Below are 115,343 nucleotides of genomic sequence, written 5' to 3' on the forward strand. Positions count from 1 at the left end.
TTTTGCTTTCACCTTGGGTAAATGAAGTGCCACTCGTTTCAGTATTTGTTGTACCTTCTGTTGTTGTTACAGTTTCACTAACAGTTACAAAAGAAGCTCCTGTTGAAAAACCTAAGGAACTGCTGACACTTTTATTGATTGATGAGGAAGTACTTTTGTTGATACCTTTTGTTTCTGTTAAGCCTAGGCTTTCCCCTAAGGATTGGCTGATATTTTCACTAATACTCAATCCAACACTCTCACTTTCATTTTCACCATAAGACAATGTTGTTTTTAATAATGGGGAAAGTTGGTTCGCAATACCTTCGTATCCTTGTTGGATAAGATCTAATTGGGCAGTATGTACTGGTTCTGCAAGGATAATCGCTTGATAAACTCTGCCTTCAGCTGCATCAATAAAATGCTCAATTCCTTGCATAAAATGTTCGCGTTCATCAATAGATAAAGAAGGAACACTGGTTACAGCTGTAATATGATTCTCGTTACTTTGCCCCATTTTATTTACAAAATCAGTAATCTCATTTCCATCTAAACGCTTTAACTGAGAACCTGGAAAATGTCCATTGATGACTTCTTTTAATAAATTTTCTACCGCGATACCTTCTGACCTTGCAGAGCGCCCTTTTGCCCCAAGGTAAACTGTAGTCTCTTTTCCATCACTATCTAATAGCAAAAAAACAGAATAGCCAACTGTACCTAATGTGGCATAAGTTGCTGTTAGACTTTCTAGCATCGATTGTTTATTTTCTAAAATAATCCGCTCCACTCGAAAGATACGAACATCTGTTACTAAATTAATTTTTTCAACAGCTTGTAATTCATTATTACTAAACTCTACTAAATAATGCTTATTTAATAATTGATAACTACTTTCCAATGTTGCTAAAGCTTTTTTTACCATCACCTCTGCCATAAATACCTCCTACTTAACAATAAAAAATAATACAGCAATCGCCGCTAATACAGCACCACCAACAGCAAGCGCTTTTTTAATAAAATCATTATGCTGATCTGGTTGATATAAATGTTCTTTATTAGTTGATGCCCTATTTGTACTAAATTTAACTTGTGTATGATTTTCTGTTTTTGTCTCAGTAGATTTATTTTTAGGTTGAAAATCAGGGTGTCCACTTTTTATTAAACTTTCTCTAACATTTAATAAATGAAGAATACGTTCTAAAGTAAAATTTCGATTTAAAAAGGTTTGTTGTTGAAAGAAATAATCTTTATTCCAAACACTTTCATCATGATTAATTGGATCAATAAATGCATTTTGTTTACTTTCTTCAAATACCGCTTGATTTTTATGCCATACATAATAAATAGAACATAGCATTTCCTGAATAGAAAGATCTCTATCATTTAAAACTATCATTAATGCAGAACGTATTTCCGAGATATTATTATTAGTTAATGCTTCTACTAAATAAGATACAGGTTTAAACCCTGTTAAATCGGGTTCTTGAAAAGATTTTTCTATATTTTTTTCTGTATTCATCACAGTCTCCTTATTTGGGGTTATTTTAAAGCGATAATCTGCATTTTGATCTTGTAAAAACTGCTTTATTTCTAATAAATGTAAACATAGTTCATAACTAAAATTTAAATTAAGATATTCCGCTTTTTCAGTAAAATATTGATTATCCCAGCGATGTGCGGGGAGAAACTCCCCGATTCTGTTGCCATCAAATGGTTCAAAAAATGTATTATTTTCTTTTAAGCTATCTAGCTTTGATAACGTTTCTTTTGCTGGATATTGCTTATTTTTTATTTCAGAAATAAATTGTTCTTTCATATTCTATTCCTTATAACGCAATAGCTTGCGCAAGCTCTTCTTCAAATTTCTTAATGATTTCTAAATTAGCTTCCGATTCTTGAATCTTCTGTTCAATGGTTTCTTGATCTGCTAATTTTTTATTCATATCCTCTGCAATTTTACTTAGCTGTTTAGAAAATTCTTCCGCAGTAAAATTCGAAAAGATCTCAATTTGTTTTTCCGTATCTGATTGAATTTTATTTATAATATTCTCCATAGTATTAATAGCATTAGCTTTCAGTTTAACTTCCATTTTTTTCCAAACACTCTCTAAATCAACAGAGGTTTCAGTATATGACTCTTTAATATATTCTGTTTTCCACCAGCTAAGTGGGTTATACCATTTAGCTAAAGAGCGCTCACCTATAATTCTCGTTTTTCGCTCTTCGATAATATCATCTTTATCTATTGTTAAAGGTATATCACTACTAATATTCGTCATCATTACTTTTAAGCCTTCTAAAGTAGGTAATGGCAGCGGAATATCTTTAAAAAATTTCTCTAAATAATCTTGATAAATATGTTGTAATTTCTGTTTAGCTTGCTCTTGAGAATTTTCTACTATTTTTTCTGCGGAAATACTCATTGACCTCAATAGCTGTTGTAATGGTTGCTTAATTTCCTCTTCAATAACTTTTTCAATAAATTTTTTAGCTTCGGATTCGGATTCGGATTCGGAAACAAATAATTTACCACTAACCTTAGAGCCTACTTTAGCAAAAAATTCAAATATATTAGAATCTAATTTATTTAGTTCTTTTATATGTTCTCCACGTCCCAAACTGTGCTTATTATTTTTAATTTCATCAAGTAATTGCTCTATTTCAGCTTTTACTTTTATTTTTAATCTCTCGCTAGAAGATAATTCTTCCAAAGCTAATTTTATATTAGCGATTTCCTCTTTATAATTCTTCAAATCTGTCATTAGCCTTTCTTTAGCACTTGCTTGTTGAATCGCTTTTTTTAATGCTTCATATACTCTTGATACACGTTCTGGCATACTATATTTATCAATATAATTATCAATAACAGCTTCCACTGCAGGAATTCCTGTATGCAGTAATGCTTTATTTTCTTCTGCGGCTAATTTCTGCTTAATTGGTCTATTTAATGGCATATATTCAATAAAATTTAACCCTTTATAGTTGGTTTCAGCATCATCTTGTGCCATATATTTCCAATCAGAAATTAATTTTCCTTCTTTTCTAGTTAGCTCAAAGTTGAATATTTCTTTTCTGAGTAATAAGGCATTTAATGCTGTAATAGGATAAATTTGTGGAAATTCTATGCCAAAGCCATTAAGATATGTTCTACATTTTTCAACAATGTTTTCAATATTTTCGCCTTTCTCTTCATCAAACTGATCTGCCTTATTTAATAAAAATAAAAAGCGGTCTTTATTTTGTTTACTCGCACTGTTATTTATTGTTTCAGAGATCATTTCTAAGGTGTGCTTATCATCATTAGTCCCAATTTGCGTTGCATTTAATAAATAACAAATTAAAGGATTTTTAGTAGTGTCTTTGATTTTTTCTTCAGTTACCGCTTTATGAGAATCATCTTGGCTATTATTTGGTCCTGGAGTATCACTTAAAATAAGATGAACATTATCTCTTTCTTTAATCCCTAATATATTCCCTTCTATTTCTAGCACTGCCGTATCAGGAGATTTCTCGGTATTATTCCAATTTTTTAAAACATCATTCGTTAAATTTTCTGACTCATCAGCAACGTTGCCGTCTGTAGTAATTCGTTTGCCTTTAAAAACGCCTTTCTGTAACGCTTTATTATCAGCAATTTGAGCAATAACTGCCGTAGTAGCTTCATTTGCCGCTGGTAATAGCTCTGAACCAAGTAACGCATTCAAAAAGGTTGATTTGCCTGCGGACATTGTTGCAGCAACATAAACATCAAAATCGTTACTAAACGCTTTTTTCAATTCATTTTGTATATAATCTTTTTGCATCTCTTCAGAAAATAGATGGCTTTCCTGAGCTTTTTCTACAAAAGCTTTCATGTGATTTAAACGGTTGCTACTATCAGCTACTTCAATCCATTTTGATTGAATATTTAAATTATTCTTTTGATTAAAAAAGTCTATATCTGCTTGAACATCAATATAATCATTTTCTGTTCCTTTGAATTCCACTTCGAACTCTATACCATTAAATAATTCTTCATAAACTTTCTGGAAAAATCCCTCTATCCAACGTTGTAACCGTTGATGAGTAAATTGAGAAAGAAATAATGTATCAATTTGTTCTAATTCATTGATACGAAATGTCGTAATAACAGTAAATGGATTGTGTTCAATATAAATTTTTTGCATAGCCATAATATGTTTTCCTTTTTGTTGAATAAAACTTTTCTATTTAAATAATCTTGATAATCTATCTAATACATTATTATGTACTTCTGGATTTTCTTTTCTCCATATTAAGTAATCTAATGGTTTTAATTCAGAATTAGTTGATTTTCCGAGTCTTAGAGAAAGAGAGCAAAGTTCAATACTGTTATAAACCAGTCCAGAAATATCAATAAACATATCGTTATACTTTATCTGTTTTATAAAATCTAAACTCTCAATTAAATCATATAAAGCACTTACTTCACTATAAACTGAAAAATAATAACCAATCGCAGACAATACATTTATCCCTTCTGGAAGCTGCTTAATATTAATTTGTTTTTTCTCAATTAACTCTTCGATTAGCTCAACAAATAAAATAATAAAGTAATCTGCTTTAGTGATTGGTTTATTTAAACGTTCACACACTTCTTCAATATCATCAGTTATCCATTTATCTAATGTATTAAATATTTTCTCGGCGAAAACAAATTCATCTGATGATGAATTAAATAAATTTTTTAAATCATTGTTGATTTTTTCAGGTAGTACATGATTAGCTGTCCAATAAAGACTTTCAATTTATCTAAACTCACACTTTCAGCCGCTAAATGATTATAGTGATTGATTTCTTTTTGTAAGAAATAGCAGATGGCACCAAATCCCATTTGATAATATTTTTCTTGTAAGGTTCTTTTATCTTCTGGTGAAGTGTTTTCCTCAACAAGATACTCTTGGCAACTTTCATTAATAAAGTTATTTATTGATAAAAGTTCACTTTCAGAAAGGTTAGAGAGTGTTTTAAAATCACATACACTAATTTGCATATTTTCTCGACGTGATAAATCTTCTTGATTTATTAATTTTTGCAATAACAACGCCATATTTGCCGAAGTGGCAATAATTTTCGGCTGTTCAAATCCAATATTAGTTAAATATTTTTCTACATTCTTTATTGCAGCAGATAAACTTTCCCCTTTTTCTTCATCTAATTGGTCTGCTTTATTTAATACAAAAACAATATCTTTGTGATTATCTTTCTGTAAGCTATTTTTTATTTTTTCTAGCAAAGATCTATCATCATTAACACCAATTTGTGTTGCATTTAATACATAAAAAATTAAACCATATTCATTATTATCAATAACTTCCATAGTTAAATTTTCATGGTTGTCATCTTGACTATTATTTGGACCAGGTAAATCGTAAATTACTAATTCAGCCTCTGTGTTATAAATCGTTTTTATATCCCCAGTAATTTCAATTAATTTTATCTCTGGGTCTGTATTCCAATGTTTTAATACCTCAAAATCAATACTACGAGATTTTTCAATTAATTCATTTTCATAATTATAGGCAGCACCAGAAAATTTATTTTCTCCATCTTTATCATGGATACGTGTAATGGTTGCTGTTGTTGCTTCATTTGCTGAATGTAATAATTCTTTGCCAATGAGTGCATTAAGCATTGTTGATTTACCAGCACTCATCGTACCAACAACAATAACTTCAAATAAATTCTTATTCATTTTATTTATCCTTATTACAATTTATTTTTTATAAGTAACATTAATTTTCTTATTGACTAAATCTTTCCCTATTTCAAAATCAGGGTTATATGTTGCTAAATTATGTGCGGCGATTCCTGCAGCTGCTGCTATACCAACAACAGTTCCAATACCTGAAAATAAACCGCCTCCCATTAACGCTGCTCTATTTTCTGTATAAACACGGCAAGAAAACTTATTACTTTCAATAATTTCCTCTACCTTTCGAGCATAATAAAGAATGTCATCTGTTTTTATGGAAAAATCGACTTTCAATTTAATCAATTTTTCGATGAACCTCTCATTAATTGATTCATCTGAATAAGTTTTATAACCATACTGTTCAATCCATTCTTTTTTTGTTAAAGAGAGGTCTTTTTTGTAGTAGTCTAATAATATTTCGTATGTTGATTTCATTATTTGTTACCTTATCAAATTTAAATAATTGTTAACCTTTATAAACCACTTCCACTCGTCCATTTGCTAAATCTCTAGCGATTTCATAATCTGGATTGCGGGTAATAAAATTATGGGCTGCAATAGAGGCTATCGATAACACCCCCCAAGCAGGATTTAATAAATACGATAACCCTAATACCATTCTATTTTTGGTATAAACTCGGCAGGTTAAACGGTGTTTTTCAATATAGTCTTCCAACCAATTACTCACCTCTAACATTTCGCTTATACCAACATCACAAATAACAAAACTGCTTTTTAATGGAATAAGCTCTATTGCGGTATGTTTATAACTATGAATATTCGTTGATATCATCTTCCTTCTCCGCTTTGGTTAATTAAATAATCATTTAATTTTTCTAACATTCTTTTTTGTAATTCATTTGGGCTAACAATCGTTAAATGCGGAATCCAATATTGCACAATCGGTAAAATATCTAATTCATTAACCTCTTTGCAGGAGAGTAATAATTCACCTGACTCTAATTTGTGTAATAACGTTTGATTCGGTAATAAATTACGGCGTAAAAAGAAATTGGCGGCAAAGTCTGATACTCGAATCACTACTTCAGGAAGCTGATTACCATAAGAAAGGGAGTCATTCTGTTTTATTTCGTCAATAAATTTTTGGTTTGGAATATAGGTTTCTGCTAATACACGTAAATTACTGATTTGCGAAAAACAGAATGTTTTTTGTTTATGATTGTCGAGTTGGTCGGTCGCAATTAAATACCAAATGCCATTTTTATTTGTTAGGGAATAAGGCGATACTTGATAAAATTTGGGGTGTGCTGAATGCACCTTTTTATATTTAAATGAAATATTTTTTCGTTGGTTAATCGCCTCTTTTAATTGCTCAAATTGTTCTGTTAGACCACTAATATTTTCATATTGTATGCCTTTAACTTGTACCGATTGTGTGAGTTTTTCTTGATAGAAGGCTTTATCTACTGATGGAAATAAATCAGAAATACTGGCAAAAAGCGCAAAACGTTGAATATCTTCTTCAGTTAAAACATCTATTTTGTTTTGGCTTAATTTATAAAAGCGAGGACCTTTTTCTTCCCAAGGAAGAAAGGCTAAGCGTTGGTTAATATCACGTTGGATAGTTCTACTTGATACATTGAATTGTTCTGCTAACTCGACAGAATCAATTCTCCCCCCCCCCCTCATGGTTCAGGAGAGATAAAATAGCACTTAAACGTTGTGCGAGTGGGATATGTTTTTTCATAGTATTGTATGTCGCTGTTGAATTAAAAATGTAGTGTTAGTTTACTCTAATTCATCAAAAACTGTGCGACAGGGTGTGTCGCCTAGCAAAAAAATTTTAATTTTTTATTAATCATCACTTTTTGCGACTAATGTGCTGATATTTTGCTTATTTATCTTGATAAATCAATCGTTTTTTGACTATGAGGGGGGATTTTTTAATAATTTATTTAAAGCGTGAGTATCCTCACGCTTTTTTCAACCGAAAAATTTACTTCTCAGCAATAATCACGGCTCGTTTCGGGGCTGGATAGCCTTCAATGGTTTTACTTAAATCTTGTGGATCAAGGAAATCAATTAAGCTTTCATTCTCTAACCACTCGGTTTTACGCTGTTCCGCTAATGAAGTTACTGCCACATCAACACAACGGATATTGTTAAACCCTGTTTTATTGAGCCAATTTATTAACGCTGCAACAGAAGGAATAAAATAAACATTCTTCATTTTTGCATAACGTTCACCTGGGACAAGAACAGTATGTTCATCACCATCAACCACTAAGGTTTCTAACACTAATTCACCGCCCTTTTTGAGCTGGGCTTTCAGTTGTGAGAGGTGATCCAATGGCGATTTACGATGGTATAACACGCCCATCGAAAACACCGTATCAAATGCTGCTAATGGCTGCATTTGCTCTATTCCTAATGGAATTAAATTCGCACGGCGATCATTATTTAGCAATTTACGGACAGCTTCAAATTGGCAGAGGAATAATTCTGTTGGATCAATTCCTACCACCATTTTTGCGCCCTCACCAACCATACGCCACATATGATAACCACTGCCACAGCCCACATCTAATACAAGGCGATCTTGTAAGGGGGAAATATACGGTAACAGGCGATCCCATTTGAAATCAGAACGCCATTCGCAATCAATATGCACACCATAGAGGTGATAAGGTCCTTTACGCCACGGCATTAGCTGTTTCAGATGATGTACCATTCGTTGACGTTCACCATCAGTTAACGGCGTATGTAAACTTGCGGTAACACTATGTTGTAAATCAATCTGATCTGCAACTCGTTCAGGGAGAAAATCCACAACCTTTGCCCATTTAGCATATTCACCATGGGCATTGGCTTGCCAATATTTGAGCTGTGCTGGTAATGTTTCTAACCAGTCAGACAGCTCAGTGGTGGCAATTTGTTGAAAGAAGGGGAGAAAATCAAACATAAATTCGAGAAATACCGCTTAACGAATAACGTCTAACCCATTCATATATGGACGCAAGACTTCTGGAATAACAATCGATCCATCTGCTTGTTGATAATTTTCCAACACTGCCACTAAGGTACGACCAACGGCTAAACCAGAACCGTTTAGGGTATGTACTAAACGAGGTTTTTTATCCCCTTTCACACGATAACGTGCCATCATACGGCGTGCTTGGAAATCCCACATATTTGAACAAGAAGAGATTTCACGATAGGTATTTTGTGCTGGCACCCACACCTCTAAATCATAGGTTTTGCATGAACCAAAACCCATATCCCCTGTACACAACAACACTTTACGATATGGTAAGCCTAGCAGTTGTAATACTTTTTCGGCGTGTCCAGTCAACTCTTCTAAAGCTGCCATTGATTTTTCTGGCTCAACAATTTGCACTAATTCCACTTTATCGAATTGGTGCATACGAATAAGTCCACGTGTATCACGACCATAAGAACCAGCTTCAGAACGGAAACATGGGGTATGAGCGGTCATTTTTAGTGGTAAATCTTCTGCATCTAAAATTTCACCACGTACCATATTGGTTACAGGTACTTCCGCAGTTGGAATTAATGCATAAGCTTGTTCACCTTCTAATGGATTGGTATGAAATAGATCTTCACCAAATTTTGGTAATTGCCCTGTACCATAAAGCGTTTCATGATTAACTAAATAAGGCACATATGCCTCTAAATAGCCATGTTGTTCAGTATGCAAATTAAGCATAAATTGAGCTAAAGCACGGTGTAAACGCGCAATTTTGCCTTTTAATACCACAAATCTTGCTCCAGTCAATTTCACCGCTGTTGGGAAATCAATGCCACCACTGAGTTCACCTAAATCAACGTGATCTTTGATTGGGAAATCGTATTGTTTTGGTTCGCCCCAACGGAAAACTTCAAGGTTTTCACTATCATCTTTCCCTTGTGGCACTTCATCAGCTGGAATATTTGGAATGGTTAGGGCAATTTGTCTTAATTCTTCTTGAACCTGATCTAATGCAACTTTCGCCTGTTCTAATTCAGATCCCATATTATCCACTTCAGCTAATAAAGGTTGAATATCTTCACCACGTGCTTTCGCTGCACCAATTGCTTTAGAACGTGCATTACGTTCTGCTTGTAAACTTTCGGTTTTAACTTGTAATACTTTACGTTGTTCTTCTAATTGCTCAATTTTTTGTACATCTAAGACAAAATTTCTTTTTTCTAGTAATTTTGCAGCGGTACCCGCTAAATCATTGCGTAATAGATTAGGATCAATCATCTTGGTTTCCTTTTTTGATTCTGTGATTTATTGAAATAAAAAACGGCGTTATTCTAACACGGAAAAGCACGCTACTCGTGGAAAATTTATAGAAAGATTTGAGATTTTATTGATTCTTTTGCAATGTTGCGATTGAAAGGGCAAGACGATTTTTTACCGTCATTTTTGTAAAACCTAATCTTGCATAATAATCGGCTAATTTGTCTGTTTTTGCGTCTATTACGACACAAGCAATTCCCGCATCTAAAGATAATTTAGCCACTGTTTTTAAAGCAGATGCAAGTAAATATTTTGAATATCCTTGCTTTTGGTAGCGACAATCTACTGCCAATCGCCCTATCAACATTGCTGGAATAAATAAATGTTTTGGATAATTTTTTAATGGGAAAGCACTATGATCAATATATAATGCTGATAAAGTATAAAAACCTAAAATAGTTTCTGGAGCGTCTGTATCAATCAATATATGTGTTTTCGCTATGCCACGCTTACTATGCTGCATGGCAAATTGTTGCAAAAAAATGTTCCATTCTTTATTTCCACAATTAAAATCTTTTCGATTATGAATTGCAGATAGAGGCTCACATTTAATCAACTGCCTCTCCTAATTTTAATAATTCTTGCAATTCAGGATTAATTGAACCAGGTTCTTGTAATAAATTATCCAATAATTTTAAGTCCTCTTCTGAAGCAGACCAAATCTGTTTATCTTTTAACATTCGCACAGATCTATCGTAAACAATGGACAAAATAAATTGGCTCACACTCAACCCTAACAAACTGCTTGCTTGTTCGATCACTGCTTTTGCGTGCGGAGTAGTACGGATACTAATACGTTCTGTTGATTGCATAATACCTTCCTCAAAAAAGTATGCCTTATTGGCACACATTTTAATAATTTGTATAAAATGTGTCAAATACCCCTTTTCAACTCCCCGCAATTTTGGCAATCAGCTCCATCACAAAGCCTAATCGCTGTTGGGTATCGCTAAAATCTTGGGTAAATCTAAATTTTAATGGGCCATCAAAACGATAAACCTTCGGTTGTTGTTGAATCAGTTTTAAAAATAGCATTGGATCTAATTCTGTCTGTGGTGAAAATTCAATAAATCCCCCCATTGCCATGGCTTCAATTTTTTGAATACCTAATGGTTTCGCTTGTAAACGTAACAAAGCAATCTCAAACAGATTTTTTGTTGCTTGTGGCAATAAACCGAAGCGATCGATTAACTCTACTTTTAATTCCGATAACTCTTCTTCATTTTTTGCCCCGGCAATCCGTTTATAGAAAGACAAACGTAAATTGACATCGCCTAAATAATCTTCTGGTAACAAGGCTGGAATACGTAAATCAATTTCCACTTGTGCCTGTGTCAACTCATCTAACGTTGGCTCTTTACCCTCTTTTAAGGCTTGCATTGCATTCTCTAATAGCTCCATATATAACGAGAAACCAATGCTTTCAATTTGTCCGCTTTGCTCATCACCTAGCAACTCACCTGCCCCACGAATTTCCAAATCATGCGTTGCTAACACAAATCCAGCTCCTAAGTTATCCAAACTGCTTAAGGCTTCTAACCGTTTACGTGCATCTTTGGTCATTAATTTTTCTGGTGGTGCTAAAAGATACGCATAGGCTTGATGATGCGAACGCCCAACTCGTCCACGCAGTTGGTGTAATTGCGCTAAGCCGAAGTGATCAGCACGCTCAATAATAATGGTATTCGCACTCGGAATATCGATACCTGTTTCAATAATCGTAGTACAAACCAATACATTAAAACGCTGATGATAAAAATCACTCATCACCCGCTCAAGTTCCCGCTCTCGCATTTGCCCATGCCCAATCCCAATGCGAGCTTCTGGCACTAATTCTGCTAATTTCTCAGCACAATTTTGAATGGTCTCTACATCGTTGTGTAAATAATAGACTTGCCCACCACGCAAAATTTCTCGCAAAATGGCTTCACGAATAATGCGTTCATCATGTTGGCGTACAAAAGTCTTAATCACTAAGCGGCGAGCGGGTGGTGTTGAAATAATGGAGAGATCACGAATACCATTCATCGCCATATTTAAGGTACGAGGGATCGGCGTGGCGGTTAACGTTAAAATATCAATATTGCTGCGCAGTTGTTTAATTTTCTCTTTTTGACGTACGCCAAAGCGATGCTCTTCATCAATAATCAATAAACCAAGATCATGAAAATCTACTTCACCCTGTAACAATTTATGTGTGCCAATTAAAATATCGACTTTTCCCTCTTGTACTAAGGTCAAAATATTTTTCTGTTCTTTCGTGGTTTTAAAACGGGATAACATTTCCACATTAACGGGTAAATTAGCAAACCGATCACGGAAATTATCATAATGTTGCTGAGCTAAAAGGGTGGTAGGAACTAATACCGCCACCTGTTTTTGGTTCATTACCGCTAAAAATGCTGCACGCATAGCGACCTCGGTTTTCCCAAATCCGACATCACCACAAACTAAACGATCCATTGGTTTAGCTTGGCACATATCACTAATCACTGCATTAATCGCCATTTGCTGATCATAGGTTTCCTCAAATGGGAACGTGGCAACAAATTGTTGAAACTCTTCTCGATCATATTTAAAGGCAAAACCAGGGCGAGATTCGCGTTTCGCATAGACATCTAATAATTCTGCTGCTACATCACGAATTTTTTCGGCTGCTTTTTGCCGTGATTTAACCCACGCTTCACTGCCTAATTTATGTAATGGGGCATTATCTTCCCCACCACCCACATAGCGGCTAATTAAATGTAATGAGGAAACAGGTACATATAATTTGGCCTCATCGGCATAACGTAACACCAAATATTCGGCGATCATTCCGCCTGTTTCTAACGTGGTTAACCCATCATAACGTCCCACACCATGTTCTAAATGCACCACAGGCTGTCCGATTTTTAACTCGGCTAAATTACGAATTAACGCATCTGGATTTACATTTTTCTGTTGGTGGCGTTGACGTGTTTGCACTTTCTCGCCAAGCAAATCTGTTTCACAAATAAAAGCAAATTGCTCCTCGACAATAAACCCTTTTTCCATTGATCCAATCATTAAACTAAAGCGTTGTTGCTTCGCCTCTGCGAGATCAAGAATTGCTGTTGGCTTAATTTTTAATGGTTTTAAGAGAGAAAGTAAGGTTTCTCGTCTTCCCTCACTTTCAACAGAAAACACGATTGGCTCGTTTACGCTGTCAATAAATTGACGTAATAGTTTTAATGGCTCTTTTTGTTGGGCATTAATGGTTAATTCTGGTAAGGCACGCACCGCTAAATTTTGATTGCGAGCTTGCTCTGCTAATGATTTTTCGCACAGCGTAATACGAGGATAATCTTTTAAATATTGATTTAAACTTTCGATACGCAACCATAATGCACTTGGCGGTAATAATGGGCGCATTGGATCAACTTTTTGATTTTCATAGCGTAATGTCGCATCACGGAAAAAATTTTCACCACTTTGCTGAATATTTTCATCAGTAATAAATAAGGTATTAATTGGCACATAATCAAAGAACGTTGCCATTTGGCTAAAAAAGAGTGGCTGCCAATATTCAATCCCCGCAAATAAAGTCCCTTTACTGATCTGTTGGTAAATATGTTCAGGATCACGGCGAATCTCGCCAAAGGTTTCACGGAAATTACTCCGAAAAAACTCAATTCCCTTTTCCTCTATTGGAAATTCGTGTGCTGGCAATAAGTTGATCTTCTGAATCTGTTCGATTGTCCGTTGAGTATCGACATCAAAAGTACGGATAGAATCAATTTCATCATCAAAAAAATCTAAACGATAAGGTAAACTGCTCCCCATTGGATAGAGATCTAGCAACGCACCACGCACCGAATACTCACCATGTTCATACACTTGATCAACTGCACGATACCCTGCTTTATTGAGCTGTAAACGCAACTGTTCTAAATCACATTGCTGCCCTTGCTTAATTAAAAATACATTCTGAGCTAAATAATCAGGTGGGCAAACTCGTTGCATTAAGGTACTAATCGGCAAAATAAAGATACCTTGTTTCACTTGTTGTAAATGGAATAAGGTGCTTAAACGAGTAGAAATAATCTCTTGATGTGGCGAAAACGTATCATAAGGCAGCGTTTCCCAGTCAGAAAAAATTGCTGCGGAAAGGGAAAATTGCGCAAGACTTTCGGCTAAATGATTGGCTTGCCGCATATCTGAGGTAACGACAACTGTTACCCCTTGATGTTGTTGTGCTAACTCTGCGATTGCTAGAACACGACTATCTGCAATAGCATTGCCTAAATATTTATGATCGTTCGCTTTTTTTGCCAAATTTAGATTGAAAAAGTGCATAGTTTTTATGTTGTTGTTTAAGATTAAACTTATTTAAAGGTAATTCGCCAACAATTATGAATGTGTGGGTTACGTTGGAAATCAAGTGGCAACGTTTGTACAGAAATATTTTCTGCTTGTAATCCGATCTGCTCTAATCCTGCTAAATCCATCTTAAAACCACGTTTATTATTCGAGAAAATCACCACACCATTTCGGCGTAATAATTTGCTTAATTTCTGTAATAAAATGAGGTGATCTCGCTGTACGTCCCAACTATTTTCCATTCGTTTCGAGTTGGAGAATGTCGGTGGGTCAACAAAAATTAAATCATATTGCCCTTTCGCATTATCCAACCACTGCAAACAATCAGCTTGAATCAATTTATGTTGCTTACCTTTTATCTCATTCAAGATAAAATTTTGCTCTGCCCAATTTAGATAAGTATTCGACATATCGACAGTTGTTGTTGATTTTGCGCCACCTAAAATCGCATGTACCGTACAAGAACCTGTGTAAGCAAACAGATTGAGGAAATCTTTACCTTTTGCTAATTCCCCTACCATTTTGCGAGTTAAGCGGTGATCTAAAAATAGCCCAGTATCTAAGTAATCGGTCAAATTAACCCACAATTTTGCACCATATTCTTGCACAAAAAAGTAATCGCCTTTATTAGCTAGTTTTTCATATTGGTTTGTACCTTTTTGTTTTTGGCGTACTTTCAGCACTAACTTATCGGTTGCTACACCAGTAACATTTAATGTTGCAGTTACTGCATCAAGTAAGCGTTGGCGTGCCTTTTGTGGATCAATATTTTTTGGTGCAGCATATTCTTGTACCACAATATGATCAGCATAACGATCGACAGCAAGATTATATTCAGGCAAATCAGCATCATATAGACGATACGCATCTAACTCTTGTTGAGTCGCCCATTTTTCAATTTTCTTAATATTTTTGCTTAAGCGATTCGCAAAATCTGGTGCGACAACGCCTTGTGTTTTAAATTGTAACGCTGCTTTATTTTCGTTTGAGTCTAAATTATCTGTTTGTACCGCACTGATCAGATAATTTTTCTGAATACAATCTAAAGGCCCATTTTTAGCTTTAAATTGGCGAGCAGAACGTAAACGCAAACAATCCAATAGACTGATTTCACTACTAAAAATAGAGGCTTGCCAATGAGGAAAATATTGTTTTAAGCGTCTGCCAAATACGGAATATAACGCAATCAGGGTTGGCGTTGCACCTAACCGTTCACCATAAGGTGGGTTACAAACCACTGTTCCCACTTCATCAGTAGGCAGTGTTAATGTCGCAATATCTGCTGCGGTAAACTGGATTAAATGCCCAACACCTGCATTTTCAGCATTTTGTCTCGCTTTTTCTAACACTCGATGATCACGATCCAAGCCAAAAAAATGTGCTGTACACGCTTTTTTACCTTGTTCTGCTTGTGCTAAGGCTTGTTCTTTAATCTTTAACCAAACCTGTTGTTGATGCTTTTTCCAACGATTAAATCCCCAATGTAAACGCTGTAATTGTGGCGCAACTTGTGCTTCCATTTGTGCGGCTTCAATTAATAATGTACCCGAACCACACATTGGATCGACCAATGGCGTTCCCTGTTTCCAGCCAGAACGAATAATAATTGCCGCAGCTAATGTTTCTCGCAATGGTGCTGCCCCAGTATCACTACGATAACCTCGCATATGTAGTGCTTCACCACTTAAATCGAGCGAAACATTTAACGTATCACGATTAAGATAGACATTTATCCGAATATCAGGATAGTCTTTATCCACTTGCGGACGAGGATTACCTTGACGAGTAAAGTAATCCACAATCCCATCTTTCACTCGCATTGCACCATATTGCGTATGACGAATAGCATCGTTTGTACCGCTAAAATCCACAACAAAGCTATCTTCTGCGGAGAAATGTTGTTGCCACGCAAAACTTACGACTGCTGAATATAAATCGGCATCATCATAAACTTTACTGGTAAAAAGTGGATATAAAATACGAGAACTTAAACGGCTCCATAATAGGATACGATAGAGGGTTTCATCATCGGCAGCATAATGCACACCTCCTTGCACCACTTTACATTGACTCGCCCCTAATTTTTCTAATTCTGTTTTTAATAATTCTTCAAAACCACGTGCTGTGGTGGCAAATAGTTGATTCATCTTAGTTTTCTTCTTGAGTCAAAATTGTCGCCAATTATAGCAAATTAGCTTGCCGATTTTTGCAGTAATTTTTCCACCACTCTCGCCACAGCAAAAAAACCAAAGGTCGCTGTTACCATTGTTGCGGCACCAAAACCATTACTACAATTCATCGTTGCCGATGTTGAACACTCCCCTGACATTTTTGGGAAAATAAGTGGCTGGGTCGAAAAGACACAATCAATACCAAATTTACGTTGTGGATTATCTGTAAAACCGTATTGTTTGCGTAACAAATAGCGCACTTTTGCCGCTAATGGATCTTGAATGGTTTTACTGAGATCTTTAATTTGAATTTGGCTTGGATCAGTTTGTCCACCCGCACCACCCGTGGTAATCACTTTAATTTTATTACGCTTACAAAATGCTAATAGTGCCGCTTTCACTTTCACACTATCAATCGCATCAACCACATAATCGTAACCGCGTAACAAATAATCGGCGAGATTTTCTGTTGTCAAAAAATCATCAATGATTTCAACCTGTGCTTCTGGATTAATACTCAAAACACGTTGTTGCATCACTTCTGTTTTTAATGCCCCAATATTTTCCGTAACCGCATGAATTTGACGATTAACATTGGTAACACAAATATCATCCATATCAATTAAGGTTAATTTTCCGATACCTGAACGAGCTAAGGCTTCAACTACCCAAGAACCTACGCCACCAATGCCAATGACACAAACATGTGCTTGCCGTAAACGTTGTAAGGCCTCTTCACCATACAAACGTCCAATTCCACCAAAACGTTGTGCAAAATTATCTACTCGAGCCATATGTTTAATTTAATACCCAAACACGTCCGTAATGTTTTAACAAGCCAGCAACGTGCCCTGCACGTTCGCCAATCCCTTGATATAAATCGAAATGTTGCCCTTTGACAGCACCACCAACATCTAATGCCACCATTAATCGCAACTGATGCGTACCTTTCCAATTTCCCTCGTCATCAATTTCTGGCATTTCCACCAATAATACGGTTCCTGATGGAATTAAACTACGATCAGATGCAACTGAAGCTAATGGGACTAACGGTACTCCAGCTGAACCTTTCACTTTGCCATTTGGCACATTCTTGAAAAAGACATAAGATTCATTGCGTTCTAATAATCCTTGTAAACGACTTGGATTACGCTGTGCCCATTCTTTAATTGCTTGTACCGACATTTTCTCTTTTGGGATTTCGCCATCTTCAACTAATAAACGTCCCACACTGGTATAAGGGAAACCATTCTGTCCTGCATAGGCAAAATAAGTTAAATCGTTGTTCCCAAAATCAATATAACCACTTCCTTGTACGCCTAACAAAAAGTTATCTAACATGGAATCACTATAAGCCAATTCCAGTCCTTTTCCTTTTAATGCACCTGCATAAATTTGTGCACGAGAAAAACGTTTCGCACGTGGCATCGCATAAATAGGATGCTGATATTGTCCTTGTGGACTATGGCGAGCATGAATTACTGGTGAATAGTAACCTGTCATTAATACATTTTGGAAACCATCTTCACCTGCCATTTTTTGAATCCCAATACCAAAATTATTTAATTGGGTAACATCCGCACCAGCTAAGACCCAGTTGGTAATTTTGTCATAAGTATTACGATACGTTGCACTTAAACGAGGTGAAACACTACTGATGATACTTAATTGTGTGAGGAAATCGCCTTGATTCACCACTGCACTATGATTTTCTACCATACCCACTGGCGTTAATGGCATTCTCATGTAACTACGCCCTTGATAGACTGCGCCTAATTGTTCGTGTAATGAACGTTGTGAAGTGGTCGATCCTGAATAGTTTGATGAAGAACAGCCAGCAAGTACTAAAATAGCGGCTGCAACTGCTGCAAATTTTTTAATTTTTCCCATAGGATAATAATATAGCCCTTTCTTTTACTAAAATTTATATTGAAAAAAACGGCAGTAATGATAGCAATTTTATTCTGCTCTTGCTGAAATTTCTCTGTAATGTTCGTTTTAATTTCGTTTATGATTAAATTTTTATCAAATAAAATTTATTTTTTAAAAAAAACTTGCAAAAACGAAAAAAGAGGGTATAGTAGCGCACATCTGACGCGGGGTGGAGCAGCTTGGTAGCTCGTCGGGCTCATAACCCGAAGGTCGTTGGTTCAAATCCAGCCCCCGCAACCAATTCTCCTCTCTCTTAATTTTCTAAATTTTTTCCTTTAAATTTCTTTCTTCTTAAAATTAATTCATTTTTATACTTTGATTATTATACTTCTTGACTTTGTAGTAACTACAAGGTTCATCATACATAACCACAAAATAGAACATTTCATATAAGGAAAAATTATGTGTGCTGAATCGAATCAATCATCAAAACAAGAACAACATTCACATTCACATTCACATTCACATTCACATCATCATGATCATCTACATACCAATAATAAAACTATTCTATTGATCAGCTTTCTACTCATTTGTGGATTTATGCTTGTTGAGTTTTGGGCTGGTTATACGTTTAATAGCCTTGCTTTACTTGCAGATGCAGGTCATATGGCGAATGATAGCCTTGCACTCTTACTCGCCTTAATTTCACTCTTTTTATCCTTATCTGCACAAAAATGGTTTGCCTTGCTTAATGGTTGCTCTTTATTAGTTGTGGCAGTAACTATTTTGATCGAGGCGTTCCATCGTTGGCAACATCCATTAATGCTAGATGCCATCCCAATGTTATCCGTTGCTATTATTGGATTAATGATCAATGTAATCGTGGCTTTTTTAATGCTAAAAGGCGATCTTGAGAATCTTAATTTAAAAGCAGCCTATTTGCATGTCTTAGCGGATGCTTTAGGATCTGTGATTGCGATTATTGCTGGGATTAGTGCTTGGCTATGGTCAATTAGTTGGGTGGATATTCTTGCTAGTGCTTTATTAAGCTTATTTATTTTCAAAAGTGGTTGGCAAATTGTGACCCAAGCCTATCGCTCATTAGTCACAATAAATTAAAAAAATCGCCTGAAGCATAACACATCAGGCGATTTGGCTTTATAGAGAGCAACCTTTATTTAAACTGCCATGAAATCGCTAAACGAAGATTATAAGAACCTGCTCTTCCTTGACCAAACTCTTTTTCGGCATCAATGAATACATTGGTTTTTTCACTTACATGAGCATTATAACCAACGCCAACTGCATACCATGTTCCTCTAGTGTTCCATGTCTTGTTATAGTTTCCTGTGAAGTCACTTGCTTGAATAGCTCGTTTACCTAAAAACTCGTGCATAATGTTGCCTTTTAAGTAAAGACGATTATCACCACTTTCATCTAACCATCTGACAACATCCATACCAACACGACCAATTAAACTCTTCGCACTACCTAACTTCACATCAATACCATTACTGGTTCGATAATTAGCATGCGTTAAATATGCAAATTGTAATTGTGCTTGTGGTACAAGATACCAACGTTTGTCATCATCGATAAATTTACGATAACCGTGTTCCGTACTTGCACTAAAGAGGTAATTCTTATAAGAACCACTTCCCCAAAGAACGCCATTATCCATCACCGAACGATAACGACTGTGTAATGCTCCAACCCTTAACACATTATCGTTGTAATAACTGTTATCGCCTTCATCATTATTACGTTGATTGGTGTTATATAAACTGAGCATATATTTCTTCACTAAGCCTTTTTGTAATACTTGGTCAATCTCGTTCTTCGCATGACCATAGGTAAAACTTAAGCCCCATTTTTGTTTTTTCTCAGCTTCGTTATATCTAAATTTATCGTAACCAATTTCATATTCGTTACTATTTAGGCGGAAATCACTATATTGTTTTAAACGCGTATGCGTTGCCCTTGCCCATGCTCCCTCTTTTATTTCTCCTAATGAATAGGCACGTTGTCCTTCACGTTTGGTATAGGTATCCAAATAAAAACCATAACGAGCAGTCGCATCCAACATCTTCAACATATCTTTACTGTTTTCTGTTGGCACATTTAATTTATCTCGTACTAAATAAACGTTATAGCTATCCTCTCCATCATAGGTACTGTCAACATAGCTATCACTCGGTTTCTCTTTCGTCATTGCTTGACCGTTAAACGCTTGGTTATAAGCCTCGGTGTTATCTGGGTCTGTTGGCTGTTTAGAGTATTCTACTCGTACAACTTGTTTAAACAGATTGTCTTCTATGGTGGCATATACCTTACCATTAACAAATTCATTCTGTGAACGTTGTACCGTTGCAAAGCGTAGCCTATCGCCATAATCCATGCTATTGACCACCTCTGGAAGGTTCTTAATCACCACATCTTGTGGTGTTGCTGTCCCTTCCTTGACATATAACATATCACTATGGGCACCATCCTTATTTAAGCGCATAAGGAAACGGTTTGCTCCAGCAAGCTGTTCAATATGTAAAGCTCGTCCTCCATTTGGATTGTTGAAATCCACTGTACCCTCTCCACTTAATCGGTTAATCCAGCTTTGACCTGTCATTTTCCATAACGAATCCCCCATTAAAGCGAGATTAATTTGACCTGATGAAGTAGCTTGCATACCTGCTGGAACATAGCGACTAAATGGAAATAATGTTGAATGTTCAGTGCGTTGATAAGCATCAAAATTATCTAACCGACCAATCACTGTACTTCTTGGGGTAAGTTGTAGCTCTATCTTACCGCCATTTACTGCTTCACCATCCCCCTCTAACCATAACGTACTACCCTTGGACTTCACTGCAACTTCACCTCGGTCGGCGGCAAATAATTCCCCTTTAATCCAACTTGCCTTTGAATAATTTAAACCAATTTTACCTTCGCTCAACGACATCGCTGCCATTGGTGCTTCTATGGTCATTTCACCTGTTACACTTACTTCGCCTTGTGTATAACTATGGGTTGCCATTTGTGAGGCCTTAATCAAATTACTATCACCCGTAACTTCTAGACGAGCCCCACCATTTGCATATAATCCAACTTTTGCATCACTTACCTTATTAAGTTCTGCCTCCAATGTCACTTGACTATTTTGTTGTGAAATAGCTCCATATTCACTAGCTGAAATAAGATTGTCTTTACCATTAACTTTAATAGTCGCACCATTAACTGCAAAAGTACCTATTTTGCCTCCGGTAATTTCATTTGTATTTTGTGCAATAAGATGTTGTTCACTATTACTTTGCGCCAATAAACCATTTTCTTTTGCTGAAATATAGTTATCTCTACCCTCTAATTTCACTATTGAATTGGTATTAGAAGAAATTCCATGTTGTGCTGCATTAATCATATTATTCTGCGCATGTAGCATTACACTTGAACCCGTATCAGAATAAATACCCATTTGTGCACCATCTAATAAATTCATCGTTTGTGCAGTTAACTCCGCACGACCTTGATTAGTGGTATAAATACTGTAATGAACTAAATCTTTTGTATCTGTTGGGATACTATGCAAAAGCAAATTATTTTTCGCCTGCATACTTACTAATGAATTACCCCCGCTAGTATAAACAACAGCAGAACCAAATCCTCTCGCATAATAGCTAGTCTGTTTTAATACAGCAGATTGCTCAACAAAATCACGATCTTTCGTACTACCTGCTATGGTAATAATATTATTTCCGTTTGTTGCCAATAAACTCACCTGATTATTTTTTTCTGCTGCTCGACTTGCCTCGGCTCCATCAAGAGAATTAATCGCGGACACACCTCGGCTACCTATCGCCGCATTCCGAACATCTATCGTATTATTTCCTGTGGTTGCCTCTAAAGTAGCGCTGGCATTATCCACCACTTGTACACCAACTTGGATGACTGGATTACCACCTATGGTGACACTATTATTCGCTGCCGTTAAACCAATCTGACTATTAACACTGGAATATACACCAATACGATAAATAAGATCTTGTTTAGCTAAATTCATCAGTGGACTTTGTACATCTGGATTCCAAACTTTAACAATATTTTGCTCTGGTGCAGTTAAGGACACGTCACCAAAGTGTTGTGCAGTAACACCATATACCTCACCATGTGCTTTTAAATCGATATCAACTTGGTTACTGCCCTCAGTCGCTTGCAAGACAACAGAAGTTTTACCCTCAATCGTTGCAGTGGTTTCACTTGGTTTATTAGTAGCTAAAATACCGTTACTTTGAATGGTATAAACATTATCTTGAACCCGTTGTATATAACCAACCCCTACCCCATCACCTTCACTTTGTAGATGAATACGGTTATTTTTACCAACTAAGTTAACCTCACTATTCATCCATGACTGAAGTCCTCGAATATAGCTTTGCGTTTCATTTAACTTATCAAGAGTTACTGGCACAGGTTCGGTTAATTGGGCTTGCAATGTTATTTGGTTATCGCCATTTGCCGCACTCAATGATATTTTCGCATTTGTATTACTATATACACCATAATACTCAAAGTCTTGAGTTAAACGAGAATTCAAGCTAATAATATTTTCTTGCGCATCTGCATTAATCACTGCTTGATTACTAGATAATCCTTTTACACTCTTAACTTTCCCTGTTGATACTTTACCAGCTTCACCTATTTGCCAAATATTACGACCTGATGGGGCTAATAAATCGATTTGGCTGTTTGGGTCTGCCGATGCCCCTATAATATATCCGCCATCCGTTCCAACATTGGTATCCATATCAAATAGATTATCGCCTGTTGTCGCATTAACAGTTACATTAGGTTTATCATTCGGTGCTTTTCCTGCTGCTTGAATAAGATATTTATTTTTTGCATTAGGTGCATAAATAGAAAATTGGTTACTCTTTGCTCCAGCTTTAATCACTGCTTGATTACTATATAATCCCTTCACATTACTGACTTTTCCGCTTACCTTTTCATCTACTTTACCGATTTGGAAAATATTACCACCTGACGAAACTAATAAATCAATTTGACTATTTGGATCCGCTCTTACTCCAATAATCTCACCACCATTTGCTCCAACACTGTTATCTACAGTAAATAGGTTATCGCCTGTTGTCGCGTTAACAGTTACATTAGGTTTATCATTCGGTGCTTTTCCTGCTGCTTGAATAAGATATTTATTTTTTGCATTAGGTGCGTTAATTGACAATTGATTATGCTGTGCTTCGGCATTAATCACTCCTTGAGTATTATATAATCCCCATACATAACTAACTTTCCCGTTTACCGTTCCACCCACTTTTCCAATTTGTAAAATATTACCACCTGATGAGGCTAATAAATCGATTTGACTGTTTGGATCTGCCCATGCCCCTATAATATATCCGCCATCTGTTCCAACATTGGTATCCACATTAAATAGGTTATCGCCTGCTGTTGCTTTTATTGCAATGCTTGATTTATCTTCACTAATAAAATTTAATTCCCAAATTCCATATTTTCTTGTATCTGGATTCAATTTTTCTGGATTCCATTCATACCCATACCATTGTCCTGTTGCATAAACAAGATATTTATTTGTTGCATTAGGTGCATTAATGGAAAGTTGGTTACTTTGTGCATTGGTATTTATCACCGCTTGATTACTATATAATCCTTGTACAATACCTACTTTCCCGTTTATATCTTTATCTACTTTACCAATTTGTAAAATATTACCACCTTCCGAGGCTAATAAATCAATTTGACTATTTGATTCCGCTTTTATTCCAATAATCTCACCACCATCTGTTCCAACATTGGTATCCATATTAAACAGGTTATCATCTGTTGTTGCCTGTACTACAATACTAGCCTTATTTCCTTTTTCTAATTTCCACTGACTATTATATTTATATCCTTTAGTCTGAATAAAATATTTATTTGTTGCATTAGGTGCATTAATTGATAGTTGGTTGCTTTGTGCTTCTGTCTTAATCGTCGCTTCGCTACTATAAATACTATAAATATTATCAATACTATATTGACTTGAACTATTTAATTGAATTGTACCGTTTAACGCTTGCAATGTAATTGTACTAGGGTTAGTGTTCCACATATTAGAAACTTGATTGTTGAATGTCATATCATGATTACTTATAACCGTTAACGTTGGTAATCGGCCTAATACATCTCCATTTTTTATCAGCGAATAAATCCCAATATTTCCAATTGTCGTAATATCTCCTTGATCTCCTGTTCCAGTACTACGAATTTCAATATCTTGATTATTAGAATTACTCCATTGAATATAAATTCCAGAATAAAAACTATCTGCTGCTAGCTCTCCTTGAGTACTATCAATATTAATATTCTCCTCAGAAATATTACCATCTTTATATGTAATTTGATTATAATCCTTTGCTACTGCAATATTCGGTAGCATTAGCATCGTTTGTACCAATGCAGCAACAACCGAAACTTTAAAACCATTCTTTACAATTGAATGGGTTGTATAGCGAGCTCTTTTCATAGTTTCCACCTAGGATAAAAGTATTGAATAACGATTGGTGAATAAAATTTCGCTTGCCGTTTTACTTGGCAAAAAAACAAAACGCACAAACGACCCGCTATCGCAATCGTTTGTGCGTTTTGTTAATAAATAAATTTGAAAAATAGAAAAAAGTTGCTGCGAAATGTTGGTTGCAACTAAAAGAATTGACTGACTGACTGACTGACTGACTGACTGACTGACTGACTGACTGACTGACTGACTGACAAAATTATCTAAGCCCATCCTCCACTCCGTCAAGCCTTTATCAATATATTGAAGTTTTATTGCCATAAGATACCTCTCTTCATAAAAGGTCAATTTTCTATAACAGCCATTTATTGCTACATTACTTTAACCAAAAAACACTTCGTAAATCATTTAGGTTATTGTACGTATTATGTAAATAAAAATTCATGCTTAAGATCACATTTCTAAAATATATACATTAGTTTATTTAAATAACAAATACAACATTGACAAAGAAAAGTACAAGTTTTATACAGAAATGTACAAGGATATGTTTCTGAGAACGATGCTATTTAATTTAAAAACAGATCTCTTCCCTTTTGGTATGGATTGAGATTATTTAGTTTTAAATCTCTCTGCCTCTTTCTTTATTGCATTAAAGAGAGTGAGAGTTAGAGAGATTTAAAAATTTAGACTTATTTAATACAGCGTACTAATTCTTGCACCAATTTGGGCCCGTGATAGATCAAACCAGAATAGAGTTGTAATAACTCTGCACCAGCCGCTATTTTTTGTTGTGCATCCGCCACACTATCAATTCCACCACTACCAATAATTGGAATATCACCTTTTAGCTCTTGATATAAGCGTGCAATAATTTGTGTGCTGCGTTGTTGCAATGGCTTACCACTTAAACCACCTTGTTGTTCGGCATTCGGTAAGCCACTGACATTATCACGAGATAATGTGGTATTGGTTGCAATTACGCCATCAAAGTGATGACGCTTTAAACTATCTGCTATCGCTACGAGCTCTGCTTCGCTGAGATCAGGTGCTATTTTCAATGCAATCGGTACATACTTTTGCTGTTGGGTGGAGAGTTGTTGTTGTTTTGCTTTAATGCCTGACAACAGATCTTCCAATAGCTCTCCATACTGCAACTGGCGTAATCCTGGAGAGTTCGGAGAGGAAATATTTACGGTAATATAGTCGGCATAAGGATAGACTTTTTCCAAACAGAGTAAATAATCCTCTTTACCTTTTTCCACTGGAGTAAAGGTATTTTTGCCAATATTGATCCCTAATGTTCCGTCATAGCGAGCTTTCTTAATATTTTCAATAACTTTATCCACACCTTCATTATTAAAACCATTGCGATTAATAATACCTTCCGCAGAAATTAAGCGAAATTGACGAGGTTTAGGATTACCTGGTTGTGGAAGAGGTGTTACTGTACCAACTTCAATAAAACCAAAACCTAATGCACCGAAGCCATCTATTGCTTCGGCATTTTTGTCTGCACCTGCCGCTAATCCAATCGGATTTTTAAACGTAATCCCCATACATTTTTTCGGTGTGCCTGTTGTTTGTAAATATTTTTCCAGCAGGCATTTCGCAGGACTTCTTCCTATTTTGCCTAATAGATTAATAGTTAATTCGTGTGCCGTTTCGGCATCTAGTGAAAATAGTGCTTTACGAATTAAAGCATACATACTCGTTTTACCTCTCTGGATAGTTAACTGTAATTTTATTAGTGCCAACAAAACAAAGAGATACCAAATTGGTATCTCTTCTTTTCCTCATTACTGTAATGCCTTTTCAATCTTCTCAAACAAATCTCGAGAAAGATTTTCCACATCTCTTAATCGTTCCAAGCCTCGCTTCATTAAGGTTTGACGTTGATTATCATAACGTGCAAAACGGATTAACGGTTCCACTAATCGGGCGGCAATTTGTGGATTAGAACTATTTAAGCGAATCAAAATATCCACTAAGAAACGATAACCTGAACCATCAATCATATGGAATGCCGACAAGTTTTGACTACAGAAACTTCCCACTAATGCACGCAGGCGGTTTGGATTATTGAAATTAAAACTTGGGTGTTCCATTAATTGATTAACTAATTCTAAGACATTCTCATCTGGACGAGTCGCTTGAATAGCAAACCATTTATCCATCACCAAACCGTCATGCTGCCATTTTTGTTCAAAATCAGCCAATAACTCATCACGACAAGCAAGTTGAGCTTGTGCGGCTAAACTCAATGCTGCCAAGGTATCGGTCATATTGTTGGCATGCATATAATGTTTTGCCACTAACGTATTGCCTAAATCAGTAAAGGCTAAATAGCTTAAACACATATTATTAAAGCCACGCAATGCAATACTTTCACGATCAATTTGATAATGATCTGTCTGAGTATAGTTATATAAACGTAAGAAGTGATCTTTTAAGTGATTCGCAATACTTCTTTGCATAAAGTGACGTACCGCACGAATTCCTACTGGATCAATCGTTTTAAATAACTCCGCAAACTCAGTTTCTTTTGGTAAGGTCAAAATTAAAGTCGTTAATTCAATATCTTGTTGATAATTTTCTAATAGATATTGCAATGCGGCTAAAAACTCAGGTGATAATTGTAATGCTTGATGCTGTTGATGGCGTTGTAAATTCTGACGTAATTCATTAGCCAATAACATTTGTACCGCATCCCAGCGTACAAAACCATTTTCCGCAAATTTCATCAAAGTAATTAATTGTTCATTACTATATGGAAAATCTAATTTAACTGGTGCAGAAAATTCACAAAGTAATGCTGGTACTGGACGTTTATAAACTGGTGAAAACTCAAAAGTCTGCTCATATTGTGTCACATTGAGTACATCACTCGCTAAAGTTTCCCCTTTTACTTGTAATGCTTGTTTTCCACCTTCCGCATCATACAACGCTACCCGTAATGGAATATGTAAATTCACCTTATCCATTTGATCTGGCGTTGATGGTGTCATTTGTGCCACATTTAAACGATAAGTTAAGGTATTAGCATCATACTCATCTGTCACGGTTAATTCTGGCGTACCTGATTGGCTATACCAACGGCGGAACTGGGTTAAATCAATGCCTGAAGCTCGTTCCATTGCAGAAACAAAATCTTCACAAGTTGCTGCTGTTCCATCATTTTCAGCAATATACAGTTTCATTCCTGCTTGGAATTTTTCCTCACCCAATAAGGTATGAATCATACGAATCACTTCTGCCCCTTTTTCATACACGGTGACGGTATAGAAGTTATTCATTTCGATCACTTTTTCTGGACGAATTGGATGTGCCATCGGGCTAGCATCTTCGGCAAATTGTACTGCACGTAAGAACTTAACATTGTTGATTCGATTTACTGTGCGTGAACCTGTATCAGAAGAAAACTCTTGATCACGAAAAACCGTTAAACCTTCTTTTAAGCTAAGCTGGAACCAATCACGACAAGTGACACGATTTCCTGTCCAGTTATGGAAATATTCGTGGGCAATCACACGTTCAACATCAAGATAATCTGTATCGGTTGCCGTTTGTGGATTCGCTAGCACAAATTTAGAGTTGAAAATATTGAGTCCTTTATTCTCCATTGCTCCCATATTGAAGAAATCAACCGCCACAATCATGTAAATATCTAGGTCATATTCAAGATCAAAGCGTTCTTCATCCCATTTCATTGACTTCTTTAAACTCGCCATTGCCCAATCTGCACGATTGAGGTTGCCTTTATCAACATAAAGCTCTAATGCGACTTCACGTCCACTTTTCGTGACAAATGTGTCACGCAACAAATCAAAATCGCCTGCAACTAAGGCAAAAAGATAGCTCGGTTTTGGAAATGGGTCTTGCCACTCAATCCAGTGATAACCATTATCCAATTCACCTTGGCGAATACGATTTCCATTAGAGAGTAAGAATGGATATTTACTTTTATCGGCAATAATGCGAGTGGTATAACGTGCTAATACATCAGGGCGATCCAACATATAAGTAATTTGGCGGAACCCCTCTGCTTCACATTGGGTACAAAGTGCTTCACCTGACTGATATAAGCCTTGTAAAGAGGTGTTATGCGCTGGTGATAACAGGGTAACGATCTCGAGTTCAAATTTTTCTAAATTAAGATCAGTTAAATCTAATGTTAGGCTTTCATTGTCTTGTTGATATTGGGTAAATTCTGCATTATTGAGTTTAATTGAAACAAATTGGAAGCTATGTCCATCAAGGCGTAACTGCGTGGCTTCTGGGTTAAGTTTATGTACCAACGTCTTCGCTGTAACTTTTGTTTGTTCTGGATCGAGGCGGAATTCAAGGAAAATATCACTAATTGTAAAATCGGGTTTCTTATAATCTTTTCTATATTTAGCTTTTGGTAACATAAATTTTGTCCATTCATAAAACACAAAAAACGTGTGCTAGGATAAAGTTTTCTGACATAAGTTGCAATCAACTTTCCGCCTTTAATGCCGTAAATCACGGGCAAATCATGTTTTCAACATAAATCACAAATAAGATCTCATTGCCATATTTCACTCAGTAGGAAGAAATGCTATTCTTATGCCCCCAATTCATCAAAAGGACATTATTATGGCACAACCTGAAATCGCCATTGTTATGGGCTCAAAAAGTGACTGGAGTACCATGCAAGAAGCGGCGACTATTCTTGATCAACTACACGTTCCCTATCATGTTGAAATTGTTTCTGCTCACCGAACTCCTGATAAACTCTTCCAATTTGCGGAAAATGCACAACAAAATGGTTATAAAGTGATTATTGCTGGTGCAGGTGGTGCAGCACATCTCCCTGGTATGCTAGCTGCCAAAACATTAGTGCCTGTGTTAGGTGTTCCTGTAAAAAGTTCGATCTTAAGTGGTGTAGATAGTTTGTATTCAATTGTCCAAATGCCAAAAGGAATTCCAGTAGGAACACTTGCAATAGGCCCAGCTGGTGCAGCTAATGCAGGTTTACTTGCAGCACAGATTCTTGCTGTTTTTGATGCTCAATTAAGTAATCGTTTGCGTGAATTCCGTCAACAGCAAACTGATGATGTACTAAATAATCCTGATCCACGACTTATTAATCAATAACATTATGCAAAACAGTTCTCTTTATCCGACAATTTATGTTTTAGGTAATGGCCAACTTGGTCGTATGTTACGTTATGCTGGTGCACCATTAGATATTCACGTAGTCCCACTTGGTTTTGAACAAATACCTTTTGACTTAGAAGAAAATGCAGTGGTGACAGCTGAAATAGAACGTTGGCCAGCAACTGAATTAACCAATTTACTCGCCTCACATCCAAATTTTATTAATCGTAAGATTTTTGCCCGTTTAGCAGACCGTTTAACGCAAAAACAACTGTTAGATCAACTTAACTTAGCGACTTCACCTTGGGTGCATCTCACAAAAGATACAACGTGGCAACATGTCTGGCAAAATGTTGCGGAAAAAGTGGTCATAAAACGCCGTACTGGTGGATACGATGGGCGTGGTCAATGGATTGTGGATCAACATAATACTGAAATCATTACCGATGATTTGTTTGATGAAACCATTGCCGAAGCCTTTATCCCATTTGAAAGTGAAGTTTCTTTAGTCGGTGCTAGATTTGCCGATGGAAGCACTTATTTCTATCCAATTACGCAAAATTTACAACAACAAGGCATTTTACGTTACAGTGTCATTGCACAAACTAACCGCCATCCACTACAAGATGAAGCTGAACAGATGTTAGGCAAAATTATGCAGCATCTCGATTATGTCGGCGTAATGGCGATGGAGTGTTTTGTGGTTAATGGTCATCTATTAATTAACGAATTGGCACCTCGTGTGCATAATAGTGGGCATTGGACGCAGTATGGCGCTAATATCAGTCAATTTGAACTACATTTACGTGCGTTATTAAATTTACCAACACCACCATTACAAGCAAGAATGCCTACTGTTATGGTAAATCTTATTGGTACAGCACATCATCCTGACTGGTTAGCATTACCTTATTCTCAACTACATTGGTATGGAAAAGAGGTTCGTCCAGGCAGAAAATTAGGGCATATCAATATTGCACATCAACAGCCTGAAGTATTGATTGAAATATTGAATCAACTGGCTCCGTTATTACCAGAAGATTATCAATCTGGTTTAGTTTGGGCAAAACAGTGCTTAATGAAATAATGCCTTCACACAATTAAAGTCGTGATCGCTTGAGAAATCACTTGTCAAAACCTTTACTTTGGCGATATAAATAACAACCTATGTCAGACACAACATATTTAGAGGAATATCCGATGTTTAAACATATTGAAGCCGCACCCGCTGATCCAATTCTTGGATTAGGTGAAGCATTTAAAGCTGAAACCCGTACTAATAAAGTCAATCTAGGAATCGGGGTATATAAAGATGCAAATGGTCAAACCCCGATTGTCAAAGCAGTTAAAGAAGCTGAAAAACGTCTCCTTGATAAAGAAAATACAAAAAATTATCTTGGTATTGATGGTTTAGCTGAATTTAATCGCCAAACTCAAATCCTGCTTTTTGGTGCAGACCACGATATCATCAAAAATAAACGTGCAAAAACCGCACAAAGCCTTGGTGGAACAGGTGCATTACGAATTGCCGCTGAGTTCATCAAACGTCAAACTTCTGCCAAAAATGTGTGGATCAGTGCACCAACTTGGCCAAATCATAATGCGATTTTTAAAGCAGTTGGTATGAATATTTGTGACTATCGTTACTATGATAAAGCGACCCATGCCTTAGATTGGGAAGGTATGTTAGCAGATTTATCCAATGCCCAAGCGGGCGATGTTGTGTTATTCCACGGCTGTTGTCATAACCCAACAGGAATTGACCCAACACCAGAACAATGGGCAACTTTAGCAAAAATGTCTGCAGAAAAAGGTTGGCTACCATTATTTGACTTTGCTTATCAAGGTTTTGCTAATGGTTTAGACGAAGATGCTGTTGGTTTACGCACTTTTGCGGCAAATCATCAAGAGTTACTAATTTCTAGTTCATATTCTAAAAACTTTGGCTTATATAACGAACGTGTTGGAGCATTCACTTTAGTCGCTGCTGATGAAGAAATTGCGACTCGTGCCTTTAGCCAAGTAAAAACGATTATTCGTACACTTTATTCTAACCCAGCATCACATGGTGCAAGTGCTGTTGCGACAGTATTAGCTGATCCTGAACTAAAAGCACAATGGGTCGCAGAATTAGATGAAATGCGTGCAAGAATTAAAACAATGCGTCAAAAATTTGTTGAATTATTGGCAAAATATGGTGCTAAACAAGATTTTGATTTCATCATTCAACAAAATGGGATGTTCTCATTCAGTGGTTTAAGTCCAGAACAAGTTGATCGTTTAAAAGAAGAATTTGCTATTTATGCAGTTCGTTCAGGACGTATCAATGTTGCGGGCATTACTGAACAAAATATTGATTATCTCTGCGAAAGTATTGTGAAAGTTCTTTAATTTTCTATCGGATGCTTCATCTTATTGAAGCATCCTATCTTTTATTAAAATTGCCTTAAAACTCTTCAATCACAAACTCAAACCAATCAATCACCTCTTCTTCATGAATCCCATCACGAATAAAAATATTCCCTTTTTTCATTGCGCTTTGATCTCCAACCAGTAATGGGTGCCAGTCTGGTAGCGGTTTACCTTCATATAGCAAGCGATAAGCACAGGTTTTTGGTAGCCAGGAAAATTGAGGTAAATTTTTCTTCGTCAATTTGGTACAATCAGGCATTAATTTAAACCGTTGTGGATAGTTACTACATTGTCCCGTTTTCAAGTCTAATAAGTCACAAGCAATACGGGTGAAATATAAACGTTCTCGTTTTCCTCTTCCTTCAATAAATTTACGATAACAACATTTTCCACAACCATCACATAATGCTTCCCACTCTTGGTCATTCATCTCCTGTAAACTTTTTTCTTGCCAAAACCGTGTAGTAAATTCCCTATTTTCCATTGAATATCCTCTAAAATTTTGTGCTTATTATTAAGTTTTAATCTGATAACAAGCAAAATTTAACTTTGTAAAAAATTTAACCAGTTTTCAGCTTAAAAAATAAAATTTTCTCTAATTTTTTGTTAATTTTTTTAGTTTTTATTTAAAAGATGAATTTTTTCATTAAATAAATTATTTGTTATTTGACGCAGATATACGTTTTTTGCTATATCTAATTCACTTGGAAGTGATTATAAGGAAAAAGTATGATCGAACAATACTCTGCAATGCGCAATAACATTAATATGCTTGGCCATCTTCTTGGTGAAACCATTAGTGATGCACAAGGAAATGACATTTTACAACTTATTGAAAATATTCGTGTTTTATCTAAGAGTTCTCGTGCAGGCGATGATCAAGCTCGTCAACAATTATTAGATACCTTACAAAATATCTCACCAGAAAATATTATTCCTGTTGCTCGAGCATTTAGTCAGTTTTTAAATCTCACGAATATTGCCGAACAGTATCAAACTATCTCTCGTCACCACACTGATGAAGTGATGTCAGAACGTTCTATCGCTGCCTTATTAGCTCGTTTAAAAGCGGATCCAACTATTTCTAAACAACAAATTATTGATGCAGTACAACAATTATTAATTGAATTAGTCTTAACTGCTCATCCAACTGAAGTAACCCGCCGCTCTTTAGTGCATAAATATGTTGAGATCAACAACTGCTTAGAAAAATTAGAAAATGCAGATTTAACAACGAAAGAACGCCAACAAATTCAACGCCGTCTATTACAATTAATTGCTCAGGCATGGCATACCAACGAAATTCGCACCCAACGCCCCACTCCATTTGAAGAAGCAAAATGGGGGTTTGCTGTTATCGAAAATAGTTTATGGTCAGCCGTACCTCAATTTTTACGTCAATTAAATGATGATCTTGAGGAACATTGCCAATTCCAACTTCCTGTTGACTTAGCACCTGTACGTTTCTCATCTTGGATGGGTGGTGATCGTGATGGAAATCCATTTGTAACTGCAAAAATTACGCAACAAGTATTATATTTGGCTCGTTGGAAAGCCGCAGAACTCTTTTTAACCGATATTCAACAACTTTCTGATGAACTCTCAATGATTGAATGTTCTGATGAATTTAAAGCAAAATATGGTGATCACGCCGAGCCTTATCGTGTTGTTGTCAAAGATCTTAGAACCAAATTAAGTAATACATTAAATTATTTTGATGACAAATTAGCTGATCGGACACCAATTATCGCAGAAAGCGATATCATTACACATGATGATCAATTATGGCAGCCGCTTTTTGATTGCTATCAATCCTTATCAGCGTGTGGAATGCGGATTATTGCCAATGGATTATTACTCGATTGTTTACGCCGTATTCGTTGTTTCGGAGTCACTTTATCACGTTTAGATATTCGTCAAGAAAGTACTCGCCACCAACAAGCGATTGCAGAAATTACACGCTATATCGGCGTTGGAGATTATGCACAATGGAGTGAGGAAGATAAACAAGCCTTTTTAATTCGTGAATTAAGTTCTCGTCGTCCATTAGTCCCTCAAGATTGGCAACCTTCAGAAGAAACGAAAGAGGTGATTGAAACCTGTAAAGTTATCGCACAACAACCTAAAGGGATTATTTCTTGTTATATCATCTCTATGGCACGCACAGCATCCGATGTATTGGCAGTTCATCTCTTATTAAAAGAAGCTGGTATTAAATATGCTTTACCTGTTGTACCACTCTTTGAAACATTAGATGACCTTGATAATTCTGAAAGTGTGATGCAACAACTTTTCGATATTGGTTGGTATCGTGGCATTATCAATAATCAACAAATGATTATGATTGGTTACTCAGATTCGGCTAAAGATGCGGGAATGTTGGCAGCATCATGGGCTCAGTATCGTGCACAAGAAGCCTTAGTTAAACTTTGTGAACAACGTCATATTGAATTGACATTATTCCACGGACGAGGCGGTACGATTGGTCGTGGTGGTGCACCAGCACACGCAGCCTTACTCTCTCAGCCACCAAAATCATTAAAGAATGGTTTACGCGTGACAGAACAAGGCGAAATGATTCGCTTTAAACTTGGCTTACCTGAAGTAGCCGTACAAAGTTTAGATCTCTATGCTAGTGCTGTCCTAGAGGCAAATTTACTGCCACCACCAAATCCAAAACAAACTTGGCGTGAAATTATGGATGAGTTATCAGATATCTCTTGTGATATTTATCGTCAAGTAGTACGAGGTAATGAAAATTTTGTACCTTATTTCCGTGCAGCTACGCCAGAACAAGAACTTTCTCGTTTACCATTAGGATCTCGCCCTGCAAAACGTAATCCTAAAGGTGGTGTAGAAAGTCTGCGTGCGATCCCTTGGATTTTCGCTTGGATGCAAAACCGTTTGATGCTACCTGCTTGGTTAGGTGTTGGTGCATCCTTGCGTGAACTTTTTGAACAAGGTAAACGCAGTACCGTAGAAGAGATGTGTAAATCGTGGCCATTCTTCTCTACTCGTATCGGTATGATTGAGATGGTATTTAGTAAAACTGACTTATGGTTAGCCGAATATTATGATCAACGTTTAGTGCCTGAACAGTTATGGCCATTAGGACAATCTTTGCGTGAACAATTAACCTCGGATATTCAAACATTATTGTCACTCTCGCATGAAGATCAATTAATGGCAGATTTACCTTGGGTTGCTGAATCAATCAAGTTGCGTAATATCTATACCGATCCTTTAAACCTGCTACAAGTAGAGTTATTACATCGTTTACGTAGTGGCGAAACTGATCCAGCATTAGAACAAGCCTTGATGATTACCATTACAGGAATTGCTGCTGGTATGCGCAATACTGGTTAATTTTTCTATTCCCTACACCACTATGTTAGTGGTGTAGGATAAATAATCGGCAATACTTCTCTCTTTACCGCAAAGTTCTACATAATTTTGATGAAATCCAGTAAAATAACGCCTCACTTTTTTGCGTTATCGAGATTATGGCACTATCACACACAATTTTATCGATTCTTGCACATCAAGCAGCTACAGGTTATGACATAAGCAAAAAATTCTCACAAAGTTATGGCTTAATCTGGCAAGCTACACACCAACAAGTCTATCGAGAATTAAATCAGTTAGAAAAACAAGGATTAATCTCTTTTTCTTTGCAATTTCAGCAAGGAAAACCTGATCGCAAAGAGTATCAATTAACTGATGCTGGTGCCGTGCAATTAGAAAAATGGTTATTAGAAAGTACCTTAACCCATGGTATTTTACGTGATGAATTTATCTCTCGCATTTTAGCAGCTTTAAAATGTCATCCAAAACTTGCCTTTACCGCAGTTAAGAAACGTGAGCAAGATCACCGACAATCAATCCATAAAATGCAACAATTACTACTTGAATTACATCAACTTAATAACAAAACTTACTACGATGAATTGATGATTTTATTATTAAAACGAAGTATCCGCCACGAACAAGTGAGTTTACAGTGGTTAGAAGAAGATTTATTACCAATGCTACATCAAATGATCAGAGAGTAACTTAAAGGAGACAAAATGATAACTACAACAAAATTAGATCCAGATACAGCCATTGATATTGCTTACGATATCTTTCTTGAAATGGCACCTGAAAATCTCGATCCTGCGGATATTATGTTATTTAATTTGCAATTTGAAGATCGCGGTGCAGTTGAAATGGTTGAAACCAGCGATCAATGGGAAAATGAAATCGGTGCACTAATCGATCCAGATGAATTTGCCGAAGTCTGGATTGGGCTAATTAATGATAAAGATGAAATGGATGATGTCTTTGCAAAAGTCTTAATTTCACATCAAGAAGAAGATCGACAATATCATATTGTGTGGAAAGAGTGATACGACTTTCTTTTTATCGCAAATACTAAATTTTTGATAAAAAATTGCCCTCTACAAACATTGTAACGTTGCAGAGGGCAAAAATCATAATAACTTTATTGTGCCATTTTCTTTGCCGTATGCAAAAAGCCTTGAGCAGAGGTATAAATGTCCGATTTACCTTGTGCTGCAAGAATTAAATCCACAATTTCACGAAATGCCCCTTTACCACCTTGTGACTGCGTAACAAAATCAACTTTTTCTTTGATATAGGCTTGTGCTTCAGCAACTGTTGCTGTTACTCCGCAGACGGCAAAAGCAGGCAAATCGACACTATCATCACCAATATATAATGTTTCTTCAGCGGTAACACCTGCTTGTTCAATTAACGATAAACAAGCGCTCTCTTTCTCTAATTTTCCTAATAAAAATAAAGAAATCCCTAAGTCTTCAATTCGTTTCCGCAACACTAATGAATCTCGCCCAGAAAGTACCGCAACTTGTACGCCACTTTCTAATAACATTCTGGTTCCTAATCCATCTCGTGCATTAAATACTTTGAATGCTTCGCCATTTTCACCATAGTACAATGAACCATCTGTTAATACGCCATCTACATCGGTAATAACTAATTTAATTTTGGCTAATTTTTCTTTCATTTCACATCCTTAACTTGAAAACTCATATAAACCAACAACTTGCGATTCATCATTTACCACAACCAACGAATGGATCTTATGTTGACGCATATAATCCTCTGCTTGTCCCAAATAGCTATTCTGGTTAATTGTTTTAGGTTGTGTAGTCATAAAATCTTTTGCTTGTTTTTGTAAAACCGCTTCACCATAGCGGCTCATCGCACGGCGAATATCCCCATCAGTAATAATGCCTTGTAATTGCCCTTTATCCATAATAATAGCAACCCCCATACGACCTTCGTTCATTACCGTTAAGCAATCAAGAAATACGGTTTCTGCTGTTGCCACAGGTAATTTCGTCTGCATCTTATCACGTACTTTACACAACAAACGACGACCTAAACTGCCGCCAGGGTGGAATTTAGCAAAGTCTTCTGCTTGGAAATTACGTGCTTTAATTAAAGATACGGCTAAGGCATCACCTAACGCCATGGTAACTAATACTGATGTGGTTGGAGCAAGATTATTCGGGCAAACTTCTCGCTCTACGCTAATATCCAATACATAATCTGCATATTTTGCTAATGTAGAATTTAAATTCCCTGTCATCGCAATAATCTTATTGCCAAAATTTTTCAAACTAGGAATCAACTTAATGACATCATCGGTTTCACCGCTATACGAAATCAACAATACCATATCTATTGGTTTCAACATCCCCAAATCACCATGAAACGCTTCTGTTGGATGTAAAAAGAAACTTGGTGTACCTGTTGAGGCAAAAGTGGCAACCATTTTTTTACCAACAAGACCTGATTTTCCAATACCACCAATCACCAAACGTCCTTCACAATGCAAAATCGCCTCAACAATTTCCGCAAAATTCGCAGGCAACTGCTGTTGTAAACGTGCCAAGGCTTGCTGTTCTACACTAAGCGTTTCTTGTGCAATTTGTAGATAATCCATACGCTGATTCCTTATACATTTATCTCAAACGGCTGGTATTCTAATCATTAATCCTCGGAAATGCTAATCATAGAGATGATTTTATATAAAAAATCCGTTATACTGCGCGCCGAGTTAGCTAGACAATCGCTGGTTTATTGAAGCCCTCAACCGCGTAAGCGACCTAGGGGACAAGTAAACGAGAGGAAAGTCCGAGCTACACAGGGCAGGGTGCCGGATAACGTCCGGGAGGTGTAAGCCTACGACCAGTGCAACAGAGAGCAAACCGCCGATGGCTCGCAAGAGATCAGGTAAGGGTGAAAGGGTGCGGTAAGAGCGCACCGCATGATTGGTAACAATTCATGGCACGGTAAACTCCACCCGTAGCAAGACCAAATAGGAATCCAATGTGTGGCCCGCGCAGGATTCGGGTAGGTTGCTTGAGCATTTGTGCAAATAAATGCCTAGATGAATGATTGTCCACGACAGAACTCGGCTTATCGGCTAACTCATTTTTCTAAATTATCCGTTTAGATCTTCTACAATCACACCTAAAAATTTGAATCCACCTCACAAAAATATTCTCGGATTTGGTAATTTCTCTCTTTTTTGTTTATAGTGATCAACATCCAAAAACACAAAGCTGTATTGAATTAATCGAATGATCATCTCATTTCAATAATAGACCACTCTTCTTAATCAACAGTGATGTAAACTCTTATCCTATAACACGCGGTTTAAATTATAAGGAGTATTATTTATGGCTGCGCACAAACGAATTAAAGCAATTCAAACTGAATTAGCACAATGGGAAAATCAAGAACTGGCCAACATGCTATATCAACTTTTAGCCCAACAACATTTTGCAGGTAAGTTATCAGCACAACAAGTTACTTCTCTGTGTAAAACTTTTCATCTCACCGCAAATCAATTAGCACTACAACTCTTACCTATTGCAGCTTGTTACTCTACTACCCCTATTTCACAATTCAATGTCGGTGCGATTGCACACGGGTTAAGTGGTGCATTTTATTTTGGTGCGAATCAAGAGTTCTGTCATGTGGCAATGCAGCAAACTATCCATGCAGAACAAAGTGCTATTTCTCATGCATGGATGAATAATGAATCTTCCATTAGTGCAATAACTGTCAACTACACACCTTGTGGACATTGCCGTCAATTTATGAATGAATTAAATAGTGCCGAACATCTCTTTATTCATCTCCCACATTCCCAAGATAATCGCTTACATCAATATCTTCCTGATTCATTTGGTCCTAAAGATCTTGAAATTCGCGAATGTTTGTTCGACCCACATAACAATCATTTGCAAATTGATGCTACCGATCCTTTAGCACAACAAGCCTTGCTTGCGGCTAATCGTTCACATGCACCTTATAGTCATGCTTATTGTGGAGTAGCTATTCTATTAGATGATGAAACAATGGTAGCAGGACGCTATGCAGAAAATGCAGCATTTAACCCAAGTTTACCTGCGTTACAAGTTGCCTTAAATGTTGTGCGTCTTTCTGGCTATCAAGATCAAGATATTGTTAAAGTCGCTATGGTAGAAGCAGTTGCTCAAATGCAACAAAAAACAAGTGCAGAACAATTATTGCAGGCAATTAATCCAAAAATTGAATTGCAGTATTATGTTGCAAGAAGTTAATGTTGATATCTGATTAAATGCGCTTAAGGCGCATTTCTTTTATACTTAATATATTTCGAATCGAAAGATAGAGATAGTTTTCTGCTATAAAGTGATCAATTATTACTCTTCAAATCGCTTTTTTGTTAACTTTTGCATTCTCTATTCTATTTCACAAAATATTTTTGTGAGCCATGCCTCATTTTTTTATTTTATCCTCAAAAATTTTTATAAAGTTTATCAAAAAATGTTATTCTTTAAGCGTGATTTCTCACTGTATAAACAAGGTTTATTATGAAAACTCTAGGTCAATTTATTGTTGAAAAACAAGCTGAATATCCTAATGCTAAAGGTGAGCTTAGTGGTATTCTTTCCTCTATTCGTCTTGTTGCAAAAATCATCCACCGTGATATTAACAAAGCAGGGCTAAACAACGATATTATCGGGAACTCTGGTATTGAAAATGTGCAAGGTGAGGCACAAATGAAATTAGATGCCTTTGCTCATGAAAAAATGAAAGCTGCATTAATTTCTCGAGATGAAGTTGCTGGTTTCGGTTCAGAAGAAGAAGAAAACTTTATTGCTTTCAATACGGAACGTGGACGCAATGCAAAATATATCATTTTGACAGACCCATTAGATGGCTCTTCAAATATTGATGTCAACGTTGCCGTTGGTACAATTTTCTCAATTTATCGCCGTATTTCACCAATCGGACAACCTGTTACGATGGAAGATTTCTTACAGCCAGGAAACCGCCAAGTTGCTGCTGGTTATATTGTTTATGGCTCATCAACCATGCTTGTTTATACCACTGGTAATGGTGTCAATGGCTTTACCTATGATCCATCACTTGGTGTGTTCATTCTGTCACATGAAAATATCAAAATTCCTCAAGATGGTTTCTGCTATTCGATCAATGAAGGGCATTACTTAAAATTCCCAATGGGCGTGAAAAAGTATATTAAATATTGCCAAGAAGAAGATGATGCGACTAAACGTCCTTATACTTCACGTTATATCGGTTCACTCGTATCTGACTTCCACCGTAATATGTTAAAAGGTGGTATTTATATCTATCCAACAACGACACGTTACCCAAATGGTAAACTTCGTTTATTATATGAAGGTAATCCAATGGCATTCTTAGCAGAACAAGCTGGCGGTTTAGCAACAGATGGTTATAGACGTATTTTAGATATTCAACCAACTGCATTACATCAACGTACACCATTATTTATTGGTTCAAAAAATATGGTGGAAAAAGCGAATACTTTTATGACAGAATTTAAAGAATAATATTCAAAAAGAAATCGCCCAGCTTATCTGGGCGATTTTACTTTCATATAATGCCTTGCCTTACTCTTGATAGAGAGTTTCTTTCCCTTCTGGACGTGTTTTAAAGCGGCGGTGTAACCACATATAAAGTGATGGATCTTTATTAATTTCCTGCTCAATCGCTTGATTTACTCGTGTTGCAATCTGTTCATCATCCTCACAATCACTAAGATCAATTGGTGCCGAGATCGATACAGTATAACCAGAATGATCGTGATGACGTAACGGTGCAAATGGTATCACTACACTGTCTGGACAATTTCGTGTTAAAAAAGCGGTTCCTGTGGTTGTAGCCGCATCAGGTACAGCAAAAAATGGCACAAAAACTGCACTCTTACGTCCATAATCGTGATCAGGTGCGTACCAAATTGACTCACCTTGGCGTAAGGCTTTAATCATACCGCGTAAATTATGGCGATCTAACATATCTTTATTTGAGCGAACTCGCCCTCTAGTCTGAATCCAATCGAATAATGGATTATCATTAGGTCGATAAACTCCAATGCCTTGATGATGAATACCAATAATTCTTGCACCGAGTTCTAAGGTTAAAAAATGAATACCAATTAAGATAATCCCTTGCTGTGCATTATTTTGCAAATGCTCTAATCCTTCAATTCTTGACCATTTTTTGATTCGTCTATCTGACCAGAACCATGCCATTCCTGTTTCAATAATCGCCATACCAATTGAATCAATATTTCTTTGTAATAGCTCTGTTTTTTCTTGTTCAGTTAATTGTGGAAAGCAGAGTTCAATGTTACGGCGGGCAATCGCTAAACGGCGTTGTCCAAATTTAAACTTTACAAACAACTTGCCTAGTCCTTTGCCAATTTTTACTAACCAACAATAAGGCAACAATAAAATGATGCGGAATATAAAAATCCCAAACCAAAGTAACCAATATTTAGGCAATAAAAATTGCAGTTGAAATGTCGGTAATTGTTTATTTTTCATGGTTTATAACAGCTAAATCCCAAACAAAGGTCATTATTTTAGCGGAAAGCAGGAGAAATAGCATTAATCTTAGGGGTTGTATGGTAAAATCTGGCGCAAATTATTCTTGGAGAAAACTGTATGATTCAATATTCAACCCAATTTACGCAAGCAAAAGTATTAGTATTAGGCGATGTAATGCTAGATCGTTATTGGTTTGGGGCGACAAATCGCATTTCACCAGAAGCACCTGTCCCTGTCGTCAAAGTGCAACAAAATGAAGAACGTGCTGGTGGTGCAGCAAACGTAGCAATGAATATTGCTAGCCTAAATGTCCCAATTAAATTATTAGGTATGATTGGGCAAGATGAAACTGGTCAAGCCTTACAACATCTCTTAGCAAAAGATAAGATAGAATGTGACTTTGTTGCACTCTCTTCTCACCCAACGATTACGAAATTACGTATTCTTTCTCGTCATCAACAACTGCTTCGTTTAGATTTTGAAGAAAATTTTCATCATGTTGATTCTACTGAGTTACTGCAAAAACTTACACAGCATATTTCTCAATATGGTGCATTAGTCCTTTCTGATTATGGTAAAGGCACACTGGCAGAAGTACAAAAAATGATCCAAATTGCTCGCCAAGCTCACGTCCCAGTTTTAATTGACCCGAAAGGTACGGACTTTGAGCGTTACCGTGGTGCCACATTATTAACCCCAAATATGTCAGAATTTGAAGCGGTTGTTGGTGTATGTCATAGCGAAGAAGAGATTGTTGAAAAAGGTTTAGCCTTAATTAAACAAATTGAACTTGATGCCCTGTTAGTCACTCGTTCAGAAAAAGGAATGACCCTAATTCGTCCAAACCAACCTGCTTATCATTTACCAACCCAAGCTCAAGAAGTATTTGATGTTACTGGTGCGGGCGATACCGTAATTAGTGTATTAGCAACTGCCATTGCCGATGGTCGTAGTTTGGAAGAATCTTGTTATCTAGCGAATGTAGCTGCAGGTATTGTTGTTGGTAAACTAGGTACCTCAACCGTATCTGAAGTAGAATTGGAAAATGCAATTCATCGCCGTAGCGAGAATGGTTTCGGTATTATGACTGAACAAGAACTAAAACAAGCCGTTGCTAAAGCCAAAGCACGAGGCGAAAAGATTGTGATGACCAATGGTTGTTTTGATATTTTACACCCTGGTCACGTTTCTTATTTAGCCAATGCGCGTAAACTTGGTGATCGTTTAATTGTCGCTGTAAACTCCGATGCATCAGTAAAACGTTTAAAAGGTGATCAACGACCAATCAATGATTTAACGACAAGAATGGCTGTATTAGCTGGTTTAGCATCAGTAGATTGGTTAGTCGCTTTTGAAGAAGAAACTCCGCAACGTTTAATTGGTGAAATCCTACCAGATCTTTTAGTAAAAGGAGGCGATTATAAACCAGAAGAGATCGCTGGTAGTAAAGAAGTCTGGGCAAATGGTGGAGATGTGAAAGTGCTTAACTTTGAGAATGGCTACTCCACCAGTAATATGATTAAGAAAATCCAATCATTAAAATAATTTTCTGGAGTAATATGAAATTTATCTCTTTTAATATTAATGGGTTACGGGCAAGACCACATCAATTACATCAACTTATCGAACAGTATCAACCTGATGTGCTCGGATTACAAGAAATTAAGGTTGCTGATGAAGCCTTTCCACATGAGATTGTCGCTGATTTAGGGTATCACGTTTTCTATCATGGACAAAAAAGCCATTATGGTGTGGCATTATTAACCAAACAACCTCCTCTTGCTGTACGCAAAGGTTTTCCAACCGATGAAGCGGATGCACAGCGCCGTATTATCATGGCAGATTTAGACACATCATTTGGTCAACTAACTGTCATTAATGGCTATTTCCCACAAGGTGAAAATCGTGAACACGAAACAAAATTCCCTGCTAAAGCGAAATTTTATCAAGATTTACACCACTATTTATTAACTGAACACAATCCAGAGAATCCAATTATTGTGATGGGAGATATGAATATTAGCCCAACAGATTTAGATATTGGTATTGGTGAAGAAAATCGGAAACGTTGGTTACGCACTGGTAAATGTTCTTTCTTACCTGAAGAACGTGAATGGTTAGAAAAACTATATCAATATGGATTAGTCGATACATTCCGTGCTTTATATCCAACAGTTAATGATCAATTTTCGTGGTTTGATTATCGTTCTAAAGGCTTTGATGATAATCGAGGCTTACGTATTGATTTAATTCTCACTAATCAAACATTAGCTCAACGTTGTACTTCTGCTGGGATTGCTTTAGACATTCGAGCAATGGAAAAACCTTCTGATCATGCTCCAATTTGGGCGGAATTTGTATAAATTTAAAGTCGGGTATTGAGTACCCGACATCTTATCTTTTATTTATACCAAAAATCGTTTTTGCCATTGCTTAGGGGTAACTTGATGTCTTTGCTTGAAATGTTGGCGAAAAGAGGTAGCCGAATGGAAACCAATTTTTTCAGCAATTTCTTCAACGGTAAGATGAGTACTTTCTAATAACTCCCTACCACGTTGTAAGCGACTTTCAATTAACCATTGATTAAAGGCCAATCCTGTTGCTTTACGGAAATGACGAGTGAAAGAACTACGGCTCATCATTAAACGTTTTGCTAATACATCAATATGGTAACTATCACTGAGATTTTCTTGAATAGACGACAATAATTGATTCATATTTTCGCTCGGTGTTTTGCGTGCGATCGGCTGTTCAATAAATTGAGCCTGCCCACCCTCTCGATGAGGAGGAATAACTAATAATCTAGCCACTCGATTAGCAACTTTCACCCCATAATAAGTTCGTACAATCGCTAAACAACAATCTAATCCAGCTGCCGTACCAGCGGATGTAATTAATCGATCTTGTTCAATATAAATAGAATTAATATCTAAATGGATTTGTGGAAATCGTTGCCTAAAATCATTTTCTGCTAACCAGTGAGTTGTTGCTTTTTTGCCATCTAATAACCCTGTATAAGCAACAGGATAAGCGCCATAACATAATCCAACAATAGTTGCACCTCGCTGATAAGCCTGATGCAATGCGTGCTGCAAATTGCTTGAGGGGGCATAATCTAATTGATGCCAACCTGAAACAATAACAATATCAGCTTGTGCTAATAGTTCTAATCCGCCATCTGTTTTCACAATAAGTCTATCGCTTGGATCACTATCTGCTAGATCTTCACCAACAATCTTGAGATTAAATAGTTTTTTTCCATCTAGCTCAATAGAAAAAATCATATAGGGTACGGAAAAATGGAATGGGCTAAGTTCTGGATACAAAATCAGGGCAACTGTTGGCAGCATATAGTTTTCTCATACATATAAATTGACCCGATTTTTTCGTTTTTTTAATGATAAGTCAATATTTTTTATTTTTCTCTTTTTAGATAATAACCACCGTCATCAAGATGACACGATTTATCTTAAATAACCCACAACAAGGAAAAAAATTATGTTTAAAAATAAACTGTTATCTTCTATTTGTTTATTAGCAACATTATCTATTTCAACAGCTTATGCTGAGATTTCTTATCAACATATTCGTAATGCAACAGCAAAAATCAATATTGCAGGTACAACCTTTTTAGTTGATCCTTATTTAGCACCAAAAGGTACCTACCCTGGTTTTCCAGGTACACCACATAGTGAAAAACGTAATCCTTTAGTCGATATGACTATGCCTCCTGCGGAGGTTATCAAAGGAGTGGATGCAGTAGTAGTAACCCACACTCACGCCGATCACTGGGATGAAGCAGCACAAAAACTATTACCGAAAGATCTACCTATTTTTGTACAAAATGCTGGCGATGCTGCCATTATCCGTTCACAAGGTTTTAAAGATGTGCGTGTTGTTGGCGATAATACAGAATTTCATGCGGTTAAATTAACTAAGGTTGCAGGGCAACATGGTACCGATAAAATGTATTCTGTACCTCAACTAGCAGAATTATTAGGTGATGCTATGGGGGTAGTTTTCCAAGCAAAAGGCGAAAAAACGCTTTATTTAATGGGTGATTCGATTTGGACTTATCAAATTGATCATGCACTTAATACGTATCATCCAAATGTTGTTGTAATGAATACTGGTTATGCACAAGTTGATGGGTTTGATCGTAGCATCATTATGGGGACAGCTGATGTAGCAAAAGCATATAAACAACTCCCTCAAGCAAAAATTATTACTGTTCATATGGATGCCGTTAATCATGCTGCAGTTACTACCGATGAGATGCGCAAATTTGTCAATAAAAACCACCTTACTGATCGTGTTTCTGTTCCTAAAGAAGGTGAAACCTTAAAATATTAATTGATTATTCTATATAAATAGAAAGGAAACCCACATAGAGTTTCCTTTTTATCTTTTAAGCTGTTAAAGCTGTTGATATAACTTCAACGCATACGCATCCGACATCCCTGCAATATAATCACAAATAACCCGTTTCTGTTGCCGTGGTTCGGCAGTTTGCCAACGTTTTACGGTATTCGGTGGTAATAATCGTGTTGGATCGGTCATAAACATCTGGAACATTTCTATTAAAATGCGTTGCCCTTGATATTCAATACGTTGAGTCTTAACATCTTTAATCACATATTTGCTCACAAACTGCTTAAAAATATTTAAAACAGCTACTGTTTCTGGCGGTAATTCAGCGTTATAACGCAATAAAGGTTCAGTAAATTGAGTATTCTCACACCATCTAATATGAGTAATAAAATAGTTCACTAATGATCCAATCGCATTTTTTCTCAAATAATGTTGATCTGAAAATAAGGCTTCTGTTAATGCTTCAATGTGACGACTTATCCACTCAACCTCGCTAGACAACAGTTTTTCTAGCGTAGCTTGCCATTGATCACGATGAACTAAACCAACAACAATCGCATCTTCAAAATCATGTACTGCATACGCAATATCATCTGCTAATTCCATAATGCTGCAATCTAATGATTTATATTGACTTTTTAGTGTTATTGCAGGATCAACCCTTTCTGGTAATGCAGTAAATAAAGTGCGATCTTGATGAGTGAGTGGGGCTAATACCCATTCAAATGCTGTGAGATCATCACGAAAAATGCCTTTTCCTGGTCGCCAATTTTCCATTTTGACATAACGGGGATCTTCACTACGTGGTAAATCAAGTTGTTGATATTGCGGTGATGCTAAATCTAATATCACAGGGTATTTCATAATACCAAGCAGTGTACGGCGAGTTAAATTCATTCCCCAATGCTGAGTATAGGGTTCTAATTTAGTTAAAATTCGAAAAGAATGCCCATTCCCCTCAAAACCACCACTATCACTCATCATATAATTTAATGCCACTTCACCACCATGTCCAAATGGTGGATGCCCAATATCATGAGCTAAACATAAACTTTCAATCAGGCTATTTTTCGGTAGTAATTTGCACAGTGATTTTTTTAAAACCTCTAATGGTTGTTGTGTTTGCTGCTGTAAATGAACAAATGCAGAATCTAAACGTAATTGTGCAGTTAAACTACTACCAATTTGTGCAACTTCCAATGAATGTGTCAGGCGAGTACGATAAAAATCATTTTCACCTATTGAGTGAATCTGTTTTTTTGCTTGTAAACAACGAAAAGCAGCAGAATGTAAGATTCGTCCTCGATCTCGTTGATAGGGAGAGCGATGATCATGTTCTCGTACTGGGTCAACCTGTTGCCGTTCTGTCCAATAATTAGCAATCTCAAACATGATCATTCCTCCATTAATTAATTGGGTATTCCCCTATCTCTACTGGGAAATTATAAAGTTTATTTCGACGTAAAACCTGTACAGTTACAATCGTACCAGGCTTCATTTCTGCAACCATATTTACCATTTGTACTGGTGAAGTAACAACCGTATCGCCAAATTTAACTATTACATCTCCCACTTGAATACCTGCTCGTGCTGCTGGCCCACCTTGACTTAAATTAGTGACAAGAACTCCTTTTTGTGAATTATCCTCAATCGGACCACTGGTAAATAAACGACTTTCTACACCAAAGAAACCTCGAATCACTCGCCCATCTTTTATAATCTTATTCATAATTTCATTTGCTAATTTAATTGGGATTGCAAAACCAAGCCCCTCAGCAACTACTTCATTATCTGCACGTCCAATACTCAAAGTATTAATGCCAATTAATTCTCCTAAGGAATTAATTAATGCTCCTCCTGAGTTTCCTTGATTAATCGAAGCATCAGTTTGAATAAAATTTTGTTGTTTAAATTCACTAATCGTATTACGTCCAATCGCACTAATAATACCTTGTGATACACTTTGTCCTAAGTTGTATGGATTCCCAATAGCTAACGCAACATCTCCTACATTAACACTACGCTCAGGATTTTGTGGAATTGTCGGTAAATTAGTCGCATTAATCTTTAATACGGCTAAATCTGTCACCCAATCACTACCAATAATATTGGCTTGATAGATATTACCATTTTGTAAAGCAACAATAATCTGATCCGCATTTTGAATAACATGTTTATTAGTCAAGATATAGCCATCACTTCGCATAATCACCCCTGAACCTAAGTTATTTACGCTAAAGTCATTGCTATTTGCTTCTTGTAATGAGCGAGTATAAACATTCACGACTGCAGGAGCTGCAATTCGAACAGCTTCATTATAGGAAGCCACTTGTGGTGTAAAAAATTTTGCTAAAAAATGATTTTGCCCAGTACCTGATAACACTAATACAATGAGCATTGCTGCTGCCAAGCCAATAATGATGGACTGTAATATTTTTTTAATCATCTTTATGCCTTAATAAACAGATTGACAGTTCAAACAATATAAATATTGTCCACGTGGATCAGTAAATTGCGTTAATAGGCCTAACTGTTGACGAAATTGGCGAACTGGTGCTAAATCAGCAATGCCTAATGCCTGTAAAAGAGAATTGTTGATTACTTTAGCCTGTCTTTGTGATAACAACGATAATAATCCACTATTTTCTTGATCTGTTAGCCATACATAACCAATATCTTTTTCTGATAAATTTGTTTCCTTTGCCAATATCTTTTTACTTGCTATTTCCATAGCAGTATCGAGATCACCAAGCTGATCAACTAAGTGGTGTGTTAAGGCTTCTTCACCTATCCACACTCTACCTTGGGCAATTTTATCTACTTCGGTTTTATCTAATTTGCGTCCTTTAGCTACTAAATTTAAAAATTGATCATAACCATGTTCAATTGATAATTGTAAGACATCCCCATACTCTTTACTTAGCTCGGTCAGCATTGACATATTTGCTAATGGAGAGGTTTCTACGCCATCACTATGAATACCTAATTTTTGTAAACTCTTTTCTAGCGTAACAAATGCCGCAAAAATACCAATAGAACCTGTAATCGTATTTTTATCCGCCACGATATAATCTGCAGTACTTGAAATCCAATATCCGCCAGAAGCCGCCATACCTCCCATTGAAACAACGACAGGTTTTCCAATTTGTTGTAAATGTTCTACTTCCTCACGAATAATCTCTGATGCAGCAGCACTACCACCAGGACTATTGACTCGTAACACGACAGCTTTCACCGTAGGATCTTCTGCTGCTTGACGTAACAAACGAGCAACCGTATCACCGCCGACACTTTCTTCTTCACTTTCACCGTCAATAATCGTTCCTTCAACACGCACAACTGCAATATTATTTTGTGTCGCTAAAGCATTTTCATAATCTGGGTGTGTGTTTAAATAATCAGAAAAATCAATATGCTGATAATGGTTTTCCTTATCTACACCAAATTTCTCTTTTAATTTCTCTTCCAATGCATAATGTCCCATAACTGCAGTGACTAATTTCGTTTGTACTGCATATGTACTGAAATCACCTTTTAATTGACGTAATTGTTGAATAAAGTTTTCTGTAGTAGGGAAAAGTTGTTCTTTATTAGTATGACGATTTTCGCTCACTGTGGTTTGAATATTTGTCCACATTGCATTCATCCATTGAGTTGCATTTTGGCGAGCTTCTTCTGACATATCATCACGCAATAAAGGTTCTACTGCAGACTTGTATGTGCCTACACGGAAGACATGCGGTGTTGCTTCAATTTTATCTAGCATAGATTTATAGTAAAAATGTTGTCCTGACAGCCCATTCAATTCGACCTGTCCTTGGGTATGCAAATAAATCTGATCTGCATAACTTGCTAAAATATATTGATTTTGTGAATAGTTATCTGCAATCGCAATCACAGGTTTACCACTCTCTCTAAATTGTTTTAGTGCATTACCAATTGCAGTTAATGAAGGAAGATCGCCTCCCTCAAATTCATTAAGATCCAATACAATCCCTTTAATCCGCGGATCATCTATTGCTTGCACAATCGTATAAATCACATCAAACGTAGCAATTTTCTCTGGCATAGATTGCTGCTGCAGATTATTTAATAATGCCTTTAATTCACTGTTTTCATCTCGATTATCTGCTAAAAATCCAGCTAAATTAAGGCGTAATGCACCTTGCGGAATGGGTTGATTATTTTTATCGTGGATAGTTAAACTGATGCCTAATAATAAAATTCCAGCAATAAATAAAAACACAATATTCATTAAAACACGGCGACAAAAATTTAATGCTCGCCAAAGAAAACGGACAACTGCTAACACTACTATACCTTCCTATTCGATTATTTACTGCCCGTTAAAATACCATAAAATGCCTATCAATAAACGAACTTTTTCACTTGTATATGCTACAATAAGCACCTCATTGATACAGGAGAAAAACTATGGATGCACTAGATTTATTATTAAATCGTCACTCAAATAAAAACTTAATTGCACCAGCACCCTCTGCACAAGAATTAGAAATCCTTTTCAAAGCTGCTAAACATGTTCCCGATCATGGAAAATTAACGCCTTATCGTTTTGTTGTCATTGAAAATGATGGCTTACAAAAATTAGGTGAATTATTAAAAGACGCCGTGATTGAATTAAATTTAGGTGAAGAACGTCTAGCTAAAGCAGCAGGTTTTCCACAACGTGCACCAATGTTTATTGCCGTTATTGCAGAAGTTAATAAAGAGATCAAAAAAGTACCTGCTTGGGAACAAATGCTAAGTGCTGGTTGTGCAACTTATGCGTTACAACTTGCTGCTAATGCGTTAGGTTATGACAATGTTTGGGTAACTGGGCCTTGGATTGATGGTTCAGCTTTACGTCAAGCATTTGGTTGTCGTGAACACGATAAAGTGGTTGCCTTAGTAATGATTGGTACTACACAAGATGACGCTACTCGTCCAAATAAAGAATACAATAAAAATAAAGAGAATTTTGTAAGTTACCTTTAATGACAAATGTCGGATACTTCACAGTATCCGACATCATTATCTAGTCATGTTTTCTTAAATCATACGCTTGTTGCAGTAATTGTCTGCTTTCTTGCATAAACTGTTCTGAATAATCACCAAACCACTGATGAACTTGTTGGAATGCTGCAATAAAACCTTGTTTATCCCCATTTTCAAAGAATTGTAATGCCTGTTGGTAGCTTGCCTGTAAAGTTTTAATTACTGCTAAATTTTCTGGTTTATCCATAATAATATCTGCATATAATTCTGGATCTTGGGCAAATAAACGTCCAATCATCGCTAATTCTAGACGATAAATTGGCGAAGATAAGGCTAATAGATTTTTTAACTGTACTGGCTGTTGTGATAAATGCAGACCATTAGCAAACGTGGAAAAGTGTCGTAATGCTTGAATATAAGTCATACTGTGATCATGATCTTGTGGGCTAACTTGATACAATTTTGCACCCCAAATTGCAAATTGGTCGAGTAGCCATTGGCAACGTTCAGGGAATCGCCCTTCACATACAGCAATCACCTGTTTTGCCATACTCCCAATATCTGGGCCAAACATTGGATGTAAGCCCACGACTGCACCTTGATGTACTGCCAACATTTTTTCTACTGGCATTGATTTTACTGAAGTTAAATCTGCTAATAACATTGTTGGTTGTAAATAAGGTGTTAATTGCTCAATAACCCTCTCTGTTGCTGTAATTGGCACAGAAATTAACACAACATCTGCCCCTGTTAAAATTTGTGCCGCATTATCCCAATCATCTTGATCTAAAATCGTAATTGAATAACCAGAGTTAGCTAGATAACGGGCAAATAATCCCCCTAATTTACCTTTCCCACCAACAACAACAATTTTTTTGATATTTGGGTTCACCGTTTTAAAACCATATTGGTTTTCACTATGATACGACTCGCGCATTACTCGACGTAATACATCTTCAATTAAATCTGGAGAGATTCCCATTTTTTCTGCTTCTTGTCGGCGAGCAGCCAACATAGTCGCTTCCCGCTCTGGCACATAAATTGGCAAACCATGTTGATGTTTAACTTTACCAACCTCGGCTACTAACTGTAATCGTTTCCCCAATAAAGCCAATAATGCTTTATCAGTTTCATCTATTTGTGCACGTAATTCTTGCAATACTTCCACGAACGCTCTCCAAAATAATTTATCGCTCTAATTGAGCCAAAGTAGCATGTATTTTACGCAATAATGTTTCTGTTGTCTGCCAGTCAATGCACGCATCAGTAATAGAAACACCATATTGCATATTTTCTTTTGGTTGTTCCGCACTTTGATTACCTGCATTAAGATTACTCTCTAACATAATTCCCGTAATAGAACGATTACCCGCAACAATTTGCTGTAAAATATCTTCGGCAACCATAGGTTGACGGCGATAATCTTTATTGGAATTGCCATGACTACAATCCACCATAATAGATTGTTCTAATCCTGCTTTTTCTAATTCAAGTTCACTTTGTTTAATGAATTCCGCTTGATAATTTGGTGTTTTTCCGCCACGCAAAATAATATGCCCATCAGGATTACCGCCTGTATGCAATAAATTTACTTGTCCTTGTTGATTAATCCCAATAAAGCTATGCTCTTGAGAAGCTGCTTTTAAAGCATTAATCGCAGTAGCTAAACTACCATCAGTCCCATTTTTAAATCCAACCGCCATAGATAAACCTGATGCTAGTTCACGATGTGTTTGTGATTCTGTGGTTCTTGCACCAATCGCCGACCAGCTAAATAAATCAGCTAAATATTGTGGAGTAATCGGATCAAGTGCCTCTGTTGCAAGTGGCAGACCTAATTCACCTAAATCTAATAATAATTTTCTCGCAAGGTGTAAACCTTTCTCTACATCAAATGTACCATCTAAATTCGGATCATTAATTAACCCTTTCCAACCGACTGTTGTTCGCGGTTTTTCAAAATAGACTCGCATCACAATATATAATTGATCTTTCACTTCATCAGATAATTTTTTTAATTTTTCTGCATATTCCAATGCAGCAGGAATATCGTGAATAGAACAAGGCCCACATACTACTAATAAGCGTTTATCACGACGATGTACAATATCAGCGATTTCTTGTCGATAGCGTTCGATATTTTGTCTAAGTGGATTTTCTAATGGCAATTTTGCTTTTAATTCATCAGGAGTGATTAATACCTTTTCATCAACAATATGGACATTATGAATACTGTCTTTTCTCATTTTAAAACACCTTGTAAATATTTATATACACCAAATGTAACGATAAAATTACACTTTTTTGCTAACAGAAACAACCCTAAATTAACTAACTTTTTGTTCTTATCGCTCTATCGCTCATTTTTTTATCAATTAAGCAAACCCCAGATAAAATACGCTTGCACAACTTTGACTAATCTTATAATATGCACGCCGTTGCTTTTAGCAGAAGCTGCTAAATTAAAGTTTTAATTAAATGTGTGATTTACAATGTATCAAGTTCTTTTAATTATTTATCCACTTATTGCGATTGCATTGATCGGCTTTATTCTTGTTCAACAAGGTAAAGGTGCTGATATGGGTGCATCATTTGGCGCAGGTGCATCAGGTACAGTATTTGGTGCAAGTGGTGCAGGTAACTTTTTAACCCGTACAACAACCATTTTAGCAATTTTATTTTTCGCAATTAGTTTATTACTAGGTAATTTAACTGCACATTCTGCAAAACCAAAGGGTACTTTTGATGACCTTTCAGGTGTTGCTCAAGAAGTACAAAAACAAGATGCTGCTAAACCAGCAACTGAATTACCAGTTAAACAAGAACAAAATCAAGATATTCCAAAATAAGAATTTCGCTCTGGTGGTGGAATTGGTAGACACGCTATCTTGAGGGGGTAGTGTCTGTAGGACGTGCGAGTTCAAGTCTCGCCCAGAGCACCAAAATACTTTCCAAAGCCTTTCGTAATTACCCGAAAGGCTTTTTTAATGCCTGTAATATCAAGTTTACTTTCCGTATCATTCCGTATTATTCCGCTTTAAACTGAATTTTTTTGTAACCATTAATGTAACCACGTTATATAATCGCCTTAACGTGGTTACATAAAACGGAGTAATGTTAATGCCTAAAGTTACCAAACCTTTAACTAATACAGAAATTGAGAGAGCAAAACCAAAAGATAAGCCTTACACATTGACTGATGGAAATGGGTTATTTTTACTTATCCAGCCTACAGGCTTTAAATCATGGCGCTTTAATTACATTCGCCCCAATACTGATAAAAGAGTAAAAATTAGCTTAGGCGCTTATCCAGAAATATCACTCGCACAAGCAAGAAGTAAACGTGAAGAGTATCGCTCGTTATTAGCTCAAGGTATCGACCCGCAAGAAAAAATAAAAGTATATGAACAAACAATCAGTAACCGCTTAGAAAACGTATTTTTTACCGTAGCTCAAAAATGGAAAGTGAAAAAAGAAACGGAAATAGAACCACTTACTTTAAAAAAGAATTGGCGACGTTTAGAAATTTATGTCTTTCCATATTTGGCAGATATTCCTGTTTCTGAAATCGTTCCTAGCCTAGTTATTCAAAAATTAGAGCCATTAAACCAACAAGGAAAAGGAGATACATTAAAACGTACGATCAGATTAATAAATGAAATTCTTAACTACGCTGTAAATTATGGCTTAATTCCTTTTAATCCTTGCTCAAATATTAATGCTGTTTTTAACTTTGGTCATAATGAACATAATCCTACTATACGACCTGAAGAGCTACCTACTCTATTAGCCAAAATACAAAATTCTAAACTTACTCTATTTACTCGCTGTTTAATTAAATTCCAACTTTTAACACTGACTAGACCAATAGAAGCTAGTAGTGCTGAATGGTCTGAAATTGATTTAGAAAAGCAAATTTGGATAATCCCAGCTAAAAAAATGAAAACAAGGAAAACGCATATTATTCCTTTATCATCTCAAGTATTAAAACTTTTAGACATAATGAAACCATTTACAGGAAATGACCAATATATTTTCCAGAGCTACAGAACAATAAATAAACCAATGAATAGTCAAACAGTAAATAAAGCATTAATTGATATTGGTTATAAGAATAAATTAACTGGTCATGGATTACGGGCGATTGGTAGCACATATTTAAATGAATATGAACCTATGATTTCCCCTGATATTATTGAGGCTTGTTTATCTCATGGGATTAAAGATCAAGTTAGGCGTGCTTATAACCGTTCTGATTATCTTGAACAGAAAAAGCCTGTAATGCAACTTTGGGGAGATTTTGTTGAAAAATGCGAAAAGGGTTATTTAGATTGAATTTTAACCTCAAAAAAACTTTTTTTATAAAAAGGTGTTCACCGTGTTCACTTCATCATTTTTTCTTTATAAATCAAAAGGATAAAGGGTGAATACGGTATTCACCCAGTATTCACCCTAGTGTTCACCTTTTTGAGGCTAACTAACTGATTTTGCTAATTAAATTTAGTCTATTACAATCAAATAGTTTTAACAAGTGCTTTTTTATTTGATTGTTAAAGTCTGACGAATTGTGTATAAAAATCCTGAAAATCTTTATAAACGATATTCGTTTTTACACCATTTTTGGTTTTCCTTTTTTCCATTGGATAAGGTACTTTATTTTGCTCTAATCCTTGATTTAATGCCTCACTAAAATTATTTAATGTTAATCCTCCATTGATATTATTTGCTCCTATATAGACCAGATAAGCTGGGTAAAGGTGTGTATCCGCTTTATTTTGTAGCATTTTCCCATTACCAATAAACATTCCTTCCAACGTTGGCAATGTCGTTAAAAATTCACAAAATGCGGTGATATGGTCGGAATGTTTCTTAACTTCTAACGCTTCATCACTATTTTTTTGTGATTCTAGCGCTGCTTTTGCTTCTAATGGATTTTGAAACGTATTAAGTAATTTGAAAATAATACCGCTAATTTCACTCTCTAGCTTTTTGACAAAGTCTGGATCACGTTCATTTTCAGGAACAACACAATTAAAAGAAAAAATCACTCTTCGCCGTTCAATGCCGCCTGCTCGTTCTGTGAAGCGAGTCGGCTCATTATTCACAATTAAAATAACTGCTGGAATAATAGACTTAAATTTGTTTTTATATTTCGGCTCAATCGCTAACGCATCACCCCCTGTAATACTTTTCAATCCTGACCCATCGCCACCATAACGAGATTGTTCAGGGCAAACAGTCAACGTTTTGCCATAAAGTGGTGTTCTTTCTTTCGGATCGTCAAAGTCTTGTAATCTGGCTGATTCGGTATTTTCTCTCCCTGCTAACATGGCTGCAATTTCCGCAAAAACACTCTTTCCGCTTCCACCTTTTCCGGTAATTTCTATGAATAATTGCCAGTTATGGCGATTCGTTAAAATCATGTATAACGCGGCCAAGAGATTATATTTTTTCTCTGTTTTTCCCTCTGATACAAAATCTAACCATTTATCAAATAATGGTGTGTCTTGTTTAGTGGTGAGGTAATCATAAGGGATCACAGAAGTTAAATAATCCTCGCGGCTATGCGGTTTAAACTCAAACGTATCACGATTCAAAGATCCATTTTTAAATGAAAGAAAGTTTTTGCTTTCCCTCATTAAAGGTAATTGAATTTTTGCGGTATCAATAACGTTACCAATTCCTTTAGCAGAATAAGACGCTTGATTCTTTTCAAAAAATTCAACGGCTTTATAAGTTAAATCTTTATCTTCAAGCAATTCCCAAATTAAACCATTATAAGAATAGATATTGTTACTTTCGCGATTCAATGCTAAATCTAAATCTAGCCATTCTATAAAGGCTTTAGCTTTGATATTAGTTGAATCGCTATCTTTAATAAATGCTGGTGTAGTGACTTTAGCAGCGGAATCTTTCGCACTCATAACACTTACATGATCGTTTTGCTTGATTTTTTCTAACTGATTACTTAAATCTCTAACTTTGTCACCTATATTATTATTGTGTGTTACGATTTCCACATTAGGGCTATTTTGTGCTAGATTTAAGACTATTGCGTCTAAATGATTGTCGCTAAGTTGTCCAAATTGGTAAATATCAACTCGTTTTTTACCTTCTGGTGCAATTCTTAATGTGTTTAGGTTTTTTAGTTGTTCATCTCCTAAAATAACAGGCTTTTTCGTGTAGTCTGTACCGATAGACTCGGCAAGGAGTTTCCACCCCTCGCCATTGCCATTATTCCACATCTGCCACGCTTCCGATCCAGCTAATACGGTCAAGGCGTTGTATGGCTCGTTATTTTGCTCTTTTAAAAAAGGGGCATTAGTAAGTTTCATCATTATAGCTCCCCTAAATGGTCAAGCCCTTGTTCCATTAACACTAACGCACCACGTAAAGCGGCTTGTATATCGATAATGTTGTTTGTTTTCTCATTGGCTTTACTCGCTATTGAAACAATGGCATAGGCTTCCCATAAAAGAGATTGTGCTTGTAAGTAATGTTGTCTTTCGGTAAGTTCATGAAATTCAGTCATTGTTCACCTCCGCCATTGTTGAAGTGAACGCAATAGGAAAGATAGACGGTTTTCCGTCTTTTACGTGTTGGATAGTTTTCATTGTGAGGATTCTCTTAACAGTAATTAGTAAATGATTTGCCAACCTTAGTAGGTGTAGCAAGGCTTCAACTACCGCTGTTAATCGGCTCGCCTTATTCGTGCGATTACTCGCCTTAGTTCGACGTATAGACCTTGCCACAAATTCGGCTTTAGATAGGGTTAGTCGCCCTATGGTGTGAATTTGAGGTACAAAAAATCCGCAAGTCTTACGGGTGCGGTGTCCGTTAACAGTGATAGTGCTAGCAATACTACAAGCAACGAAATTTTTAATCAAGTCTAATGTATTAACATCATGAGGAATAACCACTTTTGAACTTGCAGATTCAATAGCGTTTTGAATAGCGTTTACATTAAGCATAAAAGCCTCCTGCTAAATTAAATGAACGAACATCTAAAGTACTATGATTTTTTGCTTTATCTGGAAGCTGTCCTAATTTCACTAAAACGTAATTAGGCGCGAGATACGTTCTAGCCTGTGTTTCATTGTCGGCAATAATGCGGATTTGTTCTGCTTTAGATTGGTCGTAATGTTGACGTGATACGGCGAGAAATTGATAGATCATTGCTGTAACTCCACTGAATAAGTTTTTAGAAGTTACCGCTAAAGTTCTGAGGCTTGGGCGGTAACGTGTAACGGGCTCAGAAACTGCGATCAGTGGAACACAGCAAAGGGCAAAACCTTTCCCGTTACACGCTACCATAGACGATAATATTAGTAGCTCAACTTGAGCGACTAAATTTTGACCTATTGATATATCCACCATCAGTAGATAGACAACACCAACATCCACCAATGGTGTAAGTTGATTTAATTTAGGTGTGCGTGTGCTACGCATAAAAAAACACGCATTTAAAGGCGTGTTATGCGCCACTGATAAATTATTCGAGTTCTGAGGCTCGGCTTTAGATTTTGCTAAAGCAGAAATAAAATAGCTCAATTTACTAATACTTGTAAAGTTTAATTGAGATTTTTTTTCAAAGTCTGTATAATAAATGTTCATAGCGTTTATATTAAAATACCTTATGTGGAATGAAGAACCTCAAGTCTGATACCCTTGAGGTCTTTTTTTATTTATAAAGATTTGTTAATTCGTTTTGAATAACTTCAATGATTTCCATAATATTTAAATATTTGATTTCACCTGTATTTAAGTCAGTTTCTTTTACAGATGTTCCTGTTTTAATATTTTCTAGAAGTTGATCGATTAATTCGATTTTCTCCTCTAAAAGCTCAGTATTAATAATCATAACTTCCCCTTAAAATTGATTTAAAATTTGCTTTACGTTCTCTGGTGTAAAGAGAGTTCCTTTACGCATTAAGGCTAATCGCTCAATAAATTTAATTAGCTTTAATGCGGTTTCTTTATTCGGGCAATAATATTTGTAATATTGCCCTAATCCGTCTGCGGTTTTATTCCATTCTCTTGTGAAAATAACCCCTAATTTTTTTTCAATTTCGTTAATTTCATTACGTCCGCTAGTGATATTAAGTGTAAAAACCATCTCTCTTTCTGAAACCCCATTAGGATTTAATAAAGCTTTTGCTACTCGTTCTTGTCTTGTTGGTTTTCTCATTAGTTACCTCCTTGAATATTACGAGTAGCTGCTTGTTCTTCTATCCATTGGTTCACTTCGGATAATCTCCAACGAATACAATTTTGACTAAATCGGATAGGTTGAGGAAATTGGTTGTTTTTAATCATTTCGGCGAGTTTGGTTTTACCAAAACCAACTTTCATAGATACAGTTTGTTTATTAATAAGGCTGTCGCCATCTTGAATTGAATTAGGCATTAATCACCTCCTATTACTTTCATTTCGATTGCATTTGTTAATTAATGAATGAATTTGTAACGTTACGGAGGGTATTAAAAACTATCTCTGTGGGGTTATAGCAATAGGGTAATAGCAAATTTCAGTATTACCCTTTTGGGTGATAGTAATAAAATCAATTAGTTACGGTTGATTGGGCAAGCAACTATTTCTATTGCTTCTGCTTGTTTTTTTGAGAAGTTATATTTTGATTGAAGTTCTTCTGTAATTGATGCAGCTTTAGGCGTATTGCCTAAATCTGGATTATATTCTGACCAATATTTTTTTCTTGTTTGAATAGCTAATGATAATCGATCATTTTCCATAAATTCATTTATCATTATTAGATTGTTATTTTCATCGATCTGTCTTTGTAATTTTTCGATTAATTTGTCTTTCTTTTCTAACTCTAATTGTAACTCCTCTATTTTTTTGGTTTCATTTTTTAATGGTGTTAATTTTATATCTACTACTTCGGAAACATCTTCAAAATAAGGTATTTTAGCATTGATAATTTCTTCTATTTGACTTCTTATTAATAAATATTCATTATTAAGATAATCTAGCCTTTCTTCTTTACAAACTTCTTCAGACATCGAATAATTTACAAATAATCCCTGACTTTGCTGTTCGATTTCATAATCTTTAAATATCCAAAAATTTAAATATTTTTCTAAATCTTTGAAATTAGTTTTATAAGGTACTTTCCTTATAGTATTTTGTTTATAACATTCTATGTTATATCCTGAATTTATTGCGTTATTTAGTAATATAAGCACGTCATTAGCACAAGTTGCTAAACCAAAATCACTTTCATTTTTTCCTTTTAGTTTATTTTTTTCTAGTTTTTGTTGATAGATAATGGCTCTTAGATGTTCTAAAGATAGATATTTTTTACTTATATCTGCTTGAATATTAGCAAGATCAATCATTAATGCCCCTATGCGTTACCCCTATTTGGTGAGAACGTGAAAGGCAAACAAATAGGGTTATTCACCTTGTCAGTGTGGTAGCTACTCCGTCACCTATCCACGTTAAATGAGTTATTGTTCTGTTTCTAGCGTTGTTTTGTGTAATGGTTGTTCGAATACAATAATTTATATTTAGCATTACCACAATATTTTAGGGCTTCACTTTTGCTCTACACAGTCTTTTAAATATAAATTGATCAATGTTTGATATGGTAAGCCTGTATCATCTGAAAGACGTTTGAAATAATCTATTGTTTCGTCCTCAATTCTAATAGTAACTACTTTTTTTCTTTCAGTTCTCTAGCGTAAGGATTTTTAATTCCTTTACTAAAAGTATATTCTTTTTTCATTTTAATGTTGCCTAAAAAAAAGGGGGGGGGGACGGCAATGGCGTATATCCTCATTATCTAAAAGCGATACTTCTTTATGATTGATGAATTAATATGTCCGCACTAATTCCCATTTTTTATTGATGTTTCTAATCATATTTAGCGTTAAAGGACGGGTTTTATTAAAGATTTCATACACTCGGTTAGGCTTGCCTATAATTCCCTCTAAATCCTTAATTACTAGCCCTTGTTGTTCCATTCTAAACTTAATCGCTTCTATTGGGTCAGGTGGATCTATTGGATAGTGCTTTGCTTCGTAAGACTCAATTAAAGTAAGCATGATATCAAAATAATCTTGTTGTTCTTCGGTCATTTGCTCTAAATCAAAATAAGGCTCAATATTAAGCAATGCTGCTTGGTAATCCGCTTCGGTTTTGATTGGTTTAATATTCATATATCCCCTCTCTATAATTCCACGTTATCGGCGTTAATTTTGTCATATTCTTTATTTTGTCCCGTTTTTGGGTTAAATCAATGATTATTTACAAATTAAAGTGATAAATAACCGATATGCAATTTCGTTCATCGCTATTTAATAGCGCTTAAAAAAGGGTATCCAATAATTTAGGAAACCCATGTATTAACCGCCACCAAAAAGGCATATCCAATTTTTGGATATACCCCATTATCTAAAAATTCTAGCTTCTTTATACGTCCGCCATAATTGATTGTATTTTAATCATCTATTTTGTTAAGAATTTTATTTAACTCCTCAATCCGTTGCTGATAATCTATTTCCTCTTGTATCTTGTTCATCTCTTTTTCTCTACGCTTATATGCCATTTTTAACAGAAAAATACAGCCTTTTGTCGCGTCATGAGAAATGTTCATTAACATTATATTGGTTAATCGGTCTATTTGTAGCATACGAAACATTTCATACCAATAGGCCAGTTCTGGGTGATGTTTAAGTAAACGATAAAAAGCCCCCTCACTCACGTTATTTTCTAGTAAAAAGCGACTTAAAATAGGAACTTCACCAGGTATTAAATGAGCTTGAGAGCCTACTTTAATTACTCGATACAATGGCGGTTCGTTTTTTAAGTAAGAGCTGATAATGTCTTGTATTTTTTGAATCAATACTTTAGGGTCGTTTTTGAACGGTCTGCCTTTTTTTGTTGTCCAGTTACTCATGATAATGTTCCTATTTAAAAAACCGCCAACAAGGGCGGTTTATTGATTAACAAACGCCTCCAATTTTGTAGTGATTTAATCGCATAATAGTCTTTAAATCCTCATCTTCTAATAACTCGATAAAATCAGGGCGGTAAGATTTTGTCCATTCCATCGGATTATCAATTAAGAGAATCTCTCTCGCTTCGATATAGAGTTGATTGATTGCTTCAACGCTTTTTTGAGGTTTTTTTGTAGTTTGGTTTAGGGAATCTATCGCTTGTCTATGAAAATACGCCAAAATAGCGGCTTTTAGTCGTTTTACACGCCTTTCTAGATAGATTGAGTATTGGTTTTTAGGAACGTAACTATCAATAGGCTCAACATAGCCAGAGGTAAAGAAGCCCTCTCCCTCAATACGCCATAAATCGGATTGATGTAACATCGCGATTCGTTCTTTTTTCATGTTGTGGTTTACTTGTTTATTCATGTTGTTTGTTTCCTTTTAGTTAGTTTTCATTTGATAAAAATGCGTTAATTTTTGCTTTATTCCAGAACTCTTTTTTGCCTACTTTGACTGGCTTAGGAAAGTGTCCTGCGTTGTAATGCTTGCGGATAGTTTGTAATGTTAATCCAGTGAGCTTTACAATATCCTTTGCCGTTAAATAAGGGGGTAATTCGGTGTTTTGCTTTGTTGGATAATCGCCCATCTTTCCTCCTGTAATTGGTTAATGTTATCTTGAATCGTTTGTTTGAATTGTTCACAGTGTTGCTGTCGTTCTGTGTCTGAATAGTGCGTTTGCGTTCTGCCATCATCAAATAAGATAAGTGATTCACAGCGCTTCTTATCACTATCATTTAATCCTTGAATGAATGTCTTACAGTCTTGTAATCGTTGTTGATAACGTGCTTGGTGTCGTTCATTTTCTTGGCTAAATTGAAAATGGGTTTTATCAATATAAGCCCTTTCTAATCTTGCCCTGTGAACGTATGCTTGAATGTCAATTTGACATAGTAGGTCTTCTTCTCGTTGTTTTTGTTTTAAGCGTTCTATTTCAATATTGATTTGTTCGATTCGGTCACTATGGGTAAGTTTACGGATAACTTGCTGATAAATACTCGGTAAGTTCACGCTCGCCGTTAAAAACTTATATAAAGGTGTTCTATCTTCGCTATAACTTTCATTGTTATTCGTCCGCCAGCGTTTTATTAAAAAGCGTTGATAGTCGTCTATTGCGTCTGTCAGTGTATTGGTTGTTGTAGGCTGGTGTTGCGTCATTGCGTATTGATTTAAATTGACTAATTCGGCTAAACGTAAATAACAATCTGTTTCTAAGGCTTCGCTTAGTTCCCCATCATAAATGAGTGAGGTGACATTCACACGATTAATAAAGTAATAGGCGGGTTTTAAGAATTTTTGCGACTGTTTATACAGATATAACCTGTTTTTCAGGTCGATTTGTTGGAAAACAATAACTAGACTTTGACCGTCTGTTAATGTGAGAAATAACATTGCTCCACGCACTAACGTTAAACGCTCATCTTTAAAGCTCATTACTTTAGGATTAATAAAGCGGTAACCGTAAAACTCATTAGCGTCAAAGACAATATCCGTCACTTTCTTTACTTCATAAAATCGGCTTTCTAGTATCGGACGTAACTGTTTAAGTTGTTCCTCTAAATAAGTTTGTTGTGCTTCAGAAGCAATACTTGAACTGTTCAAGGTGCTTTTAGTATCAATCTGCAACGCTTCAATAAAATGTAATGGTGTGAATAAAACATCAGAATGTAAGTTAGCATTCCTAAGTTGTGTATAAAGTTCTGCGTATCGTTGCCGTGAAAATAACTGTTTAGAGATTAGATTTAATGCCATAAATTCATCCTTTTTGTGTTGTTTTGTGTACTATAACAACGTGAAAAAAAGTGATTTTTTTATTTTTCCTATGATTTCAGATGAATTAATGTGATATAGGTACAAGTCTTTCTTCATGAAAAACGATAAGATGGAGACGATAAGATAATTTATTTAGAGGGCTAAATGATGAATGAACTCAATCTATCTCATTTTGAATGGTGGTATGGTTTAGAGGAGAATTTCAGAAAAGTTTTGCTAATTACCATTTATGACAAACCGGAGTATTATGTTGATTTTTATGACCTTAAACATACCAAATACACCGATTTAAAACGATCTGAACATTTACTGAAGATTTTTGAATTAAAGCAAATTTCTTATATGAATGATATTCCTTCTAACCCTGAATATACACTTACCAAAGTTCCCTCATTTGAATTTTTTCATAATCTGGAATGTATCGAAATAGTACAGTGTGATTTAGAAGATTTAAGCGGTTTCCAAACTGCGAAACACGCAAAACGCATTTCTATTCATGAAAACTGGCTTTCTGATAACCAACAATTGCAATATTTCAATGGATTAACCGAATTAGAGGAACTAGACCTTTCATTTAATGCGCTTACTGATTTATCCGCTTTACATGATTTGCCAAATTTAAAAGAGATTTCACTTTGTTGCTATTACAATGATGTCAATGTAGCAAGTTTAGTAAAGTTTCCAGCATTAGAAATTATTGATATGGATACTGCAACTGACATCACTATATTAGGTCAATTAACACAGTTAAAATCGTTAGATTATGGAAGTGATGAACGGGAGTTTGATTGTTCTAAAATAGAATGGCTTATTGAGCAATTACCGCAGTGTCAATTTAATTTTTACTTGCCTAATGAAAGACTTGTAAGAAATCCTCAAGGTTTGAGCGATATTAATTTCCTTCATTGTCTAGCACTTCGAGGAATGAAAAAAGAGAATGTAAGAGTATCTGTTCCAAAATTTGCTAATGAAGTTGAACGATTTAACGCACTTGAGGAGAAATACCGCAATAATAATGAAATCTATCCACTTCTCTGTCGAGCAAGAGAACAACTAACACAGGAATAAATTAACAAAATAAGAATGTGAAAGAGATAACCGTTAGGATTTTTTGCCTAACGGTTTTTTATTGTGTCGCTTAAAAACTAAGTTTCTTTGATTTGGCTTATTCTCAAATTGAGGAAAAGGAAATATAGATAGTTTTATCTGCCATTTGGTTTATTTTTAACCACAATGCTTTTTTACATTTTGCCTTAAATTTTTATTCCTAATTACAACAATCTATATCTATTTTGTTGATTAAAAAGTATCCTTTTTTATAATGGTGAACAGGGTGAACACTTAGTGAATACCTAAAAAAGAAGTGTTCACCTTATAAATTATTAATATATAATAATTTTTTTGTAGTGGTGAACACGGTGAATACCTTTTATATAAAAAAATAAATTAGGGTTTAAATATAATTTTGAAATATGACAAATAATTTTTGTAACCAAGAATGTAACCAAGTAAAATATTAAAATCAATAAGTAATTGAAATTAAAATAATTAATTTAAATATTCAAGTCTCGCCCAGGCACCAAAAATTAAAGACCACATACTTAAAATGTGGTCTTTTTTTATGTTTGAATCATTCACCATTTCCTCCGTTTTATCTATCTTTATATGATTATTGATACTCTAAGCAAGACTTTAACTCACGCATAACCTCTCTGACCTAGATCAAACAATTTCAACTTCTTGCTATAATTACCTCTTTTCCATTATTGTGCTTTTGATTGCAATTCTTTTTAATAACTCAAAAAGTTTTTTTGTTATTTATTATCACTATGAAAACAGTTCAAACGACTTTACTTACTACTTCTCTTTTACTCTTAAGTACTTTCTCCTTTGCGGATACCTCCAATACTGCTAATCACGATATTGCCCAAACTCAACAGCAATTAACGGCTCTTGAGATGAAAAAAATCTTCACCGATAAACATTGTATTGATTGCCATACTGCAACGGTTGGCACGAATAATTTGGATCCTGAAACGGTACGTTATATCGAAATTGGTCAAAAAAGTTTCTTAACAAGCCAAATTACTGACAACCTACCACAACCAGAACGAATCACTATTACCGATATTGCGAAATTACAATATTTTTTAACCCATTACCAACAGGCCACTGATATTCACGCCAAATTACCTTACCAATTAAACCAACAAGAACAAACTATATTAAATCAATGGGTTACTCAACAACATCAACAAAAGCTTCCTAACACAGATCAACAAACCTTTATTCAACCTATTCCAGCTATGTTACCTGTTGATTTTCGCAAAGTCATGATTGGAGGGATGTTATTTACGGATGAACGTTTATCTTTGGATAATTCTATTAACTGCTTTAGTTGTCATCTACTGGATAATGGCGGCGTTGATGGTTTAGCGACATCTAATGGAATCAATGGACAAAAAGGTGTTGTCAATGCACCAACGGTGTATAACGCTGTTTTTAATAGTTGGCAATTTTGGGATGGTCGAGCAAAAACACTAGCTGAGCAAGCTGCTCAACCGCCAGTGAATCCGATTGAAATGGGATATCATAATTGGCAAGAAATTGAACAGAAATTTGCACAAGATCCGCAATTTCTCGACCTATTCTTACAAGTTTATCCTGAATTAACAAAAGCTAATATGACGGATGCAATAGCTGAATTTGAGAAACGTTTAATCACACCAAATAGTCCTTTTGATCGCTATTTAAAAGGAGATACCACAGCACTCAATGCTCAACAACAACGTGGTTACCAATTATTTAAACAAAATCGCTGTGATACTTGCCATAGCGGTATCAATATGGGTGGCAATTCTTTTGAGGTTATGGGGATTTATGCAGACTATATTAAAGATCGCAACACACCTGAAACCGAAGCCGATTTAGGGCGATATAATCAGACTAAACAGGATATTGATAAATATCGTTTTAAAGTACCTACTCTACGCAATATTGCTCTAACAGCACCGTATTTTCATGATGCAAGAACTAATGATTTACATGAAGCCGTTAGAATGGTTTTAAAATACCAATTAGGTAAAACACTACCTGAAGATCAAATTGACGATTTAGTTGCTTTCTTACAAGCCTTAACTGGGGAAGTTAGGGGAAAACCTTTAACCAAGAAATCACAATAATCTAAATCTGACCTGCATGATTTTATTCAATTTAAAATATCTTTCAGATTTAAATGTTAGCAGGTCAGATAATTGTTTTATTTATGATAGGGGAACTACTGCTGAATAATTCTTACTTCTAATGATTCGCCTTGTTTTAAAGTTTCATCTACGCGAGCAGTTTCAACACAAAGCATAGTTTTATATCCTTCTGCGGTCATCGCACTCGTTGTTGCAGTCCAAGGATTCCAAACAACTACATTACTTGCATTATTATGTTCTACTTCAATAAACCGTTTATTCGCTTTATCTTCAATATGATTAATTCTATTTTCACCTGAATAAACATAATCAGTTTGTTTATTAATAGTCAGTGGTGACGATACTTCTACAACCTGATTAGCCACTTTATCCATGCATTGTTTTGGTAAACCAAAAATCGTAGTTTGCTCAATGTCACCGATATTAAAGTAAGTATGCAATGCTGCTTGTGCTGCACTATTATTTAATTGTGTAAATTTTATTCTACAATCCTCTGCAAAAGCCATTCTAACACGGGCTATTGCAATATTATTTTCTGAATATAAGCCAAAAATTAATTTCACTTCGTGTTCACTGACTTGCCAATCACTTAATACCCATTGGCTAATACGAGCAAAGCCGTGTGCTGGTTGTTTTACAGTTCCAAACCATGGATAACAAATTGGTATTCCTCCACGAATAGCTACCCCTGTTTTAAATGGTTCAGCTTCACTTAACCACAATAGATCATGAGAAGCAGATTTTGGTTGCCAGCTTAATAATTGTGCACCTTGTAAAGATATGATTGCTCGTCCTGTTTCATGCTCAACCACAATCATGAAAATTTCATTGTAGCGTTGTAAAGAAATATTTGGATGAATCTGTTCAACAAATTCCATTTTATTAAAAAGTGAAAAAGTCATTATTTAACCTCAAAATATTACTAGTAAAATATCCGAGCCTAGGATAGATCGATTAGTGCTTGAAAAAAAGCTATAATCTTAAAATCCACCTTTTTATTGAGATAGTTAAAATTTTCCCGAAAAATAGCTTGTAAAATGTCACAAAAACAACAACTACAAAAAATATTTTCCCCTAATGGTTTATTAAGCCAATCTATTCAACAATTTCAGCCTCGAGCAGAACAGATTGAGATGGCAAATGACGTATTAGAAACGATTGAAAATCAAGCCCAATTAATTGTAGAAGCTGGGACAGGTACGGGAAAAACCTTTGCTTACTTAATTCCAACATTATTAAGTAAGCAAAAAGCAATTATTTCTACTGGCTCAAAAAATTTACAAGATCAACTTTTTCAACGAGATTTGCCAACTATTAGTAAAGCAATGGGCTTTAATGGCAAAATTGCCTTACTTAAAGGAAGAGCCAATTATCTTTGCTTAGATCGATTAGATAGAATTTATCATCGTGGTTTAGTTGGTGATCAAAGTTTGTTAAAAGATTTAAAAGTTATCCAAAAATGGCGTAACCATACCAAAGTTGGTGACTTAAGCGAATGTACTGCATTACCAGAAGATAGTGCATTAATTCCTCAAGTGGTAAGTACTACCGAAAGCTGCTTAGGTGCAGATTGTCCTTTTTATGAAGAATGTTTTGTACTAAAAGCCCGCAAAAAAGCCTTAGATGCAGATTTAGTAGTAATTAATCATCATCTCTTTTTTGCCGATATGGCAATTAAAGAAAATGGTTTTGGAGAACTCATTCCGAATGCCAAAGTGATTATCTTTGATGAAGCTCATCAATTACCAACGATTGCTTGCCAATATTTTGGACAAACTTTAAGTTCTCGCCAACTATTTGATTTATGCCGTGATTTAACTTTAGTTTATCGCACAGAATTAAAAGATATGAGTCAATTAGGCAAAGCGACTGACATTTTGCAAAAAGTAGTACAAGATTTCCGTTTATCCTTGGGTATAGAAAATCAAAAAGGTGATCTTCGCCAACTTTTTTCACAAGAGAAAGTCCAGCAAGAGTTTCAAATTTTATACGATAAACTTGCCTTATTATTAGATGTTGCAAAAGTGGGAGAAAAACGTTCAGATACTTTAGATAAATTAATTGAACGAATTCAGGATCTACTGCAACTCATTGCACGTTTGCAACAAACACAACAAGTCGGCTATTGCTATTGGTATGAAACCTTTGGCAAACAATTTAGCTTACATATTACCCCCTTAACGATTGCCGATAAATTCCAACAACAAATAGAAAAACAATCCGCTGCTTGGATTTTTACCTCTGCAACGTTAGATTCTGGTGATAATTTTGCACATTACGCGGCAAATTTAGGGATTAATGAGGCAAACAAGAAAATTCTACATAGCCCATTTAACTATCCAGAACAAGCATTACTCTGTATTCCTCGTTATTTACCACCAAGCAATCATAAAGATACCTTAACGCAATTAGGACAAATGTTATTACCTGTGATTGAAGCTAATCAAGGTAACTGTTTTGTTTTATGTACCTCTAATTTTATGATGAAAGGCTTTGCTGAATATTTCCGCCAGCACAGCAAATTAAATATTTTATTGCAAGGTGAAACCAGTAAAACACAGCTACTACAACAATTTATTCAAAATAAACATAGTGTATTAGTCGCGACCCAAAGTTTTTGGGAAGGTATTGATGTTAGAGGCGATGCTCTCTCTCTGGTCATTATTGATAAATTACCTTTTGCATCACCTGATGATCCACTACTTAAAGCACGCTTAGAGGACTGTCGCCTACAAGGAGGCGATCCCTTTAATGATATTCAACTTCCTGAAACGATTATTACCTTAAAACAAGGTGTAGGACGTTTAATTCGAGATATTCACGATCGAGGTGTGGTTGTTATTTGTGATGCAAGAATGGTCATGCGTCCATATGGTGAACTTTTTGTAAAAAGTTTACCACCAGCCAAACGAACCCGAGATTTAACTAAAGTAATACAATTTTTACAACATATTAGGAATAAACAATGACAAAACCGACTTTATTAGCCTTAGATACTTCAACAGAAGCCTGCTCTGTCGCATTACTCTATCAAGATGAAGTAACCTATTTAGAAGAAATTGCTCAACGAACACATACACAACGTATTTTGCCAATGGTCGATCAACTCTTGCAACAGTCTGGTTTACAACTCACGCAGCTTGATGGTTTAGTTTTAGGGAGAGGCCCTGGTAGTTTCACTGGCGTGCGTGTTGGTGTATCAGTTGCCCAAGGGCTCGCATTAGGTGCCGAGTTACCAATCTATCCTGTTTCTACTTTAACGGCTATGGCACAAGCCGCATACGAAACGGAACAATCTACGTCAGTATTAAGTGCGATTGATGCAAGAATGAATGAGGTTTATTTTTCACAATTAATCTATCAACCAGTCCTATTAGATAATATTGAGTATGCTGCTTGGCAATTAATTCATCAAGAACAAGTCATTGCACCTGAAAATTTAATTTCACAATTAAGCAATACCAGTGATTATTCTAAGGTAGGGACAGGCTGGGCTGCTTACCCTATATTGGCACAAATACCAGGCAAGTTATCACAAGTCACTTTACCAGCAGCACGCTATATGCTTTCCGTTGCCAAACTTGTTTATGCAAAAAAAGAATCTATTTCTGCAACAGAAATTGAACCAATTTATTTACGAAATGAAGTAACGTGGAAAAAATTACCTGGTAGAGAGTAAAATCTGTTGTATTCTGATCAAAAAGGGCTGTTTTTAACAGCCCTTTACTCTTCGCTATTTAATCTACTTATTTTTTCTCCAAACTTAGTAGATCACTTGCCGACACTGCGGCTTTATCTTCAATTTTCATTGTATCTTTTAAGCATTGTTGGCGGATTTGTTGCGCTGCTGCCACATCATTTGCTTTCTCAGCCAAATAAGCTGCTATTGTATAATCTTGAATATCAATACACGACTTATCTTCTGCTGCTAATACTTGTGTAAAGGCTTGGCGTGCTTTCTCGAATTGATTCGCCCTTAAGGATAAATATCCTATCGCACGTACTAATGCCACCGTAATCACGGCAGACAAATTACCTTTACCTGTTTTCTCTAACCATTTAATTACTTTCTCACTATTACTTACTTGTAAGCGTGCAACTTGGTTAAGGAATGGTAATAAATCATTGGTATCCATACGTTTCATTGAATCTAATACTAGATTATATGCAGAATCATGATCATCACTATCAATTAAACGACGGATCATACCAATAATCGCATAACTATCTTGACGACGAGTACGAGATTGATCTGCCCACCATTGTAGTAGTCCCTCAACTCCTTCTTCATTCATCTTCTCATCCAATAGACCATCTAACACCTGTTGATGTAACGCTTTATAGTCATCACTATTATAAAGCCCACTTTTTGCTATTTGTGGCAACAAGTTATCTAATGCAGTATAAGCATGTGAACGAAGATAAATGGTAATCGCTAAGCGTAATACCTCAACGTTTTGTGGTGCTAATACCAATAAACTATCTACCGCTGTTCTCGCAGTTGGTAATTTATTTTGCTGTAATAAAATTCGTGTCCGTGCAAGTTCTACAATCAAATTATCTGGTCCAGCTAATTCAGTTGCTTCAATCAAATATTTATTCGCACTAAACTCATCACCTCGTTGTTGTGCAGCTTCTGCAGCTTTAACAAAATTGAGTATCGGTTCAGAGGAATGTTTTGCATTTTTACCAATAAGTTTTTCCGCCTTAGCATAATTACCTTCATCCATCTTCACAAAGCCTTGCAAAATTTGTTGCTGAGCTTTGCGTCTTTTACGGACTGAGAACCAGTTATAAGTTCCACTACTTAAACGAATAAAACGTGTAATTAACCACTCAATACCATAAATCACAGCAAGCGCAATCACAAAGAATACAACTAGCATAGTAATGCTCATCTCAATACTATGCGAATCCGTTAAAATACGTACATAACCTTGCTTGCCTGAAATATAAGGACCTGCAATAAATCCAACCAGCAAGATAACCATTAAGAATAATACTCTAAACATATGCTTTTTCTCCTACTATTCAGTTTTTGCTGGTTGATTAGTATTCGGTGCCTCTGTAGTATTTGACCGATTCTCTACAGGTGCTTGAGTTGCTTCACTGGATTCTTTAGGTTGTTCTGTTGCGGGTGTTTCTTTTGTTTTCGCTTCTTCCGCTTTGTTCTCTTCTAAAATTTGTGGATTTGCCTTCATCTCAACTTTTTCAATTTTATGCGGTTGTTTATGCAACATTTCATCTAAAATCGTCAAACTTTTAAAAGTACTCGGTGCATCAACATAAATAGATTGTTCAGATAAATCATCTAGTTGTTGTAAGAAACGTTGTACTAAGGCACTATCGGTATTGAAATAACTTCTTACCCAAGAAGTTACCGCTTCTAAAGAAGTTTTATACAATTCATTTTGTTGACGTGGTACAGCAAGTAAAGCAATTTGCAAACGCAAGCGAATATTTTCACGTAAATAAATATCCTGATTTGGTGCTAATAATGCTTTTTCAACAGGATCTCTTGGTTGAATACGAATAAAATGATTCAAGAAAGAGGTTGCAGATTTCTCAACATTAGTTCGCCAATCACTAATAGAATCAGAAAGTTCTCCACTTTCTTCCGTTGCATTATCAGAAGAAAGATCTAACACATCTAAATCATCAACAGAATTCGCTAATTGCGATAATTTCTGCATAATTGCATTTTGATCAACATCATTCACGTCAGCTAAGCGTTTCAAATCCTGGGCAATCGCTGTTCTAACACTGATAGCTCGAGGATCAGAAACATCATTTAATACGACATCGGCTTCTTTGAGTAATGAAATTGCCGTACTTAGATCATTATCGATAAGTAATTTACGCTGTGCATTACTTAATAAAAAATCAGCTTCTGACAACAACCATTCATTTGGTTGGCTTTCTGCTTTATCTGCAACCGCTTTATTGAGTTGCGATTGCAATGCAATAATTTGTTGCTCTGTGATGCCTTTATTCTGTTCTAATGCACTAAGTGCATTTTTCGCAGCTTCCAACTCACTTGTTGTATTAACTAATGCTGCTTTAACCGCATCAAAATCAGCTTTATTAACACTATCTGCTGGCATAGCTGGAACAGCTTTTTGATTTTCTTCTAATGTCGCAATTTTTTGTTGTAATTGATTAAATTGTTGTTGACCAAGATAATAACCTGCTCCACCAACACCTAATGCAACCAATAAAGCTAAGAAAGCCAGCCCCTTACCACCAGAAGATTTTTTCGTTTCTGATGCTGCAGGTGCGGATTTTGATTGTTCTACTTGTGGTGCGGTTACGGTTGAAGATGCTTTTACATCTTCTGTGATTTTTTCCTCATCTTTTTTCACGTTTTTTTCAACTTTTTGCTCAGCAGAATCAACTTTAGGTAAATCTGTTTCTTTTGCTGTTGTTGTTTCCTCTACACTCGGAGTAACCTCTTCATTTACCTCTGTATTTTTCTGAATATCAGTTTCATCATGTTGTTTTTTCATTGCTACTCCTATTATTTATCTCGTGAATGGGGATAAAAAGATAATATTGTTTTCAATAAACTTAAATTATCGGCCTTTTCAGTGAGAATAACCTTATCTTCTTGCCAACCTGCTTGAATAGCAAGTTGAGCAATACGATCACTAATCACCACCAACTTACAATTTAATAACCAATTATGTTCACTTTTAGGAATAAAATCCAGTAAATACCGTAAAATTTCGCCACTCGTCACCACTATCGTATCAATACCTGCCCGCGAAAAAATGGTCAATTCTGTTTCATCTAATTGTTGTAACTCTCGATGATAACACGCCACCATTTCAACGTTTGCTCCACGTTGTAAAAGTTGATCTGGTAGAAGTTCTCTTCCTTGTTGCCCACGTAAAATTAATATTTGCTTGTCTTGGCAATGTTGCAACAAAGACAAAGCCAATAACCCTTCGCTATTTTCTTGAGCAAAAGGATAATGCACTGGCTGTTGTGAAACTTCACTAAGTAACATTGCTGTTTTACGTCCAACTGCTAAATAATCCAAATCTGAACGCCAAACAAAACCTGTATTTTGTAATACCTGTTGAGCATAATGTACTGCGTATTGCGATACACAAATCACTTTTACATTAGGATTTAGCTGTTGCAGCTTTTGAGGTAATTGATTTAATTGCTCACCACTGGCAATTTTAATAAAAGGAGCATGAATAGCTGCAATACCTTCACGATTTAACATTGCAGTTAATATTTGACCTGACTCCTCTGGACGTGTAACCAAAATTCCCATGAATTTATTCCAACACTTGTGCTAACAATTTTTCTGCACCTTGTGCTAATAACGATTCAGCAACTTGAATTCCTAGTTGTGCAGCTTGATTACGTGGTGCTTTAGCTTCAGCTCGTAATATTTTGCTACCATCTACTGCACCTACTAATGCACGTAAATATAGTTGTTCGCCTTGTAATATCGCATAGCCAGCAATAGGTACTTGGCAACCACCTTGCAGACGATTATTCATTGCTCGTTCAGCAATCACACGATCCCAAGTATCTTGATGAAGTAATGGTTGTAATAATTTATTCACCCAAACATCATCTTCACGACATTCAACACCAACAGCACCCTGCCCCACTGCAGGTAATGAATAATCTACCTCAATAAAACTTCTAATTCGCTGTTGCTCACCTAACCGAATTAATCCTGCTGCTGCAAGAATAATTGCATCATATTCACCTTCATCCAGTTTTCTCAACCGCGTACCTACATTCCCACGCAAAGTTTTTAACTCAAGATCGGGACGTAATGCTTTTAACTGACACTGGCGACGTAAACTAGATGTTCCTACTACTGCATTTTGTGGTAATTCGGCAAATGAAGCATACTGATTAGAAACAAAGGCATCACGAGGATCTTCTCGTTCACAAATTACACTTAAATGTAAACCTTCTGGAAATTGCATTGGCACATCTTTCATAGAGTGAACAGCAATATCAGCTCGATTTTCCAATAAAGCAAGTTCTAATTCTTTGACAAATAACCCTTTACCACCAATTTTAGCTAATGGTGTATCTAATAATACATCTCCCTTTGTCACCATCGTGACTAATTCAACGTGAAGTTCAGGATATAAAGATTCCAGTTGTTGTTTGATAAAATTAGCTTGCCATAAGGCGAGAGGACTTTGCCGAGTTGCAATACGAATAACATTTTTTTGCATAATTCACTCTTTTATGATTAACTTATTTTTCATTGTTTAAATGAAACTATATCCTATCATTGTTACTAAGCATTGTCAGTGCTTAGAAAAATAATCTTCATTGAGCTTAATCAAAAACTTAACACCTCTACCTGTTTGAGTATTTACCAAGTAAAACTTAAGTGTTAAAGTTTCACGCCGTCAATGAGATTAAAGTATTTATCATTACAGAGATCGTGCGTAACTAATGAACAATCTAGAAGTTGCCAAGAAAAAGGTTGAACAATTAGATAGTATTCGTTTAGAACGTGCTTTAGCGGGTGCGCCAAACGAATTCCAATATGTTCTCAACTTAGTTTGTGTCTTATTGCACCACAATATTCCTGAATTACCAGGCTATGTTGAAGGGGCACCTTTTGGTATTGTTAATTTTCATTACAATCTGTACCAAAAAAATTATCTATCTTCGACACTTTCCAATACCACCTTATTTTCATTAGAACACCAACCTCATCCTACTGCCAGTTTATGTGGTATTTATGCGATGGGAAGTTTAGGATCAATTACCCAAACATCTCGTTCTGATTTAGATTTATGGGTTTGTGCTTCACGAACTTTAACACAACCACAACTCGACAAATTACAACAAAAATTTAATCTTATTTGCCAATGGGCACATAATGTTGGTGTTGAATTAAACTTATTTTTAGTTGATCAAGACCGTTTCCGTTCTGGTCAATCTGTAGATTCATTATCCAGTGATAACTGTGGTTCCAGCCAGTATATGTTGTTATTGGATGAATTCTACCGTTCTGCTATTCGTTTAGCTGGCAGACCATTACTCTGGTTACATTTAGCTGTGGAAGATGAAACACAGTATGACGATACTGTAAAAAAACTTGTGAATGAAGGTAAACTCGACCCTAATGAATGGGTTGATTTTGGAGGATTAGGCGGTTTATCAGCAAATGAGTATTTCGGGGCAACGCTATGGAATTTATATAAAGGCATTGATTCCCCATACAAAGCTGTTATCAAAATCCTCCTATTAGAATGTTATTCATGGGAATTTCCAAATACTCAACTGATTTCACATCAATTCAAATTAGATTTATTACAAGATCGTACTGTACGACATCATTTTGATCCGTATATGGCGATGTTAGATAAAGTAACGGACTATTTAATAAAAATAAATGATCCTGACCGTTTAGATAATGTTCGCCGTTGTTTCTATATCAAAGCCTGTGAAGATATTGATAATGCAGAATTAACAGGAAATTGGCGACTTAGCTTATTGATGAAACTTGCTCGTCAATGGAAATGGGATGCAAATACAATCCAAGAATTAAATGAGAAAAAACATTGGAAAATTAAACAAATTCGACGTAGTTACAATAGTTTAGTCAATCTATTAATGTGTAGTTATCGTCAACTAATGGATTTCGCACGTAAGTACAATATTTCTGGTGGCGGTATCATTCCTGAAGATATTAGTATTCTGACTCGCAAACTCTATGCAGCATTTGAAGAGTTACCAGGAAAAGTCACCTTGTTTAATCCTGCAATTGCTACCAATATTGCTGAAAAGGAATTAACTTTTGTTGAAGCAACGGGGAATTCTGTCATGGCTAAGGGTTGGTATTTATTGAATCAAGCACCAAAAATATCATCTTTATCTAAATATCGCCATGTAGAGTACAACCCAAATTTAAATAAATTAGTCTGTTGGGCTTATTTTAATGGCATTCTTACTGCAGAAACTAACTTACATATTGTTAGTAATTCTGTTTCGTTAGAAACACTGCAACAATTTGTACAAGATCTGCGAAATACCTTCCCAACTGAAGTATCCCCTGCAACAAATAGTGATCTTTATCAACCATGTGAGATTCGTAATTTGGCGATTATTGTTAATTTAGTCCAAGATCCTACTAAAGACGAATCATTAATCGATCACCATTTCCGTTTACAACCAAAGCATCTATTTAATAACTTAACAGCTAAACAAACAAAACTCATTGGAAGTATTGATTTTACTTATCGTAATTTATGGAATGAAGTAAGGACATTACACTTTGAGGGACCTAGTGCCATCTTTAGAGCATTAAAGGTTTTATCAAATAAAATTTATCGTAGCTCTATCCCTCTTGAATCTGTCAGTGTATTTTGTTACAGCCATCGCTATCGTAATATTATTCGTCGTTTTACCAGTGAATTAATCGATCGCTGCATTAACATCCAAACGAGTAATTTAATTAATAGCAATCAACTTAATACGCTTTATGTCGCCAGTGAAGTTTGGAATAATTTTTTCAATCGAGATAAATTAAAAATCACTGAAGAGCTTCTTTCAGAAAGTGGGTTAAATACAATTTCAACCAACGATGAATTAAAATATCCACAAGCAATTGAATACTATTCTAATGAAGGTTTCTTACAATTTTTCTTTGAAGATAACCCAGATAAAACATTTAATATTTATATTCTAGATGAGAGTAATCAGCTAGAGGCTTATTACCACTGTGAAGGCGTGAAAAGCCAAAAAATTGAGGAAATTAATCAAATTTATCGTGCGGCAACTAATGGCGATAATCATACGCCATTCCAAGTATCAAAAAATAATTTTAACTATCCTCAATTTTATCAAATTAACCATATACAAGGAAAAACAACAGTTACACCTTATCATTCAGCACACATTATTAATAGTTAGATCTAGATAAGTTACTGATTTTTAATCTATATCAAATTTTTTCTAGCTTCTTAACAAATTTCTTTAGTAAAAGAACATGTTTTTTCTATTGCATATGGTAGTATGTGCGAGATTTTTTAAATATTCCTCAGATGGGGCAAACATAATGAACAAAACAACAATTTTAGTGATTGATGATCACCCTCTTATTCGTAGAGGTATTACTCAACTTTTAGAATTAGATGATTCATTCGACGTATTGGCTGAAGCGAGTAACGGTACTGAAGGGCTAGCTTTAGCTAAAAAGCTTTCCCCTGATATGATTATTCTTGATTTGAATATGAAAGGAATGTCAGGGCTAGATGTATTAAAAGCGTTACGCCTTGATGATATTGATGCCAAAATTGCAGTACTGACTGTTTCTGATTCACGTTCTGATATTTTTGCTTTAATTGAGGCTGGGGCAGATGGTTATTTACTAAAAGATACTGAACCAGATACTTTATTAGTGCAGTTGAAAAAAATTGCAGACGGACAAGTGGTTCTTAGTGATGCCGTAAAACAACGCTTATTAGAACAACACTCAACTAATGATCCATTACAACTTTTAACCGATAGAGAGATGAATGTGCTTAAGCTCATCGCAACAGGACTTTCTAACAAGCAAATTGCTACTCAATTATTTATTTCTGAAGAAACAGTTAAGGTACATATCCGTAATTTACTGCGTAAGTTAAATGTACATTCTCGTGTTGCAGCAACAGTCCTTTACTTAGAAAATCGTGGTTTAGATTAATATATCAACTAACTGGAAAACATAGGCATCTTGCAGTAAAAATAAGCAAACTAAAGATGCCTACATTAAGAAAAAATAATTTATTGTTATAATAGCTCGCCATCATTCTAAGCATTTAATAACTGGGTAAAAATAGATGAAGTTTTTCTCTTTTTGTTTAAGTTTATTACTATTGTTATATACACCATTTTCTTTTGCTGATTGGCAACAAGTAGGCAAAGCGGAATATAACTGGGGACCATTCCATATTTATACCGTATCACTTTTTACTGAAAATGGGACTTATAGTAGTGAACAGCGTCCTCTAATGTTACGCATTAAATTCGCTAAACCTGTTGAAGGGAAAAACTTTGCTGTTTCTATGGTAAAAGAGATGGCACTTGAACAAATGAAGCCCGAAGATGTTGATAAACTTAGAAAACGTCTAATTAAAAATTTTCCAGATTTCAAACCTGATGATGTATTAAATTATATTGCATTAGATAAAGATGGTTATTTTGTGCTTAATGACACTATTTTAGCTGAACATTTTGATCGTACATTTAACCATCAATTTATCTCGATTTGGTTAGATTCTGAAAGCAGCTTTAAACAACTGCAACCTCGTTTATTAGGGGAAGAAAAAGATGACCAAACAAAAACTGAGCTAGCTCAAAAATCTGCTACATTAAATAAAGTAGATCCAACTGCACCTACTGCACTGGATACAGCTGCAAATGAAGTCACTGCTCAAGACAATCAACATCTTATTGTTAAACGTGACTTAACTAAACTAGCGACAACTTTACCAACCACTCAGACAGAAAATAATACTACTGATAAACAACCATCTTCAGAACAAAATACTACTGTAAATACAACAGAGAAAAATAATGTAGAAAATCATACATCTCAACCAGTTTCTACTGAAGCTACAGATAAGGTTCAAACTATGGATACACCAACAACTAAACCAGAAAGTGATACCACAACAGTTTCTACACAATCAGAAGAAAATAAACCAAATACTGCAAAATCAGACTCAACAAAAACTGAAGTATCCACTGCACCAACTAATCAACCGTTATCGCAAGATAATGATAAACAGGGTAAGGAAAATACAGACAAAAAAGAAAATGATAAATCAGAAACTGAAACCAAACCCGATCCAGAACAACCTATTGAACCTGCAATAGAAGTTGATCCAATTATGCCTTATCAAAAACAATATTATTGCTAAGTATGTATCAACTGCAGATTAAACGTATCTACCAACCCATCGAAGCAAACGATGGGTTGCGTATTTTGGTCGATCGGTTATGGCCACGGGGAATAAAAAAACAGCAAGCACAAATTTCTCTTTGGGCTAAAACCATTGCTCCCTCTCCAGAATTACGCAAATGGTTTAATCATCAACCAGAAAACTTTTCACTCTTTGCAGAACAATATCAACAACAATTAGCTATAAATCCTAAAGCTAGTGAATTTGTTCTTTTTTGCCAGCAACAGCTATATCAACACAATATTACCTTGCTTTATGCTGCTAAAGATCCAACTTGTAATCACGCAATTATTTTACAGCAATGGTTATTAAATCAAATTCATACTAATTAAATTTTCTCCTGATTATTTGCTATATCAATTTTGTATAATCACAAAAAGTTCCCATTACTTTCCTTTTTCTTGATATTTATCAATCTTTTTATTACTCAAAAGAGGTATCTTGAGTACGTCATATGATAAACATTAAACAGATTACTCATTCAAGGAGAATTATATGAAAAAATTAGCACTAGCAATTGCAACTTCAACCGCATTATTAGCTGCTTCAACTGCAGCAATGGCCCACCAAGCTGGCGATATTTTTGTTCGTGGCGGTCCAATTTTAGTCGTACCAAATACTGATACTCATAATTACAATGGTGGTGGGTATGATTTTGATGTAAATAGTAATGCTCAACTTGGTTTAACTGGTACCTACATGGTTACTGATAATATCGGGGTAGAGTTATTAGCTGCAACTCCGTTTAGTCATGAAATCAGTTTATCAGTACCTGCTCTTGGAGCACATTTAGGTCCTGTAGCAAAAACTAAACATCTACCACCAAGTCTTTATGTTCAATACTATTTCTTAAATGCCGATTCACCTGCTCGTCCTTATGTTGGTGCAGGTCTTAACTACACTACATTCTTTAATGAAAAATTTAATGATACTATTCATTCAACTTTAGGAGTTACACCATCAGATCTTAAATTAAAAGATTCTTGGGGTCCTGCATTTAATGCTGGTATTGATATTAAATTAACTGATAAATTATTCTTAAATACCGCTGTTTGGTGGGCAAAAATCAAAACCAAAGCAACCTTTAAGCTTGGTGATGCTCCACAAGAAGCTCGCGTAACATTAGACCCAACAGTATTCTTTGTTGGTTTAGGTTATAAATTCTAATTGAATTTTCTTTCTACTCTATTTAATTTTGCTAAAGCCATAGTTTTTTGCTATGGCTTTCTTTTTGCCTAAAAATTGATAATTGATTCTCTCAATAATCCGAGTATAGTGAGCCTCGTTTTAAGTTTCACTATATCAGGAGTTATGATGGGTAAAATTCTTTTTGTTAGCGGTATCGATACAGAAGTCGGGAAAACCGTTGCTACTGGTGTCTATGCTAAAAAATTAATGGAACAAGGTTTTTCTGTTATTACACAAAAAATGATCCAAACTGGATGTGAAAAACTATCTGACGATATTCTTGTACATCGTAAAATCCAACAAATTCCGCTTACACAAGACGATCTGGATGGTATTACTTGTCCTTATCTATTTCGTTATCCTTGCTCACCACATCTTGCAGCAAAATTAGAAAATCGCCAAATTGATGATCAAGTTATTACTGAAAAAAACCAACAACTCGCTGCACGTTATGATTTTGTTTTACTTGAAGGTGCTGGTGGTTTAGCTGTGCCTTATACATCTCAAACAACAACATTAGATTTTATTGCTAAACATCGCTATCCATTGATTCTTGTCACCTCAGGTAAACTTGGTAGCATTAATCATACTTTATTAAGTTTAATGGCATGCAAAGCACATAATATTACGGTGCATAGTGTCATTTATAATCGTTTTCCAGAGAAAGATCCGTTAATTGAACAAGATACTCAACACTATTTACAACATTATTTACAACAACATTTTCCAACAACGGCATTTGTTTTATTAGAAAAGTTTAATTTTTAAAATTTCATTTGACATTCTTAACATTAAACGGTATTTCTATATACGTTTTGTAGCGTAAGCTACAGCAGGAGAGGCGCGGAACTCAGGTCGTTATTTTTAGGTCTGGAACCAGTGAGAAATAATCAGGGGAGTTTCGCCGAGATAAATAATTTTCCAGAGAGTTATTTATCGGCTATTAGGGCTGAATCCCTAAGGCTGTCATCGGAAACGATGAAGAGCTTCTGAATGAACCACAAGTACATTCCACTTCTCTTCCCGTTTTCCTTATTCTTCTGTAATACAAGCATTTATTCACAACATTATTATTTAAGGAAAATTTTATGTCTCATCTATCTGTTGCAAAATTTGGGGGAACTAGCGTAGCTAATTACGCTGCAATGCAATCTTGTGCCAAAATCGTCATGGCAGATCCAAATACCCGTGTTGTTATTTTGTCAGCTTCTGCTGGTATCACTAATTTATTGGTTGCATTAGCAAATGGTTGTGAAAAAGCAGAAAGAGAATCTCTCCTCAATCAAGTTAGACAAATCCAATACCATATTTTAGATGAATTAAAAAACTCAACGATTTTACGTGAAGAAATTGATCGTCTATTAGACAACGTTGAATCACTTTCTGATGCTGCTTCACTTGCAACTTCACCTGCATTAATTGATGAAATTATTAGCCATGGTGAAATGATGTCCACCTTAATCTTCGTTGAAGTATTGCGTGAATTAGGTGCCAGTGCAACTTGGGTTGATGTACGCACATTAGTTGCTACTAATGATCACTATGGTAAAGCAGCACCTAATGATGAATTAACCCAACAAAATTGTGATCGAGTATTAAAACCATTAATTGATCGTGGTGATTTAGTTATTACTCAAGGTTTTATTGGTCGTGCACCAAATGGTAAAACCACCACTTTAGGTCGTGGGGGTAGTGACTACTCCGCAGCATTAATTGCCGAAGTATTAAATGCTGATGATGTATTAATTTGGACGGATGTAGCTGGTATTTACACCACTGATCCACGTATTGCACCAGCTGCACAAAAAATTGACACAATGAGTTTTGCAGAAGCTGCTGAAATGGCAACTTTTGGTGCAAAAGTATTACACCCAGCAACATTATTACCAGCCGTTCGCAGCAATATTCCTGTTTATGTTGGTTCAAGTAAAGCCCCTGAACAAGGTGGAACTTGGGTAACACGTGATCCGCAACCTCGACCACTCTTCCGTGCTATTGCTTTACGTCGAGATCAAACATTATTAACACTTTCTAGTTTGAGTATGTTACATGCTCAAGGCTTTTTAGCGAATGTCTTCAATATTTTGGCGAAATATAAAATCTCTGTTGATACTATTACCACTTCTGAAGTCAGTGTAGCGTTAACATTAGATAAAACAGGTTCCGCTTCTTCTGGTGCAGAATTACTGTCTAATGAGCTATTGGCAGAATTAAGTGAAACCGCTTCTGTGAAAGTCGATACTGGTCTTGCCCTTGTTGCCTTAATTGGTAACGATTTACACGTTGCCGCAGGTGTAGCAAAACGCCTATTTGGAACAATCGAAGAATTCAATGTACGTATGATTAGCTATGGTGCAAGCACCAATAATATTTGTTTATTAGTGAAGAGTGAACATGCTGATGAAGTAGTGCGTAAACTTCATCAGGAACTCTTTGAATAATATGATAATTAACCTCAATTAAGACTATTGCCCTTGTCTTCACAAGGGCTTTTTTATTTTTATATGGTGATTAAAATTTAATCTCGCTTCATAAATTTTGTGATTGATCTCTCAATAATGAAATAAAACTTCATTTATATTTAAAAAATGATGTATAGTAATCATCAGTAAAAAGTGCTTGCTTTATACAATCATATGTATGACTTGCTACTTTTCCCAACAATCTAACTCTTATAGGAGAAACGCAATGAAATTCAAAAAGTTACTACTTGCTACACTATGCATGGGCATCTCTGCAGCAGCATTTTCCGCAGAATTTGATTTGAAAATGGGTTTAGTAGCTGGCCCAACTTCAAATGAATATAAAGCAGCAGAATTCTTTGCTAAAGAAGTAAAAGCAAATTCTAATGGCAAAATCGAAATTTCTCTTTATCCAAGTGCACAACTTGGTGATGACCGTTCAATGATCAAACAACTTGGTGATGGTGCCTTAGACTTCACTTTCGGTGAATCTGCACGTTTCCAATTATTCTATCCTTCTGCTGAAGTGTTCGCTTTACCTTATATGATTCCAAACTTCAAAGTTGCTAAAGAAGCATTATTTGATACTAAATTCGGTCAATCACTAATTCAAAAAGTAAACAAAGATTTAGGTATCACAATTTTAGCCGATGCTTATAACGGAACTCGTCAAACAACATCTAACCGTCCAATTAATAGCATCAATGATATGAAGGGCTTGAAATTACGTGTGCCAAATGCAGCAACTAACTTAGCTTATGCAAAATATTCTGGTGCATCTCCAACACCAATGGCATTCTCTGAAGTTTATCTTGCATTACAAACTAACTCTGTAGATGGACAAGAAAATCCATTACCAACTATTCAATCACAAAAATTTGAAGAAGTGCAAAAATACTTAGCTTTAACCAATCATATCCTGAATGACCAATTATATCTAGTTAGTAATGCAACACTTGAAGAACTTCCACCAGATCTACAAAAAGTGGTAAAAGATGCAGCAGTTAAAGCCGCTGATTACCATACAAAACTCTTCGAAGAGGGGGAGAATAATCTTATTGCTTACTTTAAACAAAAAGGTATGACAGTAACTCAACCTGAACTTGCTCCATTCAAAGAAGCAATGAAACCATACTACGATGAATACATCAAGAAAAATGGTAAAGAAGGTGAAGAAGCTATTGCTGAAATCAATGCTTTAACTAAATAATCTTTCCCTGCCTTAGCATTTAGCTAAAAATGCTAGGGCTTTTTTTTAACCTTAGTAAAAGATGTTATGAGGTTACCATGAAATATTTTAATAAACTTGAAGAATGGCTAGGTGGTATTCTATTTTTGATCATTTTTGTCATTCTCATTGCACAAATAATTGCAAGACAAGCCTTTGATTCCCCGTTAATTTGGAGTGAAGAGTTAGCCCGTTTACTATTCGTTTATGTTGGTATGTTGGGAATTTCAATGGCAATTCGCTCACAACAACATGTATTCATTGATTTTCTTACCAATATGATGTCAGATAAAATGAAAAAAGTGATGATATCTATCACGCAAACTCTCACTTTTATCTGTATAATTCTTTTTATTCATTTTGGTATCAAACTTTATGATGGTGCATCATTTGAGCTTGTTTCATTAGGAATTTCTGAAAAATGGTTATATGCTTCTTTACCAGTATTATCTGTCCTAATGTTAATTCGCTTTTTACAAGCCCAAGTTGAAAACTATAAAAGTAATCTTAGCTATATTCCTGCAATTGTTTTTTTAATTTTGGCAGTCGCATTAATTGGTTTAATTCTATTTGCACCTGATGTTTTCAAAGTACTACGTATCACTAACTATGTAAAATTTGGTAGTTCATCTGTTTATATTGTTCTTCTAGTCTGGTTAGTGATTATGTTTATTGGTATGCCAGTAGGTTGGTCACTATTCATTGCAACCATTCTTTATTTCGCAATGACTCGCTGGAATGTCGTAAATTCTGCTTCGGCAAAATTAGTCGATAGCTTAAATAGCTTCTCATTACTCAGTGTTCCATTCTTTATTCTTACTGGTATTTTGATGAATACCGGTGGTATTACGACTAGAATTTTCGAATTTGCTAAAGCATTACTTGGTCATTATCGTGGTGGTATGGGGCATGTAAATATTGGTGCAAGTTTAATTTTCTCTGGAATGTCTGGTTCTGCACTGGCTGATGCTGGTGGCTTAGGTCAACTAGAAATTAAAGCAATGCGTGATGCTGGTTATGATGATGATATTTGTGGTGGAATTACCGCGGCTTCTTGTATTATTGGTCCACTAGTTCCACCAAGTATCGCCATGATCATTTATGGTGTTATTTCTAACCAGTCTATTGCAAAACTTTTTGTTGCTGGCTTTGTTCCTGGCGTACTTGTTACGGTTGCATTAATGATTATGAATTATTTCGTATCAAAAAAACGTAACTATCCTCGTACTCCAAAAGCCTCAATGGAAGTCCTTTGTCGTAAATTTAAAGGTGCACTTTGGGCATTACTCACACCAATTCTAATTATTGCTGGTATCTTCTCTGGTCTATTTACACCAACAGAAGCAGCAGTTGTTGCAGCACTTTATTCAATTATTATTGGTAAATTTGTTTATAAAGAACTTACTCTTCAAACTCTTTTTAAAGGCTGCGTTGAAGCGGTTGCCATTACTGGTGTAACAGTATTAATGGTAATAACAGTAACATTCTTCGGTGATATGATCGCACGTGAACAAGTTGCAATGAAAATTGCTGAACTCTTCATTACTTTTGCAGATTCACAATTAATGGTATTGGTAATGATCAATCTACTTCTCCTCTTCTTAGGAATGTTTATTGATGCATTAGCACTCCAATTCTTGGTGTTACCAATGTTAATTCCAATCGCAATCCATTTTAATATTGATCTTATTTTCTTCGGAGTAATGACTACATTAAATATGATGATTGGTATTTTAACTCCACCAATGGGTATGGCACTCTTTGTAGTAGCCCGTGTAGGTAATATGAGTGTAAGTACAGTAACAAAAGGGGTATTACCATTCCTTATCCCAATCTTTGCTACTTTAGTATTGATTACCATATTCCCAGAAATTATTACATTTATTCCTAACCTTTTATTACCAGGTTAATAAAAATACTATAAAATACAAAAGCCTATCTCTCGAAAAGATAGGCTTTTTTATTACCTATTCTGCGGTAAACCTCATTTGCTGTTGTAGTCATAACTCCCCCTTTTTCTAAGCTGCCTATGCGACAGTAAACACTTGCACTTGTTGGGAGTGGCGTATCATAAGTTTCTAAGCTGCCTATGCGGCAGTAAACCATGTATTTTTCTCATTTTGTGTTGCCCCTTCGGTTTCTAAGCTGCCTATGCGGCAGTAAACCTAGAATGGAAACTCACTTTATCACAGATAAAACAAAGATTGTAAGGAAAAAATACAATGATACCCTTTTTTTAGAACAAAATAAAAAAAACAATAAAAATCAAAATGTTATGATTAACTAAAAAATAAGGGTTCGGGAAAATTAAAAAAATAGATAAACATTAAAGATGAATGATTTACTAGTAAAAATATAAAAAGCTGCACCTTAATCAGTTGAATATTCAACTTTTAGGGTGCAGAAATATTATTGATAACAACTACTATGCTTAATAAAAAATCATTATATTTACTTTATATTATTCTAAACGTTCGCCATGAGAAACTAAGTCTAAACCTTGACGTTCTTCATCAGCTGATACACGAATATCTGTGAATTTGCTCATTATCCAGAGAATTAAGCAAGAAACTACACTGCTATAAATTAAAGTGATTACCACACTTTCCACTTGTGCAAAGACACTTGCATCTCCACCAGTAATATCAGTTGAAACAAATACACCTGTTAACACTGCACCAGCAATTCCACCAATACCATGAATACCAAACGCATCAAGAGAATCATCATAGCCTAATTTATTTTTTACTTTAGTCACTGCAACATAACAGATTGCACTGGTAATCAAACCGATCCAGACTGCACTTTGTGCAGAAACAAATCCTGCTGCTGGAGTAATTCCAACTAATCCTGCAATCGCACCAGATGCTAAACCTAATGCAGAAGGTTTATGTTTATTGATCACTTCACATACCATCCAAGTTAATGCAGCAACGGCGGCGGCAATTTGTGTTGTTGCTAATGCCATTCCAGCACGACTATCTGCAGCAAGTGCTGAACCTGCGTTGAAACCAAACCAACCAATCCATAACATCGCACAACCAATTAATGTTAACGTTAAGTTATATGGAGGCATTGCATCTTTACCATAACCAATACGTTTACCAATAAAGATTGCTGCACAAAGTCCCGCTACCCCAGCATTGATATGGATTACCGTACCACCTGCATAATCCAATACACCATCTTCAGCTAACCAGCCACCAATACTCCACACCCAATGTGCAGTTGGAACATATACTAATAGTGTCCAAATTCCGACAAAAACTAAAACAGCTCCAAATTTAATTCTTTCTGCAAATGCACCTGTAATAATTGCACCTGCAATAATTGCAAAGGCCATTTGGAATACCATGAATGCGGATTCAGGGATAGAACCAGCTCCTGGATAAACGGTTAACTTGCCTTGTTCTGTAAAGACATTTAAACCATTTAAGAACAAGCGTTCTAATCCTCCGATAAACGCATTATTTGGTGTAAAGGCTAAACTGTATCCACAAACTATCCAAATTACAGCGACTAAACAACAGACAGCAAAACTTTGTACCATTGTTGCCAATATATTTTTCTTACGCACCATCCCCGCATAAAATAAGGCCAATCCTGGAATAGCCATAAATAGAACTAAAATTGCTGCTAGCATTACCCATGCTGTATCCCCTGCACTAATCACTGAAGTTGGTTGTACCCAATCTGCTAGATCAGCTTGTGCCGTCATTGGCAACAAAGCCATTAACCAATGGTATCGTTTCATTTTTTAATTCCTCTAAGTTTGTTGTGTTTGTTTTATTAATATAAATTAAAGAGCATCATCACCTGTTTCACGGGTACGAATTCGAATGACTTGTTCAAGAGGTAATACGAAAATTTTTCCATCTCCTACTCGTCCTGTTTGTGAGGCTTCAATAATCGTTTCTACTACACTCTCAACCACATCATCGCTCACTGCAATATCAATCTGAATTTTTGGTAAAAAATCGACTGAATATTCACTACCACGATAAATTTCAGTATGTCCTTTTTGTCGTCCAAAGCCTTTAACCTCTGTAACGGTAATCCCATGAATACCAATATCCGTTAATGCTTCACGTACCTCATCTAAACGAAAAGGTTGAATAATTGCACTAATCAGTTTCATAAAACCCCCTATGAATGTTTTTCAATAAAATTAGATATTTTCTACCCTTTTAACCAAAAAATGATATTTATTCTAAATAAATAACCTTATAAATGATAAAAACCCATTAAAATGATCTTTTATTTAGTTCTTGTCTAAAGAATAAAATCCACAATTAAATATTGTCAAACATTTTTTTAAATTTTTTATTAAATTTTTTCTTTTTTTGGGAATTTTATTAGATTTTTTCTAAAGAAGAGCGGCTAAAAGAGATGTTTAACTAGAAAAAAGATTTTCATTACAAGTTGGATACGTTACAGTAATACAGTATTACACCTACATTAGGATCTAACTAATATGAACACATTACAAAAAATTGCATTTTATCCAATAAAATCCACTCAACCTTGCTTCACACAACAAAGCTATGTCCAACCACATGGATTAAGTTTCGATCGAGAATTTATGTTGACTGATCCAAATGGAACCTTTATCACGGCACGAAAACATGGAGGGTTATATCAATTCTCTGCGTACCCTATCGCACACGGCATTATCGTTATCCATCGTGATGGCAGTAAAGTTATTGTGCGTTATCAAGATTTTGTCCAACAACAAGAGTGTGAGGTATGGGGAACTCACTTTCCATCATTTATCGCTCCAATTGAAATTAATCAATGGTTTAGTGAAAAGTTACAAACTGACGTTGTATTACGTTGGTTAGGCGAAAAAGATCAACGAGTTATTAAGAATTTTCCTGAATATAGTGTTTCTTTTGCTGATGGATATCCATTGTTATTAGTCAGTGAAAGTTCCTTTACTGCTGTACAGCAAGCCTGTCCTATACCACTTAGTATTGATCAATTTCGAGGTAACTTAGTTGTGAGTGGTGAAGATGCGTTTATGGAAGAAACTTGGCAAAAAATTAAGATAGGCGAAGTAGAATTTTTACACACTAAACTTTGTGAGCGGTGTATTCTCACAACACGCAACTTAGAAACTGGTGAGTTAGACCCAAAATGTGAACCATTTCGTACCTTGAAAAAAATCCATACCAACGAAAAAGGGGAGCCTCTTTTTGGGATCAATTTGATTCCATTAAATAGTGGTATGGTACGGGTTGGTGATGTCGTTGAAATATTACAACACCGAACATAAAAGATTGTAAAAACATTGTTAAGAGCATAAGATAGGGTTATTCCTATCTTAACCCAATGTAATATCCATGATTACTCTGCGCTCTAGAGAGTTTTATTTAGCAAGTTTTGCTCTTGCTTTCTCGTCTTTTTTAGTTTTTTGTAATCTCTACTCTGCACAACCGATCTTGGCAGATTTTGCCAAAAAATATCAAGTTTCGATCACCATCGCAAATTGGATTTTTGCTGGTGCCTCATTAGGGTTAAGTTTGAGTCTTATTCCGTGGGCATTATTTGCAGATCGTTTTGGACGCCGTTTAATGATGCAAATTAGTCTTGGAATAACTGCCATTATTGGCATTATTTTATATTTTGCAGATTCCGTCAGCTCTTGGATCTTTTTGCGTGTAGCACAAGGTATTGCATTAGGTGGCTTACCTGCCGTTGCTATTGCTTATATTAGCGAAGAATTTGAGCCTCGTTCTATTGCTTCTGTTGTTGGTTCTTATATTGCGGCAAATTCATTAGGTGGAATTTCAGGGCGACTACTAGGTGGTTTTTTAGCTGATCATTTCGGGCTTAACACACCAATGCTTTTTTGTGGCATTCTAGCTGTAATTGGCGTATTTCTGATTATTTATTGCTTACCAAAAGAACAACACTTTCAACTGCAAACCTTGCAATTTAATAATCTGCGGAAAAATTTATGCGGTCATATCCGCAATCCAAAATTATGGCGAACTTATTTTATTGGCGGACTTGGCTTCGGTGTCTTTATTAATCTCTATTCTGTAGTGAGTTTACGTTTAATTAATGCACCTTATCATTTTTCCACAACTCAAGTTTCGTTACTTTTTTTATGCTATCTAAGTGGTACGTTTGCAGCCAGCCTAACGGGTAAATTAACCCAACGTTTTTCTGCGTTACGCGGTATGTTTTTAGGTTGGTGTGTATTATTACTTGGTGTTTTATGCCTAACCGTATCATCCTTACCTTTAATCATTCTGGCATTATTAATTTGCAGTATTGGTTTTTTCACTACACACGCCTTAGCAAGTGGTTGGGTAGGCAAACAAGCACAACAGGCTAGAGCATTAGCTTCAGCGTTATATCTTTCATTCTATTATTTTGGTTCAAGTATGGTAGGCTTCTATCTCATTTTCTTATGGCGACATTTTTCATGGGGAAGCGTAATTATTGGTTCTATCGTATTGCTTAGCTTTATCCCTGTTTGTATTTGGGGAATGAGAAGAAAATCATAAGAAGATAAAAAATTACCCTGTAAAACTTACGCTTTACAGGGTCTATTTAAAACAATCAACAAACTAGAGTATTAGTTCCAAATTGATTTCATAACAGTTTTGTAAGATTCATTTAAGTGATTAATTAATACTTCAAACATCGCATAAACTAAATCACCATTAATTTTCTCACCTTCGGTTAATAAACAAGTATCTAATACGATAGCGTTGTCATTATCTAGATAATATTTGAATGATTTATATTGTTTATTGAAATCATTTAATAAAGCACGTACTTTTTCTACAGCTTCTTCTGATTCAACTTTTGGTGCAACTAATACACGAATCATCGCATAAATAGAATCATCTAAAATAACGATAGTAGGTAATTGGTTTCCCCCAATATCAAGATGTGAACGGAATACAACAGTATTCAATGCATCATCAGCAATCTCTTCAATCGCAAAAGCTTCCACTTTTGCATTATCTAAATAAGCTTTAAAACTTTCAGCTTTTTTATTCATCACAAATTCTCCTTCTGTGTGATTGTGATTGTGGTGGACACCCTATCCACCACTTGTATTTAGAAAAATTTCATTATTTATTCAACAACAATTTCATCTTCATCAGCCGATTTAATTGTCGTAACTACTCTATTTTCAATCATCATTTCCCAAGGATAACGATAGAAATCTTGATGATAATTACCCACCATATTTTTACCAAATGGTACATCGAAATCATCAAACGCAGTCTTATAACTCATCCAGTCTGTCAATGGAATGCGTTGTGAATAAACATAATAATTATCGCCTAAATCAAGCAAGTTGCCTTTACTAAATTGAACTCTACTATAAGCAAAATTCATACTTGCCCAACGACCATCATTATAGTCAGAACGCCAAATCCGTAATGCATTTCTTGGATTATTAATATTTGTATCAATCCAATAATAGTTATTATATCCTTGTGTAATCTGTGGATTAAAGCCGTAGACTTTTGAAGTTGTTACTCCATTACTGAATACCGCCTGATCTAATACATAGAGTTTAGGTAAAGTGAACGGTTCTGCATTCGCTTTAATATATCCTGTATTAGTCCATAATCTGCTTATTACAACTCCATTACCTTGATTTGGCACAATATTACGGATTGTAAAGTCATTTATTGCACGATCTGCTGTTGCACCATCTGGCGTAATAACAAGATTAGCTTTTACTAATGGTCGTTGAGTAATGTTATCAATGGATACATTTTGTGCTTTTGTGTTTAAGATTCGGCCAATTTCCATATTACGAATTAACATCGCTTTTTCTGGATTTGCTAATGACCATTCCATCACATCACCATTTGCATATTCAAAATATGCATTACCATCTTGTAATGTAACCTTATTGATACCTGCAGCATCAGCTTTATACAAACTGATATCGCCTCTACCAAGGTGTTCAATTGTAATATTACCTTGTTCTGCTTTCAAGAATGCACGATCGCCATTTTCCTCACGATGACTATCTTTAATATCACCTACACCAGTTAAACGAAGTGTAATATCACCTGTCTTAGCAGTTGCGTGAATATCTTCTGTTGTCGGATTATTGCCAGCAAAGAGAATATTGCCGTTGTGTGCATTAATTGCAATATCTTTATCAGCATCAATATCCTGACGAAGAATGACAGAACCTGTATTTTGTGCATTGGCCGCAATACTACGTTTTGAGCGAACTTTACCATTAAAGATAATGTCACCTTGTTTAATGGTATCAGCAAGAATATCTTGATCCGCCACAACATTACCTTCAAACTCAATGTCACCATCTATTGCAGTACGAGCTGTCACATCATTTTCCGCTGTTACATCACCTTGCATATGAATGTCGCCTGTTTGTGAAGCAGTTGCCACATTATGTCCTGCATCAACACTACCACCAACATCAATATTACCGCTATTAGTTGTTAAACGAACATCTTGTAATTCGGCAGTAATATCATTACCTGAAGTAATCGCCCCCTCACCAGTAGATTCTGCGATAACATTACGTTTTGCACGAACTTTACCTTTTAAGGAAATATTTCCATTAACGGTATTTGCCATAATGTTGTTAGCCGCCGTTACAGCACCAGTAACACCAATATCACCATCTTTGGTTGCTGCATTCACATCGTGACCAGCTTCTGCATTACCAGTTACCGTAATTGGTCCAGTGACGGTCTTCGCAGTGATGTCGTGATCTGCAGTTGCATTACCTTCCACATTGATTGCGCCAGTCTCGGTCTTCGCTGCAATATCTTGAGCCGCTTTTGCATTACCATTCACTGCAATCGCACCAGCTTTTGTAGTTAAAGCAATATTGTTATTGATTGCAGTCACATCTTTTTCAATCGTGATATCACCTTTTTCTGTCGTGGTCGCGATCACGTCATTTGTCGCTGTGACTGTACCACCAAAGGTAATTGCTCCATCTTTCGATTCTGCGTTCACATCGTGACCAGCTTCTGCATTACCAGTTACCGTAATTGGTCCAGTGACGGTCTTCGCAGTGATGTCGTGATCTGCAGTTGCATTACCTTCCACATTGATTGCGCCAGTGACGGTCTTCGCAACAATGTCATTACCAGCATCAGCATTACCTTTGACGGTAATCGCACCTTCTTTTGTGGTTAATACAATATTGCGATTCGTTGCAGTCACATCTTTAGCAAGCGTAATGTCACCTTTTTCTATCGTGGTCGCTATCACGTCATTTGTCGCTGTGACTGAACCATTAAAGCTAATTGCACCATCTTTCGATTCAGCCTTCACATCGTGACCAGCTTGTGCATTACCAGTTACCGTAATTGCTCCAATTTCAGTCTTCGCAGTGATATCACGTCCAGCATCTGCATTACCTTCTACATTAATTGCACCAGTCTCAGTCTTCGCTGCAATATCTTGACCTGCTTTTGCATTACCATTCACTGCAATCGCACCAGCTTTTGTAGTTAATACAACATTATGATTGGTTGCAGTCACATCTTTAGCAAGCGTAATGTTACCGTTTTCTGTTGTGGTTGTAGTTGTGGTTGCGATCACGTCATTTTTCGCTGTGACTGTACCACCAAAGGTAATTGCTCCATCTTTCGATTCTGCGTTCACATCGTGACCAGCTTCTGCATTACCAGTTACCGTAATTGCTCCAGTTTCAGTATTCGCTGTGATGTCGTGATCTGCAGTTGCATTACCTTCTACATTGATTGCGCCGGTGACGGTCTTCGCAACAATGTCATTACCAGCATCAGCATTACCTTTGATGGTAATCGCACCTTCTTTAGTGGTTAATGCAATATTGCGATTAGTTGCGGTCACATCTTTTTCAAGCGTAATATTGCCTTTTTCTGTCGTTGCAGCAATTACATCATTTTCTGCCGTAACTGTACCTTTAAAGGCAATTGCTCCGTTTTTCGACTCTGCATTTACATCGTGACCAGCTTGTGCATTACCAGTAACGGTAATTGCTCCAGTTTCAGTCTTCGCTGTGATGTCGTGATCTGCAGTTGCATTACCTTCCACATTGATTGCGCCAGTGATGGTCTTCGCTGCAATATCTTGCCCCGCTTTCGCATTGCCTTTCACTACAATCGCACCAGTTGTTGTAGTTAAAGCAATATTGTTATTGGTTGCAATCACATCACCACCTAAAGTAATGGTACCTGTTTGTGTATTTGCAGTTACAGATTGACCAGCAGTCACTGCACCCGTTGTAGAAATATCACCTTGACCATCAACGGTTAACACAACATTTTCTTTTTCTGCTGTGACTGCACCGCCAACAGTAATATCACCTGCTCCAGTACGAGCAGTTACAGATGTACCACCTGTGACATTACCGCCAAGATTAATAATTCCACCTGCAGTTTCAGCGACAACTGAGGTTCCACCAGTAATTTCACCCGTTGTAGAAATGTCACCTTGACCATCAACGGTTAACGCAACATTTTCTTTTTCAGCGGTGACTGCACCACCAACAGTAATATTACCTGCCTCTGTATGAGCAGTTACAGATGTACCGCCTGTGACTGCACCACCTAATTTGATAATACCTGTACCCTTATTTGTCACGTCAACATATGTGCCAGCATTAATCGTACCTGTATTTTCAATACCGTTAATTGCTGTCATTGTTACACTTTGATTTTCAGAACGGATGTTATCACTATTATTAATTGCTCCCTTACTATCAAGAGAAACTTTGTCTTGTGCATCAATAGCAGCTGAACTTGTAATATTGTTAGCAGCAATAAGGATAATACGTCCCTCACGTCCAGTAGTGATACCTCCTCCGCTATTCTTCACTGTGTTCGCAATTAAATCCTTATCTACAACAATCTCACCTGTCTTATTCTCAATAACGATATTACCCATCACAGGTTTAGCAATCGATGCTTTGAAAGTATCTGCACTCGTAATCACATTGATACTACCGTTAAAGTGTTCACCTTTGTCATACACATTCGCAATGAGATTGTTAATAAAGTGTTTACCTTTATTGAATTCAATACCATCAGCACTTACTGCCTCGACAGTTTCTGTTGTGATCTTCGCATTTGCTTTATCGGTAATACCTGCTTTTTTAGAGGTTAATGCTAAAGAAGTTTCTGCATTGACATTACCTACAATAACAATCGCTTTTTCTGCGGTTAATGCTGCCTTCTTAACCTTAATGGTCTTGATATTTTCGTTAGCATCTTTCTCATCACCAACTTGTAGATCTCCCTTACTCTCTGCTGATAAATTCTCCGCAGTAATGTTGCCTAAATATAAAGAACCATCTGCTTGTTTACCTAAAACACCGAGTAAATAAACATTATTAGCCCCTTCAATATTGATAGGCGATTCTTTATTGGCGAGTACACGCAATGCGGTATCTGGTGTACCCACATCAGTATGATCGACCTTGATAAATAACCCTTCTTTCGCATTGATATAACCAATCGCATCCTCGCCAGCTTCAGAACGAACACCGCTCCAGCTATCAATTACAAATTGATTTTCTAATACGGCAGAACGGAAAGTTAATGGGTTACTACCTATATGCTTAATATAAGCATTTAAACCACGTACAGCCTCTACCATATCAGAGATATTCACCACCATCGGTTTTTCTTTAGTTGCAACATCTCCTTTTCCAGCTTCAATTAAGAGTGTTTTTGCAGTAAGGTTTGTTGTATCTGGGTTGTTAGCAACATTTTTCACACCAGTCTTACCAAGAATACGGATATCACCCTGACCTGCATCAATAGTATTAATACCTAAAACATTATTATTTCCGTTTTCGCTCTTAGGACGAGCAGCAATATAGGTATGAGCCGTATCCACATTACGTGCAAAAGTGATACTTCCTAACTCTTCCGTAGTCGTTCCGTCACTATTCTGAGTAGTTTTCGTGGTCGTATAGATACCTAATGGCAATTTACTATGAAGCTCATATGCGATAACTCTAGTTTTTACCTTATCTTCTAGCTGTCCTGTCTTTTGATTTAGCTCTTTGACTGTATATTTCTCTGTAATAACATTAACATCAGAAACCTCGGCATTAGCCAATAAGCTCATTTGTGTAAAACGATCTGGATTTTCTGGATTGACTAAATCCGCCACATTGATCCGTACCACATCGTTATCATCCAAGTGTTGACCAATACCACCACCTGACAAGACAATGTTATGCCCGACGATATTCGCTTGTTTCGCTTGTGTATCAGAAGAAGTATTACCATCTTGCTTGTTATACATCGCATCACTGATCGCATTAAGCAACATATCCTTAGTCCATTTGTATTCAGGGTTATCTGTTGCTGCTTTTAAGTCTAAATATTCTTTTGACTGATGAAGTGCATTGATAAAGGTTGCTGTTACATTATCAGCTTCAGCAACATTAGCAGATTTCGCTTGTGTTAATAGATCACTTAATTTGACATTACTATCACTCAATACATCTGTTAAACGATTAGAAAGTGTCTCGTAGCTATTCCATAACTGATACGCTGCATTGATATTCGCATTTTCTGCCGCAGCATCACCTTCTGTTGTAAGTGCTGTTAACGCATCACCACGACGTAAACCATATTGACGAATATCATCTGCTGAAATTGCTTCATTAACATCAATTGTGGTTGAAGTCTTTTCTGCTTTTGCTTGATTAATGCGTGCAGTCAAGAGTGCTCCCAAACCACTATTATCATCACCACTAACAGCAGCACCAACTATATCTTGATAAAGATCAACTTTCGCTTTTTGGAGTTTATCGTCATTTAAGCCATCTGTAATACGATTGCGATAAAAAGAATCCAAATCATTTTTTGCCGCTTTGCGTTGTGTCTCATCAGAAATATTCTTGATCGCAGCTTGACGAGCTGTATAAAGTATATCAACAAGTTTAACTGCTTCTTTCTCAAACAAGACATTTAACTCATCTTGTTTCGCTGCAAGTTTGTCTTCCCACGCCTTACGAGCCTGCTCAGAATCCAATAGAACTGCCTGTTGAGCAGCACTTTTTGCACGAGCTTTGAGTTCTTTAAGCTCTTGATTATAAGATTTTTTCACTGCATCTGTAGCATCTTCTGCTGGGGCATTTGCTTCAAGTGTTTGTACTTTCGTCGCTAAATCTTTCGCTAACTGACGAGCTTCTTCAATACGAGAATTTAAGCTCACATATTGCGTAAAGCTATCTTCCATACTTTGGGTATAACGAGCAAAATCTTGTTCGAGTTTCTCTTTATACGCACCTTTGTATGTCCAGACTGGTTGACCATTTTCATCAACATTACTACCTTGACGAATACCTTCAATTAAACCAGCATCAATCCAGCGTTTAATCAATACTTCTGTCGGGAGATTATTTTGTACAACCTTACTTGATAACGCATCTACAAAACGTCCTTTTGGTGCATCTAGCACAATATTACCATTTGCTATTATCGTGCCAATACGCATATCACCACTAATCTGTTTTAAGTAGATATTATCTTTCGCATTTGCATTAATACTTGCTGCTTGTGGATTATCAGATGCAGCTTGTTGTCCTGCTTCAATATTAAGAAGATTATCGGCTGTACCAATAGAACCATTGCGACTGATTAAATCAATACGTTGTCCTTTCACTTTTGCATCACTTTCTGCGGTAATAGAGCCATCCGCACTAAGCGATACAATGCTGCCACGACTTGCATTGGTAGTGTTATAGCTCATTCCTGAAGACTCTAGATTTTTAATTTTCACATTACCATAGTAAGGGGTATTATCACCTCGACGGAAAGCTTTTTGTACATCAACATCAATTCCACCAGAATTTGTTTTCAAATCTAAGGTAACAGTATCATCACGCATTGATCCTTTTAAGACAGAAGCCGCTTGTACCTTAATATTTTGAATACCTTTATCTGCGATAATCTTAATATTATTGGCAGTAATCTTCGTACCAGCACTTTGTTCTACTAATCCTTTAGCTGCATTAATATTGAGAGTCGCTGCATTACCTGCATCGTTCTTAATATCGCCACCTAAATAAACAAGACTGCTCTTATCACTATTGATAGTGATAGAACCATTTGTTTCACCAATAAAACTAACTGGAATAGGTTTATCCGCCTTCACAGAATAGAAATAGGTTTCACGTGATCCTGTTGTCGTTTTCCAACGCCAATAAACATCTTTATAGAAGCCAAATAAACCATGACGATGTGTCCATGTATCATCATTCGGATCTGTTCGGCTTGAACTAAGTAATACGCTACTCGCATCTAATTGAACATTTGCTGCATTCGGATCTTTTGCCAAAAATACGCCTTCAGGTAACTTAGAATCTGTATTATTACCAACTGGTGATTCTGATACAATCTCCTTGCTATTTTCTAGCGTTGCTAAACTATCTAATGTATATGCTCCCCACCATGAAAGCTCTTTCTTATATACATAAATATTACTGGTTGTTCTATCAATACCTTCTGTCCAGTAATAGCGGATATCTTTACTAATCGGCGTATAATTAATCGCCTCATTCACTTTCGTAGATGAAGTAATCTTTCCGCTCTTATCTACGTTTTCAAGATAAGTGCCAGTTTCACTCTTACGATAACGAATAGATTGCGATTTTTTCGCTTCTACATCTACATCCGTAATTTCTAGAATACCTTCCCGTTGGTTATTTTGAATTCGACCAAGTTCGAGTGTTTTATTCGTGTCATTAGTAATCGTGATTTTTGCTCCACCACTAGCAACACGAATTTCACCACCACCTGTATTGAGAATCTGACCACTGAGATGGATCTGACCACCCTTAACATCAATATCACTGATAGTAATTTTACGTTGGTTCTCTGGTGCATCTTTATTATAGTAAGCTTGTACTTCATAGACGTATTTTGTCTTACCACCGCCTAAGTCAATTAATCTAGCTCGATTACCATCATTGATCTTATATAGTCCAGGTGTCGTTGATGCAGACGCATTACGTAATTTCTCATCATTCACAGAAACAACATACTCATCAAAGCCACTCTGTACTAAACCATTAAGATTCAACATCGCCGCAGAAAGATAAATTTCACCACCTGCGATAGTTGAGCCACTAGCACCTAAATCTTCAAGTGCTTTTTGTTGTAACGCTGCTGTCGCTTTCCAATCCACTGACTTACTGTTATTGAGTTGTTCTGTAGCCAGTTGAATATCAGCATCTAATTTTCGATTAATCTCATCTTTTTGTGCTGCTAACTTCTCTTTAAGCGATTTAATAGCCACAATAGCATTGTTAATCTGTGCAATTTTAGCATTCTTTCTCTCTATACTCTGATTCCAAAGATTTCGTGCTCCTAGGGCAGTTTGTACATTCGTAGTAATCAACATAGCAATGCCTAGTGGCACAGAACCATCCGCACTATATAATCGCGTCATAATATTCTCTAAAGACAATATCTCATTAAATGAAAGAATATTATTTATTTCATTTTTTAGATTGTTATTTGAACCTGCAAATGACAATGCTGAATTTTTGTGCATATCGAAATTTCGTTGATACATCTGAATATCTGTATCGTCCTGCATTACAGAATCTGTTGCAAATTTGTTTATCGCTAGATCCAGTTTGGCTACTTGATCGACTAAATAGCGTTGGCTCTCGATAATCGCTTCTGCTGTCTTAAAGCGTGTAAAATCATCTTGACTGTTGAGATTAGTTTTCAATGTTTCGGCAAATTGTTTTGCATTTGCCACAGCATCTGCATTTGCATATTGTGTAAAGAAGTTAAATAATACATTTTGGCTTATAAGCTTATTATCACCTAGATAAAAACTAGCATCTAATGCACCTGGTTGGCTAAGTTGAGTTGTACTATTATCTGGATTAATCACGCGAGAAAGCGGCAACGCAGAAAGACTTGCTAATAGATTTAACTGTGTCTGTGGATTAGACCAGCTTCGCTTAATAGCTTGTTGTATTTCTGATGAAGAGATAACATACTTTTTCCCAAATCCTAATGGCAGCTTAGCCATTAGAATACTCTTCTGATACCTTGCTTTAAAGTTATTATCAAGAGAAGAAATGATGCTTGATCCTATATTCTTAAGGCTAGCCATGTCTAAATCGCCTAATTGCTCTAATTCTATTTGTTTTAGCAAATACTTATATGAATTACTAAAATTAGAACTCTTAGAAACCTTCATAGCCCACTCAACTAAAGTTGTTGCTTTTGACAGAAAATCATTCGAAGAAAGATTAAATAAATCAAAGGAGAACATTACATCTGTATAAGGTTTTGCTTCGTTCTTAATACTATCCCCATATTTATTAATAAAGGCTGCAATTGCCTCATCTGTTACCTTCTTAAGTTCAGGGTTGCTATTCGTATTCTGCTTAGCATCGGATTTAACCGCTCCATCACCTTCTTTTCTTGAAATATTAATCTGCTCTTTAAGAGGTTTTACGACATCTGAGTATTGATATTCTGGTGTCGCCCCTGCACTAAATAAACCATCAAAATAACTTTGGGCTATTGTGCCTTTTGCTTTGAGATTTACTGATTTACCAGCGACAGAAACACCACTGATGAGCAAATCTCCTTGACTGTCAATATTAACATCGCCAAGCGGGTTATCGATATTGCCAATAATTTCGACACTACTGATAGTTGGCATTTTATCTGTCTGATTATGATTGCTTGCACTCCGAACTTCATATTCAGCATTCTGATGATTATTTATAATAGTAATCCCTGTAGCATTTTGATCTGTAGCAGGGTTTTCTGACGCCACACCATTAATATAGATAAGACCACCTGAATTACCGATAGCAAGTGATTTCACTCGTAGGTAGTTATTTGAATTATTTGTCACAGAAATACTTGGACTACTGTTAGCAGTGATATTATTCTGACCAGTCACCGTATCGGTTTCGATATAAGCATTACCGCCACTGACATAGATCGGATTCACTGTTGCGATATTCAACATCAACCCAGCATCCTGAGTTCCTTGTTCAGAGAGAATTGGACGAATAGCTCCGCCCTCTGCTTGGACCGCAAAACCACGACTAAGCATTTCCCGTAAAACACGTTCACGATCTTGTTTATAACCTGTATACGCAATTAAGGCTTTACCTGAATCAGGCGGTACACCACCATAAGCAGCGATGAGCTTATCTAACTCTTTAAGTTGGTCATATAACGTTGTAGCGTAGTTTTCTTTACTAAAAGTAACATACTTTCTCGCTTTCTCCGCCTCTAATGGCTTACCATTAATCGTCACTGTTGCGGTATATGGCTTCGCTATATTATCAATGAATTCATAAGCTGTATCAGGTAATTGTAATCCTGTAATATTGATATTGACATTATTGCCATCTCCTGCAACGAGCTTGCCTGATTTAATAGTTACCGTATTATTTGGTTTACGATCCGCAAAATTTACCTTACCTTCGGCATTACCTAGATAATCACGTTGTTCATCCTTACCACCATCAACCCAGCGATAGGTTGAAGTGGCTTTCTTGATGGAAGTATCACCGCCTTTGGCATAGAAGTAGATATCTCGTGATGCTTTCGCTCCTTCTGTTCCTAAACTAAGCTCAACATTGTTATTTTCGTTGATATTTAGGTTGATGCTAGGTGATGTACTGACTGGAATAGCTGTGTAGTTATACGCCATCGCACCTAAATCCATTGTAAGCGAAGAACCACGACCCGCATCAAAGTATAAATCACCGCTACTCTTAACATTACCGTTAATATTAATCTTATTGGTACGAGTGACTTCATTATTCGATCTAGAACTAATCACTGCACCTAAACCAGCAGGAATTGTTGCATCTGAGAGAGAAGTAAGATTAAGTATATCTTTGCTATTAAAGACAATGCTATCGTTTAATGTACCCTGATTAATAAATGAAGCTGTTGAGCTACTTGTCTTTGGAGCGATAACATTTTCAATAACCGTTGTGTTGTTAGATTTTGCTACTTGAACGCCAAGTACAGAAACAGCTGTTGCCTTAACACGGTTAGTAAGGTTGGCATTAGTCAATGCGTTATAATGTTGCGAACCTTCAGTTTGAATAACAACACCATTACCCGTATTAATAGCCGTACTTTTACGCACATCTGCCTTACTAATAGGCACACTAACCCCAGCGATAGCAAACACTTCACCCTCAACAGTATAGTGATATTTCTGACCAGTGAAGATGTCGTTAATCGCATTTAGTGTCACACTACGAGCGTTAATTTTGGTTGAATCATTGATATCAATCTCGCTCTTACCTTTCATCTCATTTGTTGCAAGGGTGGCACCACCAACCGCTGCGCCAACTTTAGTAGAAGAAGAATGTAGATCTGCAGTATCTTTTTGGTTAGCTGTAATGGTCAAATCACCTAAGACTGTCCACTCACCAGAAAGCGATGCTTTTGTATTGGTGTTTTGCTCATTTTCTGCTAATGCCGCAACTGGTGAAATATCAAGCAAGGCCCCGCCGTCTCCATTAGCAAGACTATCCGCAGTTGAACGCCCTTGAGCTAAAAGAATAAGGTTCTTCACATAGTTGGCGTTATTATTTACATCTTTTGCCACACCTTTAGCATTCACAGTAATCTTATCTTCAGCAAGCGTTTTACCTGTGCTATTACTGGTCGCAAAGGTAAGTGCTACATTGAGTGATCCCACATCTACACTACGATTGATATTATTTAAACCTTGTATAGTAAGTGCTGTGCCTGGATTCTCTTCACTAAAGGCACGGTAGAAACCACTTCCGATTGTAGTTGTTGTCTTCGTCTTAGTTTCTGCCGAAGCAACATTAACCCCAAACGAAGCATTACCGAGAGAAGCTCCTCGTAAATAAACATTTACATCAGCAGATTTCGCTTCTTTATCTTCATTAGTCGTTGCATTTTCATCTGCAGAGTGCCCTGTTTCTGCTACAAAACGGAGTGTATCGGCTGTAAATTTATTGTTATCTGCTACAGTAAGACTTGTTTCACCTTCTGCATAACCAACTGCACGAGAAACTTGTCCTGAATAGAAACCAGCTGCATCACTACCCGCATTGACATTCACAACAGGAGTGTTGCTTGCTTTAAAGAGCATATTTGCACCAGCAAAGCTATATTTGGATCCCTCAATATTGATGCTAGAAACGCCCTTATCACGAGCTTCAGCATCAATACCATAGCCACTAACAAAACCAACTGCCCCGCCGATAACATCTGCCGACACAGAATTATCTTTAATCGAACGAATATTTAAATTCGCAGTGTTCACATGGTGAGTATCCGTACTATTAAAGTGTACGCCGACATTACTATTATTGTTTGCTTTGGCAATGATAGCCCCAACACCAACAGAACCTGCCGCTAAACCACGTGCAGAAATTGCTGTAACAGAATTATCAAAGGATTGGATTGTAGTATCACCAGTAGAATCAATATTGGTATCGACGATATCAATAAAGACCTTGCTATTACGATTCACTTCGCCATACGCCGCACCAATAGCTAACGCACCAGCTGAACCTTGATAAAGTCCGAGTGTATCATCTTTATTATCGGTAGCATTAACCAATACGTTATTGGCTGTTAAGTTCGCTGATTTTAGCTGTACTTCCGTGCTGTTGCTCTTATTGAGAATACCAATAGAAGCATCAAATGAAGCTCCTCCAACGCTACCACTACCACCATACATTGATGTATCATTCTTTGATTCTGTTGCAATGATACTTAAAATTTTCGATGCAGTAAGAGTTGTACTATCAACGGTAACTTTAGTACCTGATACCTCATCTTTCTCGCCTTTCGAGAATTGTTGATCTTTTTCTAGCTTATCGTTAACCTCATCTAAATTTTTATTAATATCTTTATAATTAGCATCAGACAGATCAGAGTTAATATTGGTCACCATAATATTGGCACCTGCGGCAATACCACCAGCCGATCCATTGACCACAACTTGTGAAATATCCCGTTCATTTTCTGCTTTGAGAGTTAAATTGTCATCACGAGCATTGAGTGTTCCACCTTCGGTATTCACTTTAACTTGATCATTAAAGGTACTCACAGCAACACTGACCCCTGCACCAACAAGACCACCACCAAGATTACCACCGTGCGTTGAGATAGTGGAGCTATTATGAGCGTTTGCTGCAATGCTACCGCTATTGATAGTATTATTATTTAAGGTAATATTGACCTTTTGCTTCATATTGTTGACCATCACTGAACCAGCGACACCAACTCCACCCACACCAGCAGACGCAATATCCATTTGCACTTCACTATTATGGTCGGCTTTAATTTCGGTATTGTTTTCACCTTCAAAGGTGTTATCTGAAACATTTGCAGAAACAGTAGAGTTTTGTTTAAGAACATTAACTGTTAAGCCCTGACCTGTAATTGCACCACCACCAACGGTAGCATTACCTGAATAGATACCATCTTGATGAGTCGCATTAGCTAATAAGCTACGATAGACTAAATTGAGATGATTGAGATCAATTGTTGTTTGACTGCTAAGTTTATTCACTACAGTATTGGCACTAGTACCTACACCACCAGCCCCTATTGCTACAGAGACATCAAAGTTTGATAACGCTTGACGTGCGTCTGCAAGAACAACTATATCATCCGCTTTGCTTTCAGTAGTTGGGCGCGTGTCATTTTCAAAATAAGCCTTAGTCGTCCGTTCAACCGCATTTGTATCTGCGGTCAAACCAACGGCAGCAACACCACTACCAGCAAGTGTTCCAACAAAGCCAGCTGCATTCGTATAATCTGCTGCACGTACATAAATATCTGCAGCTGGATGATCATAATGCCATGTACGGGTAAGTTTTTTAGTTTCTTGATCTTCTGTGATGGTCAAGAGTTCAAGATCTTTATTAATTGTACTATTGCGGATACCAGCATTCGTTTCACCTTTAATAAGGTTCACATTTACCGTACCAGCAACAGACACACTACCTGCTACCCCTGCTGTAAAGAGAGATGAAGAAATCGAATGGGTTGCAGAACTATCAACAACCAAACCACTCTTATAGGCAACATTACGATTACGTTTAAGTAGAGTACCGCTAAATGTATCTTCACTGATCGCAGAACTAATAAAACCTGCATCGTTAATACCATTATTTACTTCAATTAAACTATCTTCTCCTAATGCTGTAATCGTACTGTTATCCACAGTCGCATTTGATTTACCTGTAATACTGTTGACAATAACACTCGCTCCCACTGCTGCAGAACCACCAGCAGCAATCGCACCTGCATAATTCTCAATAACATCATCACTTTGTGTAACTACACCAACAGATCCTGTTGCTGTAATATTTGCACCACTAATTGCACTAATCGTATTGTTATTGATGATATTGGTACCAAAAGAGCCAGCAACACCTGCTCCTTGTCCTGCGCCGACACCAGCTGCAAATGAGAGAATACCTGCATCTGCATTAGATTTTAAAGACAATGAATTAAGATCATATGTACCACCTGTTACGGCAGTTCTAGTGTCCTCATTTATACGATTGACATTGATCGCAATACCTCCCGCAACAGATTCTGCAGAAACTGCTGCACCGACAGCAAAACCATTAACAGAAGCATTATTTGTCGCTGCTAAAGTGACACTTGCTTTTTTATCCTCACTATTACTACTATCTTTATTGGAAATATTACTATACTCTAGTGTTGATTCGACGCTTTTATTTACTATGGTTGCAGAACCAACCCCTTGTAATGCAACTGAACTAGTAGATATTGCAACCCCAGCCGCTACCGTAGAAAGTGACGCTCTATCTTCAGCAGTCAAATTAATTAAGGCTTGCGGTCTTGTTGTCACAGTCATCCACTTAAATTGAGCACCTACTTTTTGTGAAGCTGTTTCATTATTGCTAATAAATCCACCCAAATTATTTATTGCAACAGCGCCACCTAGAGCCAAGCCAGCAGACCCAGTAATTCCACCTGCAACAACAACAGATTTTGATGAATCTATTGCATTCGCAGTAATAATGTTTGCATTGTTAATGGTACTACCACTAAATAATACCGTTGTATCATTTGAGCCTTCATTAACAGCAAAAGAACCATTAATTGAAATATCTTTAGACGCAGAAACTCCCGCCGCTACCGCAATAGCTTTAGCAGAATTCATTGCTGTAGCATTGACAGCTACTCCTTGATCTGCTTGACGAGCTTGGAGTGTTGCAGTTTCAGTCACCTCAACTTTAGAGGCGTTATCCATATCATGATAAACCAAGGTTAAACCAACTGCTGCACCACTACTAGCCGCTACACTGGCTTGACCTGCTATACCAATAGTTCTTGACTCATTATTTGAACTTAACGAAATACTATCTGCCGTAAGTGTACCACCTTCTACTTTTGTAGTAGCTTGGTTAGCAACATCACTCCAATCAATAGATCCTGCTGCTGCAAACTTGCCACCTTTTCCTCTTGAAACTGCACCACCTGCTGCAAATGACACAAGTAATGATTTTGTTTCAGAGTCTGTTGTAATGGCATTAGCAGTAATAGTCGCTTTATTGAAATCAACAGACATTTTATTTGTAATATCACTGACAGCTATACCTGCTCCACCAGCACCACCACTTCCTTTGGCTAAGCTAATCGCAATCGCTCCAACAACAACGGTATTACCACGATCACTTTCTTTATTCGCATTAATGTAAGCATTTTCCGCTTCACTACGTTTTTGATCGTTGCTAGTCTCTTCTTCCGTTTTACTGTCTGTTTTTTGTTCTTTATTACGATAATCATCACCAGAAGCATCAACACCTGCATCTTCAAGGCTCTTGATATAAGCAGCTTTTCTCGTTTCTGCCCCAACAACCTCTTTAGTATCTTTTGCTGAAGCCTCAACAACATCTGCAACAATTCTTGTATTTTTAATGAAAGTATTCGCTTCATTATTTAAGGCGTTATAAGCAACTGCACCTTGTAGCGATATGCCACTGCCACCAGATGAAGAAGATGATGCCACACCTGCTCCAACACTTACTTGCGTTGTTCCTAATACACTTTGTATGCCTACAGAACTGATATTTCGATAGGATCCCCCATAGATGCCACTATTAAGTGTATTATCAAGATTACTCACAACAATAGAAGCACCAACGGCGGCAGCATTACCGCCTTTTGATTTTGCTTTTGTTATACTTAATCCACCTGTCACATCAATATCTTTATTTATCGCCTTAACAGTAATGCTATTTGTTTTCTTCGGCACAACAGGAATTGGTTGATCTTTAGTTGGCTCAACAGGATCATAGCTTGCATCATTGTTGACATGAGAGTTCACCATCATTGCAGACGTTTGGCTACTTTGTAGATTAACAGAAGCTGCCACTGATGCACCAAATGAGAAACCATCTTTAGCTTTTGCAGAAGCAATACCTAGCCCAGCTGCAACAACGATACCATCTTTTAATGCAGTAACACTGATGTCATCTGCGTGATTGATTTTACTTTCATAAACTGAACTCATCACATCACGTTTTAGACTATTTACCGCAACCGATCCCCCTACACCAACAGAAGAACTAGATTGTTTTGCTTTACTCAAGGCAGCAGAACCTGTCCATGCTCCAATAAAGACCTCATCTGTAGAGGATACATTCACTGTATTCTTGTAATTAGTTTTTTGATCATCTGAAACAGATGCTGGGGTATGATTAATCTTGGCTTTATGAATAAAGGCAGAAGTTTGTCCACCAATAATATTCACTCCAATACTACCTGCCGCAGCTATTTGATTTTTAGCAGATTGCTTCGTACTTTCTTTGTTTGTATCATTCAATGCATCACTTTGCATGGTGCCTTTTTTAGCATCAGATTCATTTCTATGTGCATCATCAGCACCACCATTAAGAGGTGATGATTCATCGGATCCTGCTTTCGTGATTTTATTGATATTCGAACCAGAGCCATTACCTGACATTGTTTCATCAATCTTATCTAACCCTGTACCAATAGTGTTACCTGAAGCGGCTAAATCAAACAATGCACTGAAGCTTTCAATGAACTGAGCCCCTTGCTCACCAATTTTTAAATCCATACCTTTTGCAAGATCAATAGGGTTAGTCGATCCTGCTTCACCTGGTGAATTTGCATTTTGGTTTCCACTCTGCTCAGGTGTTTTTTTCTTAGGTGGCGGTGTATCTTCACTTGAAACTACAGCAATACCAACTGTATTAATGATACCTTCTGCATTGCTTTGGATATCTACACTACCAACGTTAATTCCACCTTCTATCGTTACTGTATCACTACCTAATTTGGTTTTATCATCATCACTCAAACGTCCAAATACGACATTTCTAGCTGCATTTTCGTGAATTTGTGCATTTTTAACTTCATCATCAATATCTGTATTACTACTTTCCGTTTCACTTGGAGATAAAATATCTAAATCAATAACACCAGCTAACGTATTCACATCATACAAACCTAATGCAATGCCCACACCTACTGAATAACCATCTCCACCTTGACCACCTAAAGTAGCATTAGTATTAATTACCTTGTTATGTGCTTTGATATTCGCTTTTGTTAATGGAAAATCTGTCGCTCTCGTTGTTGTGGTGGTAGTTTCTTTACCTTCTGTATTAGATGGAATAATAAGAGAAGACTCACTAATAGTCGCTTCATCATCCACGAGTACAAGTGCATTATTAGAACCACGACCTATGGCTAGCATACCATTAATACCACCGTCTCCCGCTTTGGCAGCAGCAAAAACTAAATTTGCATTAATAGACTTATTAGTAGATAACAAATCAATGTTTCGAGCGCTAAGAGATACTCCTTCAGCAACAAGGACTAAACTATTATTATTCACATTTGAATAAACAATATTCCCACCAATCCCCTTCGCCGATGATTTTACAAGAGGTAAAATCCCTGCGTTACCTATAAAACTTGTCTCTTGTGATAGAGTATTACTACTAACTTTTAAGGATTCGTCAGCATAAATCTTAGCTGTTTTCCCAAGAAGGATATTGCTTGAGTTATCCATATCCGTCACGGCAATAGAGGCAGAAAAACCTGCTTTTTTATCTTTTTGTTTAGTCCCATCACCAACCTCTGCTCGCACACCATGATTCGAAATATTTTGATAAGCTGCTGCCGTTGTAAGAATCCTATAGATAGCAATAATTGACCCCATCGCTTTTTCAAATTCTGTTGGGGTTTCTGTATTTTTAGCTTGTGTCATTAAACGTTCTAAATCACTTACCTTTAAGTTTCCTTTATCAAGGATACTAAGTAACTTCTCAAGATCGGCTTGACTTAAATCTTCTGGATTAACAGTTTTGTCGTCTTTGGATATTTGATCAAGAAATTCCTTCACAGCAGCTGCTGTCTGCCCATCAGTACCATTAAGTTTTAATTCACTTACCCAATCATCAGTGGTCAAAAAGGATTGAATAGGTTCGACTATCTTTGCAAAAAGTCTCTTATAACGAACATAAGGAACTTCAGTTGAACTATTAATGGAGATATTTGTGCCTTGGATATTCTTAACACTACTATCATCACCTTCAATCAATACCTTACTATTATTAGTGATATCTGAAATGGATAATGCTACGCCACCTGCAATCTTCGTTTTCGACCCCTCAAGACCATTATTTACACTTGTATAAGAAGAAAATAAATGGTCTTGAATATCTGTTTTTGAATAGATATTGACATCTTTTGCTGATTGAATATGTGCATTTTTTTGTACAATAACATTAGATACGTTATTTTGTGCTGCGTATTGAATACCCACAGCAAAACTATCTTCTTCACCTAGTTTTTGAAGAACCTCAGTTATTTTACTGCCAGCTGCACTCTTGTTTTTTAATTGTGTAAAAATCTTCTGCCCAAATTTCTTGAGTTTATTATCATCTTTTGTGGCGTTTTTTGGATTAAAAAATTTAGAAATAGGCTCCCACAATAAACGTTCTGGCATACTCCAGCCCAACTGATTATTAGAACTCACTTCATTTTCAAGAAACGTATTTGTTGCACCAATATCAATCTTACCAGCTGCTTTGATATCCTTATTAATATCTACCTTAGCAGAACTATCATAATTACTGATGTTCAGACCTAAAATAGCAAGAGTTTCATCATCGGCACGGACTTTTTCATTCGCTCTAAATGAGTTTTGTGCATTTGCTGAAATTACAACGCTATCTTTGTAAGAATTTTGCAGAGGTTTCTTCTCTTCATAATTCATATCAGCTGTATTCTGAATTTCAACAGAAGCATGATTTTTAATATCCGTAAATAATAAACCTAATTGAAATGTAGGAGCATTGCCCGCCTTTATAGTGTAGTTAATGCTATTTGCAGATAATGAAGCTCTCACATCTGTATTTGCATTAATACCTAACTTATTGACTGCATTTAATTTTCCAGAAACTATAACTTCTGCTTGATTATCTAAGTTATATACCATCAGTGCTGTATCAGGCACCGGTGTCATAATATTAATAAATTTAAGAATAGATGTTTCAATATCAATATTCGTGTTTACTGTTGAAAGGGCATTGATATTCAGATCATGCTCAGCTTTTAACACTGCACTGCTTTGAATATCTACTTTAGCCTTATTGATTATATTTGTTCTGTTGACATCAATGCCTGCTGCAACATTCCCTATACCAGTTAAAACAAACTCTTCTACAGTCTGTGTGGCATCTGAGAAGTTAGGGTATAAAAATGGATCTTCATACGTTACTTCCGTATTCGCTCTAACATTCACATCAGACCCAAATACTTTACCTGCAATTGTGACATCTGCTGTCGTCTCAGTTTGTGATTCTTTTACTGTTTTTGCTCCAGCTTTAATTGATATGTCACCATGTGAAGTTGAAAGTACTGCTGTTTTATCTATATTAATATTCGCTTTTGTTTGAACTCGACTACTAACAGAAGTTGAATTAGATGACGAAGCTGGGTTTGTATTATCTGCAAAAGCCTCCAAAACAATATCCCCACTACTATTTTGGGTGGCAACTAACTCTCCGCTTTCACCTGCTTTTTGTGCCGCATTTAATGTAACAATATGACTGAATACTTCTTGATTAGCGCTATTTTTAAGACTAGAAACACCTGCTCGCACTTTTCCTGAAACGTTAATACTTTTACCCGCTCTTAACGTTACATTACTTTTAGCATTAACTTGTCCATCAATCGTAATGTCCCCGCTTGAACTCAATTTAACTTGAGTCGGATCCTTGACAATATCCTTAATATCATCATTGGTAGTTGGTAAGGTTGCCGGCGTTAAAACAGTTAATGAACCAGCATTAATTACCCCTGTACTGGTGACCGCCATTCCATCTCTACTTAAGAAAAAGAGGTCGCCATCCACTGTACCGTTTTTAATGGCATTTACTGCCCCTGCAATCTTAATTCTACTATCGACAAGATTAACCAGTTTATTAACTTTTTGTCCATTATTATCAGTTTTCTGAAAGTGCATATTAACAACTTGCTTGTCTGCCACATTAAAACTGGTAAATTTATTCACACCAATATTATCAATCGCATCTTGTGCATAAACTGTTGTAACACCATTCCCAGTAGTTACAGTTCCATTAAATTTTGTATCTTTTACCGTAATATTTTGTGCGATTTCATCCGCCCAAGATACTCCCGGTATAAACGCCAAACCAGAGGTGATTGCAACAAGTAATTTCAATGCTAATGAAGATTGAGCTGTTAATCTGATATTTCTTGAAAATCTATTAGTACGTTTCATAATCATTGCCTCTTAGTATGGTGGCTTAAAATTGTGCGTTAATCATAAAGTGGAAGCGTGCAGAATCAACATCACTATCATTGATGGTCGTTTTTAATGGGAATCCTACGCTGGTATTAAATGAAAAATATTTGGTAATGTTGCCTTTAAATCCAACGCCTGTACTTAGTAGCGTTCGATCTTGATAAGCATTTTTACCCCAGATATAGCCATAATCAGAAAAAACATAAGCATTCATCTTACCAGCTAAAATTGGAATCGAATGTTCAGCACTGATATTCACTCCGCTATCAGCACCTAATAAACTTTCTTCATAACCTCTGACACTATATGCACCGCCAATATAGAATTGTTCGGCTGATGGTAAATAAGTCGTTGTCGCTAATTGTCCATCAAAGCGGATTGATGAAAGTTCATTACTTGCATATCCTTTTTGGAAAACATAACTAATATTTGCTTTGCCGTATCGATTGTTTTCTTTGAGAATATTGACATTACGACCATATTTATAGCTATATTTTTGATAAAAAGCAGAACGTTCACCATAAGAAATTCGATCATAAAAGGCTGATACACCATTATTTTTATCATTTACCCATGGGTTAGATGAAAAATCTGTACGCGAACGTTGGTAACTATATTCCAATCCAATTTGTGATTTTATATTTTCAGTCACTGTTAATGGATGAACTAATGAAGCACCTAACGCATGCCCGCTACCTTTTACATTTAAGGGTTCTAATTCACCATCTACAACCCTTACTCGGTTTGTACTATAAGAGAGCCCCAACTTAGTTCCATAAGTATTAATTGGTGCATTGTAGGAAACTGCCCCTGAACGTGTGCCTTGTGAAGATAATAATGTGATACCTAATGCATCTCGATTTCCAGTTAGACTGGCATTAAATAACGACATTCCATAACGATATTCACCATTATTTTTGGAACCAGCATTGTCACTAAAGAAACGTACAACGTGACGAGGTGGCTCTTGAACTCGAATTTCATAATCCGTTGTGCCAGTCTCTTCACCAGCTTTTAATACTAAACCAAGTTGAGCATCATTAGTGGCATTAAAACGGATCAAGGCATCACTAATTTCAGTTAATTTGGCAACCTTATCCTTCTCTAAATGAACTCTATTTAAAATATATTTATCACGCGTTGTTGCATTGCCTGTTAATTGAATATGCCCTGTTTTACCTTCTACTAAATCAATCGTAACTATCCCTTTCTTAATGGTTTGTGGAGTTAAGATTGCTCGGGCATTGATATATCCTTTTGCATCATAAAGTGCATTAATTTCATCTACGATAACATATAAATCTCGCAAACTAATTTCACGACCAACATACTTTTGGATAATTACATCTAACTCTTCTTTACTGAGGATTTGTGAAACTGGGAAATGAAGTCCATTTAACTGAAAACGGATATCAGGAAGGGATCTTTTAGTTTGAGAACGTGCTTGACTATTAATCTTTGCTGATGGTTTATCATTAGATATTTGTTGTTGTACTCGCTGACGTTCTAACTCTTCTTGCATTCGGTTAAGTTGCAAACTAGGATTGTCTGTGGCAGGTAAATCTTGTTGTGAAGGTACAGCAGCCTGAACAGCCGGCATACAGCCCAAAATAGATGTGAGATATGCAAATCGTATTTTTTGCACATTAGTCAGTTTCATATTATCCTCGATCACTCTGTATATGAAGATTAAATCAATCAACAGTAAAAACTATCTAGAATGTCATTTTTATGTCAATTGCACTTAATCAAAAAATAGAGATAGAAAAGTTAGCTTAGAATTAGGAAAGATTATACGAACTCCCATCCTCTCACACAACATGAAATTATGTATAAAAATAATTACAGATAGTAACAAGAACAATAAAGCATGAAAAAAATCAATAAGTTAAAGTTAATAAAAATATTTATCGATAAGAAAAAGTACAACTTTTATAAGAAAAAGTACAAGAGATTTTTTTTAGAGAAGTGATAATTAATTAGAAAGAAAGGTTATTTTTTAACAAAAAACAATCCTTATTAGGTATAAATTGTAAAAATAAAATCCCAG

Annotated in this window: 84 protein-coding genes, 2 tRNA genes, 1 other RNA gene and 1 riboswitch (1 of these 88 cut by a window edge); of the genes, 33 read left to right on the forward strand and 54 right to left on the reverse strand. The window is 36.1% G+C overall.

Annotation, left to right across the window (positions count from 1 at the left end; translation table 11 throughout):
- The 16 genes from ACFFHT_RS10335 to mltA form a co-directional block, all read right to left on the reverse strand.
- Positions 1 to 913, reverse strand: partial view of an ATP-binding protein gene (locus ACFFHT_RS10335; protein WP_382375949.1) — the start only. 2,159 nt of this gene lie to the left of the window's left edge; the window shows 913 of its 3,072 coding nt (coding positions 1–913); its start codon is at positions 911 to 913; its stop codon lies beyond the left edge, outside the window.
- Between the two features lie 9 nt (positions 914 to 922).
- Positions 923 to 1,795, reverse strand: coding sequence for a hypothetical protein (locus ACFFHT_RS10340; RefSeq protein ID WP_382375951.1), 873 nt, complete (start codon positions 1,793 to 1,795; stop codon positions 923 to 925).
- A gap of 10 nt (positions 1,796 to 1,805) precedes the next feature.
- On the reverse strand, positions 1,806 to 4,151 hold the full coding sequence (locus tag ACFFHT_RS10345; protein ID WP_382375953.1) for a dynamin family protein: 2,346 nt from the start codon (positions 4,149 to 4,151) through the stop codon (positions 1,806 to 1,808).
- Positions 4,152 to 4,184: 33 nt separating this feature from the next.
- A complete protein-coding gene (locus ACFFHT_RS10350; RefSeq protein ID WP_382375955.1) occupies positions 4,185 to 4,592 on the reverse strand; it encodes a hypothetical protein in 408 nt (135 codons plus the stop codon).
- Between the two features lie 92 nt (positions 4,593 to 4,684).
- Positions 4,685 to 5,692, reverse strand: coding sequence for a dynamin family protein (locus ACFFHT_RS10355; protein ID WP_382375957.1), 1,008 nt, complete (start codon positions 5,690 to 5,692; stop codon positions 4,685 to 4,687).
- A 21-nt stretch (positions 5,693 to 5,713) separates the two neighbouring features.
- On the reverse strand, positions 5,714 to 6,127 hold the full coding sequence (locus ACFFHT_RS10360) for a hypothetical protein (RefSeq protein WP_382375959.1): 414 nt from the start codon (positions 6,125 to 6,127) through the stop codon (positions 5,714 to 5,716).
- A 31-nt stretch (positions 6,128 to 6,158) separates the two neighbouring features.
- Entirely contained in the window at positions 6,159 to 6,485 is a 327-nt protein-coding gene (locus tag ACFFHT_RS10365; protein ID WP_382375961.1) for a hypothetical protein, read from the reverse strand.
- Positions 6,482 to 7,342 (reverse strand): helix-turn-helix transcriptional regulator, encoded by an 861-nt coding sequence (locus ACFFHT_RS10370; protein WP_382375963.1) that lies wholly within the window; start codon positions 7,340 to 7,342, stop codon positions 6,482 to 6,484. Before ACFFHT_RS10370 ends, ACFFHT_RS10365 begins: the two co-directional genes overlap by 4 nt.
- Before the next feature lie 307 nt (positions 7,343 to 7,649).
- A complete protein-coding gene (gene cmoB, locus ACFFHT_RS10375; RefSeq protein ID WP_382375965.1) occupies positions 7,650 to 8,615 on the reverse strand; it encodes a tRNA 5-methoxyuridine(34)/uridine 5-oxyacetic acid(34) synthase CmoB in 966 nt (321 codons plus the stop codon).
- A gap of 18 nt (positions 8,616 to 8,633) precedes the next feature.
- A complete protein-coding gene (gene serS, locus ACFFHT_RS10380) occupies positions 8,634 to 9,920 on the reverse strand; it encodes a serine--tRNA ligase (protein WP_382375967.1) in 1,287 nt (428 codons plus the stop codon).
- A 106-nt stretch (positions 9,921 to 10,026) separates the two neighbouring features.
- A complete protein-coding gene (locus tag ACFFHT_RS10385; protein WP_382375969.1) occupies positions 10,027 to 10,437 on the reverse strand; it encodes a GNAT family N-acetyltransferase in 411 nt (136 codons plus the stop codon).
- Positions 10,438 to 10,507: 70 nt separating this feature from the next.
- Entirely contained in the window at positions 10,508 to 10,771 is a 264-nt protein-coding gene (locus ACFFHT_RS10390) for a type II toxin-antitoxin system TacA family antitoxin (RefSeq protein ID WP_382375971.1), read from the reverse strand.
- Between the two features lie 76 nt (positions 10,772 to 10,847).
- Positions 10,848 to 14,276: a transcription-repair coupling factor gene (gene mfd / locus ACFFHT_RS10395; RefSeq protein ID WP_382375973.1), complete on the reverse strand. Its 3,429-nt coding sequence runs from the start codon at positions 14,274 to 14,276 to the stop codon at positions 10,848 to 10,850.
- 29 nt (positions 14,277 to 14,305) lie between these two features.
- Entirely contained in the window at positions 14,306 to 16,447 is a 2,142-nt protein-coding gene (gene rlmKL, locus ACFFHT_RS10400; RefSeq protein WP_382375975.1) for a bifunctional 23S rRNA (guanine(2069)-N(7))-methyltransferase RlmK/23S rRNA (guanine(2445)-N(2))-methyltransferase RlmL, read from the reverse strand.
- Positions 16,448 to 16,491: 44 nt separating this feature from the next.
- The gene (gene tcdA, locus ACFFHT_RS10405; RefSeq protein WP_382375977.1) at positions 16,492 to 17,265 is read right to left on the reverse strand and encodes a tRNA cyclic N6-threonylcarbamoyladenosine(37) synthase TcdA; all 774 of its coding nucleotides are present in this window, start codon (positions 17,263 to 17,265) and stop codon (positions 16,492 to 16,494) included.
- A 4-nt stretch (positions 17,266 to 17,269) separates the two neighbouring features.
- Positions 17,270 to 18,361 carry a murein transglycosylase A gene (gene mltA, locus ACFFHT_RS10410; RefSeq protein ID WP_382375979.1) on the reverse strand — a complete coding sequence of 364 codons (1,092 nt, stop codon included), beginning with the start codon at positions 18,359 to 18,361 and terminating at the stop codon, positions 17,270 to 17,272.
- Between the two features lie 205 nt (positions 18,362 to 18,566).
- Here mltA and ACFFHT_RS10415 point away from each other — a divergent pair.
- Together ACFFHT_RS10415 and ACFFHT_RS10420 are read left to right on the forward strand one after the other, a co-directional pair.
- Positions 18,567 to 18,643: transfer RNA gene (locus ACFFHT_RS10415), tRNA-Met, on the forward strand.
- Between the two features lie 162 nt (positions 18,644 to 18,805).
- Positions 18,806 to 19,465, forward strand: a complete 660-nt coding sequence (locus tag ACFFHT_RS10420; protein WP_382375981.1) for a cation diffusion facilitator family transporter — start codon at positions 18,806 to 18,808, stop codon at positions 19,463 to 19,465.
- Positions 19,466 to 19,520: 55 nt separating this feature from the next.
- Here the strand turns inward: ACFFHT_RS10420 and ACFFHT_RS10425 are convergent, their stop codons facing one another.
- From ACFFHT_RS10425 to pepN, 4 genes are all read right to left on the reverse strand, one after another.
- Entirely contained in the window at positions 19,521 to 24,881 is a 5,361-nt protein-coding gene (locus ACFFHT_RS10425) for an autotransporter outer membrane beta-barrel domain-containing protein (RefSeq protein WP_382375983.1), read from the reverse strand.
- A gap of 9 nt (positions 24,882 to 24,890) precedes the next feature.
- Entirely contained in the window at positions 24,891 to 25,193 is a 303-nt protein-coding gene (locus ACFFHT_RS10430; RefSeq protein WP_382375985.1) for a hypothetical protein, read from the reverse strand.
- A 371-nt stretch (positions 25,194 to 25,564) separates the two neighbouring features.
- Complete coding sequence (gene pyrD, locus ACFFHT_RS10435; RefSeq protein ID WP_382375987.1) at positions 25,565 to 26,581, reverse strand: quinone-dependent dihydroorotate dehydrogenase; 1,017 nt, start codon at positions 26,579 to 26,581, stop codon at positions 25,565 to 25,567.
- Positions 26,582 to 26,671: 90 nt separating this feature from the next.
- Positions 26,672 to 29,284 (reverse strand): aminopeptidase N, encoded by a 2,613-nt coding sequence (gene pepN, locus ACFFHT_RS10440; RefSeq protein ID WP_382375989.1) that lies wholly within the window; start codon positions 29,282 to 29,284, stop codon positions 26,672 to 26,674.
- 208 nt (positions 29,285 to 29,492) lie between these two features.
- Here pepN and purE point away from each other — a divergent pair, with 208 nt between their 5' ends.
- The 3 genes from purE to ACFFHT_RS10455 all read left to right on the forward strand — a co-directional run bounded on the left by purE (position 29,493) and on the right by ACFFHT_RS10455 (position 32,387).
- Complete coding sequence (gene purE / locus ACFFHT_RS10445) at positions 29,493 to 29,993, forward strand: 5-(carboxyamino)imidazole ribonucleotide mutase (RefSeq protein WP_382375991.1); 501 nt, start codon at positions 29,493 to 29,495, stop codon at positions 29,991 to 29,993.
- 4 nt (positions 29,994 to 29,997) lie between these two features.
- Complete coding sequence (gene purK, locus ACFFHT_RS10450; RefSeq protein WP_382375993.1) at positions 29,998 to 31,083, forward strand: 5-(carboxyamino)imidazole ribonucleotide synthase; 1,086 nt, start codon at positions 29,998 to 30,000, stop codon at positions 31,081 to 31,083.
- Positions 31,084 to 31,196: 113 nt separating this feature from the next.
- The gene (locus ACFFHT_RS10455; RefSeq protein ID WP_382375995.1) at positions 31,197 to 32,387 is read left to right on the forward strand and encodes an amino acid aminotransferase; all 1,191 of its coding nucleotides are present in this window, start codon (positions 31,197 to 31,199) and stop codon (positions 32,385 to 32,387) included.
- Between the two features lie 55 nt (positions 32,388 to 32,442).
- Here ACFFHT_RS10455 and ACFFHT_RS10460 read toward each other — a convergent pair whose 3' ends face one another.
- A complete protein-coding gene (locus tag ACFFHT_RS10460) occupies positions 32,443 to 32,892 on the reverse strand; it encodes a YcgN family cysteine cluster protein (RefSeq protein ID WP_382375997.1) in 450 nt (149 codons plus the stop codon).
- A gap of 245 nt (positions 32,893 to 33,137) precedes the next feature.
- Between ACFFHT_RS10460 and ppc the strand changes: the two genes are divergently transcribed.
- From ppc to ACFFHT_RS10475, 3 genes are all read left to right on the forward strand, one after another.
- The gene (gene ppc, locus ACFFHT_RS10465) at positions 33,138 to 35,774 is read left to right on the forward strand and encodes a phosphoenolpyruvate carboxylase (RefSeq protein ID WP_382375999.1); all 2,637 of its coding nucleotides are present in this window, start codon (positions 33,138 to 33,140) and stop codon (positions 35,772 to 35,774) included.
- A 137-nt stretch (positions 35,775 to 35,911) separates the two neighbouring features.
- Entirely contained in the window at positions 35,912 to 36,460 is a 549-nt protein-coding gene (locus tag ACFFHT_RS10470; protein WP_382376001.1) for a PadR family transcriptional regulator, read from the forward strand.
- A 15-nt stretch (positions 36,461 to 36,475) separates the two neighbouring features.
- Positions 36,476 to 36,796 (forward strand): HI1450 family dsDNA-mimic protein, encoded by a 321-nt coding sequence (locus tag ACFFHT_RS10475; protein WP_382376003.1) that lies wholly within the window; start codon positions 36,476 to 36,478, stop codon positions 36,794 to 36,796.
- A gap of 95 nt (positions 36,797 to 36,891) precedes the next feature.
- On the opposite strand, the gene ACFFHT_RS10480 is transcribed toward ACFFHT_RS10475, so the two are convergent.
- A complete protein-coding gene (locus tag ACFFHT_RS10480; RefSeq protein ID WP_382376005.1) occupies positions 36,892 to 37,434 on the reverse strand; it encodes a KdsC family phosphatase in 543 nt (180 codons plus the stop codon).
- Between the two features lie 9 nt (positions 37,435 to 37,443).
- Complete coding sequence (locus tag ACFFHT_RS10485) at positions 37,444 to 38,379, reverse strand: KpsF/GutQ family sugar isomerase (RefSeq protein ID WP_382376007.1); 936 nt, start codon at positions 38,377 to 38,379, stop codon at positions 37,444 to 37,446.
- 110 nt (positions 38,380 to 38,489) lie between these two features.
- Here ACFFHT_RS10485 and rnpB point away from each other — a divergent pair.
- From rnpB to fbp, 3 genes are all read left to right on the forward strand, one after another.
- Positions 38,490 to 38,874: RNase P RNA component class A (gene rnpB, locus ACFFHT_RS10490), an RNA gene on the forward strand.
- 244 nt (positions 38,875 to 39,118) lie between these two features.
- Entirely contained in the window at positions 39,119 to 40,027 is a 909-nt protein-coding gene (gene cdd, locus ACFFHT_RS10495) for a cytidine deaminase (RefSeq protein ID WP_382376009.1), read from the forward strand.
- Positions 40,028 to 40,300: 273 nt separating this feature from the next.
- Positions 40,301 to 41,305, forward strand: coding sequence for a class 1 fructose-bisphosphatase (gene fbp, locus ACFFHT_RS10500; protein ID WP_382376010.1), 1,005 nt, complete (start codon positions 40,301 to 40,303; stop codon positions 41,303 to 41,305).
- A 60-nt stretch (positions 41,306 to 41,365) separates the two neighbouring features.
- On the opposite strand, the gene lpxL is transcribed toward fbp, so the two are convergent.
- Entirely contained in the window at positions 41,366 to 42,301 is a 936-nt protein-coding gene (gene lpxL / locus ACFFHT_RS10505) for an LpxL/LpxP family Kdo(2)-lipid IV(A) lauroyl/palmitoleoyl acyltransferase (protein WP_382376012.1), read from the reverse strand.
- A gap of 120 nt (positions 42,302 to 42,421) precedes the next feature.
- Here lpxL and hldE point away from each other — a divergent pair, with 120 nt between their 5' ends.
- Together hldE and xthA are read left to right on the forward strand one after the other, a co-directional pair.
- Positions 42,422 to 43,849: a bifunctional D-glycero-beta-D-manno-heptose-7-phosphate kinase/D-glycero-beta-D-manno-heptose 1-phosphate adenylyltransferase HldE gene (gene hldE, locus ACFFHT_RS10510; protein ID WP_382376013.1), complete on the forward strand. Its 1,428-nt coding sequence runs from the start codon at positions 42,422 to 42,424 to the stop codon at positions 43,847 to 43,849.
- A gap of 14 nt (positions 43,850 to 43,863) precedes the next feature.
- On the forward strand, positions 43,864 to 44,667 hold the full coding sequence (xthA, locus tag ACFFHT_RS10515) for an exodeoxyribonuclease III (protein WP_382376014.1): 804 nt from the start codon (positions 43,864 to 43,866) through the stop codon (positions 44,665 to 44,667).
- Between the two features lie 42 nt (positions 44,668 to 44,709).
- Here xthA and ACFFHT_RS10520 read toward each other — a convergent pair whose 3' ends face one another.
- Positions 44,710 to 45,654 carry a GlxA family transcriptional regulator gene (locus ACFFHT_RS10520; RefSeq protein ID WP_382376016.1) on the reverse strand — a complete coding sequence of 315 codons (945 nt, stop codon included), beginning with the start codon at positions 45,652 to 45,654 and terminating at the stop codon, positions 44,710 to 44,712.
- Between the two features lie 148 nt (positions 45,655 to 45,802).
- On the opposite strand from ACFFHT_RS10520, the gene ACFFHT_RS10525 reads away from it, so the two are divergent.
- Positions 45,803 to 46,657: an MBL fold metallo-hydrolase gene (locus tag ACFFHT_RS10525; RefSeq protein WP_382376018.1), complete on the forward strand. Its 855-nt coding sequence runs from the start codon at positions 45,803 to 45,805 to the stop codon at positions 46,655 to 46,657.
- Between the two features lie 63 nt (positions 46,658 to 46,720).
- Here ACFFHT_RS10525 and ACFFHT_RS10530 read toward each other — a convergent pair whose 3' ends face one another.
- The 3 genes from ACFFHT_RS10530 to sppA are packed head-to-tail and all read right to left on the reverse strand — an operon-like array spanning position 46,721 to position 50,987.
- Positions 46,721 to 48,070, reverse strand: coding sequence for an anti-phage deoxyguanosine triphosphatase (locus tag ACFFHT_RS10530; protein WP_382376140.1), 1,350 nt, complete (start codon positions 48,068 to 48,070; stop codon positions 46,721 to 46,723).
- A 10-nt stretch (positions 48,071 to 48,080) separates the two neighbouring features.
- Positions 48,081 to 49,121, reverse strand: coding sequence for an outer membrane-stress sensor serine endopeptidase DegS (degS, locus tag ACFFHT_RS10535; RefSeq protein WP_382376020.1), 1,041 nt, complete (start codon positions 49,119 to 49,121; stop codon positions 48,081 to 48,083).
- A 9-nt stretch (positions 49,122 to 49,130) separates the two neighbouring features.
- Complete coding sequence (gene sppA / locus ACFFHT_RS10540) at positions 49,131 to 50,987, reverse strand: signal peptide peptidase SppA (RefSeq protein WP_382376022.1); 1,857 nt, start codon at positions 50,985 to 50,987, stop codon at positions 49,131 to 49,133.
- 122 nt (positions 50,988 to 51,109) lie between these two features.
- Here sppA and ACFFHT_RS10545 point away from each other — a divergent pair, with 122 nt between their 5' ends.
- Positions 51,110 to 51,670, forward strand: coding sequence for an NAD(P)H nitroreductase (locus ACFFHT_RS10545; RefSeq protein WP_382376024.1), 561 nt, complete (start codon positions 51,110 to 51,112; stop codon positions 51,668 to 51,670).
- A 40-nt stretch (positions 51,671 to 51,710) separates the two neighbouring features.
- Here the strand turns inward: ACFFHT_RS10545 and tyrA are convergent, their stop codons facing one another.
- Together tyrA and ACFFHT_RS10555 are read right to left on the reverse strand one after the other, a co-directional pair.
- A complete protein-coding gene (gene tyrA / locus ACFFHT_RS10550) occupies positions 51,711 to 52,838 on the reverse strand; it encodes a bifunctional chorismate mutase/prephenate dehydrogenase (protein ID WP_382376026.1) in 1,128 nt (375 codons plus the stop codon).
- A 19-nt stretch (positions 52,839 to 52,857) separates the two neighbouring features.
- Positions 52,858 to 53,916 carry a 3-deoxy-7-phosphoheptulonate synthase gene (locus ACFFHT_RS10555; protein WP_382376028.1) on the reverse strand — a complete coding sequence of 353 codons (1,059 nt, stop codon included), beginning with the start codon at positions 53,914 to 53,916 and terminating at the stop codon, positions 52,858 to 52,860.
- Positions 53,917 to 54,162: 246 nt separating this feature from the next.
- Between ACFFHT_RS10555 and secG the strand changes: the two genes are divergently transcribed.
- From secG to ACFFHT_RS10570, 3 genes are all read left to right on the forward strand, one after another.
- Positions 54,163 to 54,519: a preprotein translocase subunit SecG gene (gene secG, locus ACFFHT_RS10560; protein WP_382376030.1), complete on the forward strand. Its 357-nt coding sequence runs from the start codon at positions 54,163 to 54,165 to the stop codon at positions 54,517 to 54,519.
- A 7-nt stretch (positions 54,520 to 54,526) separates the two neighbouring features.
- Positions 54,527 to 54,612 (forward strand) — tRNA-Leu (locus tag ACFFHT_RS10565).
- 178 nt (positions 54,613 to 54,790) lie between these two features.
- Entirely contained in the window at positions 54,791 to 56,005 is a 1,215-nt protein-coding gene (locus ACFFHT_RS10570; RefSeq protein ID WP_382376032.1) for an integrase arm-type DNA-binding domain-containing protein, read from the forward strand.
- A 215-nt stretch (positions 56,006 to 56,220) separates the two neighbouring features.
- Here the strand turns inward: ACFFHT_RS10570 and ACFFHT_RS10575 are convergent, their stop codons facing one another.
- From ACFFHT_RS10575 to ACFFHT_RS10640, 14 genes are all read right to left on the reverse strand, one after another.
- The gene (locus ACFFHT_RS10575) at positions 56,221 to 58,008 is read right to left on the reverse strand and encodes a DNA primase family protein (RefSeq protein ID WP_382376034.1); all 1,788 of its coding nucleotides are present in this window, start codon (positions 58,006 to 58,008) and stop codon (positions 56,221 to 56,223) included.
- Entirely contained in the window at positions 58,008 to 58,202 is a 195-nt protein-coding gene (locus ACFFHT_RS10580; protein WP_382376036.1) for a hypothetical protein, read from the reverse strand. Before ACFFHT_RS10580 ends, ACFFHT_RS10575 begins: the two co-directional genes overlap by 1 nt.
- Positions 58,195 to 58,641: a hypothetical protein gene (locus tag ACFFHT_RS10585; protein WP_382376038.1), complete on the reverse strand. Its 447-nt coding sequence runs from the start codon at positions 58,639 to 58,641 to the stop codon at positions 58,195 to 58,197. Before ACFFHT_RS10585 ends, ACFFHT_RS10580 begins: the two co-directional genes overlap by 8 nt.
- The gene (locus ACFFHT_RS10590) at positions 58,634 to 59,284 is read right to left on the reverse strand and encodes a host cell division inhibitor Icd-like protein (RefSeq protein WP_382376040.1); all 651 of its coding nucleotides are present in this window, start codon (positions 59,282 to 59,284) and stop codon (positions 58,634 to 58,636) included. The genes ACFFHT_RS10585 and ACFFHT_RS10590 overlap by 8 nt, the downstream gene beginning before the upstream one ends.
- Before the next feature lie 67 nt (positions 59,285 to 59,351).
- Complete coding sequence (locus ACFFHT_RS10595; RefSeq protein WP_382376042.1) at positions 59,352 to 59,531, reverse strand: hypothetical protein; 180 nt, start codon at positions 59,529 to 59,531, stop codon at positions 59,352 to 59,354.
- 9 nt (positions 59,532 to 59,540) lie between these two features.
- The gene (locus tag ACFFHT_RS10600) at positions 59,541 to 59,858 is read right to left on the reverse strand and encodes a PM1773 family protein (RefSeq protein ID WP_382376043.1); all 318 of its coding nucleotides are present in this window, start codon (positions 59,856 to 59,858) and stop codon (positions 59,541 to 59,543) included.
- Complete coding sequence (locus ACFFHT_RS10605) at positions 59,858 to 60,076, reverse strand: helix-turn-helix transcriptional regulator (RefSeq protein WP_382376045.1); 219 nt, start codon at positions 60,074 to 60,076, stop codon at positions 59,858 to 59,860. The genes ACFFHT_RS10600 and ACFFHT_RS10605 overlap by 1 nt, the downstream gene beginning before the upstream one ends.
- A 158-nt stretch (positions 60,077 to 60,234) precedes the next feature.
- Positions 60,235 to 61,026, reverse strand: coding sequence for a hypothetical protein (locus ACFFHT_RS10610; RefSeq protein WP_382376047.1), 792 nt, complete (start codon positions 61,024 to 61,026; stop codon positions 60,235 to 60,237).
- A 198-nt stretch (positions 61,027 to 61,224) separates the two neighbouring features.
- Complete coding sequence (locus ACFFHT_RS10615) at positions 61,225 to 61,338, reverse strand: hypothetical protein (protein ID WP_382376142.1); 114 nt, start codon at positions 61,336 to 61,338, stop codon at positions 61,225 to 61,227.
- 165 nt (positions 61,339 to 61,503) lie between these two features.
- Positions 61,504 to 61,848, reverse strand: coding sequence for a helix-turn-helix domain-containing protein (locus ACFFHT_RS10620; protein WP_382376049.1), 345 nt, complete (start codon positions 61,846 to 61,848; stop codon positions 61,504 to 61,506).
- Between the two features lie 281 nt (positions 61,849 to 62,129).
- Positions 62,130 to 62,588: a hypothetical protein gene (locus ACFFHT_RS10625; protein ID WP_382376051.1), complete on the reverse strand. Its 459-nt coding sequence runs from the start codon at positions 62,586 to 62,588 to the stop codon at positions 62,130 to 62,132.
- A gap of 46 nt (positions 62,589 to 62,634) precedes the next feature.
- The gene (locus ACFFHT_RS10630; protein ID WP_382376053.1) at positions 62,635 to 63,057 is read right to left on the reverse strand and encodes a hypothetical protein; all 423 of its coding nucleotides are present in this window, start codon (positions 63,055 to 63,057) and stop codon (positions 62,635 to 62,637) included.
- A 19-nt stretch (positions 63,058 to 63,076) separates the two neighbouring features.
- The gene (locus ACFFHT_RS10635) at positions 63,077 to 63,277 is read right to left on the reverse strand and encodes a helix-turn-helix transcriptional regulator (RefSeq protein WP_382376055.1); all 201 of its coding nucleotides are present in this window, start codon (positions 63,275 to 63,277) and stop codon (positions 63,077 to 63,079) included.
- Entirely contained in the window at positions 63,229 to 64,440 is a 1,212-nt protein-coding gene (locus ACFFHT_RS10640; RefSeq protein ID WP_382376057.1) for a hypothetical protein, read from the reverse strand. The genes ACFFHT_RS10635 and ACFFHT_RS10640 overlap by 49 nt, the downstream gene beginning before the upstream one ends.
- Before the next feature lie 165 nt (positions 64,441 to 64,605).
- Between ACFFHT_RS10640 and ACFFHT_RS10645 the strand changes: the two genes are divergently transcribed.
- On the forward strand, positions 64,606 to 65,529 hold the full coding sequence (locus ACFFHT_RS10645; RefSeq protein ID WP_382376059.1) for a leucine-rich repeat domain-containing protein: 924 nt from the start codon (positions 64,606 to 64,608) through the stop codon (positions 65,527 to 65,529).
- Positions 65,530 to 66,290: 761 nt separating this feature from the next.
- Positions 66,291 to 67,643 carry a cytochrome-c peroxidase gene (locus tag ACFFHT_RS10650; protein ID WP_382376060.1) on the forward strand — a complete coding sequence of 451 codons (1,353 nt, stop codon included), beginning with the start codon at positions 66,291 to 66,293 and terminating at the stop codon, positions 67,641 to 67,643.
- 95 nt (positions 67,644 to 67,738) lie between these two features.
- Here the strand turns inward: ACFFHT_RS10650 and ACFFHT_RS10655 are convergent, their stop codons facing one another.
- Positions 67,739 to 68,566 carry a D-hexose-6-phosphate mutarotase gene (locus ACFFHT_RS10655; RefSeq protein WP_382376062.1) on the reverse strand — a complete coding sequence of 276 codons (828 nt, stop codon included), beginning with the start codon at positions 68,564 to 68,566 and terminating at the stop codon, positions 67,739 to 67,741.
- A 135-nt stretch (positions 68,567 to 68,701) separates the two neighbouring features.
- On the opposite strand from ACFFHT_RS10655, the gene yoaA reads away from it, so the two are divergent.
- Together yoaA and tsaB are read left to right on the forward strand one after the other, a co-directional pair.
- Positions 68,702 to 70,633 carry a DNA repair helicase YoaA gene (gene yoaA, locus ACFFHT_RS10660; protein WP_382376064.1) on the forward strand — a complete coding sequence of 644 codons (1,932 nt, stop codon included), beginning with the start codon at positions 68,702 to 68,704 and terminating at the stop codon, positions 70,631 to 70,633.
- The gene (gene tsaB, locus ACFFHT_RS10665) at positions 70,630 to 71,343 is read left to right on the forward strand and encodes a tRNA (adenosine(37)-N6)-threonylcarbamoyltransferase complex dimerization subunit type 1 TsaB (protein ID WP_382376066.1); all 714 of its coding nucleotides are present in this window, start codon (positions 70,630 to 70,632) and stop codon (positions 71,341 to 71,343) included. Before yoaA ends, tsaB begins: the two co-directional genes overlap by 4 nt.
- A 67-nt stretch (positions 71,344 to 71,410) precedes the next feature.
- Here tsaB and ACFFHT_RS10670 read toward each other — a convergent pair whose 3' ends face one another.
- Genes ACFFHT_RS10670 through hemC form a run of 4 tightly spaced genes read right to left on the reverse strand, consistent with a single transcriptional unit; the run spans position 71,411 to position 75,880 of the window.
- Entirely contained in the window at positions 71,411 to 72,676 is a 1,266-nt protein-coding gene (locus ACFFHT_RS10670; RefSeq protein WP_382376071.1) for a heme biosynthesis HemY N-terminal domain-containing protein, read from the reverse strand.
- A gap of 15 nt (positions 72,677 to 72,691) precedes the next feature.
- Positions 72,692 to 74,170 (reverse strand): uroporphyrinogen-III C-methyltransferase, encoded by a 1,479-nt coding sequence (locus ACFFHT_RS10675; RefSeq protein WP_382376073.1) that lies wholly within the window; start codon positions 74,168 to 74,170, stop codon positions 72,692 to 72,694.
- Positions 74,171 to 74,181: 11 nt separating this feature from the next.
- Entirely contained in the window at positions 74,182 to 74,949 is a 768-nt protein-coding gene (locus ACFFHT_RS10680; protein WP_382376075.1) for a uroporphyrinogen-III synthase, read from the reverse strand.
- A 4-nt stretch (positions 74,950 to 74,953) separates the two neighbouring features.
- Entirely contained in the window at positions 74,954 to 75,880 is a 927-nt protein-coding gene (hemC, locus tag ACFFHT_RS10685) for a hydroxymethylbilane synthase (RefSeq protein ID WP_382376077.1), read from the reverse strand.
- A gap of 226 nt (positions 75,881 to 76,106) precedes the next feature.
- Between hemC and ACFFHT_RS10690 the strand changes: the two genes are divergently transcribed.
- The 9 genes from ACFFHT_RS10690 to ACFFHT_RS10730 all read left to right on the forward strand — a co-directional run bounded on the left by ACFFHT_RS10690 (position 76,107) and on the right by ACFFHT_RS10730 (position 87,399).
- Positions 76,107 to 78,575 carry a class I adenylate cyclase gene (locus tag ACFFHT_RS10690; protein ID WP_382376079.1) on the forward strand — a complete coding sequence of 823 codons (2,469 nt, stop codon included), beginning with the start codon at positions 76,107 to 76,109 and terminating at the stop codon, positions 78,573 to 78,575.
- A 145-nt stretch (positions 78,576 to 78,720) separates the two neighbouring features.
- Positions 78,721 to 79,350: a response regulator gene (locus ACFFHT_RS10695; RefSeq protein WP_382376081.1), complete on the forward strand. Its 630-nt coding sequence runs from the start codon at positions 78,721 to 78,723 to the stop codon at positions 79,348 to 79,350.
- A 136-nt stretch (positions 79,351 to 79,486) separates the two neighbouring features.
- The gene (locus tag ACFFHT_RS10700; RefSeq protein ID WP_382376083.1) at positions 79,487 to 80,569 is read left to right on the forward strand and encodes a hypothetical protein; all 1,083 of its coding nucleotides are present in this window, start codon (positions 79,487 to 79,489) and stop codon (positions 80,567 to 80,569) included.
- A gap of 2 nt (positions 80,570 to 80,571) precedes the next feature.
- Positions 80,572 to 80,943, forward strand: coding sequence for a DUF488 domain-containing protein (locus ACFFHT_RS10705; RefSeq protein WP_382376084.1), 372 nt, complete (start codon positions 80,572 to 80,574; stop codon positions 80,941 to 80,943).
- Between the two features lie 163 nt (positions 80,944 to 81,106).
- Entirely contained in the window at positions 81,107 to 81,778 is a 672-nt protein-coding gene (locus ACFFHT_RS10710) for an OmpW family outer membrane protein (RefSeq protein WP_382376086.1), read from the forward strand.
- Between the two features lie 147 nt (positions 81,779 to 81,925).
- Entirely contained in the window at positions 81,926 to 82,567 is a 642-nt protein-coding gene (gene bioD / locus ACFFHT_RS10715; RefSeq protein WP_382376144.1) for a dethiobiotin synthase, read from the forward strand.
- Between the two features lie 60 nt (positions 82,568 to 82,627).
- A riboswitch (Lysine riboswitch) is annotated at positions 82,628 to 82,796 on the forward strand.
- A gap of 91 nt (positions 82,797 to 82,887) precedes the next feature.
- Complete coding sequence (gene lysC / locus ACFFHT_RS10720; protein ID WP_382376088.1) at positions 82,888 to 84,240, forward strand: lysine-sensitive aspartokinase 3; 1,353 nt, start codon at positions 82,888 to 82,890, stop codon at positions 84,238 to 84,240.
- A 247-nt stretch (positions 84,241 to 84,487) separates the two neighbouring features.
- Complete coding sequence (locus tag ACFFHT_RS10725) at positions 84,488 to 85,471, forward strand: sialic acid TRAP transporter substrate-binding protein SiaP (RefSeq protein WP_382368072.1); 984 nt, start codon at positions 84,488 to 84,490, stop codon at positions 85,469 to 85,471.
- A gap of 77 nt (positions 85,472 to 85,548) precedes the next feature.
- Positions 85,549 to 87,399 (forward strand): TRAP transporter large permease, encoded by a 1,851-nt coding sequence (locus ACFFHT_RS10730; RefSeq protein ID WP_382376090.1) that lies wholly within the window; start codon positions 85,549 to 85,551, stop codon positions 87,397 to 87,399.
- 551 nt (positions 87,400 to 87,950) lie between these two features.
- Here ACFFHT_RS10730 and ACFFHT_RS10735 read toward each other — a convergent pair.
- Both ACFFHT_RS10735 and ACFFHT_RS10740 read right to left on the reverse strand, forming a co-directional pair.
- Complete coding sequence (locus tag ACFFHT_RS10735) at positions 87,951 to 89,243, reverse strand: ammonium transporter (protein ID WP_382376092.1); 1,293 nt, start codon at positions 89,241 to 89,243, stop codon at positions 87,951 to 87,953.
- A 45-nt stretch (positions 89,244 to 89,288) separates the two neighbouring features.
- Positions 89,289 to 89,627, reverse strand: a complete 339-nt coding sequence (locus ACFFHT_RS10740; protein ID WP_382376094.1) for a P-II family nitrogen regulator — start codon at positions 89,625 to 89,627, stop codon at positions 89,289 to 89,291.
- A gap of 336 nt (positions 89,628 to 89,963) precedes the next feature.
- On the opposite strand from ACFFHT_RS10740, the gene ACFFHT_RS10745 reads away from it, so the two are divergent.
- Both ACFFHT_RS10745 and ACFFHT_RS10750 read left to right on the forward strand, forming a co-directional pair.
- Positions 89,964 to 90,764, forward strand: coding sequence for an MOSC domain-containing protein (locus ACFFHT_RS10745; RefSeq protein ID WP_382376095.1), 801 nt, complete (start codon positions 89,964 to 89,966; stop codon positions 90,762 to 90,764).
- Positions 90,765 to 90,831: 67 nt separating this feature from the next.
- Positions 90,832 to 92,004 carry an MFS transporter gene (locus ACFFHT_RS10750; RefSeq protein ID WP_382376097.1) on the forward strand — a complete coding sequence of 391 codons (1,173 nt, stop codon included), beginning with the start codon at positions 90,832 to 90,834 and terminating at the stop codon, positions 92,002 to 92,004.
- A 71-nt stretch (positions 92,005 to 92,075) separates the two neighbouring features.
- Here the strand turns inward: ACFFHT_RS10750 and ACFFHT_RS10755 are convergent, their stop codons facing one another.
- From ACFFHT_RS10755 to ACFFHT_RS10765, 3 genes are all read right to left on the reverse strand, one after another.
- The gene (locus ACFFHT_RS10755; protein WP_382376146.1) at positions 92,076 to 92,507 is read right to left on the reverse strand and encodes a YbjN domain-containing protein; all 432 of its coding nucleotides are present in this window, start codon (positions 92,505 to 92,507) and stop codon (positions 92,076 to 92,078) included.
- A 77-nt stretch (positions 92,508 to 92,584) separates the two neighbouring features.
- A complete protein-coding gene (locus ACFFHT_RS10760; protein ID WP_382376099.1) occupies positions 92,585 to 113,269 on the reverse strand; it encodes a hypothetical protein in 20,685 nt (6,894 codons plus the stop codon).
- 25 nt (positions 113,270 to 113,294) lie between these two features.
- On the reverse strand, positions 113,295 to 114,893 hold the full coding sequence (locus tag ACFFHT_RS10765; protein ID WP_382376101.1) for a ShlB/FhaC/HecB family hemolysin secretion/activation protein: 1,599 nt from the start codon (positions 114,891 to 114,893) through the stop codon (positions 113,295 to 113,297).
- Positions 114,894 to 115,343: the final 450 nt, after the last annotated feature.

Origin of the sequence: Gallibacterium melopsittaci, from assembly GCF_042433085.1 — a bacterium.
GTDB classification, from domain to species: domain Bacteria; phylum Pseudomonadota; class Gammaproteobacteria; order Enterobacterales; family Pasteurellaceae; genus Gallibacterium; species Gallibacterium melopsittaci.

Coding starts and splice junctions, on each gene's coding strand:
- ACFFHT_RS10420 (WP_382375981.1), top strand. CDS start 18,806: ATGTGTGCTGAATCGAATCAATCATCAAAACAAGAACAACATTCACAT.
- mfd (WP_382375973.1), bottom strand. CDS start 14,276: ATGCACTTTTTCAATCTAAATTTGGCAAAAAAAGCGAACGATCATAAA.
- ACFFHT_RS10640 (WP_382376057.1), bottom strand. CDS start 64,440: ATGGCATTAAATCTAATCTCTAAACAGTTATTTTCACGGCAACGATAC.
- ACFFHT_RS10345 (WP_382375953.1), bottom strand. CDS start 4,151: ATGGCTATGCAAAAAATTTATATTGAACACAATCCATTTACTGTTATT.
- ACFFHT_RS10570 (WP_382376032.1), top strand. CDS start 54,791: ATGCCTAAAGTTACCAAACCTTTAACTAATACAGAAATTGAGAGAGCA.
- lysC (WP_382376088.1), top strand. CDS start 82,888: ATGTCTCATCTATCTGTTGCAAAATTTGGGGGAACTAGCGTAGCTAAT.
- ACFFHT_RS10630 (WP_382376053.1), bottom strand. CDS start 63,057: ATGAATAAACAAGTAAACCACAACATGAAAAAAGAACGAATCGCGATG.
- ACFFHT_RS10635 (WP_382376055.1), bottom strand. CDS start 63,277: ATGGGCGATTATCCAACAAAGCAAAACACCGAATTACCCCCTTATTTA.
- bioD (WP_382376144.1), top strand. CDS start 81,926: ATGGGTAAAATTCTTTTTGTTAGCGGTATCGATACAGAAGTCGGGAAA.
- ACFFHT_RS10590 (WP_382376040.1), bottom strand. CDS start 59,284: ATGAACATTTATTATACAGACTTTGAAAAAAAATCTCAATTAAACTTT.
- ACFFHT_RS10425 (WP_382375983.1), bottom strand. CDS start 24,881: ATGAAAAGAGCTCGCTATACAACCCATTCAATTGTAAAGAATGGTTTT.
- cmoB (WP_382375965.1), bottom strand. CDS start 8,615: ATGTTTGATTTTCTCCCCTTCTTTCAACAAATTGCCACCACTGAGCTG.
- ACFFHT_RS10730 (WP_382376090.1), top strand. CDS start 85,549: ATGAAATATTTTAATAAACTTGAAGAATGGCTAGGTGGTATTCTATTT.
- ACFFHT_RS10355 (WP_382375957.1), bottom strand. CDS start 5,692: ATGAATAAGAATTTATTTGAAGTTATTGTTGTTGGTACGATGAGTGCT.
- hemC (WP_382376077.1), bottom strand. CDS start 75,880: ATGCAAAAAAATGTTATTCGTATTGCAACTCGGCAAAGTCCTCTCGCC.
- ACFFHT_RS10740 (WP_382376094.1), bottom strand. CDS start 89,627: ATGAAACTGATTAGTGCAATTATTCAACCTTTTCGTTTAGATGAGGTA.
- ACFFHT_RS10455 (WP_382375995.1), top strand. CDS start 31,197: ATGTTTAAACATATTGAAGCCGCACCCGCTGATCCAATTCTTGGATTA.
- ACFFHT_RS10370 (WP_382375963.1), bottom strand. CDS start 7,342: ATGAGGGGGGGGGGGAGAATTGATTCTGTCGAGTTAGCAGAACAATTC.
- ACFFHT_RS10745 (WP_382376095.1), top strand. CDS start 89,964: ATGAACACATTACAAAAAATTGCATTTTATCCAATAAAATCCACTCAA.
- ACFFHT_RS10655 (WP_382376062.1), bottom strand. CDS start 68,566: ATGACTTTTTCACTTTTTAATAAAATGGAATTTGTTGAACAGATTCAT.
- ACFFHT_RS10485 (WP_382376007.1), bottom strand. CDS start 38,379: ATGGATTATCTACAAATTGCACAAGAAACGCTTAGTGTAGAACAGCAA.
- ACFFHT_RS10725 (WP_382368072.1), top strand. CDS start 84,488: ATGAAATTCAAAAAGTTACTACTTGCTACACTATGCATGGGCATCTCT.
- purE (WP_382375991.1), top strand. CDS start 29,493: ATGGCACAACCTGAAATCGCCATTGTTATGGGCTCAAAAAGTGACTGG.
- ACFFHT_RS10575 (WP_382376034.1), bottom strand. CDS start 58,008: ATGATGAAACTTACTAATGCCCCTTTTTTAAAAGAGCAAAATAACGAG.
- ACFFHT_RS10675 (WP_382376073.1), bottom strand. CDS start 74,170: ATGAAAAAACAACATGATGAAACTGATATTCAGAAAAATACAGAGGTA.
- ACFFHT_RS10365 (WP_382375961.1), bottom strand. CDS start 6,485: ATGATATCAACGAATATTCATAGTTATAAACATACCGCAATAGAGCTT.
- tsaB (WP_382376066.1), top strand. CDS start 70,630: ATGACAAAACCGACTTTATTAGCCTTAGATACTTCAACAGAAGCCTGC.
- ACFFHT_RS10765 (WP_382376101.1), bottom strand. CDS start 114,893: ATGCCGGCTGTTCAGGCTGCTGTACCTTCACAACAAGATTTACCTGCC.
- ACFFHT_RS10620 (WP_382376049.1), bottom strand. CDS start 61,848: ATGAATATTAAACCAATCAAAACCGAAGCGGATTACCAAGCAGCATTG.
- ACFFHT_RS10645 (WP_382376059.1), top strand. CDS start 64,606: ATGATGAATGAACTCAATCTATCTCATTTTGAATGGTGGTATGGTTTA.
- pepN (WP_382375989.1), bottom strand. CDS start 29,284: ATGTTACCAAAAGCTAAATATAGAAAAGATTATAAGAAACCCGATTTT.
- secG (WP_382376030.1), top strand. CDS start 54,163: ATGTATCAAGTTCTTTTAATTATTTATCCACTTATTGCGATTGCATTG.
- ACFFHT_RS10585 (WP_382376038.1), bottom strand. CDS start 58,641: ATGCTTAATGTAAACGCTATTCAAAACGCTATTGAATCTGCAAGTTCA.
- ACFFHT_RS10470 (WP_382376001.1), top strand. CDS start 35,912: ATGGCACTATCACACACAATTTTATCGATTCTTGCACATCAAGCAGCT.
- ACFFHT_RS10670 (WP_382376071.1), bottom strand. CDS start 72,676: ATGTTTAGAGTATTATTCTTAATGGTTATCTTGCTGGTTGGATTTATT.
- ACFFHT_RS10710 (WP_382376086.1), top strand. CDS start 81,107: ATGAAAAAATTAGCACTAGCAATTGCAACTTCAACCGCATTATTAGCT.
- hldE (WP_382376013.1), top strand. CDS start 42,422: ATGATTCAATATTCAACCCAATTTACGCAAGCAAAAGTATTAGTATTA.
- ACFFHT_RS10580 (WP_382376036.1), bottom strand. CDS start 58,202: ATGACTGAATTTCATGAACTTACCGAAAGACAACATTACTTACAAGCA.
- yoaA (WP_382376064.1), top strand. CDS start 68,702: ATGTCACAAAAACAACAACTACAAAAAATATTTTCCCCTAATGGTTTA.
- ACFFHT_RS10755 (WP_382376146.1), bottom strand. CDS start 92,507: ATGAATAAAAAAGCTGAAAGTTTTAAAGCTTATTTAGATAATGCAAAA.
- ACFFHT_RS10555 (WP_382376028.1), bottom strand. CDS start 53,916: ATGAGAAAAGACAGTATTCATAATGTCCATATTGTTGATGAAAAGGTA.
- lpxL (WP_382376012.1), bottom strand. CDS start 42,301: ATGAAAAATAAACAATTACCGACATTTCAACTGCAATTTTTATTGCCT.
- ACFFHT_RS10760 (WP_382376099.1), bottom strand. CDS start 113,269: ATGAAACGTACTAATAGATTTTCAAGAAATATCAGATTAACAGCTCAA.
- ACFFHT_RS10475 (WP_382376003.1), top strand. CDS start 36,476: ATGATAACTACAACAAAATTAGATCCAGATACAGCCATTGATATTGCT.
- ACFFHT_RS10700 (WP_382376083.1), top strand. CDS start 79,487: ATGAAGTTTTTCTCTTTTTGTTTAAGTTTATTACTATTGTTATATACA.
- ACFFHT_RS10390 (WP_382375971.1), bottom strand. CDS start 10,771: ATGCAATCAACAGAACGTATTAGTATCCGTACTACTCCGCACGCAAAA.
- ACFFHT_RS10750 (WP_382376097.1), top strand. CDS start 90,832: ATGATTACTCTGCGCTCTAGAGAGTTTTATTTAGCAAGTTTTGCTCTT.
- pyrD (WP_382375987.1), bottom strand. CDS start 26,581: ATGTATGCTTTAATTCGTAAAGCACTATTTTCACTAGATGCCGAAACG.
- serS (WP_382375967.1), bottom strand. CDS start 9,920: ATGATTGATCCTAATCTATTACGCAATGATTTAGCGGGTACCGCTGCA.
- purK (WP_382375993.1), top strand. CDS start 29,998: ATGCAAAACAGTTCTCTTTATCCGACAATTTATGTTTTAGGTAATGGC.
- ACFFHT_RS10680 (WP_382376075.1), bottom strand. CDS start 74,949: ATGGGAATTTTGGTTACACGTCCAGAGGAGTCAGGTCAAATATTAACT.
- ACFFHT_RS10430 (WP_382375985.1), bottom strand. CDS start 25,193: ATGGCAATAAAACTTCAATATATTGATAAAGGCTTGACGGAGTGGAGG.
- ACFFHT_RS10690 (WP_382376079.1), top strand. CDS start 76,107: ATGAACAATCTAGAAGTTGCCAAGAAAAAGGTTGAACAATTAGATAGT.
- rlmKL (WP_382375975.1), bottom strand. CDS start 16,447: ATGAATCAACTATTTGCCACCACAGCACGTGGTTTTGAAGAATTATTA.
- ACFFHT_RS10735 (WP_382376092.1), bottom strand. CDS start 89,243: ATGAAACGATACCATTGGTTAATGGCTTTGTTGCCAATGACGGCACAA.
- ACFFHT_RS10625 (WP_382376051.1), bottom strand. CDS start 62,588: ATGAGTAACTGGACAACAAAAAAAGGCAGACCGTTCAAAAACGACCCT.
- ACFFHT_RS10545 (WP_382376024.1), top strand. CDS start 51,110: ATGGATGCACTAGATTTATTATTAAATCGTCACTCAAATAAAAACTTA.
- ACFFHT_RS10705 (WP_382376084.1), top strand. CDS start 80,572: ATGTATCAACTGCAGATTAAACGTATCTACCAACCCATCGAAGCAAAC.
- ACFFHT_RS10520 (WP_382376016.1), bottom strand. CDS start 45,654: ATGCTGCCAACAGTTGCCCTGATTTTGTATCCAGAACTTAGCCCATTC.
- ACFFHT_RS10610 (WP_382376047.1), bottom strand. CDS start 61,026: ATGATTGATCTTGCTAATATTCAAGCAGATATAAGTAAAAAATATCTA.
- xthA (WP_382376014.1), top strand. CDS start 43,864: ATGAAATTTATCTCTTTTAATATTAATGGGTTACGGGCAAGACCACAT.
- mltA (WP_382375979.1), bottom strand. CDS start 18,361: ATGGGAAAAATTAAAAAATTTGCAGCAGTTGCAGCCGCTATTTTAGTA.
- ACFFHT_RS10460 (WP_382375997.1), bottom strand. CDS start 32,892: ATGGAAAATAGGGAATTTACTACACGGTTTTGGCAAGAAAAAAGTTTA.
- ACFFHT_RS10695 (WP_382376081.1), top strand. CDS start 78,721: ATGAACAAAACAACAATTTTAGTGATTGATGATCACCCTCTTATTCGT.
- ACFFHT_RS10600 (WP_382376043.1), bottom strand. CDS start 59,858: ATGAGAAAACCAACAAGACAAGAACGAGTAGCAAAAGCTTTATTAAAT.
- fbp (WP_382376010.1), top strand. CDS start 40,301: ATGAAAACTCTAGGTCAATTTATTGTTGAAAAACAAGCTGAATATCCT.
- cdd (WP_382376009.1), top strand. CDS start 39,119: ATGGCTGCGCACAAACGAATTAAAGCAATTCAAACTGAATTAGCACAA.
- ACFFHT_RS10595 (WP_382376042.1), bottom strand. CDS start 59,531: ATGATTATTAATACTGAGCTTTTAGAGGAGAAAATCGAATTAATCGAT.
- ACFFHT_RS10480 (WP_382376005.1), bottom strand. CDS start 37,434: ATGAAAGAAAAATTAGCCAAAATTAAATTAGTTATTACCGATGTAGAT.
- ACFFHT_RS10525 (WP_382376018.1), top strand. CDS start 45,803: ATGTTTAAAAATAAACTGTTATCTTCTATTTGTTTATTAGCAACATTA.
- ACFFHT_RS10650 (WP_382376060.1), top strand. CDS start 66,291: ATGAAAACAGTTCAAACGACTTTACTTACTACTTCTCTTTTACTCTTA.
- ppc (WP_382375999.1), top strand. CDS start 33,138: ATGATCGAACAATACTCTGCAATGCGCAATAACATTAATATGCTTGGC.
- ACFFHT_RS10605 (WP_382376045.1), bottom strand. CDS start 60,076: ATGCCTAATTCAATTCAAGATGGCGACAGCCTTATTAATAAACAAACT.
- degS (WP_382376020.1), bottom strand. CDS start 49,121: ATGATTAAAAAAATATTACAGTCCATCATTATTGGCTTGGCAGCAGCA.
- ACFFHT_RS10360 (WP_382375959.1), bottom strand. CDS start 6,127: ATGAAATCAACATACGAAATATTATTAGACTACTACAAAAAAGACCTC.
- tcdA (WP_382375977.1), bottom strand. CDS start 17,265: ATGGCTCGAGTAGATAATTTTGCACAACGTTTTGGTGGAATTGGACGT.
- ACFFHT_RS10340 (WP_382375951.1), bottom strand. CDS start 1,795: ATGAAAGAACAATTTATTTCTGAAATAAAAAATAAGCAATATCCAGCA.